101 protein-coding genes, 1 other RNA gene and 1 riboswitch (1 of these 103 cut by a window edge) are annotated in these 112,892 nt (G+C 63.4%); of the genes, 55 read left to right on the top strand and 47 right to left on the bottom strand.

What is annotated here, in order from left to right:
• The 4 genes in view from D0Y60_RS02950 to D0Y60_RS02935 are tightly spaced (each overlapping or abutting the next) and all read left to right on the top strand, a layout consistent with a single transcriptional unit that may run on beyond the window.
• Window positions 1–373 carry the 3' portion of an FAD-dependent oxidoreductase gene (locus tag D0Y60_RS02950; protein ID WP_117366630.1) on the top strand. Its footprint begins 2,078 nt before the window's first position, so 373 of the gene's 2,451 nt are visible here — the last part of the coding sequence; its start codon lies beyond the left edge, outside the window; its stop codon occupies window positions 371–373.
• Window positions 370–2,817: an FAD-dependent oxidoreductase gene (locus D0Y60_RS02945; RefSeq protein WP_117366629.1), complete on the top strand. Its 2,448-nt coding sequence runs from the start codon at window positions 370–372 to the stop codon at window positions 2,815–2,817. The genes D0Y60_RS02950 and D0Y60_RS02945 overlap by 4 nt, the downstream gene beginning before the upstream one ends.
• The gene (locus D0Y60_RS02940) at window positions 2,814–3,659 is read left to right on the top strand and encodes an isocitrate lyase/phosphoenolpyruvate mutase family protein (protein ID WP_117366628.1); all 846 of its coding nucleotides are present in this window, start codon (window positions 2,814–2,816) and stop codon (window positions 3,657–3,659) included. Before D0Y60_RS02945 ends, D0Y60_RS02940 begins: the two co-directional genes overlap by 4 nt.
• Window positions 3,652–5,193, top strand: a complete 1,542-nt coding sequence (locus D0Y60_RS02935) for a trimethylamine methyltransferase family protein (protein WP_117366627.1) — start codon at window positions 3,652–3,654, stop codon at window positions 5,191–5,193. The genes D0Y60_RS02940 and D0Y60_RS02935 overlap by 8 nt, the downstream gene beginning before the upstream one ends.
• Before the next feature lie 60 nt (window positions 5,194–5,253).
• Here the strand turns inward: D0Y60_RS02935 and D0Y60_RS02930 are convergent, their stop codons facing one another.
• Window positions 5,254–5,700, bottom strand: coding sequence for an Lrp/AsnC family transcriptional regulator (locus D0Y60_RS02930; protein ID WP_117366626.1), 447 nt, complete (start codon window positions 5,698–5,700; stop codon window positions 5,254–5,256).
• 109 nt (window positions 5,701–5,809) lie between these two features.
• Here D0Y60_RS02930 and D0Y60_RS02925 point away from each other — a divergent pair, with 109 nt between their 5' ends.
• Window positions 5,810–6,370 (top strand): cysteine hydrolase family protein, encoded by a 561-nt coding sequence (locus D0Y60_RS02925; protein WP_117366625.1) that lies wholly within the window; start codon window positions 5,810–5,812, stop codon window positions 6,368–6,370.
• On the opposite strand, the gene D0Y60_RS02920 is transcribed toward D0Y60_RS02925, so the two are convergent.
• The 10 genes from D0Y60_RS02920 to D0Y60_RS02875 form a co-directional block, all read right to left on the bottom strand.
• Window positions 6,367–6,882, bottom strand: a complete 516-nt coding sequence (locus tag D0Y60_RS02920; protein WP_117366624.1) for a hypothetical protein — start codon at window positions 6,880–6,882, stop codon at window positions 6,367–6,369. The genes D0Y60_RS02925 and D0Y60_RS02920 overlap by 4 nt on opposite strands.
• Before the next feature lie 59 nt (window positions 6,883–6,941).
• Window positions 6,942–8,045 carry an ABC transporter substrate-binding protein gene (locus D0Y60_RS02915; RefSeq protein ID WP_117367062.1) on the bottom strand — a complete coding sequence of 368 codons (1,104 nt, stop codon included), beginning with the start codon at window positions 8,043–8,045 and terminating at the stop codon, window positions 6,942–6,944.
• 2 nt (window positions 8,046–8,047) lie between these two features.
• Entirely contained in the window at window positions 8,048–8,710 is a 663-nt protein-coding gene (fhuF, locus tag D0Y60_RS02910; RefSeq protein WP_117367064.1) for a siderophore-iron reductase FhuF, read from the bottom strand.
• Window positions 8,711–8,810: 100 nt separating this feature from the next.
• Window positions 8,811–10,979, bottom strand: coding sequence for a TonB-dependent siderophore receptor (locus D0Y60_RS02905; RefSeq protein WP_117366623.1), 2,169 nt, complete (start codon window positions 10,977–10,979; stop codon window positions 8,811–8,813).
• 141 nt (window positions 10,980–11,120) lie between these two features.
• Window positions 11,121–11,294, bottom strand: coding sequence for a DUF1328 domain-containing protein (locus D0Y60_RS02900; protein ID WP_117367060.1), 174 nt, complete (start codon window positions 11,292–11,294; stop codon window positions 11,121–11,123).
• 107 nt (window positions 11,295–11,401) lie between these two features.
• Entirely contained in the window at window positions 11,402–12,829 is a 1,428-nt protein-coding gene (locus D0Y60_RS02895) for a gamma-aminobutyraldehyde dehydrogenase (protein ID WP_117366622.1), read from the bottom strand.
• A 22-nt stretch (window positions 12,830–12,851) separates the two neighbouring features.
• Window positions 12,852–13,667: an ABC transporter permease gene (locus tag D0Y60_RS02890; protein WP_117366621.1), complete on the bottom strand. Its 816-nt coding sequence runs from the start codon at window positions 13,665–13,667 to the stop codon at window positions 12,852–12,854.
• On the bottom strand, window positions 13,657–14,607 hold the full coding sequence (locus D0Y60_RS02885; RefSeq protein WP_117366620.1) for an ABC transporter permease: 951 nt from the start codon (window positions 14,605–14,607) through the stop codon (window positions 13,657–13,659). Before D0Y60_RS02885 ends, D0Y60_RS02890 begins: the two co-directional genes overlap by 11 nt.
• Complete coding sequence (locus tag D0Y60_RS02880; RefSeq protein WP_117366619.1) at window positions 14,604–15,599, bottom strand: ABC transporter ATP-binding protein; 996 nt, start codon at window positions 15,597–15,599, stop codon at window positions 14,604–14,606. The genes D0Y60_RS02885 and D0Y60_RS02880 overlap by 4 nt, the downstream gene beginning before the upstream one ends.
• 187 nt (window positions 15,600–15,786) lie before the next feature.
• The gene (locus tag D0Y60_RS02875; RefSeq protein ID WP_117366618.1) at window positions 15,787–16,947 is read right to left on the bottom strand and encodes an ABC transporter substrate-binding protein; all 1,161 of its coding nucleotides are present in this window, start codon (window positions 16,945–16,947) and stop codon (window positions 15,787–15,789) included.
• A gap of 198 nt (window positions 16,948–17,145) precedes the next feature.
• On the opposite strand from D0Y60_RS02875, the gene D0Y60_RS02870 reads away from it, so the two are divergent.
• A complete protein-coding gene (locus D0Y60_RS02870; RefSeq protein WP_117366617.1) occupies window positions 17,146–18,207 on the top strand; it encodes an acyltransferase in 1,062 nt (353 codons plus the stop codon).
• Window positions 18,208–18,216: 9 nt separating this feature from the next.
• Here the strand turns inward: D0Y60_RS02870 and D0Y60_RS02865 are convergent, their stop codons facing one another.
• Window positions 18,217–19,125: a LysR family transcriptional regulator gene (locus tag D0Y60_RS02865; RefSeq protein WP_117366616.1), complete on the bottom strand. Its 909-nt coding sequence runs from the start codon at window positions 19,123–19,125 to the stop codon at window positions 18,217–18,219.
• Between the two features lie 123 nt (window positions 19,126–19,248).
• Between D0Y60_RS02865 and D0Y60_RS02860 the strand changes: the two genes are divergently transcribed.
• The 3 genes from D0Y60_RS02860 to D0Y60_RS02850 are packed head-to-tail and all read left to right on the top strand — an operon-like array spanning window position 19,249 to window position 20,923.
• A complete protein-coding gene (locus tag D0Y60_RS02860; RefSeq protein ID WP_199564094.1) occupies window positions 19,249–20,160 on the top strand; it encodes an alpha/beta hydrolase in 912 nt (303 codons plus the stop codon).
• Window positions 20,157–20,573: an ACT domain-containing protein gene (locus D0Y60_RS02855; RefSeq protein WP_117366615.1), complete on the top strand. Its 417-nt coding sequence runs from the start codon at window positions 20,157–20,159 to the stop codon at window positions 20,571–20,573. The genes D0Y60_RS02860 and D0Y60_RS02855 overlap by 4 nt, the downstream gene beginning before the upstream one ends.
• A gap of 29 nt (window positions 20,574–20,602) precedes the next feature.
• The gene (locus D0Y60_RS02850) at window positions 20,603–20,923 is read left to right on the top strand and encodes a PAAR domain-containing protein (protein ID WP_158565378.1); all 321 of its coding nucleotides are present in this window, start codon (window positions 20,603–20,605) and stop codon (window positions 20,921–20,923) included.
• A gap of 67 nt (window positions 20,924–20,990) precedes the next feature.
• On the opposite strand, the gene D0Y60_RS02845 is transcribed toward D0Y60_RS02850, so the two are convergent.
• The 9 genes from D0Y60_RS02845 to D0Y60_RS02805 all read right to left on the bottom strand — a co-directional run bounded on the left by D0Y60_RS02845 (window position 20,991) and on the right by D0Y60_RS02805 (window position 32,953).
• The gene (locus tag D0Y60_RS02845) at window positions 20,991–22,622 is read right to left on the bottom strand and encodes an ABC transporter ATP-binding protein (RefSeq protein WP_117366613.1); all 1,632 of its coding nucleotides are present in this window, start codon (window positions 22,620–22,622) and stop codon (window positions 20,991–20,993) included.
• On the bottom strand, window positions 22,615–23,442 hold the full coding sequence (locus D0Y60_RS02840; RefSeq protein ID WP_117366612.1) for an ABC transporter permease: 828 nt from the start codon (window positions 23,440–23,442) through the stop codon (window positions 22,615–22,617). Before D0Y60_RS02840 ends, D0Y60_RS02845 begins: the two co-directional genes overlap by 8 nt.
• The gene (locus tag D0Y60_RS02835; RefSeq protein ID WP_199564093.1) at window positions 23,439–24,563 is read right to left on the bottom strand and encodes an ABC transporter permease; all 1,125 of its coding nucleotides are present in this window, start codon (window positions 24,561–24,563) and stop codon (window positions 23,439–23,441) included. The genes D0Y60_RS02840 and D0Y60_RS02835 overlap by 4 nt, the downstream gene beginning before the upstream one ends.
• On the bottom strand, window positions 24,548–26,137 hold the full coding sequence (locus D0Y60_RS02830) for an ABC transporter substrate-binding protein (protein WP_117366610.1): 1,590 nt from the start codon (window positions 26,135–26,137) through the stop codon (window positions 24,548–24,550). The genes D0Y60_RS02835 and D0Y60_RS02830 overlap by 16 nt, the downstream gene beginning before the upstream one ends.
• A gap of 275 nt (window positions 26,138–26,412) precedes the next feature.
• Window positions 26,413–27,195, bottom strand: a complete 783-nt coding sequence (locus D0Y60_RS02825) for a carnitinyl-CoA dehydratase (RefSeq protein WP_117366609.1) — start codon at window positions 27,193–27,195, stop codon at window positions 26,413–26,415.
• Window positions 27,192–29,252, bottom strand: a complete 2,061-nt coding sequence (locus D0Y60_RS02820; protein ID WP_117366608.1) for an acetate--CoA ligase family protein — start codon at window positions 29,250–29,252, stop codon at window positions 27,192–27,194. The genes D0Y60_RS02825 and D0Y60_RS02820 overlap by 4 nt, the downstream gene beginning before the upstream one ends.
• A 7-nt stretch (window positions 29,253–29,259) precedes the next feature.
• Window positions 29,260–30,420: an acyl-CoA dehydrogenase family protein gene (locus D0Y60_RS02815; RefSeq protein ID WP_117366607.1), complete on the bottom strand. Its 1,161-nt coding sequence runs from the start codon at window positions 30,418–30,420 to the stop codon at window positions 29,260–29,262.
• 131 nt (window positions 30,421–30,551) lie between these two features.
• Entirely contained in the window at window positions 30,552–32,045 is a 1,494-nt protein-coding gene (locus D0Y60_RS02810) for a carnitine 3-dehydrogenase (RefSeq protein ID WP_117366606.1), read from the bottom strand.
• Complete coding sequence (locus tag D0Y60_RS02805) at window positions 32,042–32,953, bottom strand: 3-keto-5-aminohexanoate cleavage protein (RefSeq protein WP_117366605.1); 912 nt, start codon at window positions 32,951–32,953, stop codon at window positions 32,042–32,044. The genes D0Y60_RS02810 and D0Y60_RS02805 overlap by 4 nt, the downstream gene beginning before the upstream one ends.
• 114 nt (window positions 32,954–33,067) lie before the next feature.
• Between D0Y60_RS02805 and D0Y60_RS02800 the strand changes: the two genes are divergently transcribed.
• Window positions 33,068–34,042, top strand: coding sequence for a GlxA family transcriptional regulator (locus tag D0Y60_RS02800; protein ID WP_117367056.1), 975 nt, complete (start codon window positions 33,068–33,070; stop codon window positions 34,040–34,042).
• Here the strand turns inward: D0Y60_RS02800 and D0Y60_RS02795 are convergent.
• Window positions 34,039–35,193: a LysR family transcriptional regulator gene (locus D0Y60_RS02795; RefSeq protein WP_158565376.1), complete on the bottom strand. Its 1,155-nt coding sequence runs from the start codon at window positions 35,191–35,193 to the stop codon at window positions 34,039–34,041. The genes D0Y60_RS02800 and D0Y60_RS02795 overlap by 4 nt on opposite strands.
• A 167-nt stretch (window positions 35,194–35,360) precedes the next feature.
• Here D0Y60_RS02795 and D0Y60_RS02790 point away from each other — a divergent pair, with 167 nt between their 5' ends.
• The 7 genes from D0Y60_RS02790 (at window position 35,361) to D0Y60_RS02760 (ending at window position 44,107) form a co-directional block, all read left to right on the top strand.
• On the top strand, window positions 35,361–36,899 hold the full coding sequence (locus tag D0Y60_RS02790; RefSeq protein ID WP_117366603.1) for an aromatic amino acid lyase: 1,539 nt from the start codon (window positions 35,361–35,363) through the stop codon (window positions 36,897–36,899).
• A 10-nt stretch (window positions 36,900–36,909) separates the two neighbouring features.
• Window positions 36,910–38,286: an amidohydrolase family protein gene (locus tag D0Y60_RS02785; protein ID WP_117366602.1), complete on the top strand. Its 1,377-nt coding sequence runs from the start codon at window positions 36,910–36,912 to the stop codon at window positions 38,284–38,286.
• 2 nt (window positions 38,287–38,288) lie between these two features.
• A complete protein-coding gene (locus D0Y60_RS02780; protein ID WP_117366601.1) occupies window positions 38,289–39,557 on the top strand; it encodes a Zn-dependent hydrolase in 1,269 nt (422 codons plus the stop codon).
• Complete coding sequence (locus D0Y60_RS02775; protein ID WP_117366600.1) at window positions 39,557–40,669, top strand: DUF917 domain-containing protein; 1,113 nt, start codon at window positions 39,557–39,559, stop codon at window positions 40,667–40,669. Before D0Y60_RS02780 ends, D0Y60_RS02775 begins: the two co-directional genes overlap by 1 nt.
• The gene (locus D0Y60_RS02770) at window positions 40,666–41,208 is read left to right on the top strand and encodes an Imm42 family immunity protein (RefSeq protein WP_158565374.1); all 543 of its coding nucleotides are present in this window, start codon (window positions 40,666–40,668) and stop codon (window positions 41,206–41,208) included. Before D0Y60_RS02775 ends, D0Y60_RS02770 begins: the two co-directional genes overlap by 4 nt.
• A gap of 5 nt (window positions 41,209–41,213) precedes the next feature.
• Window positions 41,214–42,881, top strand: coding sequence for a urocanate hydratase (locus tag D0Y60_RS02765; RefSeq protein ID WP_117366599.1), 1,668 nt, complete (start codon window positions 41,214–41,216; stop codon window positions 42,879–42,881).
• Between the two features lie 185 nt (window positions 42,882–43,066).
• Entirely contained in the window at window positions 43,067–44,107 is a 1,041-nt protein-coding gene (locus tag D0Y60_RS02760) for a GH25 family lysozyme (protein ID WP_117366598.1), read from the top strand.
• A 24-nt stretch (window positions 44,108–44,131) separates the two neighbouring features.
• On the opposite strand, the gene D0Y60_RS02755 is transcribed toward D0Y60_RS02760, so the two are convergent.
• Window positions 44,132–44,731 carry a YdeI/OmpD-associated family protein gene (locus tag D0Y60_RS02755; RefSeq protein WP_117366597.1) on the bottom strand — a complete coding sequence of 200 codons (600 nt, stop codon included), beginning with the start codon at window positions 44,729–44,731 and terminating at the stop codon, window positions 44,132–44,134.
• 163 nt (window positions 44,732–44,894) lie between these two features.
• On the opposite strand from D0Y60_RS02755, the gene D0Y60_RS02750 reads away from it, so the two are divergent.
• Window positions 44,895–45,617 (top strand): L,D-transpeptidase, encoded by a 723-nt coding sequence (locus D0Y60_RS02750; RefSeq protein WP_117366596.1) that lies wholly within the window; start codon window positions 44,895–44,897, stop codon window positions 45,615–45,617.
• On the opposite strand, the gene D0Y60_RS02745 is transcribed toward D0Y60_RS02750, so the two are convergent.
• From D0Y60_RS02745 to D0Y60_RS02725, 5 genes are all read right to left on the bottom strand, one after another.
• Complete coding sequence (locus D0Y60_RS02745; RefSeq protein WP_117366595.1) at window positions 45,614–46,375, bottom strand: SDR family oxidoreductase; 762 nt, start codon at window positions 46,373–46,375, stop codon at window positions 45,614–45,616. The two genes, D0Y60_RS02750 and D0Y60_RS02745, sit on opposite strands and share 4 nt — an antisense overlap.
• A 5-nt stretch (window positions 46,376–46,380) precedes the next feature.
• Window positions 46,381–47,205: an ABC transporter permease gene (locus D0Y60_RS02740; protein WP_117366594.1), complete on the bottom strand. Its 825-nt coding sequence runs from the start codon at window positions 47,203–47,205 to the stop codon at window positions 46,381–46,383.
• A complete protein-coding gene (locus tag D0Y60_RS02735; RefSeq protein WP_117366593.1) occupies window positions 47,205–48,071 on the bottom strand; it encodes an ABC transporter permease in 867 nt (288 codons plus the stop codon). The genes D0Y60_RS02740 and D0Y60_RS02735 overlap by 1 nt, the downstream gene beginning before the upstream one ends.
• A 91-nt stretch (window positions 48,072–48,162) precedes the next feature.
• On the bottom strand, window positions 48,163–49,323 hold the full coding sequence (locus D0Y60_RS02730; RefSeq protein ID WP_117366592.1) for a spermidine/putrescine ABC transporter substrate-binding protein: 1,161 nt from the start codon (window positions 49,321–49,323) through the stop codon (window positions 48,163–48,165).
• 38 nt (window positions 49,324–49,361) lie between these two features.
• Window positions 49,362–50,435 carry an ABC transporter ATP-binding protein gene (locus D0Y60_RS02725; RefSeq protein WP_117366591.1) on the bottom strand — a complete coding sequence of 358 codons (1,074 nt, stop codon included), beginning with the start codon at window positions 50,433–50,435 and terminating at the stop codon, window positions 49,362–49,364.
• A gap of 196 nt (window positions 50,436–50,631) precedes the next feature.
• On the opposite strand from D0Y60_RS02725, the gene D0Y60_RS02720 reads away from it, so the two are divergent.
• Window positions 50,632–51,429 (top strand): helix-turn-helix transcriptional regulator, encoded by a 798-nt coding sequence (locus D0Y60_RS02720; RefSeq protein WP_117366590.1) that lies wholly within the window; start codon window positions 50,632–50,634, stop codon window positions 51,427–51,429.
• Window positions 51,430–51,531: 102 nt separating this feature from the next.
• On the opposite strand, the gene D0Y60_RS02715 is transcribed toward D0Y60_RS02720, so the two are convergent.
• The 6 genes from D0Y60_RS02715 to D0Y60_RS02690 all read right to left on the bottom strand — a co-directional run bounded on the left by D0Y60_RS02715 (window position 51,532) and on the right by D0Y60_RS02690 (window position 57,332).
• The gene (locus tag D0Y60_RS02715; protein ID WP_117366589.1) at window positions 51,532–52,008 is read right to left on the bottom strand and encodes a 6,7-dimethyl-8-ribityllumazine synthase; all 477 of its coding nucleotides are present in this window, start codon (window positions 52,006–52,008) and stop codon (window positions 51,532–51,534) included.
• An 86-nt stretch (window positions 52,009–52,094) separates the two neighbouring features.
• A riboswitch (FMN riboswitch) is annotated at window positions 52,095–52,241 on the bottom strand.
• Between the two features lie 159 nt (window positions 52,242–52,400).
• Window positions 52,401–53,462, bottom strand: a complete 1,062-nt coding sequence (locus D0Y60_RS02710; protein WP_117366588.1) for an ABC transporter ATP-binding protein — start codon at window positions 53,460–53,462, stop codon at window positions 52,401–52,403.
• 9 nt (window positions 53,463–53,471) lie between these two features.
• The gene (locus D0Y60_RS02705) at window positions 53,472–54,254 is read right to left on the bottom strand and encodes an ABC transporter permease (RefSeq protein ID WP_117366587.1); all 783 of its coding nucleotides are present in this window, start codon (window positions 54,252–54,254) and stop codon (window positions 53,472–53,474) included.
• On the bottom strand, window positions 54,251–55,141 hold the full coding sequence (locus tag D0Y60_RS02700; RefSeq protein ID WP_117366586.1) for an ABC transporter permease subunit: 891 nt from the start codon (window positions 55,139–55,141) through the stop codon (window positions 54,251–54,253). Before D0Y60_RS02700 ends, D0Y60_RS02705 begins: the two co-directional genes overlap by 4 nt.
• Window positions 55,142–55,225: 84 nt before the next feature.
• Window positions 55,226–56,332 (bottom strand): ABC transporter substrate-binding protein, encoded by a 1,107-nt coding sequence (locus D0Y60_RS02695; protein ID WP_117366585.1) that lies wholly within the window; start codon window positions 56,330–56,332, stop codon window positions 55,226–55,228.
• Window positions 56,333–56,432: 100 nt separating this feature from the next.
• Complete coding sequence (locus D0Y60_RS02690) at window positions 56,433–57,332, bottom strand: MurR/RpiR family transcriptional regulator (RefSeq protein ID WP_117366584.1); 900 nt, start codon at window positions 57,330–57,332, stop codon at window positions 56,433–56,435.
• A 170-nt stretch (window positions 57,333–57,502) separates the two neighbouring features.
• On the opposite strand from D0Y60_RS02690, the gene D0Y60_RS02685 reads away from it, so the two are divergent.
• The 8 genes from D0Y60_RS02685 (at window position 57,503) to D0Y60_RS02650 (ending at window position 67,681) form a co-directional block, all read left to right on the top strand.
• On the top strand, window positions 57,503–58,261 hold the full coding sequence (locus D0Y60_RS02685) for an N-formylglutamate amidohydrolase (protein WP_117366583.1): 759 nt from the start codon (window positions 57,503–57,505) through the stop codon (window positions 58,259–58,261).
• Between the two features lie 119 nt (window positions 58,262–58,380).
• Window positions 58,381–59,964: an amino acid permease gene (locus D0Y60_RS02680; RefSeq protein WP_117366582.1), complete on the top strand. Its 1,584-nt coding sequence runs from the start codon at window positions 58,381–58,383 to the stop codon at window positions 59,962–59,964.
• 102 nt (window positions 59,965–60,066) lie between these two features.
• Window positions 60,067–61,431, top strand: coding sequence for a glutamine synthetase family protein (locus D0Y60_RS02675; protein WP_117367052.1), 1,365 nt, complete (start codon window positions 60,067–60,069; stop codon window positions 61,429–61,431).
• Between the two features lie 119 nt (window positions 61,432–61,550).
• Window positions 61,551–62,930: an aldehyde dehydrogenase family protein gene (locus D0Y60_RS02670; protein ID WP_117366581.1), complete on the top strand. Its 1,380-nt coding sequence runs from the start codon at window positions 61,551–61,553 to the stop codon at window positions 62,928–62,930.
• A complete protein-coding gene (locus D0Y60_RS02665; protein WP_117366580.1) occupies window positions 62,930–64,075 on the top strand; it encodes an iron-containing alcohol dehydrogenase in 1,146 nt (381 codons plus the stop codon). Before D0Y60_RS02670 ends, D0Y60_RS02665 begins: the two co-directional genes overlap by 1 nt.
• Window positions 64,076–64,242: 167 nt before the next feature.
• Complete coding sequence (locus D0Y60_RS02660; RefSeq protein ID WP_117366579.1) at window positions 64,243–64,989, top strand: ParA family protein; 747 nt, start codon at window positions 64,243–64,245, stop codon at window positions 64,987–64,989.
• Between the two features lie 222 nt (window positions 64,990–65,211).
• Window positions 65,212–65,928 carry a ParA family protein gene (locus D0Y60_RS02655; RefSeq protein ID WP_117366578.1) on the top strand — a complete coding sequence of 239 codons (717 nt, stop codon included), beginning with the start codon at window positions 65,212–65,214 and terminating at the stop codon, window positions 65,926–65,928.
• Window positions 65,929–66,157: 229 nt separating this feature from the next.
• Window positions 66,158–67,681, top strand: coding sequence for a globin-coupled sensor protein (locus D0Y60_RS02650; RefSeq protein ID WP_117366577.1), 1,524 nt, complete (start codon window positions 66,158–66,160; stop codon window positions 67,679–67,681).
• A gap of 135 nt (window positions 67,682–67,816) precedes the next feature.
• On the opposite strand, the gene D0Y60_RS02645 is transcribed toward D0Y60_RS02650, so the two are convergent.
• On the bottom strand, window positions 67,817–69,190 hold the full coding sequence (locus D0Y60_RS02645) for a L,D-transpeptidase (protein WP_117366576.1): 1,374 nt from the start codon (window positions 69,188–69,190) through the stop codon (window positions 67,817–67,819).
• A gap of 268 nt (window positions 69,191–69,458) precedes the next feature.
• Here D0Y60_RS02645 and D0Y60_RS02640 point away from each other — a divergent pair, with 268 nt between their 5' ends.
• Together D0Y60_RS02640 and D0Y60_RS02635 are read left to right on the top strand one after the other, a co-directional pair.
• Entirely contained in the window at window positions 69,459–70,313 is an 855-nt protein-coding gene (locus tag D0Y60_RS02640; RefSeq protein WP_117366575.1) for a DUF4432 family protein, read from the top strand.
• Between the two features lie 70 nt (window positions 70,314–70,383).
• The gene (locus D0Y60_RS02635; protein WP_117366574.1) at window positions 70,384–70,722 is read left to right on the top strand and encodes a TIGR01244 family sulfur transferase; all 339 of its coding nucleotides are present in this window, start codon (window positions 70,384–70,386) and stop codon (window positions 70,720–70,722) included.
• A gap of 35 nt (window positions 70,723–70,757) precedes the next feature.
• Here D0Y60_RS02635 and D0Y60_RS02630 read toward each other — a convergent pair whose 3' ends face one another.
• From D0Y60_RS02630 to D0Y60_RS02615, 4 genes are all read right to left on the bottom strand, one after another.
• Window positions 70,758–72,407, bottom strand: coding sequence for a thiamine pyrophosphate-binding protein (locus D0Y60_RS02630; RefSeq protein WP_117366573.1), 1,650 nt, complete (start codon window positions 72,405–72,407; stop codon window positions 70,758–70,760).
• Complete coding sequence (locus D0Y60_RS02625; RefSeq protein WP_117366572.1) at window positions 72,404–73,600, bottom strand: CaiB/BaiF CoA-transferase family protein; 1,197 nt, start codon at window positions 73,598–73,600, stop codon at window positions 72,404–72,406. The genes D0Y60_RS02630 and D0Y60_RS02625 overlap by 4 nt, the downstream gene beginning before the upstream one ends.
• Window positions 73,601–73,767: 167 nt before the next feature.
• Window positions 73,768–74,712 (bottom strand): DMT family transporter, encoded by a 945-nt coding sequence (locus D0Y60_RS02620; RefSeq protein WP_117366571.1) that lies wholly within the window; start codon window positions 74,710–74,712, stop codon window positions 73,768–73,770.
• A complete protein-coding gene (locus D0Y60_RS02615; RefSeq protein ID WP_117366570.1) occupies window positions 74,709–75,668 on the bottom strand; it encodes an alpha/beta hydrolase in 960 nt (319 codons plus the stop codon). The genes D0Y60_RS02620 and D0Y60_RS02615 overlap by 4 nt, the downstream gene beginning before the upstream one ends.
• Window positions 75,669–75,841: 173 nt before the next feature.
• Here D0Y60_RS02615 and D0Y60_RS02610 point away from each other — a divergent pair, with 173 nt between their 5' ends.
• From D0Y60_RS02610 to metF, 5 genes are all read left to right on the top strand, one after another.
• The gene (locus D0Y60_RS02610; RefSeq protein WP_117366569.1) at window positions 75,842–76,597 is read left to right on the top strand and encodes a ribonuclease; all 756 of its coding nucleotides are present in this window, start codon (window positions 75,842–75,844) and stop codon (window positions 76,595–76,597) included.
• Window positions 76,598–76,807: 210 nt separating this feature from the next.
• The gene (locus D0Y60_RS02605) at window positions 76,808–77,374 is read left to right on the top strand and encodes a hypothetical protein (RefSeq protein ID WP_117366568.1); all 567 of its coding nucleotides are present in this window, start codon (window positions 76,808–76,810) and stop codon (window positions 77,372–77,374) included.
• Window positions 77,375–77,535: 161 nt separating this feature from the next.
• Window positions 77,536–79,185 carry an energy-dependent translational throttle protein EttA gene (ettA, locus tag D0Y60_RS02600; protein ID WP_117366567.1) on the top strand — a complete coding sequence of 550 codons (1,650 nt, stop codon included), beginning with the start codon at window positions 77,536–77,538 and terminating at the stop codon, window positions 79,183–79,185.
• Window positions 79,186–79,370: 185 nt separating this feature from the next.
• Window positions 79,371–80,372, top strand: coding sequence for a metalloregulator ArsR/SmtB family transcription factor (locus tag D0Y60_RS02595; RefSeq protein ID WP_117366566.1), 1,002 nt, complete (start codon window positions 79,371–79,373; stop codon window positions 80,370–80,372).
• 1 nt (window position 80,373) lies between these two features.
• Entirely contained in the window at window positions 80,374–81,279 is a 906-nt protein-coding gene (gene metF, locus D0Y60_RS02590) for a methylenetetrahydrofolate reductase [NAD(P)H] (protein ID WP_117366565.1), read from the top strand.
• Between the two features lie 492 nt (window positions 81,280–81,771).
• Here the strand turns inward: metF and D0Y60_RS02585 are convergent, their stop codons facing one another.
• From D0Y60_RS02585 to D0Y60_RS02570, 4 genes are all read right to left on the bottom strand, one after another.
• The gene (locus D0Y60_RS02585) at window positions 81,772–82,704 is read right to left on the bottom strand and encodes a DMT family transporter (protein WP_245409068.1); all 933 of its coding nucleotides are present in this window, start codon (window positions 82,702–82,704) and stop codon (window positions 81,772–81,774) included.
• A gap of 111 nt (window positions 82,705–82,815) precedes the next feature.
• Window positions 82,816–84,024: a lytic murein transglycosylase gene (locus tag D0Y60_RS02580; protein ID WP_117366564.1), complete on the bottom strand. Its 1,209-nt coding sequence runs from the start codon at window positions 84,022–84,024 to the stop codon at window positions 82,816–82,818.
• A gap of 185 nt (window positions 84,025–84,209) precedes the next feature.
• Entirely contained in the window at window positions 84,210–84,989 is a 780-nt protein-coding gene (locus tag D0Y60_RS02575; protein WP_117366563.1) for a GH25 family lysozyme, read from the bottom strand.
• A gap of 193 nt (window positions 84,990–85,182) precedes the next feature.
• Complete coding sequence (locus D0Y60_RS02570) at window positions 85,183–85,851, bottom strand: outer membrane protein (protein ID WP_117366562.1); 669 nt, start codon at window positions 85,849–85,851, stop codon at window positions 85,183–85,185.
• A gap of 229 nt (window positions 85,852–86,080) precedes the next feature.
• On the opposite strand from D0Y60_RS02570, the gene D0Y60_RS02565 reads away from it, so the two are divergent.
• Window positions 86,081–87,643, top strand: coding sequence for an EAL domain-containing protein (locus D0Y60_RS02565; protein WP_117366561.1), 1,563 nt, complete (start codon window positions 86,081–86,083; stop codon window positions 87,641–87,643).
• A 65-nt stretch (window positions 87,644–87,708) separates the two neighbouring features.
• The gene (locus tag D0Y60_RS02560; protein WP_117366560.1) at window positions 87,709–89,112 is read left to right on the top strand and encodes a serine hydrolase; all 1,404 of its coding nucleotides are present in this window, start codon (window positions 87,709–87,711) and stop codon (window positions 89,110–89,112) included.
• On the opposite strand, the gene D0Y60_RS02555 is transcribed toward D0Y60_RS02560, so the two are convergent.
• Window positions 89,097–89,498 (bottom strand): ketosteroid isomerase-related protein, encoded by a 402-nt coding sequence (locus D0Y60_RS02555; RefSeq protein WP_117366559.1) that lies wholly within the window; start codon window positions 89,496–89,498, stop codon window positions 89,097–89,099. The two genes, D0Y60_RS02560 and D0Y60_RS02555, sit on opposite strands and share 16 nt — an antisense overlap.
• A gap of 95 nt (window positions 89,499–89,593) precedes the next feature.
• Here D0Y60_RS02555 and D0Y60_RS02550 point away from each other — a divergent pair, with 95 nt between their 5' ends.
• Complete coding sequence (locus tag D0Y60_RS02550) at window positions 89,594–90,181, top strand: GNAT family N-acetyltransferase (protein ID WP_117366558.1); 588 nt, start codon at window positions 89,594–89,596, stop codon at window positions 90,179–90,181.
• A gap of 22 nt (window positions 90,182–90,203) precedes the next feature.
• Here the strand turns inward: D0Y60_RS02550 and D0Y60_RS02545 are convergent, their stop codons facing one another.
• From D0Y60_RS02545 to D0Y60_RS02535, 3 genes are all read right to left on the bottom strand, one after another.
• Window positions 90,204–91,136, bottom strand: a complete 933-nt coding sequence (locus D0Y60_RS02545) for a lytic transglycosylase domain-containing protein (protein WP_117366557.1) — start codon at window positions 91,134–91,136, stop codon at window positions 90,204–90,206.
• Between the two features lie 131 nt (window positions 91,137–91,267).
• Window positions 91,268–91,897, bottom strand: a complete 630-nt coding sequence (locus D0Y60_RS02540) for a LysE family translocator (RefSeq protein ID WP_117366556.1) — start codon at window positions 91,895–91,897, stop codon at window positions 91,268–91,270.
• A gap of 68 nt (window positions 91,898–91,965) precedes the next feature.
• Window positions 91,966–93,180, bottom strand: coding sequence for a pyrophosphate--fructose-6-phosphate 1-phosphotransferase (locus tag D0Y60_RS02535; RefSeq protein WP_117366555.1), 1,215 nt, complete (start codon window positions 93,178–93,180; stop codon window positions 91,966–91,968).
• A 329-nt stretch (window positions 93,181–93,509) separates the two neighbouring features.
• On the opposite strand from D0Y60_RS02535, the gene D0Y60_RS02530 reads away from it, so the two are divergent.
• The 18 genes from D0Y60_RS02530 to aqpZ all read left to right on the top strand — a co-directional run bounded on the left by D0Y60_RS02530 (window position 93,510) and on the right by aqpZ (window position 112,838).
• Window positions 93,510–94,250, top strand: coding sequence for a DnaJ family molecular chaperone (locus tag D0Y60_RS02530; RefSeq protein ID WP_117366554.1), 741 nt, complete (start codon window positions 93,510–93,512; stop codon window positions 94,248–94,250).
• Window positions 94,247–95,011, top strand: coding sequence for an N-acetylmuramoyl-L-alanine amidase (locus tag D0Y60_RS02525; RefSeq protein ID WP_117366553.1), 765 nt, complete (start codon window positions 94,247–94,249; stop codon window positions 95,009–95,011). The genes D0Y60_RS02530 and D0Y60_RS02525 overlap by 4 nt, the downstream gene beginning before the upstream one ends.
• A 312-nt stretch (window positions 95,012–95,323) precedes the next feature.
• A complete protein-coding gene (locus D0Y60_RS02520; protein ID WP_245409067.1) occupies window positions 95,324–95,935 on the top strand; it encodes a lytic transglycosylase domain-containing protein in 612 nt (203 codons plus the stop codon).
• A gap of 68 nt (window positions 95,936–96,003) precedes the next feature.
• A complete protein-coding gene (locus D0Y60_RS02515) occupies window positions 96,004–97,185 on the top strand; it encodes an FAD-dependent oxidoreductase (RefSeq protein WP_117366552.1) in 1,182 nt (393 codons plus the stop codon).
• A gap of 40 nt (window positions 97,186–97,225) precedes the next feature.
• An RNA gene (rnpB, locus tag D0Y60_RS02510) (RNase P RNA component class A) lies at window positions 97,226–97,621 on the top strand.
• Between the two features lie 420 nt (window positions 97,622–98,041).
• Window positions 98,042–98,482: a division/cell wall cluster transcriptional repressor MraZ gene (mraZ, locus tag D0Y60_RS02505; protein WP_117366551.1), complete on the top strand. Its 441-nt coding sequence runs from the start codon at window positions 98,042–98,044 to the stop codon at window positions 98,480–98,482.
• Window positions 98,483–98,496: 14 nt separating this feature from the next.
• The gene (rsmH, locus tag D0Y60_RS02500; protein ID WP_117366550.1) at window positions 98,497–99,522 is read left to right on the top strand and encodes a 16S rRNA (cytosine(1402)-N(4))-methyltransferase RsmH; all 1,026 of its coding nucleotides are present in this window, start codon (window positions 98,497–98,499) and stop codon (window positions 99,520–99,522) included.
• Window positions 99,523–99,525: 3 nt separating this feature from the next.
• A complete protein-coding gene (locus D0Y60_RS02495) occupies window positions 99,526–99,933 on the top strand; it encodes a hypothetical protein (RefSeq protein ID WP_245409066.1) in 408 nt (135 codons plus the stop codon).
• Window positions 99,933–101,675, top strand: coding sequence for a penicillin-binding protein 2 (locus tag D0Y60_RS02490; RefSeq protein WP_117366549.1), 1,743 nt, complete (start codon window positions 99,933–99,935; stop codon window positions 101,673–101,675). The genes D0Y60_RS02495 and D0Y60_RS02490 overlap by 1 nt, the downstream gene beginning before the upstream one ends.
• A 64-nt stretch (window positions 101,676–101,739) precedes the next feature.
• Window positions 101,740–103,191 carry a UDP-N-acetylmuramoyl-L-alanyl-D-glutamate--2,6-diaminopimelate ligase gene (locus D0Y60_RS02485; RefSeq protein ID WP_117366548.1) on the top strand — a complete coding sequence of 484 codons (1,452 nt, stop codon included), beginning with the start codon at window positions 101,740–101,742 and terminating at the stop codon, window positions 103,189–103,191.
• Window positions 103,188–104,621 carry a UDP-N-acetylmuramoylalanyl-D-glutamyl-2,6-diaminopimelate--D-alanyl-D-alanine ligase gene (locus tag D0Y60_RS02480; RefSeq protein WP_117366547.1) on the top strand — a complete coding sequence of 478 codons (1,434 nt, stop codon included), beginning with the start codon at window positions 103,188–103,190 and terminating at the stop codon, window positions 104,619–104,621. Before D0Y60_RS02485 ends, D0Y60_RS02480 begins: the two co-directional genes overlap by 4 nt.
• A gap of 118 nt (window positions 104,622–104,739) precedes the next feature.
• On the top strand, window positions 104,740–105,840 hold the full coding sequence (gene mraY / locus D0Y60_RS02475) for a phospho-N-acetylmuramoyl-pentapeptide-transferase (RefSeq protein ID WP_117366546.1): 1,101 nt from the start codon (window positions 104,740–104,742) through the stop codon (window positions 105,838–105,840).
• Window positions 105,841–105,848: 8 nt separating this feature from the next.
• Window positions 105,849–107,246, top strand: coding sequence for a UDP-N-acetylmuramoyl-L-alanine--D-glutamate ligase (gene murD, locus D0Y60_RS02470; protein ID WP_117366545.1), 1,398 nt, complete (start codon window positions 105,849–105,851; stop codon window positions 107,244–107,246).
• Window positions 107,247–107,315: 69 nt separating this feature from the next.
• On the top strand, window positions 107,316–108,470 hold the full coding sequence (gene ftsW, locus D0Y60_RS02465) for a putative lipid II flippase FtsW (RefSeq protein WP_117366544.1): 1,155 nt from the start codon (window positions 107,316–107,318) through the stop codon (window positions 108,468–108,470).
• Window positions 108,471–108,479: 9 nt separating this feature from the next.
• Window positions 108,480–109,601: an undecaprenyldiphospho-muramoylpentapeptide beta-N-acetylglucosaminyltransferase gene (gene murG / locus D0Y60_RS02460; RefSeq protein ID WP_117366543.1), complete on the top strand. Its 1,122-nt coding sequence runs from the start codon at window positions 108,480–108,482 to the stop codon at window positions 109,599–109,601.
• Window positions 109,598–111,013, top strand: a complete 1,416-nt coding sequence (gene murC / locus D0Y60_RS02455; RefSeq protein WP_117366542.1) for a UDP-N-acetylmuramate--L-alanine ligase — start codon at window positions 109,598–109,600, stop codon at window positions 111,011–111,013. Before murG ends, murC begins: the two co-directional genes overlap by 4 nt.
• Window positions 111,010–111,984, top strand: a complete 975-nt coding sequence (gene murB, locus D0Y60_RS02450; RefSeq protein WP_117366541.1) for a UDP-N-acetylmuramate dehydrogenase — start codon at window positions 111,010–111,012, stop codon at window positions 111,982–111,984. The genes murC and murB overlap by 4 nt, the downstream gene beginning before the upstream one ends.
• A 143-nt stretch (window positions 111,985–112,127) precedes the next feature.
• Window positions 112,128–112,838 (top strand): aquaporin Z, encoded by a 711-nt coding sequence (gene aqpZ, locus D0Y60_RS02445; protein ID WP_117366540.1) that lies wholly within the window; start codon window positions 112,128–112,130, stop codon window positions 112,836–112,838.
• Window positions 112,839–112,892: the final 54 nt, after the last annotated feature.

The raw sequence follows: 112,892 nt of genomic DNA, 5'->3' as shown, positions 1-112,892 counted from the left end.
CTACACGATCCTGCAAGGGGGCCTTGACCGTTTCGTCGATTGGGCGAAGCCCGATTTCAAGGGCAAGGCGGCGCTGGAGCGCGAGAAGCAGCAGGGCGTCACCAAGCGTTTCGTCACGCTGACGGTGGATGCCGGCGAGTGCGATGCGCCCTACATGTCGACGCTCTGGCACGGCGGCAAGGTGGTCGGCGAGACGACCTCCGGCAACTGGGGCTACCGCGTCGGAAAGTCCATCGCGCTCGGCATGCTGAAAGCCGACCTCGCTGTGCCGGGCACGGAAATCGAGGTGGAAATCTACGGCGACCGTTTCAAGGCGACCGTCCAGCCCGATGGCCCTCTCTTCGACCCGAACAATGAAAGACTGCGCGCATGAGCAAGCCCATTCCCTCCAAGGCGAGAGCCGTCATCATCGGCGGTGGCGTGTCCGGTTGTTCGGTCGCTTATCACCTGGCCAAGCTTGGCTGGACGGATGTGGTGCTTCTGGAGCGCAAGCAGCTGACGTCGGGCACGACGTGGCATGCCGCGGGCCTCATCGGCCAGCTGCGCGCCTCGCAGAACATGACGCGGCTCGCCAAATATTCGGCCGATCTCTACACCAAGCTCGAAGCCGAGACCGGCATCGGCACCGGCATGCGCCAGTGTGGCTCCATGACGGTGGCGCTGACCGAGGAGCGCAAGGAAGAGATCTACCGCCAGGCCTCGCTTGCCCGCGCCTTCGATGTGGATGTGCGCGAGATCAGCGTCGATGAGGTGAAGGCGATGTATCCGCACCTCAACACGGCGGATGTGAAGGCGGCAGTGCATCTGCCGCTCGACGGCCAGTGCGATCCGGCCAACATCGCGATGGCCTTGGCGAAGGGCGCGCGGCAGAACGGCGCGACTGTCATCGAAGGCGTGAAGGTCACCTCCGTCGTCACCAAGGACGGCCGCGTCACGGGCGTCACCTGCGAGCAGAACGGTGAGACCTTCACCATCGAGACGGAGAATGTCGTCAATGCCGCCGGCATGTGGGGCCGAACGCTGGCCGATATGTCCGGCGTGACGCTGCCGCTGCATGCCTGCGAACATTTTTACATCGTCACCGAGCCGATCCCGAACCTCACGCGCCTGCCGGTGCTGCGCGTGCCCGACGAGTGCACCTATTACAAGGAAGATGCCGGCAAGATGCTGATCGGCGCTTTCGAGCTGAAAGCCAAGCCCTGGGGCATGGACGGCATTTCGGAAGACTTCTGCTTCGACCAGCTGCCGGAGGATTTCGATCACTTCCAGCCGATCCTCGAAAACGCCATCAATCGCATGCCGATGCTGGAGACGGCCGGCATCCACACCTTCTTCAACGGCCCGGAAAGCTTCACGCCCGACGACCGCTACTATCTCGGCGAAGCGCCGCAGCTCAAAGGGTACTGGGTTGCCGCCGGCTACAATTCCATCGGCATCGTCTCCTCCGGTGGCGCCGGCATGGCGCTGGCGCAGTGGATGAACGACGGCGAGCCGCCCTTCGATCTCTGGGAGGTCGATATCCGCCGCGCCCAGCCCTTCCAGCGCAACCGCACCTATCTGAAAGACCGCGTCTCCGAAACGCTCGGCCTGCTCTATGCCGACCATTTCCCCTATCGCCAGATGGCGACGGCCCGTGGCGTGCGCCGCTCGCCGCTGCATGAGCACCTCAAGGCGCGTGGCGCCGTCTTCGGCGAAGTCGCCGGCTGGGAGCGCGCCAACTGGTTCGCCAAGGAAGGGCAGGAGCGGGAATACCGCTATTCCTGGAAGCGGCAGAACTGGTTCGACAACCAGAGGCAAGAGCACCTGGCCGTCCGCAACGGCGTCGGCCTGTTCGACATGACCTCCTTCGGCAAGATCCGTGTCGAAGGCCGCGATGCGCTGGCCTTCCTGCAAAAGCTCTGCGCCAACCAGATGGACGTGGCCCCCGGCAAGATCGTCTATACGCAGATGCTCAACGCCCGTGGCGGCATCGAGAGCGACCTGACGGTGACGCGTCTCTCGGAAACGGCCTTCTTCCTCGTCGTTCCCGGTGCGACGCTGCAGCGCGACCTTGCCTGGCTGCGCAAGCACTTGCAGGACGAGTTCGTCGTCATCACCGATGTGACGGCGGCTGAGAGCGTACTTTGCGTCATGGGGCCGAAGGCGCGTGATCTCATGCAGAAGGTCAGCCCGAACGATTTCTCCAATGCCGCACACCCCTTCGCCACCGCGCGGGAGATCGAGATCGGCATGGGCCTCGCCCGCGCGCACCGCGTCACTTATGTCGGCGAGCTCGGCTGGGAGCTCTATGTCTCCACCGAACAGACCGCCCATGTCTTCGAGGCGCTGGAGGAGGCGGGCGCGGATGTCGGCCTCAAGCTCTGCGGCCTGCACACGCTCGACTCGTGCCGTATCGAAAAGGCCTTCCGCCATTTCGGCCACGACATCACCGACGAGGACCATGTGCTGGAGGCCGGTCTCGGCTTTGCCGTGCGCACCAGGAAGGGCGATTTCATCGGTCGCGATGCGGTGCTGCGCAAGGAAGAGGAGGGCCTGAAGCGCCGCATGGTGCAGTTCAGGCTTACCGATGCCGAGCCGCTGCTCTTCCACAACGAGGCGCTGGTGCGCGACGGCAAGATCGTCTCGACCATCACCTCGGGCAACTACGGCCACTTCCTCGGTGGCGCCATCGGCATGGGCTATGTGCCTTGCGCGGGTGAGAGCGAAGCGGATGTGCTGGCTTCGAGCTATGAGGTCGAGATCGCCGGCACGCGGGTGAAGGCGGAAGCCTCGCTCGTGCCGATGTATGATCCGAAATCGGAGAGGGTGCGGGCATGACCGATCTCGCCGCGCGCCACCAGCGGTTTCACGACCTGCATGAGTCGGGCTGCTTCGTCATCCCGAACCCCTGGGATATCGGTTCCGCCCGCATGATGGCGGCCTCGGGCGCCGTGGCGCTCGCCACCACCTCGGCCGGTTTCGCCTTCACACTCGGCCGGCCGGATATGGGCCGCGTGACGCGAGAGGAATCCTTGAGGCACGCGGAAGACATCGTGCGCGCCACGCCGCTTCCCGTCTCCGGCGATTTCGAGAACGGCTTTGCCGATGCGCCCGATGATGTTGCCGAGACGATCCGGCTTGCTGCCGAGGTCGGCTTGTCCGGCTGCTCGATCGAAGACACGCAGATGGTCGACGGCAACCCGGCCTATGCGTTCGATCTTGCCGTCGAGCGCATCCGTGCTGCTGCCGATGCCGCCCGCTCGCTGGGTCGCCCCTTCATTCTCTGTGCCCGCGCCGATGGCGTGATGAACGGCGTCTATGATCTCGACGAGGCGATCCGCCGTATCCAGGCCTTCGAGAAGGCGGGTGCCGATCTCGTTTATGTGCCGGTGCCGCCGGGCGAGGCGGAGTTGCGCCGCATCGTGCAGTCGGTGTCGGCGCCCGTCAATGCGCTGGCCGCGGGGCCGCTGCGCCAGCTGACCGTGCCTGAACTCGCCGCCATCGGCGTGCGCCGCATTTCGCTCGGCTCGATGATCGCCCGCGTCACCCACGCCGCCATCGCCGAACAGATGGACGCCATCATCAAGGATGGCAGTTTCGCCAAATTGTCCGCCGCCGCGTCGGGGGATCTCATCAACAGAATGCTTGCCGCGGGAGCGGGGGAGACGGATCATGAGTGAAGCAGCAACCTTGTCCTCCCGCCGTGCCGGCGGCCGCGCCGCCCGTGTCGCCATGCGTGCCGCGCCGCTTGCGGAAAACGTCCGCCCTATCCGTCCGGGCCTGCCCGGCGGCCAGTACCGGCCGCTGACGGAGGCGAATGTGCGCCGCATCCATGAGGCGGCCCTCGATGCGCTGGAAAATATCGGCCTCGCCAATGCGCCGAAATCCGGCATTGAGATCATGACCCGCGCCGGCGCCATTCTCGGCGAGGACGGGCGCCTGCGTTTCCCGCGTGCGCTGGTGGAGGACATGCTGGCCATCGCGGCGCGGGATATCACGCTGCATGGCCGCGATCCGAAATACGATCTCGAACTGTCGGGCACTCGCGTCTATTACGGCACGGCGGGTGCTGCCGTGCATATCGTCGATGTCGAGAAGCGGGAATACCGCGAGTCGACGGCCAAGGACCTCTTCAACGCCGCGCAGCTCGTCCACCATCTCGACAACATCCATTTCTTCCAGCGCGCGATGGTCTGCCGTGACGTGGCCGACAATTTCCTGATGGACATCAACACGCTTTACGGCTGCTGCGCCGGCACCTCCAAACATGTCGGAACCAGCTTCTCCGATCCCTCGCATGTCGCCGGCTGCTTCGATCTCATCCACATGATGGCGGGCGGCGAGGACAAGTGGCGGGCGCGGCCCTTCGTCTCGAATTCCAACTGCTTCGTCGTACCGCCGATGAAATTCGCCGAAGAGAGCTGCATCACCATGGAGGCCTGCATCCGGGCCGGCATGCCAATCCTGCTGCTCTCGGCCGGGCAGGCGGGTGCTACGGCGCCGGCACCGCTCGCCACGGCCATCGTGCAGGCCGTCGCGGAATGCCTGGCGGGCGTCGTCTATGTCAATGCCATGGCCCCCGGCCATCCGGCGATCTTCGGCACCTGGCCCTTCGTCTCGGACCTGCGCACCGGCGCCATGTCTGGCGGGTCGGGCGAGCAGGCGCTGCTGACGGCCGGCTGCGCGCAGATGCACCAGTTCTACGGCCTGCCGGGCGGTGCCGCTGCCGGCATTGCGGACTCGAAGCTGCCGGATATGCAGGCCGGCTGGGAACAGGCGATCTCCAACGTCATGGCCGGCCTTTCGGGGCTCAACATGGTCTATGAATCCGTCGGCATGCATGCCTCGCTGCTCGGCTTCTGCCTGGAAAGCCTCGTGCTGGGCGATGATCTTCTCGGCCAGGTGCAGCGCTGCGTCCGCGGCATCGACGTCACCGAGGATTCCGTTTCGCTGGAGACGATGCGCTCCGTCTGCCTCGACGGACCCGGCCACTATCTCGGCGATCCGCAGACGCTGTCGCTGATGCAGACGGAATATGTCTATCCCGCCGTCGCCGACCGCACGAGCCCGAAGGAATGGGCCGAGATCGGCCGTCCGGACCTCGTGCAGAAGGCCATCGAGCGCAAGAACCGCATCCTCTCCGAGGCCGGCGGACCGCTCTTCGACTTCGCGACGGACCAGGCGGTACGCGAGAAGTTCAAGATCTATTTCTGAAAGAATGGGTGAGCGCTCTCGTGTATTGATTCACGGGCACGCTCCATCCCTTTGTTTTGATTAGCCGACCCGACGGTCGAAATGGGTGCGCAGCGAGACATGCGTTTGCACGCTCGCGATGCCCGGCGTCGTCGCGATCTGGCGGCGCACCGTGTCGAGTTCGGCGTTGGACGTGCATTCGACGAGCAGCATCAGATCCGTCGGCCCGGCAAGCGACCAGCAGGTCACGACATTGGGAATGCCGGTGAGATGCGGCACGACATGATCGCAGTTGCGGCCCTGCTGGAAGCCGACGGCGATCAGCGCCTCCACGCCGGCACGGTCTCTGTCGATACCGAGCTTCACCGTATAACCGGCGATAACGCCCTTCGCCTCCAGACGCCGGATGCGCTCATGCACGGCGCTGCGCGAGAGACCGGTGTGGTGCGCAAGTTCCACGAGGCTCTGGCGGGCATCGGCGCGAAGTGCTGCGATGAGCAATCTGTCCTTCTCGTCAAGCTCGTTCATCCGGAAAATTCTCCCTTGGCCGGACGATTGTCCGGCACTCCGTCTCCTTGCTGCGCGAAACCGGACGGAAAAGCAACTATTCGTCGGATATCGCTTCAAGGAGAAACCGATGCAGACCCTTCCGCACAATGCCGTCCTGATCCCGATCGACATGCAGCAGGCTTTCGATGCCGTGCCCTGGGCGTCGCGCTGGAACGACCGGCTGGACGAGAATGGCCTCGCCTTGCTCGCTGCCTGGCGCGGCGCCGGCCGGCCGGTCATCCATGTCTGCCACGACAGCACTGAACCGAACTCTACGCTGCGCCGTGAAAACCCCGGTAACGCGCTACGCCCGGGCTTCGAGCCGCAGGCAGACGAGCCGCTTGTGCGCAAGAGCGTCAATGCCGCCTTCATCGGCACGGATCTCGATCTGCGCCTGCGCCGCCTCGGCGTCGATACGGTCGTGCTGTTCGGTATTTCGACGGATATGTGCGTGTCGACCAGCGTGCGCGTCGGCGCCAATATGGGCTATCGTGTTCTGCTCGTGGAGGATGCCTGCGACTGCTTCGACCTGCCGGATGGTGCCGGCGGCACGATTGCGGCGCGTGATGTCCACCGTACCCATGTCGCGACCCTGCGGCACGAATTCGCCACGGTGCTCAAGACCGCTGACGTCCTGGCGGCACTTTAGCGGGTGAGGGCGCGCACGTTCCTGATGCCGTAGTCGAATTTCGGCGCGGTGATAGGCGTGAGATCGCTGCCGGGGAAGACGGCGAAGGTCGAGAAATCGGCGCTTTCCCCCGGCAGCACGCGCAGCACGATGAGCGCATCGTCGCGGCCGACCTCGCGGCAGGTGCCGGCGGGGCAATCAGAGAGCACCACGTCCAGCCAGAAGGATTGCAACGGAACCGTGCCGCTGTTCGTCACCTGGCCGGTGACGCGGTAGCTGGTCTTCGGTTGGCCGACAGTCGCCTGCATTTCCGAGAGGGTGATGACATCGGCCGATAGTACCGGGGTTTCGGCGGTGGGGGTCGCAACCGTCCCGGATGGGCCACGGTCCTCCACGAACCAGATCAGCAGGGCGGCGGCCAAGCCGATGGCCACGACGATGGTGAGGACGGGCTCGACCCAGCTCTGAAACCGCCGGAAGCGCAGTGCGAGATAAAGAATGGCCGCTGCCGCAACCGCAAATGCCCAGATCATTCAAGTCCTCCTGGGCATGATATAGCCTGCGCGGCGGGTCGCCGAAAGGGCGAACCGGTTCAATTCGGCTTGAGCGCGATCCAATAGGCGCCGTCGAAGGGAACGGCGGCGAAACGTTCGTTGATTTCCTTCAGCGTTGCATCGGGATCGACATCGGCGAAAATGTCCGGGCGCAGCCAGTGGGCGAAGGCTTCGGCGGCGAGAATGTTAAGCGGCACGGCGTTGAAGAAGTTCCAGAGGCCGTAGACGCGCTCCTCCTTCACGGCCTTCAGGCCTGACAGCATGGGGCCCTTCACGGCGCGGCCGAGCGTCTCGCGCGCTTCGGCGGGATCCACACCGGGGCCGACGGAGAAGGTGCTGTAGGTGCCGCCCGGCGAGGCCGTCGCGATATAGACGTCCGGCTCCGCCGCGACGATGAATTCCAGATTGACGATACCGCCCTGCGCCGGCAGGCTTTCGGCGATGTTGCGGCTGCCCGTGATGGCGATGAAGGCGCCGAGGCCGCCGGTGCCATAGGCGTAGCAGCACTTTTCCGGGTTCGGGAAGGCATCCATCAGCACGCTCGGGCCGGGCTCGGGATGGTCTGCCACGCGGTCGCGGATGCGTTTGACGCGGGCGTCGTAGAAGTCGGCGAAGGCGTTGGCCTGCTCCGCGCGGTTCAGCACCTTGCCGAGCAGGCGCATATTGCCGGCGGTGTTGTTCAGCGCATCGCTGTTGAAATCCACCACGACGACGGGAACGCCGGTCTGTTCGAGATAGCCGATTGCCTGCTTGCCGAGTTCGGTTTCGGCCTGCCAGTTGGCGAGGATGGCGAGATCGGCCTTCAGCGACAGGGTCGCCTCGAAGGACATGGTGATGCCGTCGCCGATGATCGGCACCTGTTCGATGGCGGGGAACTTGTCCTTGAAACGGGCATAGATTTCTGGGTTGTCGCCCTTCATGTCGCTGGCCCAGCCGGCAAGCAGGCTCACCGGATCGGGGTGGATCAGCGACAGTGCCACCAGATTGAAGCCGCTGCCGAGCAGGATCGCTTTCGGCTGCGCCGGAATGGTGACGTCGCGACCGAGTGCATCCTTGACGGTGAGCGGGTACTGCACCTCAGCCCGAAGCGGCAGGGCGGCAACCAGCAGGAAGACGGCGGCGAGGAGGGCGAAGAGGCGCATGGTCATTGTTTTCTCAGTTCAGGCAGGGCGCAGAGTTCACCGCAGCCGGGAATGCCCGGCAGCATGTAGCGCAGGCAGCAGACCTTTCGGCGACACTGCGTGGTGCCGGCGTGGAGTTCGTGGCGCAGGCAGCCATGGAAGGGATTGCGGCTGCCATCGGAAAGCAGCGGGCAGTCGAAGAGCGGGCGTGATGGCCAGGGATCGTCGCCCTCGGGCGGCGCACGGTCCGTCACGTTGAAGGCATAGTCGATATAGACGGCCGCATTGTTCCAGGCGAGTTTTGGCGCGATGCCCGATTTTTCCTTGAGCAGCGCCACGGCGCGGGCGAGATGCGCATCGACCAGCGGGGTGATGAAGCCGACGAGATCGTCGCCCTCGCTCCAGTCTCCCTCATGCGGCAGGCCGAAGGCACGCGGCAGGCCGTCGTCGCCGATGGCGATGGTCATCTGGTCGAAGCTGATCGGCAGCGTGCGCTCAGCCCGGCGTGCGATGATATAGGGGATGGTCAGGGTGGAGAAGTAGTAGAGCGACCAAAAGGAGGCGGCCGCCCGCCGATCCGCATTGCCATAGCCTGCGGCGAAACGGTCGAGCGTTTCGGAGAAGCCGCTTCCCGTCAGGAACTCGGCAAGCGGCAAGGCGCCCTCGAGGTTCGACGAGAGCATCATCTTCTCGCCGCACCAGGCATGTTCGCCGGTAAAGACTGCCTTCAGGCCATCGGGCCTGAAGGCAGTCTCGCGATCCCCTGTGGAGAGCGTCGTCAAGGGTTTACCACGAATATTTCAGGCTGCCGATGACCGTGCGGCCCCGGTCGCGGTAGCAATAGCCGGCCGAGCAGACGGAGTCCTGCCGGTTGAACAGGTTCGTCGCATTGACCTGGAGCTTCAGGCCTTCGTAATCCTTGTCAATGGCCGCGAAATCGAAGTCGATCGCGGCATCGACGAGGGCGCGGGACTTGTTCTTGTTGATATTGGCATCGTCGCCATAGCTTGCGCCGAGGAAGCGGACGCCCGCACCCAGGCCAAGACCGTTGAACGGCCCATCTTCCGGCAGGTCGTAATGTGCCCAGAGCGAGGCCATGTGGCGCGGTACGGAGGACACTTCGTTGCCGACCGTGCCGGTCGGGCCGTCGAGGATCTCGGTCTGCGTGTAGGTATAGGACGCAATTAGCGAGAGGCCGTTGTCGAGCGACGTGTTCGCCTCGAATTCGAAGCCGCGCGAGCGGATTTCGCCACGCTGCACCTGGATGTTCGCCGGGCCGTCCGGAAGCTCGACGACTTCATAGTAGAGGCTGTTCGATTGGTCGATGTTGAAAAGCGCGGCCGTGAGCAGCGTGTTGCTGTCGGGCAGCAGGTACTTGACCCCCACTTCTTCCTGCTCGCTTTCCGTGGCCTTGAACGGATTGCCGGTTGCCTGGTTGACGCCGGCATTGGGCGAGAAGGCGGTCGAGTAGGTGGCGTAGGGTGTGATGCCCCATGGCGTTTCGTAGGTCACGCCCGCACGCCAGGTAAAGGCGCGGTCCTTCTGGTTGATGGTATCCACGGCGCCGGAGGCGAGATCCGTGTTGTCGGTATCCGTCGAAACCCAGTCGTAGCGGCCGCCCAGCGTGAAGGTGAGGGCGTCGTAGCGGATCTGGTCCTGCAGATAGACGCCGGTGATAAGCTGGTCCTGTACGCTCTTCGTCTGGAAGGCGATCGGATCGGTCGGTCGGCCGTCCGTCGGGTTCTTTGTGTCGAGCGGCGGCGTGGAGCCGTAGCCGTTGAGCGACTTCCAATAGATTTTTGTGAAGTCGACGCCGGTGATCACGGTATGCTCAAGCGCACCGGTGTCGAACGTCGCTTCGAGCTGGTTGTCGACCGTATAGGTGTTCAGCCATTCCTCGAAGCTACCGGCGCTGCTGTCGAGCAGTGTGGGGTCGACGGCATTCGGCTGGTAGGCGAAGGCCCAGTCTGCATCGACATTCAGCCACGAGGCGCGCGCGTTCTGGCGGAAGACGAAGGTGTCGTTCAGGCGATGCTCGAACTCGTAGCCGATGCGGCCCTGGTTCTGGATGGAATCGTTGAAGTCAGGGTTGCCGGCGAAGAAGTCGCTGACCTCGGTGCCGTCGAAATAGTAGGCCGCTGTGCCGCCGGTCTTGGTGCGGGAATATTCGCCCAGGATGGTCAGCTTGGTGTCTTCGTCCGGCTTCCAGGTAAAGGCCGGCGCGATATAGGCGCGGTCGTCGGGAACGCCGACTTGCTCGGTGTCGGAGCTGCGCAACAAGCCTGTCAGGCGATAGTAGAATGGGTCTTCCTCATTGATCGGTCCGGAAACGTCGAACTGGCCCTGGTAGCGGTTGTGGGTGCCGTACTGGGCCTCCACCTCGCGAAGAGCCTCTTCCGTCGGCCGCTTGCTGATGAGGTTGTAAAGGCCGCCGGCGCCGGCCGGGCCGTAAAGCGCCGAGGACGGGCCGCGCAGGATCGACACACCTTCCAGACCATAGGGCTCGGTCTTGAACAGCGAGGATCCGGCGCCGGGCTGGCGCAGGTTGTCGCGGAAGATGCCGATATAGGTCATGTCGAAGCCGCGCAGCGTGAAGCTGTCGAAGCGCGGATCGAAGCCATAGCCGCCGACCCGCACACCGGGCGTGTAGGCGACTGCGTCGAGCAGGTTCTGCGGCTTGCGGTCTTCCAGCTGGTCCTTGGTGACCGAGGAGATCGACTGGGGCGTCTGGACGAACGGCGTGTCCGTCTTGGCACCCGTCGCGCTGCTCTTGCCGACATAGCCATCCGCGGTGATGACACCGCCGCTGCCGCCGTTAACCACGACCTCTTCTAGAACCGTCGCGCCGTTGTCGGCGGGGGCCGCCTGATCCTGCGCTGCGGCCATGGTGGCGAGCGTCAGGAGGGAGGTGCCGGCGAGCGCCAGCCGGAGCAGCGTGCGGGTACGGTTTTGCATGCGGATCACTTTCTGATTGGACGATCTATAAGATGACCGTTTTTATCAGGATTCCGCGCGCCGCAAGATATTATATGACTATAATAGTCATGATTTCGCCACTGTTGCGTGGGTGCAACAGTGGTTAGGGATGGGTTGCACTCAGAGGACGAGGCTGCCTGCGGTCAATGCAAGCACCAGGAAGATCAGGAAGATGATGAGTGCGATCGCGAAAAGCACCTTGGCGACGGTGGCCGTGGCGGCGGAAACGCCGGAGAAGCCGAGGAAGCCGGTGATCAGCGAAATAACGAGAAAAATCAGTGCCCATTTAAGCATGGTCATGCCTCCGAATTGATCGCAGACAAGACGCTCGAACGGCAAAAAAGTTCCGGAGCGTGGAGGACGCCCCGGAAGGTGGCCGCGCTCTTGGGCGGCGGGGAGGATCAGCCGTGATTGATCATAACGTGACGTACGGCGGTGTAGTCCTCGAGCGCATAGATCGACATGTCCTTGCCGTAGCCCGACTGTTTGACACCGCCATGCGGCATTTCGGTGGTGAGCATGAAATGCGTGTTGATCCAGGTACAGCCATATTGCAGGCGTGACGCCGCCCTCATCGCCTTGCCGATATCCTTCGTCCAGACAGAGGAGGCGAGGCCGTAGTCGCTGTCATTGGCCCAGGCGATCGCCTGCTCGGCTTCGGAGAAGCGCGTGACGGAGACGACGGGGCCGAACACTTCGCGGCGAACGATCTCGTCGTCCTGCGTCGCACCGGCCACGACGGTCGGCTGGAAGAAATAGCCCTCGTCGCTGCCGGCGCGGCCACCGGCGGTGATCTCGATATGTTTCACCTCCGCCGCGCGTTCGACGAAGCTTGCGACGCGGTCGCGCTGACGCTTGGAGATCAGCGGGCCGATCTCGTTCAGCGTGTCGTCCGGATCGTTGTACTTGATGGTGGAGACGGCGGCCGAGAGGTCGGCAACGAGCTTTTCGTATATACCGTCCTGCGCATAGATACGGCAGGCGGCGGTGCAGTCCTGGCCGGCATTGTAATAGCCGAAGGCGCGGATGCCGGCGACGACGGCTTCGAGATCGGCATCGTCGAAGACGACGACGGGGGCCTTGCCGCCGAGTTCCAGATGGGTGCGCTTGACGGTTTTCGCCGCGGCGGCCAGCACCTTTTTGCCGGTTGCGACGTCGCCGGTGATCGACACCATGTTGATCTTCGGATGGTTGATCAGCGCATTGCCGACCGTCTCGCCGCGACCGAGCACGATGTTGACCACGCCCTCGGGAAGAATGTCGGCGAGCAGCTTTGCCATCTTCAGCGCCGTCAGCGGCGTCTGCTCGGAGGGTTTGAAAACGACCGTGTTGCCGCCGGCAATGGCCGGCGCCAGCTTCCAGGCCATCATCATCAGCGGATAGTTCCAGGGCGCGATGGAGCCGACGATGCCGATCGGATCGCGGCGTACCATGGAGGTGAAGCCGGGCAGGTATTCAGCGGCGACAGGGGCGTTGAGCGAGCGGATGGCGCCGGCGAAGAAGCGCCAGCAGTCGACGATAGCGGGCAGTTCGTCATTGCGGGCGGAATTGATCGGCTTGCCGCAGTTGAGCGATTCCAGTGCGGCGAAGGCGTCGGCGTCCTTTTCGATGGCATCGGCGATGCGCAGCAGGTAGCCGGAACGTTCGGCGGGTGTCGTCGTCGCCCAGGAGATGAAGGCCTTTTCGGCGGCGTCGACGGCGGCGTCGATCTGCGCGTAGGAGGCTTCCGGCAGATCGACAATCTTGCCGCCGGTCTTCGGGTTCAGGATATGCTCTTCCGCCTCGGTGCCGGCTTCGAAGCGCGCGCCGATCAGCATCTGGGTGTCCATGGACGTTCTCCCTATCGTTGGTTCATTTGCCGCCGCCGGCGACCTGGTCGCCATCGCGGGTGAGGTAGTAGGCGCCGAGGATCGGCAGGAAGGTGACGAGTACGACGATCATGGCGACGACATTCGTCACCGGCCGCTGGCGCGGGCGCACGAGCTCTTCGAGCATCCAGATCGGCAGGGTCGATTGTTGGCCGGCGGTAAAGGTCGTGACGATCACCTCGTCGAAGGACAGCGCGAAGGCGAGCATGCCGCCAGCGAGCAGCGCCGTGCCGATATTCGGCAGGATGATGTAGCGGAAGGTCTGGAAACTGTCGGCGCCGAGGTCCATCGAGGCTTCGATCAGCGAGCCCGAGATGCGGCGGAAGCGGGCGACCGCATTGTTGTAGATGACGACGACGCAGAAGGTCGCGTGGCCGAGCACGATGGTCCAGAATGAGAAGGGCATCTCCACGAAGGAGAAGGCGGAGCGCAGCGCGATGCCGGTGATGATGCCCGGAAGGGCGATCGGCAGGATGACGAGCAGCGAGATCGTCTCGCGGCCGAAGAACTTCGTGCGGCTGACGGCGGCGGCGCAGAGCGTGCCGAGCACCAGGGCGACGGCCGTCGAGATCGAGGCGACGCGGACCGAAAGGCCCATGGCTTCCCAGACATCAGGCCGGTTCCAGGCGACGGAGAACCATTGCAGCGTGTAGCCCGGCGGCGGGAACTGGTAGCTCTTCTCCTCCGTGGTGAAGGCATAGAGGAAGATGAGCAGGATCGGCAGGTGCAGGAAGGCGAGGCCGAGACCGGCGGCGACCTTCAGGCCGAGGGGCGCGGAGGCGTTTCTATCAGAGCGCATCGAAGGCTCCCTGTCGTTTGGCCATCCAGAGATAGAGGCCCATGATGACGATCGGCACGACGGAAAAGGCGGCGGCGAGTGGGATGTTGCCGGCCGTGCCCTGCTGAGCATAGACCGCCTGGCCGATGAACAGCCGGGACGAGCCGATGATCTGCGGAATGATGTAGTCGCCCAAGGTCAGCGAGAAGGTGAAGATCGAGCCGGCGATGATGCCGGGCAGCGCCAGCGGGAAGAGCACGAAGCGGAAGGTTTGCGCCGGGGTGCCGCCGAGATCGGCCGACGCTTCGATCAGGTTGCCCGGCACGCGCTCCAGCGAGGCCTGGATCGGCAGGATCATGAACGGCATCCAGACATAGATGAAGACGATGAAGGTGCCGGTATAGCTGATCGACAGCGAGGAGCCGCCGACGACCGGAAGCGAAAGCCATGCGTCGAGAAGCCACAGCAGGTGCAGCTTGGCGAAGAGCCAGGTCAGGATGCCTTCCTTGGCGAGGATGAGCTTCCAGGCGTAGATTTTCACCAGATAGCTCGACCACAGCGGCAGCATGACGCCGAGATAGAAGACGACCTTCCATTTGCCCTTGGCGTAACGCGCCGCGTAATAGGCGATGGGGAAGGCGATGACGGCGGAGGCGAGCGTCACCAGCACGGCCATCACGACGGTGCGCAGGATGATGTCGAAATTCGACGGGATCAGCAGCTGCCTGTAGGTGGCGAGCGTGAACTCATAATTGATCAAGCCGGAAAAGTCGTCGATCGAGAAGAAGCTCTGCAATAGCAGGGCGAAAAGCGAGCCGAGATAGATGATGCCGAGCCAGAGCAGCGGCGGCGTCAGCATCAGGAGCAGCAGGATCTTTGGGTTGCGCCAGAAGAAGTCGGAGAGCCGCCCGGAAGGACCTTGCCGGCCCGCGAGGATCGAAGTGTCGGTAACGGTGCTCATTGGGCGCCGTCCATCGTATGCAGGTCCTGAGGCAGGAAGGAGAGAGTGACCATTTCGCCCTGTGCGGGAACGGCGACGGCGGCCGGCAGCATGGCCGCGACACGCGCGCCATTCGCCTCGACCGTCACGCGGTTGGCGGCACCGAGGAAGCTTGCAGCGGTCACGCGGCCGGAAAACGACTTGCGGCCGGGGCCCTCGCCAAGGCCAATGTCTTCCGGCCGGAGGCTCGCATAGTGTTTGCCGAAACCGAGATGTTCCACGAAATCCGGCGGAAGCACGTTGGACGAGCCGACGAAATCGGCGACGAAGCGCGTCTGCGGCCGCTTGTAGACCTCTTCCGGCGTGCCGAGCTGCTGAATCCTGCCGTCGCTGAACACAGCGATGCGGTCGGCCATCGACAGGGCCTCGCCCTGATCGTGCGTGACGAAGACGAAGGTGATGCCGAGCGATTTCTGCAGCGACTTCAGCTCTTCCTGCATCTGCTCGCGCAGTTTGAGATCGAGCGCGCCGAGCGGTTCGTCGAGGAGGAGCACGCGGGGGCGGTTGACGAGGGCGCGGGCGAGCGCCACGCGCTGGCGCTGGCCGCCGGAGAGCTGGCCGGGGCGGCGCGTGCCGTAGCCGGGCAGCTTGACCATGGCGAGCGCGTCCTCCGCTGCCTTCAGCCGTTCCGCCTTGTCGACACCCTTGACCATCAGGCCATAGGCGACATTCTCAAGGATCGAGAGATGCGGGAAGAGGGCATAGTCCTGGAACACCGTGTTGACGTTGCGCCGGTAGGGCGGCACGCCCTCCGCCGTCTCGCCGAAGATCTCGATATGGCCCGAGGTCGGCTGCTCGAAGCCGGCCATCAGGCGCAGGCAGGTCGTCTTGCCGGAGCCGGAAGGACCAAGCATCGCGAAGAATTCACCTTCGGCAATGGCGAGATCCACGCTATCGACGGCGCGCACGGCGCCGAAATGGCGGGACACTTGCTGGAACAGGACGGCGGTCATGGGGGCTCCCGATGAGTTTGCGATTTGCCCCCCATCCGCCTGCCGGCACCTCCTCCCAACAGGTGGGGAGAAAGAGGCATGAGGCACCGTTTTCCGTCTCCGCAAAAACATCGGGAAACGAAATTCGACGTGGGGCACGTTCCCTCTCCCCGGTTACGGGGAGAGGGTTAGGTGAGGGGGTATTCGATCAACGGCCGCCGATCACGCCGATATAGTCGGAGACCCAGCGGTGGTAGGGCACGCATTCGCCCTGACTTTCGCATTTGGAAACCGGCGTGCGCCAGAAGTGGATCTTGTCGAAATTGTCGAAACCGTTGGTCGAGCAACCGCCGTCGGTCAGGAGCGCATTGCCCTTGCAGGCGGCCGGAACCGAGGGAACTGCGCCGAACCAGGCGGCCGCATCACCCTGCACCTTGGCGGACAGCGAATGTTCCATCCACATATAGGCGCAGTTCGGATGCTGGCTTTCGGCATGCAGCATGGTCGTATCCGACCAGCCCGTGACACCCTCTTCCGGGAAGGTCGAGGCGATCGGCTGCTTTTCGGCCTGCATCAGGTTGACCTGGAACGGCCAGGAGCCCGAGGCGACGACACCTTCGTTCTTGAAGTCGTCGATCTGGATCATCGCATCGTGCCAGTAGCGGCCGACCAGCGTGCGCTGGACGCGCAGGAGGTCGAGCGCGGCCTTGTACTGGTCTTCATTGAGCTCGTAGGGGTCCTTGATGCCGAGTTCCGGCTTGTGAGCCATCAGGTACTGGGCGGCATCGGCAATGTGGATCGGGCCGTCATAGGCCTGCACGCGGCCCTTGTTGGACTTGCCGTCCGGCAGCGTCATCTCTTCAAAGACGACCTTCCAGCTCTTCGGCGCTTCGCCCTTGAAGGCTTCGGTGTTGTACATCAGCACGTTCGGGCCCCAGAGATAGGGCGTGCCGTAGTGAACGCCGTTCACCGTGTGCCACGGCGCGCTCTGCAGGCGCTCGTCGATGGTCTTCCAGCTCGGGATGAGGTCCGTGTTGATCGGCTGAACGCGCTTGCCGGCAACGAGGCGCAGCGACGCGTCGCCCGAGGCGGTGACGAGGTCGAAGCCGCCTTCGTTCATCAGGGCGACCATTTCATCCGAGGTCGCGGCGGTCTTCACGGTGACCTTGCAGCTCGTCTTCTTCTCGAAATCGGTGACCCAGTCGTAATTCTTGTCCGTCTCGCCGCGCTCGATATAGCCGGCCCAGGCAACGATGGACACTTCGCCTTCGCCAGGCCCAAGTTCCTTCAAGGGCTCTTGCGCGATGGCGGCTGTGGTGAAGGCGAGCGAAAGGGTAAGCGCGGTGCAGGAATGCAGAAGTCGCTTCATGACAGTCTCCCGTTTTGGCCGCTTTGAGCGGTATTGTTCCCGTGTGAAAAGGTGCCGTGATTTTGCCGCTTTCGCAAATTCATTAATCAGAATGCCGCTATCGGAAATTCCGAATGCTCGATGAAACGAGTGGCTTTAATCGTCTGTAAAGCAGCCATGGGGGAAGCTCTCGCTTTACACGAAAGGGAGCGGGTGACGATGGGCCGGCCGGAACATATTGCCAGTCTCGATGGCTTGCGCGGCCTTGCGGCGGCGCTGGTGGTCATGGCGCATATCGGTCTGGTCTTTCCAAGCCTCGCCGCAATTCATCTCCCCGTCATGGGCAGCGAGGCCGTTGGCCTGTTCTTCGCCTTGAGCGGCTTTCTGATGGCCTATCTCTATGGCGGGCAGCCGGTGACGCGCAGCACCGTGCTGGATTTTCTCGTCAGCCGCTTTGCCCGTATCTATCCGGTCTATCTCGTCGCCGTCGTCGTCGTGATGATCCTATCGATCGCGCCGGGCCTCGATTACATCCAGCCGATCCAGGGCATGAAGGATTTTGTGCGGCATGTCGTACTGCTCGGCTCGAGCGGCGTCTTCTGGTCGGTGCCCCCGGAAATCCAGTTCTATCTCTTCTTCCCCGTGCTGTGGCTCTGCCTTGGGCAGCCGCGGCAGTTTCCGGTCCTGATCGCGGTGCTGATGGCGCTCGTCGCCATCGATGGGCTGCTTGGCCTGCCGGGGCCGGGCATCCTGCTTCCCTCCAAGTTGCCCTATTTTGTCTTCGGGGCGGTGGCCGGCCGCCTGCATGGGCTCTGGGGGCCGGCATCCCGGTCGCCGTTTATCGGTCTTCTGGCGCTCCTGCTTCCGGTCCTGTTCATGAGCTATCGCTATCTCCTGCCCACGGTCGATCCCGGTTTCTGGGGTGTGCACAGCGCTTTCGCTTCGGCGATCATCGTCGCGCTCGTCGCCTGGCAAGCGCCGCTCTCCGCGAGAATTTTTGCCTCGGCACCGCTTCGTTTTCTCGGCGCGATCAGCTTCTCGCTCTATCTCTTCCATGTGCCGGCGATGTTTCTCGCGCGGCGCACGCTGAGCGGCCTCCTTCCGGAATCACTCGTCATTCCGTTGACATTCGTCATCGCGGGCCTTGCCGCGTGGTTCGTGCATGTGACGGTTGAAATGCCTGCACGGCAATGGCTGGTCGGATATTGGCGCAAGAGCGGGCTGCGCAGCGGCCTCGTCGATACGCCGACCGGTAAAATCGAGGTTCCGGCATCCAACTGATAGGGATACTCAGCGTCCGCGCCCGCCGCGCAGCGCTTCCGCAAGTCCCACGAAATCGCGCGCCGCCTGTGGCAGGCTGGACCCCTTGCGCCAGACCATGCCGATCTGCACCACCGGTAGCGCTCCAGAGACATCACGGCTTTCGATGCGGTCGCCTTCCAGCGACCAGGGGCGGTAGACCAGATCGGGCAGCAGCGCGATGCCCGCACCCGTTGCCACGAGGCTGCGCACCGCTTCCACCGAGCGCGTGCGGAACGCGACATGCGGGCGGGCGCCTAGCGCCGAGAGTAGCTTTCCGGTGTTCTCCTCGATTTCATCCACCGTGAGCATGATCAGAGGCTCCTTGGCGATATCGTTGACGGAGATGATATCGGCAGAAACGAGCGGATGGCCGATCGGTAGCCAGAGCCGGTAGGGCGAGGTCTCGATGATCTCGGCCTGCAGCGCCATGCGGTCGCGTAGGTTTGAGATGACCATGACGGCAACGTCGAGTTCGCCCCCTACCAGCAGGTGTTCCAGATAGGAGCCGTTGTCTTCGATCGCGCTGACATCAATGCCGGGAAAGGCGCGGCGATAGCGCGACAGCAGGTCCGACAGCACGTAGCCGGCGACGAGCGAGGTGACACCGAGATTAAGCTGGCCTTTTTCGGGTGTACGGTTGTCGGAGAAGGAGGAGCGGGCATCCGAGACATTGGCGAGAATTTTCGTGGCATGGCGCAGGAATTGATGGCCGTTATGCGTCGTCGTCAGCCCGCGCGGATGGCGCTCGAAAAGCTCGACGCCGAGATCCGATTCGAGTTCTTTGATCGCCTCCGTGATTGAAGATTGCGAGATCGACAGGTTCTGCGCGGCGCGCGTCACGGAGCCCTGTTCCGCGACGGCGACGAAATATTGCAATTGCCGGAAGGTGAATGCCATGGCGGCAGTTAATATGGTGGCGGCAGGTCAGGCAAGCGCCGAAAATTCCTTGGGAAAGCCGTTTGCAGGACAGGCGGCGGGGAAGGGCGCTGCTATGCTGCCGGAACAAGACGAGGAGCCGCCATGACCGAACGTCCCATGCCGACCGAAGAAGGCATTCTGGCCTTCCACAAGCGTTGCGAGGATTTTTACCCTGCCGACGCGGTAGACGCCGATATCGCGCAGCAGCGCGCCTGGTACGATGCCCTGTGCGCCGCCTTCGATGCGCCGCCGCCGGAGGGCATGGTCAAGGAGGATGGGTTGGTGGCGGAGCGCATCCCGATACGGCGTTATCGGCCGACCGGTATCAGGACATCGACGCGGCTCTACTACATTCATGGCGGTGGTTTCGTCGTTGGGTCGCTCGATAGCCACGATGCGATCTGCGCCGAACTGTCCGAAGCGGCGGGGGCCGAACTCGTCTCGGTCGATTATCGCCTGTCGCCGGAGCATGTCTGGCCGGCGGCCTTCGATGATTGCTGGGCCGTGCTGGTCGCGCTTTTGCGGGAAGGCCGGCCCGTGGTCGTCATTGGCGACAGTGCCGGCGGCAACCTGGCGGCCGGGATCGTGCTGAAGGCGCGTGACGAGGGACTGAAGGGCATCGTCGGGCAGGCTTTGATCTATCCCGGTTTGGGGGGCGATCTCGTTTCCGGCTCCTATGTGGAGATGGCCGATGCTCCCGGTCTTTCCACCGCCGATGTCGCCTATTATCGCGATGTCTATAAGGCACCGGACGACGCGACCCATGCCTTCCCGCTGCGGGCGACAGAACTCGCCGGCCTCCCGCCGGCCTTCATCACCGGCGCCTATTTCGACCCGCTACGCGACGATGCTCGGGCCTATGCGGCGCGTCTGATCCTGGCCGGCGTGCCGGTGGAATATCGCGAGGAAAAACAGATGATTCATGCCTGGCTGCGCGCGCGCTTCATGAGCGAGGGCGCGAAGAAAGGTTTTGCGGCGCTATGCGATGCCGTCCGCCGGATGGCCAATCCATGAGCGGCATCACCGATCTCGACGCGTTGCTGCAGACGATGGAGCCGGATCTCGTGGACGGCAGCTTCGTCTATGCCTGCGTTCCGGCGGAGGAGCTGGCGGGCTACCTATTCCGCAAGCCGATCGGCATGTTCCAGGAGGCGGAGGGGGTGACACTGATTGTGCCTGCTGAGGCTGCCGAAGGGCTATCCGCCAGCCCACCTATGCGCCTGATCACGCTCACCGTGCATTCCTCGCTGGAGGCGGTCGGGTTGACGGGAGCCTTCGCCGCGGCGTTGACGCGCGAGGGCATCAGCGCCAACGTGGTTGCCGCCTACCATCACGACCATATATTCGTGCCGGAGCGAGATGCGGAACGGGCGCTGGAGGCCCTTCGCGCCTTATCTCGTTCGGCGCGTGAAAAGGGAGAGGGATGATGAGATTTTTCCGGTTAGCGGAAACCGCCTTGGCTCTTGGCCTTGCAGCGGCGTTGCCGTCCATATCCGTGGCTGAGGACGCCGCGCCGCCAATCCCGGCTTGTGCGCTGACCGGTGCGCAGAGCGTCTTCATCGGCGGTGCGCCGGCGCTCAGGCTGTCCGATGTGGTGAATTGCCCACCGGAGCTTTACGAGATCGTGCCGAGCATCATGATCGAGGGCCAGCCCATGGTGAAATTCCGCAGCGGTGTTGGCGAGAAGGGCAATTGCACGGCGCGCGGCGAAGAAACCGTGATGGCCGAGGGCGAGACAACCAGCCGCGTCGGGGATGTGAACTGCAAGCAGAATTGAGGATGACAGAGGAAGGCGTTGGGGCTTCTCAAAAACAAACGGGCGGCTCCAAAGCCGCCCGCTTTGATCAGTTCCCAGCGCTGGCCATACGCCGCGTCGTGAGCACCCGCTCCAGCCAGCCGATCTCCATTTCCGGAACCGACTTGAGCAGCAGGTCCGTGTAATCGTCGAAGGGCGGTGAGAGCACCTTGGATTTCGGGCCGAAGCGCACGAGCTTGCCCCGATGCATCACGGCTACCGAATCGGCGATGGCGCGCACGATGGCGATGTCGTGCGTGATGAACATGTAGGAGACCTGCGTTTCCTCTTGCAGTTTCAGGAGGAGCTTCAGGATGCCTTCGGCAACCAGTGGATCGAGAGCGGAGGTCGGCTCGTCGCAGAGGATGAGTTCGGGCTTGGCCGCCAAGGCACGGGCGATGGCGACGCGCTGCTTCTGGCCGCCCGAAAGTTCTGCCGGATAGCGATCCGCGAAGCGGCCGCCCATCTCGATCTGCTCCAGCAGTTCCTTCACCCGCTCCGTCTTCTCTCGGCCGCGCAGGCCGTAATAGAAGGTGAGCGGGCGGCCGACGATGTCGCGCACCGTCTGGCGGGGGTTCATCGCCGTGTCGGCCATCTGGTAGATCATCTGGACGCGGCGCAGCTCGTCGTTCGAGCGGCCCTTCAGCGCCTTCGGCAAGGCCTTGCCGTCGAAGCTGATTGTACCCTCCTGCGGCGGAAGCAGGCCGGTGATGACGCGGGCAAGAGTCGATTTGCCCGAGCCGGATTCGCCCACCACCGCCAGCGTCTGGCCCTTCGGCAGATGCAGCGAGACGTTCTGCAACACCTTGAAGCCATTGGAATAGCCGGCCGTGATGTTATCGACCTTCAGGAGCGTGTCCGTCTGGTCGGGCGCTTCCTCCCGCTTGGTGCCGCGCACATTGACCAGCGCGCGGGTATAGTCCTGTGTCGGGGCCTCGATGATCTGCTTCACCGAGCCGTATTCCACCATCTTGCCGTGGCGGAGCACGAGGATGTCGTCCGTGATCTGCGCCACGACCGCGAGATCGTGGGTGATGTAGAGTGCAGCCGTATGGGTCTCCTCGATGGCGTGCTTGATCGCGGCAAGCACGTCGATCTGCGTCGTCACGTCGAGAGCGGTGGTCGGCTCGTCGAAGACGATCAGTTCTGGGTTGGGGCACAGCGCCATGGCCGTCATGGCACGCTGCAACTGGCCGCCGGAGACCTGGTGCGGATAACGCTGGCCGAAGGTTTCCGGGCTTGGGAGGCCCAGCACCTTGAACAGATAAAGCGCGCGCTTTTCCGCCTCCGCACGGCTCATGATGCCGTGTTTCAGGGAGGCTTCGATCACCTGTTCACCGAGCCGGTGGGCGGGGTTGAAGGCCGCGGCCGCCGATTGGGCGACGTAACAGACCTTTGCGCCGCGCACCTTTCGGATGCCTGATGGCCCGAGCTTCAGCAGGTCTTCGCCGTTGAGCTTGACCTCGCCGCCGGTGATCCGCACCCCGCCGCGCCCATAGGCGAGCGCGGTGAGGCCGATGGTGGATTTGCCGGCGCCGGATTCGCCGATCAGACCGAGCACCTTGCCCTTCTGCACGTCGAAGTTCACGCCCTCGACAAGCGTCACGGTTTTCGGCGGCTCGCCCGGCGGATAGCTGGTCGCCTCGATCTTGAGATTGCGGACGGAAAGAAGATCAGGCATCGCCGCGCCCTCCCTTGAGGCTCGAGGTGCGTTTCATCAGCCAGTCGACGACGAGGTTGACGCAGATGGCGAGCCCCGCGATCGCACCGCCCGGAATGAGGGCGGCGGAGATGCCGAAGATGATGCCGTCCTTGTTGTCCTTCACCATGCCGCCCCAGTCCGCTGCCGGCGGCTGGATGCCGAGGCCGAGGAAGGAGAGGGTGGAGAGGAACAGGATCGAGAAGGCGAAACGCAGACCGAACTCGGCAAGCAACGGCGAGAGCGTGTTGGGCAGGATTTCGCGAAAAATGATCCAGCCCGTGCCCTCGCCGCGTAGCCGTGCGGCTTCCACGAACTCCATGACCGCCACATCGAGCGCCACGGCGCGGCCGATGCGATAGACGCGGGTCGAGTCGAGCACGGCCATGACGAGGATGAGGATCCAGAGCTGCTGGGGCAGAACCGCCAGAACGACGAGCGCGAAGATCAGCGTCGGGATCGCCATCATCAGGTCGTTGAAGCGCGAGAAGATCTGGTCGATGAACCCGCCCGTCACCGCTGCCGTGAACGACAAGAGCATGCCGAGCGAGAAGGAGAGCACGGTTGCCGCCAGCGCCACGAAGATAGTGGTGCGGGCGCCAAAGATCAGGCGCGAGAAGAGGTCGCGTCCGAGATTGTCCGTGCCGAGCAGGTAATCGCCGCCCATCGGCTGCCAGACGGCACCGACGATCTCGCTTTCGCCATGCGGGGCGATGAAGGGGGCGAAGAGGGCGCAGAAAAGGGCAAGCGCAATGCCCAGAATGCCGACCCAGGCGCTGACAGGAATGGAGGAAAGTCTCATCGCGGGTGCCTCAATCTGGGGTTCGCGATGATCGCAAGGATATCGGCGAACATGTTGAGGAAGATGTAGAAGGCGGCGAAGATCAGGCCGCAGGCCTGCACGACCGGCATATCGCGTACCGTCACGGCATCGACCATGTACTGGCCCATGCCGGGATAGACGAACACCACCTCTACGACGACGACGCCGACCACGAGATAGGCGAGGTTGAGCGCAATGACGTTGATGACGGGCGCAAGTGCATTCGGCGCCGCGTGCTTGGCGATTATGCGCAGGCCCGAAAGGCCCTTGAGTTCCGCCGTCTCGACATAGGCCGAGGACATGACGTTGAGGATCGCCGCCCGCGTCATGCGCATCATGTGGGCGAGCACGACGAGGACGAGGGTTGCCGTGGGCAGAGCGATGGCCGACAGGCGCTGGCCGATCGTCATCGAGTCATAAACCGTCGCGGGGAAGGTCGCGACACCCAGCTGCACGGCGAAGAACAAGATCAGCAGGTAGCCGACGAAGAACTCCGGCAACGAGATCGCCGCAAGCGAGATGACGTTTATGATCTTGTCGGGCAGGCGGTTTCGAAACTGCACCGCCAGCATGCCGAGGCCGACAGCGAGAGGCACGGAAATAATCGCTGCGAAGAAGGCGAGGAACAGCGAATTGCCGAGGCGCTTGCCAATCTGCTCGCTGACCGAGTTTTTCGAGGCCCAGGATTTGCCAAAATCGCCCTGCAGCGCGCCGCCGAGCCACTTGAAGTAGCGCGTCGTGGCGGGCTGGTCGAGGCCGAGGTCCTTGCGGATGTTTTCCACCGCCTGCGGCGTTGCGGACTGGCCGAGATAGGTCGTCGCGAAGTCGCCGGGCAAGGCTTCCACACCGCCGAAGATCATCAGCGACACGGCGAAGAGCAAGGCCACGCTGAGCGCGAGGCGTTGCAGGATGAGCGCAACCAGGGGGCTGCTCTTGCTGAGTTTTGCCCAGAACGAAGGCGTGCCTTCGCTGACGGGCGCTTCAGTGGACGCAACCGACCCGGCAACGCCGGCAGACTGCGGGCTAGCGCCCGCAGCAGCCGTTGCTGTCAGCTCCGGACCGTGCGCCGGTCCGCTGCCGGTCATCAGGCGTCGAGCCACACGCGGGTTGCGACGAAGCCGTTCGACATGTCGTTGCCGATGTCGTGGACATAGCCCTTCACCTGCTTGGAGCAGGCGTTCACGAAATCGTTAAACATCGGCAGGATGAGGCCACCTTCATCGCGCACCATCGTGGCCATGGTGCGGTACATCTCCTTGCGCTTGCCTTCGTCAAGTTCCGAGCGGGCTTCGAGCAGGATCTTGTCGAAGTCCGGGCGCAGGAAGCGCGTGTCGTTCCAGTCCGCCGTCGAGAGATAGGCGGTGGAATACATCTGATCCTGGGTCGGGCGACCGCCCCAATACGAGGTCGAGAAGGGCTGCACGTTCCAGACGTTCGACCAGTAGCCGTCGCCCGGTTCACGCTTCACTTCGATCTCGATGCCGGCCTTCTTGGCGCTCTCCTGATAGAGCACGGCCGCATCGACGGCACCCGGGAAGGCGACGTCGGATGTGCGCAGCAGCACCGAGCCGCTGTGGCCGGACTTCTTGTAGTGGAAGGCCGCCTTGTCGGGGTCATAGGCACGTTGCTCGATGCCCTCGGGGAAGAGGGCATAGGTCTCGTTGATCGGGAAGTCGTTGCCGACCTTGCCGTAGCCGCCGAGCACCTTTTCCAGCATCGTTTCGCGGTCCATCGCGTATTTCAGCGCGAGACGCAGGTCGTTGTTGTCGAACGGCGCCGTGTTGCAATGCATGATGAAGACGTAGTGGCCACGGCCAGAGGTGGAGAGGATTTCCACGGTCGGCGCACGCTTCAGCAGGTCGACGGTCTTGGGATCGACGCGGTTGATATAGTGCACCTGGCCGGAGGACAGCGCCGCGATACGGGCGGTTGCGTCGTTCATGGCGATCATCTCGACCGTGTCGACATAACCGCGGTCCTGGCGCCAGTCGTCCTTGTTGCGTTCGAAGGTGGCGCGCACGCCGGCTTCGAAGCTGGTGACCTTGAACGGGCCGGTGCCGATCATGGCGTTCGGATCGTCGAGGCCGCCGTTCGGCTGGATGACGAGGTGATAGTCGGTCAGAAGCAGCGGCAGGTCGGCATTGCCTTCCGACAGGACGAGGACGAGCTTGTCGCCATCGGCCTTGATTTCCTTGATCGACTTCATGACGCCGAGCGCGCCCGACTCCGACTTCTCGTCGGTGTGGCGCTGCAGGGTCTTGATCACGTCATCGACGGTCAGTTCCTTGCCGTCGTGGAACTTCACGCCCTTGCGGATGTTGAAGGTCCAGTTCGAGGCATCGGCGGACGGTTCCCATGATTCGGCGAGCGCCGGCACGGCCTTGCCGGTCAGCGGCTCGGATTCGACCAGCATGTCGCCCCAGTTGCGGTTCACGACGAACATGAACTGCGAGAGCGCCTTTGCCGGGTCCTTCGAGTCCGTGGCGGCGGCACCTTCGAGACCGAGCTTGAGATTGCCGCCACGCTTTGGCTCCTGCGCCTTGGCGGCGGTGTCGAACATCGTGCCGGCAACGGCGAGCGTAACGCCGAAAGCGGCCGCGCGGCCCATGAATTCGCGGCGGCTCATCTTGCCGAGCGAAACCTGGTCGGTGAGATATTTGGTGTAGTCAGTCATTCCCCTGTTCCCTTTGCTGCGCCCATTTTGGGCATTTGTCGTTATGGTTGGCAGAATTTCTGTTTTTTGCCTTTAAGGCAACCTTACGACCGGCTTTTTATGCAGATGCCGGCGTCGTCACGTCTCCCGGAAGCCTCCTATTCCTGCCGCAATGCGGCTCGTGATCTATAAAGTTATCTATCGATAGGGCGTATGTAACGCCCTAAAATATCTATTTTCGCCACAAGCCAGGCTTATGGAAAGTTTCGGATCGCGCCCGATGCAGGGGCGCGCTCCTATCGTCCTTTCCAGACGGGATCACGCTTTTCGGCGAAGGCGCGCGCGCCTTCGAGCTGATCCTCGCTGGAATAGAGAATATCGACCGTGCGGAACTGCCGCTTGGTGATCCTGTTCATTGTCGCCTGGAAGGTCTCGCCTTCTGCGGCGCGCACCACCTCCTTGATGGCGGCATAGACGAGCGGTGGGCCGCTTTCGAGCGTGCGCGCCAGTTCCCAGGCGCGGTCGAGCAGCTTGTCGGCGGGCAGGATCTCGTTGACGAAGCCCCAGCGATGCGCCTCCTGTACGTCCAGCCACCGGCCGGTCAGCAGCATATCCATGGCGATGTGGTAGGGGATGCGCTTCGGCAGCTTGATCGAGGCGGCGTCCGCCACCGTGCCGGAGCGGATTTCCGGCAGAGCGAAGGTCGCGTGCTCGGCGGCGAGGATCAGATCGGTGGACAGCGCGATCTCGAAGCCGCCGCCGCAGCAGATGCCGTTGATCGCCGCGATGATCGGCTTGTTGAGGTCGCGCAGTTCCTGCATGCCGCCGAAACCGCCGATACCGTAGTCGCCGTCCACGGCGTCACCTGCGGCGGCCGCCTTCAGGTCCCATCCCGGACAGAAGAATTTTTCCCCGGCGCCGGTGATGATGGCGACGCGCAGGCTGTCGTCGTCGCGGAAATCCGCGAAGACCTTGCCCATGATGCGGCTAGTCGCGAGATCGATGGCGTTCGCCTTGGGGCGATCGATCGTGACTTCGAGAATGCCGCCTTCGCGGCGCTGTCTTATCGGTCCGGTCATGGGTTTTTCCTCAGACGGATCAGCGCATCGGCCGCGACGACACCGTCGCCGGCTGGCAGCACCATTATGGGATTAACGTCCAGTTCTTCTATTATTGAAGCGTTTGAAACGACATAGGATGCCGCTGATGCGACGGCGGCGACGAGCGCGTCGATATCGCCCTTCGGACCGCCGCGATAGCCGTTCAAGAGCTTAGCGATCTTGAGGCCGGAAAGGGCCTCGCGGATCGTCTTCTCATCGGTCGGCAGCGTCAAGATCGCTGAATCCTCAAGCAGTTCGACGAGGATGCCGCCGGCGCCGATCGTTAGCACCGGCCCGGCGACCGGATCACGCATCGCGCCGACGATGAGTTCGGCGACGGGTTTCCCCACCATCTTTTCCACGAGAAAACCGGAGGCCACGCCGGCCATGGCGTTCGCAGCCTCCAGAACGGCCGCGCGGCTTGCCAGATTGAGCTTAACCGCGCCGGCTTCGGTCTTGTGCGCGACGCCGAGACCCTTGAGCACGACGGGGAAACCGAGCGTTTCGGCGGCAATGGCCGCCGCCTCCGCTGTCTCGGCGGTCAGACCCTTCGGGACAGGCAGGCCGTACGCGGCGAGTGCCTGCTTGGCCTCGTGTTCGCTTAGCGTAACGGCTTCGCCTTCTCCTGGGGCGACCTTGAGCAAAGGGGCGGATTGCTGCTTTGCCCATGCCTCGCCGATGCCGGCGGCGACATCGGCGGCGGCCAGCGCCTCCTCGATCCCATAGAAGGGCACGACGCCGTTCTGCATCAGCATTTCGGCGGTCGCTTCCGGCATGTTCTCGCCCATCGAGGCGACGATGCCGGCATTGGCCCCCGTCGCCTTCGACGCATCGATGACGGCGTGGCAGGTGGTGGTCCAGTCTTCGGCATCGCAGCGATCGAGGCGGGGGAAATCGAGCACGACGAGGTTCAGGGCGTAGCCGCCCTTCATCATCGTGGTGAAAGCGTCTGTCTGCTTCTCCCGGTTGCCCCAGACGAAGGTGTGGTAGTCGAGGGGGTTGGAGATCGTCACCATCTGGCCGAGCGTCTCGCGCAGCGGCTGGCGCTGGAAATCCTTGAGGTCGCGATAGTTGACCTTGCGCTTCAAACCGGCATCCGCCATCAGCGAGGCCTCACCGCCCGAGCAGGACATGGAGGAGATGTCGTGGTTCGGCAGCGGACCGGCGACATGCAGCAGCTTCAGCGTTTCCAGAAGCTCCGGCAGCGTCTCGACACGGCCTATGCCGAGGCGGGCGAGCAGGGCGGAGGAGACCGCGTCATTGCCGGCGAGCGAGGCGGTGTGCGAGACGGTGGCCAGCTGCGCCTGCTCGGACTTGCCGACCTTCAGCGTAACGACTGGTTTCTTCAATTCGCGCGAACGAAGGGCGAGCCGCTCCAGGGATTCGAGACTGTCGAAGCCTTCGATATGCAGGCCGACGGCGGTGACGCGCGGGTCTTCAAGAACGGCACAGGCGAGATCGGCAAGGCCGGTCTGCGCCTGGTTGCCGGCCGTCAGGATATAGGCGAGCGGCAGGCCGCGCTGCTGCATGGAGATGTTGCAGGCGATGTTGGAGGACTGCGTGAGGACGGCCACGCCCCTGTCGATGCGCAGCATGCCATGCTGGTCGGGCCAGAGCAGGGCGCCGTCGAGCATGTTGATGAAGCCGTAGCAGTTCGGCCCGAGGATCGGCATGTCGCCGGCCGCGTCCACCAGCGCCTTCTGCAGGTCGTCGCCATCGGCAAGTTCGCTGACAGCCTCGCGGAAGCCGGAGGCGTAGCAGACCGCGCCGCCGGCACCGCGCGCCGAGAGGTCCCTGATGATGCTGATGGTCAGTTCGCGGTTGACGCCGACGAAGGAGGCATCCGGCGCGCCGGGCAGATCGGCGACCGAGCGGTAACATTTGCGCCCGAGGATTTCGTCCTCGCGCGGGTGCACCGGCCAGATCTCGCCGGAAAAGCCCATCTTGTCGCATTGGAAGATGACCCGTCGCGCTTCCTTGCCGCCGAAGACGGCAATGGATTTGGGCCGGATCAGACGGTCGAGGGAACGTACCATTCTCTGATTAAGCTCCCAACGGCCGGAGCAGATCACGGCTGATGATGTGCCGCTGGATTTCCGACGTGCCGTCCCAGATGCGCTCCACGCGAGCATCGCGCCAGAAACGGGCGAGCGGCAGATCGTCCATCAGGCCCATGCCGCCAAAGATCTGGATCGCCTCGTCGGTGACACGGGCGAGCATTTCCGTGGCATAGACCTTGGCCGAGGCGATCTCGCGGTTCGACGGCAGGCCCTGATCGAGCCGCCAGGCGGCGTTCAGCGTCAGCAGGTCGGCGGCGTCGATTTCGGTGATCATGTCGGCGAGCTTGAAGGAAACGCCCTGGTTCGCGCCGATCGGCTTGCCGAACTGCTTGCGCTCTGCGGCATAGTTCAGCGCGTAGTCGAAGGCACGGCGGGCGCGGCCGACGGAGGTGGCGGCAACCGTGATGCGGGTCGCATAAAGCCAGTCATTGGCGATGTCGAAACCCTTGTGCACCTCGCCGAGGATCTGGGAGGAGGGCAGGCGGCATTCGTCGAAGTTGAGAATGCAGTTCTTGTAGCCGCGGTGCGAGACGGAATTGTAGCCGTCGCGGATTTCGAAGCCCGGCGTGCCGCGGTCGACGAGGAAGCAGGTGATGAGCTTCTTCTTGCCGCGCGGCGTGTCCTCTTCGCCGGTTGCGATGAAGACGATGACGAAATCGGCGATGTTGGCATGGCTGATGAAGTGCTTGGTGCCGTTGACGACCCAGTCGTCGCCGTCCTTGCGGGCAAAACACTTCATGCCGCGCACGTCCGAGCCGGCATCCGGTTCGGTCATGGCGAGTGCGTCGAACTTGTCGCCGCGCACGGCCGGCAGAAGATACTGTTCGCGCTGCGCGTCGTTGCAGGCCATCAGGATGCCCGAGGGTCTGCCGAAGAAGACGGTGAGCGCCATGGAGCCGCGGCCAAGCTCGCGCTCGACCAGCGTGAAGGAGGTGTGGTCGAGGCCCGCACCACCGACCTCTTCCGGCATGTTGCAGCCGAAGAACCCGATTTCCTTGCACTTTCGGGCAATTTCCTGGCCGAGTTCCGGCGGCACATGGCCGGTGCGCTCGACTTCGTTTTCGTGCGGATAGATTTCCGTTTCGACGAAGGAGCGGACCGTATCCACGATCATCTGCTGCTCGTCGGTCAATGCGAAATTCATGGCATTCCCCCTCGAATTCTTTTGCTGGCCGCATAGTGGCCGGTGCCCTTGGCGGGCGTCTCCCCCGGAGGCCGGGAGAGGCTGAAGTGTCACGCCGGGCGCCGTTCCTCTCGGCGCCGCGGCGATCCTTTTTAAGCGCGCTTCTGCCCGACGCTGCGGCCGGCGCCGTCGGGCGTCGCCAGCTTGGCATGGGCGTCGGCGATCGGCTTGATCTTCGCCAGCACCTCTTCGGGTGCCTCGACGCTCCTGCCGGCCTTCGAGTCGACATGGACCATCATCTGTTCGGCTGTTGCGATCACGCCGCCGCTCGCCGCATCGTGGATGCGGGTGAAGTAGTGCAGCCGCTTGCTGTCGGACGAGAGAAGCTGCAGCGTCGTGTAGAGCGCCTGGCCAAGCTTGGCTTCGCCGAGATGGCGGATGTGGGTTTCCACCGTGTAGTAGCTGTGGCCGGCCTCGACATAGGCGAAATCGACGCCGATCAGCCGCAGCAGCGCATCAGACGTATCGCCGAACAGCTGGAGATAGCGGTGCTCCGTCATGTGACCGTTGTAATCGACCCAGGCCGCATTGACCTTGGTATCGATCAGGCGCAGCGGTTCGCTTACGGAAACCTCGACCTTCGCCTTGCCGGCCTTGGCCCAGAGATGTTCCTCGAACTCGGCGAGCAGCTTGCCCGACCCCCAGCCCTTGCCGTCGTCGCCCGCCTTCAGCGCGTGCATGATGCCGACGAGGTTCTGGTCGCGGATGCGCTCCAGCTCGCGGATGCCGCGTGCGCCGGACTGGGCGTCCGACTGGTCGGCGATCTTGTTGACCAGTTCGTCATTGAGATCGACGACATCGGTGAGCTTCGTCCACGGCCAGGAGAGGCAGGGACCGAACTGGGCGAGGAAGTGGCGCATGCCGGCTTCGCCACCGGCGATGCGGTAGGTTTCGAACATGCCCATCTGCGCCCAGCGCATGCCGAACGAATAGCGGATCACGTCGTCGAGCGTCTCGGTGTCGCAGATGTCGTCCTTGATGAGCCAGAGGCCTTCGCGCCAGACAGCTTCCAGAAGACGGTCGCCGACGAAGGCCTCGATCTCCTTGTTGATGATCACGCCCTTCATGCCGATAGGCGCGAGCTTGGCCTTGGCGTCTTCGAGAACGGCGCGCGAGGTCTTCTGACCACCCACGAGTTCGGCCAGCGGCAGCAGGTACACGGGATTGTAGGGATGCGCTACGAACAGGCGTTCGGGATGCTTCATGTCGCGCTGCAGGTCGGTCGGCATCAGGCCTGACGTGGACGAGCCGATCAGGGCGTCGGGCTTTGCCGCCGCATCGATCTGGGTCAGCACGCCACGCTTCAGCTCCAGGCGTTCGGGCACGCTTTCCTGAATCCAGTCAGCGTCTTGCACCGCTTCCTCGATGCTCTTGCAGAAGGTGACTTTGCCCTTCGGCGGCAATGGCGCCATGGTGAGCATGCCGTAGGCGCGCTCGGCATTGGCCATGACTTCGCCGATGATGCGCTCGGCCTCCGGATGCGGATCGAAAATCTTGACGTCGATGCCGGCGAGCGCGAAACGCGCGACCCAGGCGCCGCCGATGACGCCGCCGCCGACGCAGGCTGCCTTGTTGATCTGGCTCATTTCGGTGCCCGCTTCTGGAGTTTCAGCTTCTCGCGCACTTCGGCCGGGCCGATGATCCGGGCGCCCATGCTTTCAACGACGTTCACGGCCTTTTCGACGAGCTGCGCATTGGTGGCGAGCTGGCCCTTGCCGACATAGAGATTGTCTTCCAGGCCGACGCGGACATTGCCGCCGGCGAGTACGGACGCCGCCGGATAGGCCATGGCGTTGCGGCCGATGGAGAAGGCCGAGAAGGTCCAGTTGGCCGGTACGTTGTTGACCATCGCCATGAAGGTGTTCAGGTCATCGGGCGCGCCCCACGGAATGCCCATGCAGAGCTGGATGAGGACCGGATCCTCGATGACGCCTTCCTCGACGAGCTGCTTGGCGAACCAGAGATGGCCGGTGTCGAAGGCTTCGATTTCCGGGCGCACGCCGAGATCGGTCATCATCTTGCCCATGGCGCGTAGCATCGACGGCGTGTTCGTCATCACGTAGTCGCCAAGCGAGAAGTTCATCGTGCCGCAATCGAGCGTGCAGATTTCCGGCAGGCATTCGGCGACGTGGCTAACACGTTCGGTGGCGCCCACCATGTCGGTGCCGACGGGGTTGAGCGGCAGCGGCTGTTCGGTATTGCCGAAGATCATGTCGCCGCCCATGCCGGCGGTAAGGTTCAACACCACGTCGACTTCCGCATCGCGGATGCGCTCGGTCACTTCGCGGTAGAGATCGTTGCGGCGGCTCGGTGCGCCGGTTTCGGGATCGCGGACGTGGCAATGCACGACGGCGGCACCGGCCTTTGCGGCGTCGATTGCCGATTCGGCAATCTGCTTGGGCGAACGCGGAACGTGGGGCGATTTGCCGGCGGTGTCGCCGGAGCCGGTGACGGCGCAGGTGATGAAGACATCACGGTTCATGGCTAAGGGCATGTGGTCTCTCCCAGAATTCTTGTTGGGTCCATTACGAGCCAAGAGAAGGCGCAATGCTTTCACTTTTCGGATCCATCCTTGACAATTCGAGAGATGAAAAAGCAGGATGCCGCCATGCTCGATCCATCCGCCGATACACTCGACATCGATATTCTCGTGCTGCCCGAGACGAACCTCATCCTCGTCGCCTCGGTCATCGAACCCTTGCGCGCGGCCAACCGCATCTCCGGCCAGGACCTCTATCGCTGGCGCATCTTCTCGCCGGATGGCGCGCCGGTGGAGACGCGCAGCCGCATTCCCGTGCCCGTCGACGGCGTGTTCCGGCCGGATAAGGAAGCCCATCCGCTCTTCGTGCTGTCGAGCTATCAATGGCAGATGAGTGCGACGCCTCTGTTGCGGCGCCAGCTTTCGCAGACGGCGCGCTATCGCTCGATGATGGCGGGTATCGAATCGGGCAGCTGGCTGCTTGCCGAAGCGAGTCTGCTCAACGGCCATTCCGTGACGATCCACTGGGAGGACATGGAGGAGTTCGCCTCGCGTTACCCGCAGATCGCCGTCATGCGCGAGCGCTACGTCATCGACGGCAAGCGCATCACCACCGGCGGCTCTCTGCCTACGCTCGACCTTATGCTGGAGATCATCCGCCGCCGGCAGGGCTATTCGCTGGCGCTGGAGGTCTCGCGGCTGTTCATCTACGAACACGAGCGCACGGGTGGCCTTTTGCAGGTGCCGGCGCTCGGCAACATGCGCGTCGCCGACCAGCGCGTCAGCCAGTCGGTGCGGCTGATGGAGGAGACGGTGGATGCGCCGCTCACCCTGACGCGGCTCGCCAAGCGCGTCGGCATCAGCGCCCGCCATCTCCAGGATCTCTTCCAGGAATCGATGGGCGTCGCGCCCCACCAGCACTATCTGGCACTGCGCCTCAACGCTGCCCGGCGCAAGGTCATCGAAACCAAGGCCGAATTCGCCGACATCGCCGCGCTCACCGGCTTCAACTCCTCCTCCGCCTTCTCGCGCAGCTACCGCGCGCACTATCACGAAAGCCCGACGGAGACCCGCCGGCGCCTGAGGACGGGCGCGAAGGGTTAGGATCTCTCAATCAGCTTTACCATCGTCTCCGCCGCCTGCCGGGAGAGGGCGTCTCGCGGCCAGACGAGGCTGAGGGATTGCTGGTAGGCGGTGTCGAGCGGGAGCAGTGTCGGTGGTGGGTTGATGTTGGCGACGGAATGTTCGGGCAGCACGGAGAGGTGGCCGTGGTCCAGCACGAGATTGATGATGACGGGGATCGAATCGACTTCGACCAGCGTCAGGCGGGAGCGCTCGGCCGGGGAGAGGGTCGCTTCCAGAAAGCGATCGGTCATCTGGCGCAGGCCGCTCTTCGGGCTTGGCACGGCGATGGGGTAGCGGCGTAGCAGGTTTGCGACGTCCTGTCTCTCGTTCCGGTCCAGCGTGCGCGGGGCGGCGAGGGCGAGTTGGGAACGGCCGATCAGCTGTCCGTCAAATTCGGCAGGATAGTGGTCCGTGTCGAGAAGGATCAGGTCGAAACGTCGGTTTTTCAGCCCGGAGACGAGTTCGTCGGCGGTGGTGGAGGACAGGAAGAGCGGCTGGCGTGGGCGTGCGCTTCGCCACTCCACGGCAAGCCGCGCCAGCATGGCGGCGATTTCGCTTTCGTGGCCGAAGGGGATGATCGTGCCGAGCCGCCAGGTGGCGGCGCTGCGGCGGAAGCGTTCGGCGGAGGCGGCGAAGAGCTGCTCCCACGCGGCACCGATGCGTTCGGCGAGTACCAGCGCCTCCAGGCCTTCCGGCGTGCAGCTTATGCCGGAGGTCGAACGGTCGAGCAGTTTGCAGCCGATGGCCGCTTCCAGATGGCTTAGCTGGCGGGTGAGTTGCGGCTGGCCGAGGCCGAGCGCTTTGGCGGCGGCGTTAATGCTGCCGGCGCGGGCCGTGGCTGCAAAACGGGATAGGGCGGTGAGCGGGATGGTGCCGTCGCCATCGCCGAGCGCGGTAAGTGCCGCGGCGGCGCGGGCAATGTCGGCGAAGCGCGGCAGGCGGGCTTCCGCCTCCAGCGTCGGCACGAGTGCCTGACCATCCCGGCGCACGAGCGGTACGGACAACACGGTCTCGACCCGTCGTAGCGCGGCGCTTGCGCTGGAGGCCGGGCGGCGGCACAGGGCGGCTGCCCTGCGGATGCCGCGTTCTTCGAGAATGCTGTGCACAAGGCAAAGTGTGGATAGGTCCACGGTGGGTCCTTCGGCTTCTTGCTGGCTGTTCGATTTATAGCATGAACCGTACGGATTTTGGGATATACGATCCGTTCCCGTTCCGCATAACATCCACACGCAATTCCCGACGGAAAACCGCACGTCGCTGTCCTGGAATTGCTTTTGAAAAACAGGCTTCTCGAAACATGCTCGCTTCCGCCGATACGCTCTATCTCACCGGCCAACCGCTCGATTTCGCCACGCTGGAGGCGATCGGCACGGGTGCGCGGCGTCCGGTGGCCTGCGAGATCGGCATGGGCCGCGTCGGCACGTCGCGTCTCGTGATCACCGACCGTCTTGCCACGGGCCTGCCGATCTACGGCGCCAATACCGGCGTCGGGTCGATGAAGGACAAGCTCTGGACGGCGGACGATCTCGTCGAGTTCAACAACAATCTCGTCAAGGCACACCATTTCGGCACCGGCGAGCCCTTCACGCTGCCGATCGTACGCAAGGCGATGGCGATCCGCGTCAACACGGCGCTCGGCGGTTATTCCGGATGCAGCCCGGAGCTGATCGATGCCTTCCTGGCGCTGCTGGAGAAGGATGTCGTGCCTGTCGTGCGACGGCATGGCTCGATGGGCTGCGCCGATATCGGCCTGATGGGGCAGATCGCCGCCGTCATGACCGGCGAGGGCGAGGCCTGGTATGGCGGCGAGCGCCTGCCGGCGCCGGAAGCACTGAAGCGCGCCGGCCTGAAACCCTATCGTATGCAGCCGCGCGATGCGCTCGCGGCGCTCAGCGTCAACGCCATCTCGCATGCCGCTGCAGCCAATGTCGTGCGCGAGGCGGCGAAAGCTATCCGCAATCTGATGGTGACCGGCGTGCTCTCGTCGCTGGCGCTCGGCGCTTCGGCCGATCCGTGGCGGGTGGCGGCGCGGCTTTCGGCGCATGGCGAGGCGCTGGCCGGGACCTGGTTCGAGGCGCAGGCGACCTCGGGGCATTGGCCGAAACCGTCGGCCATCCACGATCCGTTGAGCCTGCGCATGACCGCGCAGGTTTTTGGCGCGTGCCTGGATACGCTGATGACTGCGGCCGAGCGGCTTGTCGAGGCGACGGCGCAGTCGGATGACAATCCGGTCGTGATGGACAGCCATGTCATGGCCTCGGGTGGTTCGCTGCCGCTTTCGACCACGCTCTATGTCGAGGCGGCGCAGACCGGATTTGCCCATCTTGCCCGCAACGTGCTGAACCGCTGCGTGCTGCTGTCCAACGGCGTGCGCCGCAACCTGCCGGTCAATCTCGTGGCGCCCGGCGAGGCGGCGACAGGGTTTGGTCCGCTCTTGAAACTCGCCGTTGAACTCTACATGCGCATCCAGTCGCTGGCGGTGCCGATCTCGGCGCAATCCATCGTCGTGGCCGGCGGGCTGGAGGAGGAGGCGACCTTCCTGCCGCTCATCGTCGAACGCATGGAAAGTCAGGTGCGGGACCTGCGCCAGCTCGCGGCGCTGGAGGCCATGCTCTCCGCCCAGGCGATCGATCTTTCCGGTGACAATGCCGAGGGTGTCGCCGCCGTTGCCTATCAGCGCACGCGGGCGATCAGCCCCTTCTACCGCAAGGACCGGCCGCTATCCGCCGAAATCGAGGCACTCGACCGTGACCTTGCCAGCCCCGAGGCGCTCGCCGCCTTCATCGATGCCGCGCCGATGGCGGATGTCGACAGCTTCTTTGCCCTGAAACCGTGAGGACCAGCCGATGGCCGATTTCGATCTCGTTCTGAAAGGCACCGTGGTTCTGCCGGACCGTATCGTCGAAGGCGGCCATGTCGCGGTGCGGGAGGGCAAGGTGGTGCATGTCGGCCAGGGCGCGATGCCGGCGGCGAAAGAGCGGCACGATCTCTCCGGTGCGCTGATCCTGCCCGGCGCCATCGATGCGCAGGTCCATTCACTCTCGCAGAAGAACCAGGAGGATTTCATCTGGTCGACACGCTCGGCGGCGGCCGGCGGCGTCACGACCATTGTCGACATGCCCTATGACGAGGGCAATCTCGTCTGCTCGGCCGAGGCCGTGAAGATCAAGGTCGATCATGCGAGCCCGCAGGCGCGCGTCGATTTCGCGCTCTACGGCACCGTCGATCCCGAGGAAGGGCCGGCGCGCATTGCCGAAATGGTCGAGGCGGGTGTCGCCGCCTTCAAGTTCTCGACCTTCGGCACGGACCCGAAGCGCTTTCCGCGGATTCCGGCGGCATTGCTGGAGGATTGCTTCCGCGCCATCGCGCCGACGGGCCTGACGGCCGGCGTGCACAATGAGGACGACGAGGCGGTGCGCGCAGCGATCGCCAAGGTGAAGGCAGCGGGTATCACCGATTATCGTGCGCACGGCCTGTCGCGCCCGCCGCTGACCGAATTGCTCGCCTCAAACCAGATCTATGAAACCGGTGCCGAAACGGGCTGCCCGGCCCATGTCGTGCATTGCTCGCTCGGCCGCGGCTACGAGATCGCCGCCGCCTATCGCGCGCAAGGACACCGCGCGACCATCGAATGCTGCATCCACTATCTCGTTCTCGACGAGGAGAACGACGTTGCCCGGCTTGGCGGCAAGGCGAAGATCAATCCGCCGATCCGCCCGCGCGCCGAGGTGGAAAAGCTCTGGCGCCATGTCGCGGCGGGCAATGTCACGCTTGTTTCGACGGACCATGTCAGCTGGTCGGAGGACCGCAAGACCAATCCGGACATGCTGGCCAATGCCTCCGGCGTGCCGGGGCTGGAGGTCATGGTGCCGCTCTTCGTCAAGGGCGCGCTGGAGCGCGGCATTCCGCTGACGCGTGCTGCCGAGCTGATGGCACTCAACCCCGCCCGGCATTTCCGGCTCGACCATGTGAAGGGCGCGCTGGAGGCCGGCAAGGATGCCGACATCACTGTGCTGACGCCCGAGCCCTATACCTATGACGCCGCCGCCAGCGGTCACAACGTCGTCGGCTGGTCGCCTTACAATGGCATCCGCCTGCCGTGGCGCGTCTCAGCGACCTATCTGCGTGGCAAACTCGCCTTCGACGGCACGAACGTGCATTCCGAACCCGGCACCGGCGCCTTCGTGCGTCCGCTGCCGACACTTGTTTCCACGGGGGCCTGATCATGGCCCGCGCAAGCAATTTGCCGGTCGATCCCGCGCGTATCGCGGATGTGATCGACGGGCTGGCCAGGCTCACCGAGCCCGGCCGGCCCTACACGCGGCGTGCCTTTACCGCTCTGTTCCCGGCGGGGCGGGATTTTCTCGACGAACGGTTTCGGGCTGCGGGGCTCGAGACACGCGTGGATGCCGCGGGCAATCTGATTGCCCGGCGGCCGGGCAAAAAGCCCGGTCTCGGCACGATCATGCTCGGCTCGCATTCGGATACGGTGCCGGATGGCGGGCGCTATGACGGCATTGCCGGTGTCGCGGCGGCGCTGGAAGTGGCGCAGGCCCTGGCCGACAAGGGCATCGAACTGGATCACGATCTGGAGGTCGTCGATTTCCTCGCCGAGGAGGTCTCGATCTTCGGCGTTTCCTGCATCGGCAGCCGCGGCATGGCCGGCGTGCTGCCTGCGGACTGGCTGTCGCGCGAGCGGGATGGGCTGACACTGGAGCAAGGCATCCGCGATGTCGGCGGCGATCCCGCGCGCATCGCGGCCGAAGCGCGCAAGGATATTTCCGCATTTCTCGAACTGCATATTGAGCAGGGGCCGGTGCTGGAAACGGAAAAGCTGGATATCGGCGTGGTGACGGCGATTGCCGGGATCACACGCATCGAGATCATCGTCGAGGGCCGGGCGGACCATGCCGGCACGACGCCGATGGGATCGCGCGCCGATGCGCTGGCCGCCGCCGCCCGGCTGGTCTCGGGCATCGAGGCGCTGGCGAAATCGCTCTCGGAAGGGCCGGGCCATTTCACGGCGACGGTCGGCGAGTTCTCCATCGAGCCGAATGCCGCCAATGTCGTGCCCTCGCGCGCGCGCCTGCTGATCGATGCGCGGGCGGAAGAGCGCAACGCAATGGATCTCTTCGCCGCTTCGGTCGATCTACTCGCCGATGGGATCGCGCGCGAGACCGGCACAACCATCGCCGCGCCGCGCCGCATCTCCGACAACATGCCGACACCCGGAGATCCGCTGCTGCTCGACGTGCTGGACGCCGCCTGCGAAACGGCCGGCGCCAGTCACCGGCGCATGGCGTCGGGCGCGGGCCACGACACCGCCTTCATGGCAAAGGTGACGCGGTCGGCGATGATCTTCGTGCCGTGCCTTGGCGGGCGCAGCCATGCGCCGGAGGAATTTGCCGAGACCGACGATATCGCGCTCGGGGCGGCGGTGCTTTTTAATGCAGTGATTCAGCTGGATGAGACATTGAGTCAGGAGAGCGTCTAATGGGCCGGATTTTAAAGGAAAAAGACGTCGAGGCGGCGGTCAAGGGCGGCTCGGTCTATGCCGCCGGTGGTGGCGGCTGGGCGGACCATGGGCGCATGCTCGGCTATGCGGCGGTGTCGATCGGCAAGCCGGAACTGGTCTCCATCGATGAACTCTCCGACGACGATTGGGTGGCGACGGCGGCGGCCATCGGCGCGCCGGCCTCGACCACGCCCTGGGAAATGCGCGGCGTCGATTATGTGAAGGCAGTGGAGCTTCTGCAGGAGGCGCTCGGCGAGAAGGTCGCGGCGCTGATGGTCGGCCAGAACGGCAAGTCCTCGACACTGAACGGCTGGCTGCCCTCCGCCATTCTCGGCACCAAGGTGCTGGATGCCGTGGGCGACATGCGCGCGCATCCGACCGGCGACATGGGCTCGATCGGCATGGCGGGCTCGCCCGAACAGATGATCCAGACGGCCGTCGGCGGCAATCGCGACGAGAACCGTTACATCGAGCTCGTCGTGCGTGGTGCGACGGCAAAGGTCTCGCCGATCCTGCGCACCGCCTCCGACATGTCCGGCGGCTTCATCGCCTCCTGCCGCAACCCACTGCGTGCCTCTTACGTCCGCAAGAACGCTGCCCTCGGCGGCATCTCGCTGGCGCTGACGCTCGGCGAGGCGATCATCGCGGCGGAAGGCAAGGGCGGCTCGGCGATCATCGACGCCATCGTCAAGACGACCGGCGGCGCGATCCTCTCGGAAGGCGTGATCACCGACAAGTCGGTGGTCTATACCAAGGAGGCCTTCGACATCGGCACGGTGACGGTCGGCAAGGGCGATACGGCCTCGGTGCTGCATGTGATGAACGAATATATGGCGGTGGAATCGGCGGACGGAAAACGTCGCGCCACCTTCCCCGATGTCATCACCACGCTGTCGCCCGAGGGCGAGCCGCTGAGCGTCGGCCAGCTCGAAGTCGGCATGACGGCCTTCGTACTGCATGTGCCGAAGTCGATCATCCCGCTCGCCTCCAGCGTGCTCGATCCGACGGTTTATCCATCGGTCGAAAAGGCCATGGGGATCGATCTCGTCAGCTACGCGTTGAATGGCGTTGGCAGCGGGAGGAGTGCTTGATTGTCGGTGACACCGAAAATTTCGCTCTGGAAAGCGGCCTATCGTGCCCGGTCGAAAACACGTCACAGCAAGCGCTCGGTTTCTTCTTGATCCACCTGTCTGGCAGGCGTTTTGGAGTGCGCAATTCAGAGGCAACGCTTCTGGGGTGCTCTGTGGAAGCGGTTGAACAAAGATTAGCGATGCGTGGTAGCCATGTGAGTGAGCGACTTGCATCTCTCTCAGCCGAAGAACTGGCGGAGCTATATTTTTTGAGTTTCTACGGTGACACAGATCACTGGACGCGATCGCAGAACGATTTTCTCGAGAGCAATGTGATCTGGTGCCCAGATGGGGACGCTGCATTTGATGATGGCAGTCATGTCTTGCAGTTCGACCAAGGAGCGCATGTGCGTCTCGTTGCATTCCGAAACGATGTGGGAAAAGCCAGTGATCTGACGGAGCGAACCATTCTGGCAGACGACTACTATTCCATCCTTAAAACGTGGGTGTCCGAATTCCGAATGGATAGGGACATTGCACTCGAAAATGCAAGGCGGTGAATACGATGCCCAAAGCCAATCCGCGTCATCCGAACTATCCGATCCCCAGTGGCGATGTGCTGCGTGCCAAGGGCTGGCGGCAGGAGGGGCTGTTGCGGCTGCTCGAAAACGTGCTGTCGGTCGGCGAGGACCCGGACAATCTTATCGTCTACGCGGCGCTCGGAAAGGCGGCGCGCAACTGGGCGGCGCACCGAGCCATCGTCAAGGCGCTGACGGAGATGGACGAGGATCAGACGCTGGTCATCCAGTCCGGCAAGCCGGTCGGACTCCTCAAGACCCATGTGAAGGCACCGCTCGTCATCATGGCGAATTGCAACATCGTCGGGCAGTGGGCGAAGGCTGAGGTGTTTTATGAGCTTCAGCGCAAGGGGCTGATCTGCTGGGGCGGGCTGACGGCGGGGGCCTGGCAATATATCGGCAGCCAGGGCGTCATTCAGGGCACCTATGAAATCTTCATGCGCATTGCCGAAAAGCGCTTCGGCGGCAGCCTTGCCGGCCGTTTCATTTTGACCGCAGGCCTCGGCGGCATGGGCGGCGCGCAGCCGCTCGCCGGGCGCATGGCGGGCGCGGCCATTCTCTGCGTCGATATCGATCCGGCCCGTGCTGCGGCGCGCAAGGCCGTCGGCTATCTCGAACATGTCGCGTCGGATCTCGATACGGCGCTCGCGATGATCGACGAAGCGGTCAAGGAAAAGCGCGCGACCTCGATCGGTCTCGTCGGCAATGCGGCGGAGATTTATCCAGAGATCGCGCGGCGCGGCATCGTGCCCGATATCGTCACGGACCAGACCTCGGCGCATGATCTCGTCTATGGTTACGTGCCGAAGGGAATGAGCCTCGATCAGGTGAAGGGCCTGCGCGACGACGGGCAGGGGCAGCTGATGGCGGCAAGCCGTGCCTCTATCGTAGAGCATGTCTCGGCCATGCTGGATTTCCAGAAAATGGGCTCGGAAGTTTTCGACAATGGCAACCTCATCCGCACCCAGGCGCGGGAGGGCGGCGTGGCCGCTGCCTTCGACATTCCGATTTTCACCGAAGCCTATCTGCGCCCGCTTTTCGCGCGCGCCATCGGGCCGTTCCGCTGGATGGCGTTGTCGGGCGAGGAAAGCGATATCGCCCGCATCGACGATCTCGTGCTGGAAATGTTCCCGGACAATTTCATCGTCACCAACTGGATCCGCCTTGCCCGCGAGAACGTGCCCTTCGAGGGCCTGCCGGCGCGCATTGCCTGGCTTGGCCACGGCGAGCGCACGGCGCTGGCGCTGGCGGTCAACAGGCTGGTCGCGGCGGGCGAGCTGAATGGGCCAATCGCCTTCTCGCGTGACCATCTCGATGCCGGCGCCATGGCGCATCCGAACATCATGACCGAGCGTATGAAGGACGGTTCGGACGCCATCGCCGACTGGCCGCTGCTCGATGCCATGCTGCTCTCGTCATCGATGGCCGATCTCGTCGTCATTCACTCCGGCGGCGGCGGTTATGCCGGGTACATGACGAGTTGCGGCGTGACGCTGGTGGCCGACGGCACGGCCGGCGGAGCCGAGCGGCTGCAGCATGCGCTGACCAACGATACATCGCTCGGCGTGATCCGCTACGCGGATGCCGGCTACGAGGAATCGCTAGACGAGATCGAGAAGAAGGATATCGGTTACATCAGGATCGGAAATGCCTGACGGGCTACCGGACACGCTTTCGTGACCGGAAACCAGCAGGAATCATGAGAGTTGATGGCGCTAAGTGCCTGAAATGTCACGGCTGGCGTAAACCTTGCATTTAACATTTCGCGGTAATCTTCCGTTAGTAATTCCGTCTGCGTGCTGTGGACGGGGGCTTCGATTTGTATTGCGTGCGAGTGCCTATGCGTCTTTCGGTCCTGACAGCGATCCTGCTCGGCTGCGCCTCCATGGCGGGCTGTGCCTCGAGCTCCAATCCAGAGACTGCCCTGTCGATAAAACCGTCCTCGGAAGTCACCAGCTCCGTGAAGGCGGGGCCTGTTCCGGAAGTCGCGGTCGGTGAGGGCAAGGTGAAGGCAGAGGGGGGTGCGGACATGCTCGCCTGGGCCGGTGCCATGCCGGAAAACCACGTCTTCGAAAGCATGGAAAAGCAGGCGGCCGTTCCCGAGACACGGCCGGAAAATGCGGTCTTCGCCGTAGCGCCGTTGAGCGGGCGGTCCGCCAAGCGCTCCCGCATCTACAGCCAGCAGTTCCGCGATGCCAAGCCGATCAATTTCGGCAAGCGCGCGCCGAAGAACTATCAGGTGCACGGCGTCGACGTATCGCGCTGGCAGGGCGATATCGACTGGATGAAGCTGCGCACGCAGGGCGCCAACTTCGCCTTCATCAAGGCGACCGATGGCGGAGACCATCTCGACCCGATGTTCCAAAAGAACTGGCGCCTGGCGAAGGAAGCCGGCATCCGCCGCGGTGCCTACCACTTCTTCTACTGGTGCCGTGTGGCAAGCTCCCAGGCTGAGTGGTTCATCCGTAACGTGCCGCGTGATCCCGATGCGCTGCCGCCGGTCATCGACGCGGAATACAACGGCGAATCTGCGTGCAAGAAGCGCTTGACGCGTGCGCAATACGTCGAAAAGATCAAGGTCTTCGCCGAGATGCTGGAGCGCCACTATGGCAAGCGCCCGATCATCTACACGGCGCCGGACTTCTATGAGGACAACCTCTCGGGCGAGTTGACGCAATATCCGTTCTGGCTGCGCTCGGTCGCCGCCCACCCCTCGAAGCGCTACCCGAACCGCCGCTGGACCTTCTGGCAATATTCCGGTTCGGGCTTGTCGCACGGCGTTTCCGGCAAGATCGACCTGAATGTCTTTGCCGGCAGCGAGAATGATTGGCACAACTGGCTCGCCGGCCAGTCGGGCACACGCACGGCCAGCGCCGACTGATCCAACCCGCCGTAACGGGACGGTCTATTTCTGCCTTTGCGGATAGATCGTCTCGCCGCGTTTCAGCATCTCCACGAAAGCCTCGATCCGTCGCTTGCGCGCGGCCTCTGTCTTGACGTTGTGTATGCGGAATGCCAGCGCGAAGCGGTTCTGCGCGGTCAGTTTGGCCAGCATGTCCTTGGCCGCAGGCTCGGCATCGATGGCGGCTTGGAGATCATCAGGAATCCTCAGGTCCTTGCCGCTGCCATAGGCCTTGTCCCAGCGCCCGTCGGCCTTTGCTGCTTCCACCTGTTTCAGGCCATGTTCCGTCATTCGCCCGCTCTCGATCAGCCGGCCGACGGTCTCGACATTCTTCTTGCTCCAAACGCTTTTCCTGCCGCGCGGGCAATAGCGCTGGAAGAAGCTCTTGTCGTCATGGCTCTTGCGGATGGCGTCGATCCAGCCCCAGCAGAGCACGGCCTCGATCGCCTCCTCGGCGGTGATCGATGGCAGGCCGGATGCCTTCTTGTGAATCTTGATCCAGACTTCCGGCGCGCCGGCATGGTTCTCGCCGAGCCAGCGATAGAAGCTGTCGATATCCACGAATTCGCGCACATGCGCCGGATTGATTTCCACAGGGGCCATCGTGTTTCCCTCATTCTGCCGGGCCGGGCGTGGCTGCTTTGCATCGCCTCGGTGAAACGAAGCGCCGATGCCGAAGATGTGAAGCCGTTCTTCTTGCCAGTCACCCAAGATTTTGGATAGCCATCGGCCTTAACCCGTCTATCCCATTGGAGTCCTATCGAGAATGTCTACGGTGTGCACTTTGTCGCGCAGAGCTTTCTTCCTTGGCGCTGCCGCGACGCTTGCGGGCTGCGCGACCACGCAGCCGTCGACCAAGATTGTTCCGGTTCCGCAGAAGATCCGCTACCCCATAACACCGGCGACGGACGAGGAATTGGCTCTGCGCTATGCTGCGCTGGAGGATGGCGGCCATCAGATTCCGGCCATTCCCTATACACAGATCGATCCGAAATACTATCGCCAGCGCGTGCAGGACCCGACGGGCGAAGCTCCCGGTACGGTGGTCGTCGATACGCCCAATCGCTTCCTCTATGTCGTCGAGCCGGGCGGCACGGCGATGCGCTATGGTGTGGGTATCGGCCGCGACGGGTTTGCCTGGGAAGGCGAGGGCGTCATCCAGTGGCGTCAGCCCTGGCCCCGCTGGAAGGTGCCGGCCGACATGATCGCCCGCACGCCGAGCCTTGCGAAATATTCCGTCGAAAACGGCGGCATGGAGCCGGGCATCAAGAACCCGCTCGGCGCGCGTGCGCTCTATATCTTCCAGAACGGCAAGGACACGCTCTACCGGCTGCACGGTTCGCCGGAGTGGAAGTCGATCGGCAAGGCGACATCGTCGGGCTGCGTGCGGCTGATCAACCAGGATGTGCTCGATCTCTACAAGCGCGTGCCCTATCACGCGCGCATCGTCGTGCATCAGGGTTCGCTCGGCACGCCGGTCGGCGTTTAAGTTACCGTCTCGCCCCCATCGACAACAAGAATCTGGCCGGTCATGTAGCTTGACCGGTCGGAGACGAGGAAGAGGATCGGCTCGGCGATCTCCTCCACATCGGCCCAGCGCCCCATCGGCACCTTTTCCTTGATGTAGCTTTCGATCGCCTCGCGCCCGCCCATCTGGGCGATGAAGGGCGCGTTGAAGGGCGTATCGACCCAGCCAGGGCAGAGCGCATTGACGCGGATGCCGTGGCCCGCATAGTCGCCCGCCATCTGCTTGGTCATGGCGATGACGGCATGTTTGGTCGTCGTATAGGCGATCATCTCGCGGTCGTAGAGCACGCCGGAGGAGGAGGCGGTGTTGAGGATCACCCCCTTCTTCTGCGCTTTCATGACGGGCATGACATAGCGCGCCGCCATCAGATGCGCGCGCACATTGAGGTTCCAGGAAAAATCCAACCCGTCGATGGGCACGGTTTCGAGATCGCCCGCCACCTGGGCACCGGCATGGTTGTGCAGGATATCGATGCGGCCGTGGCGCGACAGCACCGAGGCGACCGCCATCTTCAGTTCCACATCGTCGGTGACGTCGACGATGACGGTCTCCGCCTTGCCGCCCTCGGCGCGGATGAAATCGACCGTCTCCTGCGCGCGGGTCTCGTCGAGATCGGCAACGCAGACGGTGGCGCCCTCGCGCGCCATGATGCGCGCGCCGGCCCGGCCGATGCCGGAGCCCGCTCCGGTGACGATGGCGACACGGTTCTTCAGGATCATCGGTCTCACTCCCCGGCAGGCGATTTCTGGGTTTTGTCCCGCATCAGAAGGCGGGAAATCAGGATGAGCAGCAGCGAGGCGACCAGCACCATGGTGGCGATGGCGTTGACCTCCGGCGTTACGCCGCGGCGGATCGAGGCGAAGACGTAGATCGGCAGCGTGGTCTTCGAGCCCGCGACGAAAAAGGCCACGATGAAATCGTCGAAGGAAAAGGTGAAGGCGAGCAGGAAGCCCGACAGCACCGACGGCAGGATCTGCGGCAGCACGATATCGCGAAAGGTGGTGAAGGGCGTGGCATAGAGATCGGCCGAAGCTTCGACGATGTCGCGCCCGAGGGTCGCGATGCGCGCCTTCACGATCATGGTGACGAGTGCCATGGTGAAGAGGCCATGTGCGGCGATGATCGAGCCGTAGCCGAGGCCGAGCTGCGGCGGCGTCTCACCCGGCCAGAGAGCGGCGATGGCCGGATTGATCGCGCCGAAGACGGCGACCAGGGCCACCAGCGTCGCAATGCCGATGACGACGCCCGGCACGACGATGGCGGCGGCGAGCAGGCCGTCGAAGATCGCGCGTGTGCGGGCACCGAGGCGTTCCAGCCCGAGCGCGGCCATGGTGCCGAAGACCGCGGCGAGCGTGGCGCTGACGAACGCGATGATCAGGCTGTTCTGCAATGCCGTAACAAGGAACGGATTGGCGAGCGCCTTGCCGTACCATTGCGCGGAAAAGCCGGTGAACTCGCTCGCATTGCGCCCCGCATTGAAGGAGAACAGCACGACCAGCGCGATCGGTGCATAGAGAAAGAGATAGACGGAGGTGATCAGCGCGCGCATCAGATGAGATCCACTTGTCTCGTGCCCGATATGCGCCAGGCAATGCGCATGGCGACCATCAGCACCACCACGACAATGGCGACGAGGGTAACGGCAATCGCCGAGCCGAAGGGCCAGTTGCGCGATTGCAGGAAGAGATCGACCAGCGCATTGCCGATGAAGAAGACCTTGCCGCCGCCGAGCAGCTGCGGGATGAGATATTCGCCGAGCAGCAGGATCGTCACCAGCGCGACGCCGGTCATGACGCCCGGCAGCGACAGCGGCAGGGTGACGGAAAAGAAGGTCGAGACCGGCTTCGCGCCGAGATCGGCCGAGGCTTCGAGCAGGCGGCGGTCGAGTTTTTCGAGGCTGACATAGATCGGCATGATCATCAGCGGGAGGTAGCCGTAGACGATGCCGAGCAGGACGGCGCCCGGCGTGTTGAGGAGCCGCACATCCGCAATGCCGATCATGTCCAGAAGGTTGGGGATGCCGCGCGAGCCGAGGATATACATCCAGGCATAGGTGCGCACGAGCAGGCTCGTCCAGAACGGCACGACGACCAGCGAGACGAGCAGCAGCCGATGGCGCGGGTTTGCCTTAACGGCGAGATAGTAGGCCGTGGGATAGGCGACCACAAGGCAGAAGAAGGCGCCGACGGGGGCGAGCAGCAGCGTGTTCCAGTAGGCGGCGGAACGGGCCGGCAGGTTCAAATATTGCGCGAAGGTGAACGCCGCCTGATAGCCGCCCGCCGGACCGCGTTCGCCGACGGAGAAGACCACCATGGCGATGAAGGGCAGCACGAGAAAGACGAACAGCCAGAGCGACGCCGGCGCCAGCAGCGCGGTCGTCACAAGCCGTCTCTTTGCCGTCATCGTCAAAGCCATGGGAAATCCGTGTTGTGTTTGGAGAATTCCGGCCCCCGTCCGGTCCGCCTAACCGCTCCCTGCGAAGCGGTGGGCGGGGGCCGTTTGCGACTTAAGCCGACTTGAAGCGCGCCATCAGTTCCGCGCGTGCCGGATCGGTCAGGGTCACGGCGGCGCCGAATTCCAGCGGGGTCAATGCTGCTTCATCGGGATAGACGATCTTGTTGCCGGTGATCTCGGCCGGCAGCAGCGCGAGAACGCGGCTGTCGGTCGTCGGCGCGCCGTTGGCGATGTGCTCCTTCACGGCGTTCGCCGGATCCATCAGGAAGTTGAGCAGCGCATAGCCGGCCGGCTTGTTGGCCGCGCTCTTCGGGATCGCGTAGAAATCCGACCAAATCTCGCCACCATCGGTGCCGAGAGCGAACTGGATTTCTGGGATGTCGCGGTTGAGCTGCGCACCGTCGTTGGTCCAGCACATGGTCATCCAGGCATCGGTGGCGCGCATCGAGGGCTGGTAGTCGCTGTTGATGGCATAGAGATGCGGCTTGACCTTGATCAGCAGTTCCTCGGCCTTGGCGAGCTCCTCCGGCTTGATGGAATTGAACGAGAAGCCGAGCGAGACCAGCGCGTTGCCGATGGTGGTGAGCTGGTAGTCATGTACCATGGCGCGGCCGGTGGCCTCGCCCTGCGCGACCTCGAAGAACTCCTTCCAGCTCGTGATCTTCGACTTCACCTTGTCGGAATTGAAGGCGATGCCCGTCGTGCCCCAGTTCTTCGGCAGGGCAAACACCTTGCCGTCGACCGTGCCCTCATTGGTGAAGCGGGTGTTCTGGGTCTTGGGATCGAAATTCGGCACTTTGGCGAGATCAAGCGGCTCGATCAGGTCGAGGCCGGCATAGGTGGAGATCGTGTAGTTCGTCGGCACGAACAGGTCCCAGCCGGTGCCGCCGGCCTGGAGTTTGGCCAGCATTTCCTCGTTTGAGCCGAAGACGTTGACTTCGACGGCAACGCCGGTTGCAGCCGTGAAGGCTTCGAAGGTTGCCGGATCGTGGTAGTTCGGCCAGGTCGCCAGCGACATGGTGGAGCCCAGGTCTTCGGCATAGGCCGGCGAGGCGAGGAAGCCGGGCTGACGGGCGAGCACGGCCGCGGCAAGGCCGAGGCCGGTAATGCCGAGGAAGTGGCGGCGGCTGACGGAGCCACGTTTCAGCCGCATGAACTCGTCCGTCAAATCACGGGCGCTGATCGGGGCATTCTCTCTGAACCATTTCGACATCACACTGTTCCCTTGTTGTTGTGACGGGCCTGTTTCCCTCAGGCCGGAAAGACATGCGCTGTACCGGGATCGAAGCTTATTGCGACCCGCTCGCCCGGCGCGACGAGGTCGTTTTGTGTCTGGCGTTCGGCGGTGACGAGCATGTCACCCAAGCCATCGATGGCGATGGAATATTCGGCGGCGGAGCCGAGGAAGATGCGGTGTGTGACGGTGCCTTCCAGCGTCGCCGCATTGCCCGTTCCGCGCGACAGGCGGATCGCTTCGGGGCGCAGCGCCACGGTGACGGCACCGGGGGCGAGATCATTGCGGGACACGGGAAGCGCGGCGCCGTTGCCGAGCCGGACGGTGCCGCCTGCTTCCAGCATGCCGTCGAAGCGGTTGGTCTTGCCGACGAAATCGGCGACGAAGAGATCGGCCGGGCGGTCGTAGACCTCCTGCGGGGTGGCAAGCTGGCGAATGCGACCGGCGCTCATCACGCAGACGAGGTCGCTCATCGACAGCGCCTCTTCCTGGTCGTGTGTGACCAGCACGAAGGTGATGCCGAGATCGCGCTGCAGGGTCTGCAACTCGATCTGCATGGCGGTGCGCAGCTTCTTGTCGAGCGCGGCAAGCGGCTCGTCGAGCAAGAGCACAGAGGGTTTGTTGACCAATGCGCGGGCAAGCGCCACGCGCTGCTGCTGCCCGCCGGACATTTCATGGATGCGCCGCTTGGCGAAGCCTGACAGGCGCACCATTTCGAGGGCCTCGCCGACCCGGCGGGATATTTCCGCCGCCGGCAGCTTCGGCCGCAGCTGCTTCAGGCCATAGGCGACGTTCTTCTCCACGTCGAAATGCGGGAAGAGCGCATATTGCTGGAAGACCATGTTGACCGGGCGACGATAGGCCGGCACGCCGTTGGCAACGCTGCCCGCGATCAGCACCTCGCCCTCGCTCGGCTGTTCGAAGCCGCCGATCATGCGCAGGCATGTCGTCTTGCCGCAGCCGGAGGGGCCGAGCAGGGCCACGAAGGCGCCTTTCGGCACCGTGAGATTGATGTCGGAGACCGCGGTCACCGCGCCATAGCGCTTGGTCACCGAACGGAACTCGATGTCGTTCGTTGGGGCGGATATCACGTCTGTTCCCTGCGGTTGTTGGTCTCTGGGCGCTCTGTGTCGCCTTGGCCACCGTCTTGCCAAAGCTAGTCATCCGCTGGCGGGTTGGTATATACCCCGAGAGAGGTATTTTATCCGTAAATTGGCTATGGGAGGAGTATACCCGAGCAGCGGCGGTAAACGCCTCCTGCGGCCAAAATCGGGGAGCGAAAACGCCATGCGGGTCGATTTCACGGCATTTTTCCGGTCGCTTGCGGATTGGACCAGCAATGCGGAGCATTCCGACCGGCAAGCGGGCGAAACGCTGCTGGCCATGATGCACGCGCTCGTGCGCTTCGACGATATCGTTATTTTCGCCTATCGCGACAAGGCGCGGCCGATCGACCTGTTCAGCACCTTCGAGGCCGAGGATCACAATATCTTCGTGACGCTTTATCAGGCCGGCCCCTATCTGCTCGATCCATTCTTCCATACCACGCGCGCCGGACGCTCCGGCGTTTTCCGCATGCGCGAGCTCGCACCCGACCGCTTTTTCTCGAGCGAATATTATCGAACCTACTACTCGCAGACCCGTCTTGCGGAAGAACTCGGCTTCTTCGTGCCGGTGGGAGATGGCGTAACGGTGGTGGTATCCCTGATGCGTCGCGAGAAGACCGGTGTCTTTCCGGCGCAGGAATTCGTGCTGCTCAACGATGCCGAACCCTTCGTCGCAGCCTTCGTGCGGCAGGCCTGGAGCGATCTCGCCCGGCGTTTCGCCGAGACGGGGCAGGGGCGTGGCCGGCGCAGCGAGCCGGTCAGCGAGGCCGACAAGGTATGGCGCAAGCTCAACCTCACCGACCGCGAGGCGTCGATCATCGAACTGGTTTTGCAAGGCCATTCCTCGGAATCGATCGGCCTCAAGCTTGATATCTCCACCGGCACGGTGAAGGTCCACCGGCGCAACGTCTATCGCAAGCTCGGCATCTCCTCGCAGATCCAGCTGCTGTCGATCTATCTCAAGAACATCCAGGGGTAGGTACCAAAAGAAAAGCCCGGCATCGCTGCCGGGCTCCCCGCGTCTTTTCAAAGGCTTGCCGTCGAATCCTTGCGAACTGATTCCGGCCGTTCACATGTCGATTCAGGCGACGGTAGCGAGCGCTACTTTGGCGCGGGCATCGATGATCTGGCGCGCGGCGTGGGCGGCTTCCTTGCCCTTGATGACGAAATGGTCGCGGAAGAAGGCGATATGGGCTTCCGATTCCTGGAAATTGTGCGGGGTGAGCACGGCCGAGAGCACCGGCACGTTGGTGTCGAGCCCGACGCGGACGATGGCATCGACGACGGTGCCGGCGACGAAGTCATGGCGGTAGATGCCGCCGTCGACGACGAGGGCGACGCCGAGGATGGCGGAATACTGGCCGGTGCGGGCGAGGAGCTTCGCATGCAGCGGGATTTCAAGCGCGCCGGGCACGTCGATCACATCAACGTCTTCCGCGCGGCCGCCGAGGGCTGCCCATTCGGCGACGAAAGAATCGACCGCCTGATCGACGATGCCGGCATGCCAGCGGGCACGGAGGACAGCGATCCGGGAGGAGGGGGTGGCATTCGCATTCATGTATAAGGCCTTTCAAGGGTTGAGCCATTTTTCAACGGTCCCCTTGGGCGAACACGCAGGCATTCCGCCTGACTGGCGGTCGTCCTGCTTGCTCTCTTCCATCCGGACTGTAACCGTCGGCCCCGGCATCGCACCGGATCTGCTGACCCTTCCATTCGCGAAAGGCGCTTGCGGGCTCCCGGATCGCTCCGGATACCGCCGGTGGGGATTTTCGCCCCGCCCTGAGAACGATGGAAGATTAACGAGCAATCGCCCGCGGATCAAATCCGCGGGCGACGCAAAAACGGCAATTCACGACAGATTTTTCCAAGTCTCGGGAAAGACTTGGAAAATGTTCATTTTTGCCGCGCAATTCCGGACGCAAAACCGTTGCACACTTTTGCTGGAATTGCTCAGTCGCGGATGATCAACAGGTCGGTTGCGGTGAAGCGCAGGGTCGCGGTCTCGCCGACGGCCGGCGGCACGAGGCCGGGGCTGTTGAACATGTCGAAGGAGATGACGGATGGGCCGACCTTCATGCGGGTGCGGATGACCGAGCCGAGGAAGTTGGAGGAGATGACCTCGCCGGTCAGCGCGGTATCGCCCTTGGCGTCGGGGGCAATCGAGCCGGCCTCAGGGCGCAGGGCCAGCGAGATCGTGTCGCCGGCCTTCACGGCGCCGAGCGGCTCGCGCAGCGTCACGCCCTGGTCGCCGATCGAGACGCGGTTCGAGGCGGGATCGACGACCTTGGCTTCGATGAGGTTCAGCGTGCCGACGAAGTTGGCGACGAAGCGGGTGGCCGGGCGGTTATAGATTTCGGCCGGTGCGCCGATCTGATCGGCCTTTCCGGCATTCATGACCACAATACGGTCGGAGATCGACAGGGCCTCTTCCTGGTCATGCGTCACGAAGACCGTGGTGATGCCGAGCTGCTGCTGGATCATGCGGATTTCTTCGCGCAGCGAAACGCGGATCTTGGCATCGAGCGCCGAGAGCGGTTCGTCGAGCAGCAGGACCTGCGGCTTGGGGGCGAGCGCGCGTGCAAGCGCCACGCGCTGCTGCTGGCCGCCGGACATCTGGTAGGGGTAGCGGTCGGCGAGGTGATCGAGCTTGATGAGGCCGAGCATTTCCTTGACGCGCTGGTCGATCTCGGCCTTCGGGCGGCCGGCGACCTTGAGGCCGAAGGCGACGTTTTCGGCGACGTTCATGTTGGGGAACAGCGCATAGGCCTGGAACACCATGCCGATGTTGCGCTGGTTGGGGCGAAGGTTCGCCTGGCTCTTGCCGTTGATGGTGATCGTGCCGCCGGAGGGCGTCTCGAAGCCGGCGATCATGCGCAGGACCGTGGTCTTGCCGCAGCCCGACGGCCCGAGGAAGGAGACGAATTCGCCCTTCTCGATGGCCATGTTGAAGTCTTTCACGACCTGCACGGGGCCGAAGGACTTCTGGATGCTGGTGAGGTTGAGGAAGCTCATGGAAGGTCCTTAGGCGGGGCTTTGCGCGCCCTTCTGGAAGCGGGAAACAAGCTGGATCAGGCCGAGGCAACCCCAGGTCAGCGCGAACGACATGACCGCGAGTGCTGCCGGCTCATAGGCGCGGTTGGCACCGAGCAGCTGCATGTAAGGGCCGAAGGCCGGACGATTGAGGAGGGCCGCCATGGTGAACTCGCCGATGACGATGGCGAAGGTCAGGAAGGCGCCGGAGAGAACCGCGACCAGCACGTTCGGCAGGATGATCTTGGCAAGGATTGTCGTCCACCCGGCGCCGAGGCTTTGGGCGGCTTCCGTCAACGTCGCGATGTCGATCGAGCGCAGGCCGGTATCGACGGAGCGGTACATATAGGGCAGCGCCAGCGTCGCATAGCCGAACATCAGTAGGATGTTCGTGCCGGTCGTCGTGCCGGTGAGCGGCAGCCAGCTCGAGGTGTTGTAGAGCCTGATATAGCCGAAGACGATGACGATGGCCGGGATGACCAGCGGCAGCAGCGTGACGAACTCGATATAGGGGCGCAGGCCCGGCAGTTTCAGCCGTACCCAATAGGCGGTGGGCACGACGAGCAGCACGCCGAAGACGATGGTCGCGAGCGCCATCAGGATCGAATAGGTGAACGTCTCCTGGAAGCGCGGATCGCCGAGCACGACGGCATAGGCATCCAGCGAATAGACGCCGCGGCGCATCTTCAGCGAGAAGTTGGTCATGCCGACGAGCGGCAGGATGAAGTAGAGCAGCCCGAAAATGAGGGCGCCCCAGGCCCAGAACTTCTTCATTTAAGCCACCTTTCGCTGCGGGCGCGCAGCCAGATGTAGATCGTGTTGGCAATGCCCGTGACGACGATCATGCCGAAGGCGAGCGCGTAGCCGAGATGCGGGTTGCCGAGCACGTCGCCGCGAATCTGTGCGAAGAGCAGGATCGGCACGATGTTGAGCGAAGAGCCGGTGAGCGCGATTGCCGTGGCGACGGCGCCGAAGGCATTGGCGAAGAGAAGCGCCAGCGTGCCGAGGAAGGACGGCAGCAGGATCGGGAAGGCGACCATGCGCCAGTACTGCGCATTGGTGGCGCCGAGGATCTGGGCTGCCTCGCGCCATTCGCGCTTCAGGCCGTCGAGGGCCGGCGTGATGATGAGGATCATCAGGGGGATCTGGAAGAACAGGTAGGTGACCGTCAGGCCCCAGAAGGACAGGATGTTGAAGCCGAGCGCACGCAGGTCGATGCCGACCTGCGTCTTCAGGAATACCGTGAGCAGGCCGACCGGGCCGAGCGTTGCGAGAAACGCGAAGGCGAGCGGCACGCCGGCGAAGTTGGAGGCGACGCCGGAAAAGGTCAGAAGCGGGCCGCGGATCCATTTCGGCAGGCCGCCGAGGACGGCGGCGGCAGCGACCGCAAAGCCGATCAGGCAGCCGAGCAGGGCGGATGCGATGGAGATCTTGATCGAGATCCAGTAGGCCGAGAGGATCGACGTCGTGAAGAGGCCCCGGATGTTTTCCAGGGTAAAGCTGCCCTCGGGTGTCTGGAACGCCCCGATGACGATGCGCATCGTCGGCATGATCAGGAACAGCAGGACGAAGATCGCGAACGGCGCCGCGCCAAGCCAATGCAACGGGAGGCGGAAAGGCTCCCGTGCCGGCGGTCTGGCGGCTGAACTGTCTGATGACATTAAGAAAACCTCTGGTGGGTTGCCGTCATTGGCATACCGCAATCGTCGCCCCGGCCAACGAGCCGGGGCGACGAAGGATGTCGTTTACTGAACGTTCGCGCCGACGACCTTGTCCCATTCCGCGGTGACGGCAGCCTTGTTGGCATCGACTTCCTCGAGCGTCGGGAAGTAGGCCTTTTCATAGGATGCTGCCGGCGGCAGGGCGTCGATCAGGTCCTGCGGAACCTTGCCGGCCTTGACCATGGCGTTGAAGCGGGCCGGGTGGCAATAGCCCTTCAGCCAGCCGAGCTGACCTTCGTCGGAATAGAGGTGTTCCATCCACAGCTTGGCAGCGTTCGGGTGCGGCGCGTAGGCCGAAATCGCCTGAACGTAGACGCCGGCGAGAACGCCGGAGGCGGGAACGACGACTTCCGTCGGCGGGTTGCCGTTAAGCGTCTTGGCCCAGCCGAGCGCGTTGTAGTCCCAGGCAACGACGATCGGGGTCGAGCCCTGGGCGAGCGTGCCCGACTTGCCGATGACCGGAACGAAATTGCCGGCCTTGTTCAGCTCGGCGAAGTAGCCGAGGCCAGCTTCACCGGCTTCCTTGCCAGCCTTCGCACCCTTGCCGAGGCCGGCGGCGAGAACAGCGAGGATGGCCTGGTTGGAGGCGCGCGGGTCACCGGCGAGCGCGACCTGACCGGAATATTCAGGCTTCAGGAGGTCAGCCCAGTCCTTCGGCGTGTTGGCCACGAGGTCCTTGTTCACGAGGAAGGACATCACACCGTAATAGTCGCCGTACCAATGGCCGTCGGCGTCCTTGATGGTGTCCGGAATTTCGTCCCAGGTGGAGACCTTGTAGGGCTGGGTCAGGCCTTCGGCCTTGGCCTGTGGGCCGAAGGCGAGACCGACGTCAATCACGTCGGGCGACTGCGGGCCCTTGTTGTCCTTATTGGCCTTGATGGCTTCGATTTCGTCGGCCGAGCCGGCATCCGGGTTCAGTTCGTTGACCTGGATTTCCGGATACTTCGCCTTGAAGGAGGCGATGACGTCACCGTAGCCGCACCAGTCGTGCGGCAGAGCGATCGTCGTCAGCATGCCTTCCTTCTTGGCAGCTTCGATCAGCTCGGCGCTCGGCTCGGCGAAAGCGAGCGACGGCAGCGCGATCGCAAGCGCGGTGGAGAGCGAAAGCAGACGTTTCGTAGATGACATCACGGGTGTTCTCCTTTGGTGTGTCAGTCAACTTCGGCGAAGCTGATACTGCGGGCATATGAACGTTATGTGACAGTTTTGTTTCGGTTTTTTCGTATGACTGTCAGGACTTGCCGGGGACCTCCGGCCGGGGTTTGCGAAAAAGCCGGCTGGCCTCGAAGAGGCCCTCCAACGTTTTCATTCGGTCGCTGGTTTCCTCCCAGCCCGAGCTCTGCACGGCTTCGATCAGCGCCTCAACGATGAACAGCGTCACGACGGACGAGTCCCAGGCCGAGGGCGCCTCGATATGCACGCGAAAGACTTTTGCAGCGGCCTTGGCGACGGGGGAGGCCCACTGATCGGTGAAAAGCACGATTTCCACACCGCGCTCGCGCGCCGCGCGGCCGAGCGTTTCCATCTCCTGCTCGTAGCGCCTGATATCGAAGATCACCAGCACGTCGCCGGCCTTCATGTTCAGCACGTAATGCGGCCAGGAACTGGGATTGGAGGCGATCTGCGTGACGTTCGGCCGGATGACCTGGAGATGGGTGAACAGGTAGTCGGCCAGCGCCTTCGTGATGCGTCCGCCAATGATGTAGATGCTGCGCTGGCGATCGGCGAGAAGGGCGGCGGCGCCGTCGAATTCCGCGGTTTCCACCTGCGAGAGCGTCTGGCGCAGGTTGGTCATGATCGCGTCGGCGAAGCGGTTGAGGATGTGCGTGCCGGGCGCATTGGCAGCCCAGCGATCGTGTTTGGTGATCGGGCTCGACAGCGTGGCTTCCAGCTCGTGGTGCAGGCGGGCCTGGAAATCCGGGAAGCCGCGGAAGCCGAGCTTTTGCACCATGCGCGCAACCGTCGGCGTCGACACGCCAGCGTTTTCCGCCACCGTCGTGATGGAGCCGAGGCCGGAGACGGGATAGTTGTCGAGCAGCGATGCGGCGAGCTGCTTTTCGGCGCGTGTTAACGCGTCAAAATGCGCACCGATCACATCCGACACCGTCATGGATGCTTGGTTGAGCGTCAAATTATTCCCCTGCGCCCCGGTCTTTGCCGGGGTTTTTCAAGATAAAACGCGCTGTCACAATTCGAGTCAAATGTTTTTTTGAAGAGATTTTTTCACAACCCCGTTGACAGCGGCAAATCCGTGAAGAATTCTTTTCATTAACGAAAAAAGCCGGTCGAGGGGATCAGGCTATGGGAATTCTGACTGGAGAGGAGGGCGACCCCGTCGCCCTCGAAAACGTGTCTGCCCGCGGCCGGATCATTCTCGTCTGCGAGCACGCGTCGCGTCTTCTGCCCAAATCGCTTGGCACGCTCGGCCTCTCGCAGGAGGCGCTGGCGAGCCACATCGCCTGGGATCCTGGTGCGCTCGCCGTTGCCCGCCGCATGGCGAAAAGCCTCGACGCGACGCTGGTTTTCCAGCGCTTTTCCCGCCTCGTCTATGATTGCAACCGCCCGCCGGAATCGCCGGCCGCCATGCCGGAAAAGAGCGAGGTCTTCGACGTGCCCGGTAATGCCGGGCTCGACCAGGCGGCGCGTGATGCCCGCACCGAAGCGCTTTACCTGCCGTTCCGCGACACGCTCGCCGATCTCGTAAAGAGCCGCATCGCCGAGGGCAGGGCGCCGGTCATCGTGACCATGCACAGCTTCACGCCCGTCTATTTCGGCAAGCCGCGAGAGGTCGAGATCGGTATCCTGCACGATGCCGACACGCGCATTGCCGACGGCATGCTGGCGGCCGCCAAGTCGGCGGGTCTTTATACCGTTCGCCGCAACGAGCCTTATGGGCCGGAAGACGGTGTGACGCACACGCTTCGGGAGCATGGCCTGGCAAACGGTCTGCCCAATGTGATGATCGAGGTCAGAAACGACCTCATCCGAGACGAAGTCGGCCAGGGGGTCGTGGCCGACTATCTGGCGGGATTGCTCACCGAGAGCCTTCCTGCCGCATAATCAAGAAAAAGACCCGGGGAGCGGCATGGCCGCGGCGCATATCCCACGCATTTCGTGGGCCTCAGACACAGGCGGCCCCCGGCAATTCCGCCCGGGACCAGTCGATACAGGGGAAAAACATGTCAGATTATTCCGATAACGATAAACATGAGGATATGCAGGTCCTGCATTCCATGGGATACGCGCAGGAACTCGAACGGCGCATGAGCCAGTTCTCGAACTTTGCCGTTTCCTTCTCGATCATTTGCATTCTCTCCGGCGGCATCAACTCGCTGGCGCAGGCCACATCGGGCGCGGGGGGCGCCGCGATCGGCATCGGCTGGCCGGTCGGTTGCTTCGTTTCCCTCGTCTTCGCCGTCGCCATGGCGCAGATCAGCTCGGCATACCCGACGGCCGGCGGCCTCTATCACTGGGGTTCGATCCTCGGCAACCGTTTCACCGGCTGGCTGACCGCCTGGTTCAACCTGCTCGGCCTCGTCACCGTGCTCGGCGCCATCAATGTCGGCACCTACTACTTCTTCATGGGCTCCTTCGGCACTCCGTATTTCGGCATGGAAGACACGACCGTCACCCGGATCATCTTCCTGGCGGTCATCACCGGCGCGCAGGCCCTCGTCAACCACATGGGCATCGGCCTCACCGCCAAGCTCACCGACTTCTCCGGTTACCTGATCTTCGCGACGTCGATCCTCTTGGCCATTGTCTGCCTCGCGGCTGCCGACAGCTACGATATCGGCCGCCTCTTCACCTTCTCCAACTTCTCAGGCGCGGCCGGCGGCAATGTCTGGCCGGAAAACTCGGGCACCTGGGTGTTCCTGCTCGGCCTGCTCCTGCCGATCTACACGATCACCGGCTATGACGCCTCGGCCCATACCTCGGAAGAAACCGTCAAGGCAGCCCATTCGGTGCCGCGCGGCATGGTCTCCTCCGTCCTCTGGTCGGCGCTGTTCGGCTATATCATGCTGTGCTCCTTCGTGCTGATGATCCCGGCTTCCGCCACGCTTGCCGACGGCACGACGACGGACGGCATGACGGCTGCCGCCGCGCAGGGCTGGAATGTCTTCTTCTGGGCGATGGACACCCAGGTGAACCCGGCGATCAAGGATGTGCTCTACTTCCTCATCCTGGTCTCGCAGTGGCTTTGCGGTCTTGCCACCGTCACTTCGGTGTCGCGCATGATCTTCGCCTTCTCGCGTGACGGCGGCCTGCCGTTCTCGCGCGGCCTGTCGAAAGTCAGCCCGAGCTACCGCACGCCGGTCGCCGCCATCTGGACCGGCTCAATCCTCTCGGTTCTGTTCGTCTGGGGCTCATCGCTCGTCTCGATCGGCGAAACGCCCGTCTACACCGTCGTCGTGTCCTGCACGGTCATCTTCCTGTTCTTCTCCTTCGCGATCCCGATCGCGCTCGGCCTCTTCGCGTGGGGCACCTCGAAGTGGGACAAGATGGGTCCGTGGAACCTCGGCGAGGGCGTCTTCAAGTTGTTCGCCGTCCTGTCGGTCATTGCTATGGCGCTGATCTTCATCCTCGGCATCCAGCCGCCGAACGATTGGGCGCTCTACATCACCGTCGGCTTCCTCGTCCTGACCGCGATCATCTGGTTCGGTCTTGAAAGCCGCCGCTTCAAGGGCCCGCCGATCGGTGACGAAGTCATCCGCCGCAAGGCCGAGATCGCCGCTGCCGAAAAGGCTGTCGGCCAGGTCTGATCCTGTTGAATAGCGCGGGGGCCGCGCCTGCGGCCCCCGTTTCCATTTCCGACCGATGCGCGGCACAAGCCGGGCACATTGCTGGGACCAACGACCATGAGCATGACCTATACATTCGATGACCTGAAGAAGGATGTTGCCGAGGGCCGCATCGACACCGTTCTCGCCTGCCTCGTCGATATGCAGGGCCGCCTCATGGGCAAGCGCTTCCAGGCGGAGTATTTCGTCGAAAGCGCCTATGAAGAAACGCATAGCTGCAACTATCTGCTGGCCACCGACATGGAGATGGAGACCGTCTCCGGCTATAAGTCGACGAGTTGGGCCGCCGGCTACGGCGACTACACGATGAAGCCGGACCTCGCCACGCTGCGCAAGCTGCCCTGGCTGGAAGGCACGGCCCTCGTGCTCTGCGACGTGCTCGACCACCACACCCACGCGGAAGTGCCGCATTCGCCGCGCGCCATCCTCAAGAAGCAGGTCAAGCGTCTGGAGGCCATGGGCCTCAAGGCGTTCATGGCCAGCGAGCTGGAATTCTTCCTCTTCGACCAATCCTTCGACGATGCCCGCGAGAGCGGCTATCGGGACCTGCGCCTCGCCTCGGGCTACAACGAGGACTATCACATCTTCCAGACCACCAAGGAAGAGGACGTAATGCGCGCGCTGCGCAACGGCCTGCAGGGCGCCTGCATTCCCGTCGAAAACTCCAAGGGCGAGGCTTCGGCCGGCCAGGAGGAAATCAACGTGCGCTATGCCGAAGCCCTTACGATGGCCGACCGGCATTCGATCATCAAGAACGCGACCAAGGAAATCGCCTGGCAGCGCGGCAAGTCGGTGACGTTCCTCGCCAAGTGGAACTATTCCGCCGCCGGCTCCTCCTCGCATATCCACCAGTCGCTGTGGACGCTCGACGGCAAGGTAGCGAAGTTCTTCGACAAGGATGCCAAATACGGCATGTCCGACCTGATGCGGAACTATGTCGCCGGCCTGCTCGCCCATGCCAGCGAGATCACCTACTTCCTCGCGCCTTACATTAATTCCTACAAGCGGTTCGTCGCTGGCACTTTCGCGCCGACCAAGGCCGTCTGGAGCAAGGACAACCGCACGGCCGGCTACCGCCTGTGCGGCGAGGGCACCAAGGGCATCCGCATCGAATGCCGCGTCGGCGGCTCGGATCTCAACCCCTATCTTGCCATGGCGGCGCTGATCGCGGCCGGCATTGCGGGTATCGAAGAGAAGCTGGAGCTTGAGGCGCCCTTCGTCGGCGACGCTTATGGCGGCAAGGACATCCGCGAGATCCCGAAGACGCTGCGCGGCGCTTCCGCCGCGTTGCAGAACTCCAAGATGCTGCGTGAAGCCTTCGGCGACGACGTGGTCGATCACTATGTTCGCGCTGCCGAATGGGAGCAGGAAGAGTACGATCGTCGCATCACCGATTGGGAGGTGGCGCGCGGCTTCGAGAGAGCGTAAGGCTCAAGCCAGTCAAAGCCGAACCGGCCCCGGCTCATAACCCTCCAGGGATATTTGCCGCGCGGCTGGATCGGCTATTGTCCGGCGCAAAAATTCATATCGGAAACAGGAAGTCGATCATGACTGTGATCAAATGCATATCCCCCGTGGATGGCTCGGTTTATGCCGAGCGTGAGGCGATGCCTCTGGCCGCCGCTCAGGACGCCGTGGCCCGCGCCAGAAAGGCGCAGAAGGCCTGGGCGAAGCGTCCGCTGGAAGACCGTATCCAGCTCGTGCTGAAGGGTGTTGCCCGGGTCAACGAGATGGCCGATGAGATCGTGCCTGAGATCGCCTGGCAGATGGGCCGCCCGGTCCGCTACGGCGGCGAGTTCAAGGGCTTCAACGAGCGTTCCAACTACGTCGCCGAGATCGCCGGTTCGTCGCTGGCGCCGATCGTCATCGAGGATAGTGCCAAGTTCGAGCGCCGCATCGAGCGTGAAGCGCATGGCGTCGTCTTCGTCATCGCGCCGTGGAACTATCCCTACATGACGGCGATCAACACGATTGCGCCTGGGCTGATGGCCGGCAATGTCGTCATCATCAAGCATGCCGCCCAGACGCTGCTGGTCGGCGAGCGTCTCGTGCGCGCCTTCAACGAGGCCGGCGTGCCGGAAGACGTCTTCCAGAACGTCTTCCTCGACCATGATACGACCTCGGCGCTGATCGCGGCCAACTCGTTCGATTTCATCAACTTCACCGGCTCCGTCGAAGGCGGCCGCGCCATCGAGCGCGCCGCTGCCGGCACCTTCACGCCCGTCGGCCTCGAACTGGGCGGCAAGGACCCGGGCTACGTCATGGAAGACGCGGACCTCGACGCCGCCGTCGATACGCTGATGGATGGCGCGACCTACAATTCGGGTCAGTGCTGCTGCGGTATCGAGCGCATCTACGTCAACGAGAACCTTTACGACGAATTCGTCGAGAAGTCGGTCGCCTGGGTCTCCAACTACAAGCTCGGCAACCCGCTCGATCCGGAAACCACGCTCGGCCCGATGGCGCACAAGCGTTTCGCCGCGACGGTTCGCGCGCAGATCGCCGACGCCGTGTCGCGTGGCGCCAAGGCGCTGGTCGATCCCAAGCTGTTCCCGGCCGATGACGGTGGTGCCTATGTCGCTCCGCAGATCCTCGTCGATGTCGATCACTCCATGGAATTCATGAAGGAAGAGACCTTCGGTCCGGCTGTCGGCATCATGAAGGTGAAGAATGACGCCGAAGCGCTCGCGCTGATGAACGATTGCAAATACGGCCTCACCGTCTCGCTGTGGACGAAGGATTCGGATCGCGCGGCCACTATCGCCCGCGACCTCGAAACCGGCACCGTGTTCCAGAACCGCGCCGACTACCTTGACCCGGCACTCTGCTGGACCGGCGTGAAGGAAACGGGCCGCGGCGGCTCGCTCTCCGTCATCGGCTTCCACAACCTCACCCGTCCGAAATCCTACCACTTCAGGAAAGCATAATGTCCATCACCGCCAACTGGAGCTACCCGACAGCCATCAAGTTCGGGGCAGGGCGCATCGCCGAACTTGCCGATCACTGCAAGGCCGTCGGCATGAAGAAGCCGCTGCTGGTCACCGACCGCGGCCTCTCCACCATGCCGATCACCAAGAACGCGCTCGACATTCTCGAAGCCGCCGGCCTCGGCCGGGCGATGTTCGCCGAAGTCGATCCGAATCCGACCGACAAGAATCTCGCGGACGGCGTGAAGGCCTTTAAGGACGGCGGCCATGACGGCGTCGTCGCCTTCGGCGGCGGCTCGGGCCTCGACCTCGGCAAGGCCATCGCCTTCATGTCCGGCCAGACGCGCCCCGTCTGGGACTTCGAGGACATCGGCGACTGGTGGACCCGCGCCAACCCGGCCGGCATCGCGCCGATCGTCGCCGTGCCGACCACCGCCGGCACCGGCTCGGAAGTCGGCCGCGCTTCGGTCGTCACCAATTCCGAGACGCACACCAAGAAGGTCATCTTCCACCCGAAGATCCTTCCCTCGGTGACGATCTGCGATCCGGAACTGACGGTCGGCATGCCGAAGGTCATCACGTCGGGCACCGGCATGGACGCCTTCGCCCATTGCCTCGAAGCCTATTGCTCGCCGTTCTACCACCCGATGAGCCAGGGCATCGCGCTCGAAGGCATGCGCCTCGTCAAGGAATACCTGCCGCGCGCCTATAAGGACGGCACGGATATCGAAGCCCGCGCCCATATGATGTCGGCGGCCGCCATGGGCGCCGTCGCCTTCCAGAAGGGCCTGGGCGCGATCCACTCGCTGTCGCACCCGGTTGGCGCGATCTACAACACGCATCACGGCATGACCAATGCCGTCGTGATGCCGCCGGTGCTGACCTTCAACCGCCCGGCCATCGAGGCGAAGATCAACAGCGCTGCCGCCTATCTCGGCATTGCCGGCGGCTTCGATGGTTTCTTCGAATACGTGCTGCGCCTGCGCGAAGAACTCGGCGTGCCGGACAAGCTCTCGGCGCTCGGCGTTGGCACGGATCGCATCGACGAAATGTCGGAAATGGCCATCGTCGACCCGACGGCCGGCGGCAACCCGGTGGAACTGACGCTCGACGCGGCCAAGCGCCTCTTCGTCGAGTGCATCTGAGTTCGGTGAGTTGATTTTCGGGGCGGCGGTCAATCGACCGCCGCCCCGATTTTTTATGACAATGGTTACCAATTGCGTCGCATGATGTCTGTCATCAGAATGTCATGCGACTGTCATGATTTGCCCGCTCCCGGTGCAACCAGACGGTCCGAGGCGGCGGTAGTGCAATGGCTGTCATATCGGTAGCGAACGTCAAGGGTGGCTCGGGCAAGACCACGGCAGCGGTCTTGCTGGCGACGGAATTCGTCGCGCGCGGCGAACGCACCGCCCTTCTCGATTGCGACGACCTGAAGCTTGCCGCCGACTGGGCGCGCACGGCGCGGCTCGGCGAGGGGCTGACATTGGTCGATGCGCTTGCCGTTTCCAATCTCGCCGGGTACCTCAAGGCGCTGCGCGCCACGCACGCGCATATCGTCATTGATCTCTCGGGCGCGCGCGACGCGCTCGTCGCCTTCGCCGCCGGGCTTTCCGATCTCGTTCTGGTGCCGGTGCAGGGCTGTGCAATGGACAGCCGCGGGGCCGCGCATGTGCTGGAACTCATCGATCTCGTCAGCGCCAATTCGCACAAGCCGATCAATCGTGCGGTCGTGCTGTCGCGCGTCAATCCGCTGGTGACCACCCGTGCGCTGCGCAGCGTGAAGGCCCTGCTGTACGGAGCGAAAATCCCCGTCATCGGCACGCCGGTCATCGAGCGCGCCGCGTTTCGCGACATGTTCGAGACGGGCGGGACGCTCTATTCGATTGCCGCTGGCCGGACCAGCAATCTCGACAAGGCGATCCTCAACATGCAGGCTCTTGCGGACGAGGTGCTGCGCTTTGCTGCGGCGGAAGCGGGCCGGAAGCCTCAGGCGCGGGCCGAGGCCGGCGCTCCCTTGCGGACAGTCCAGCTTGCAATAGCCGCTCCTGCGCCCTGAATTCTTACCGTTAACAATTGACAGAAGCGCGGAAAATGCCGGTTGTCCAGGCTTTTTCTTCGCTGATGTCCATTTTACCGAGCGGTCTCATTAATCTTCGCGATCCGCAAATTTCCATTTCGTTAACCATCTTTTGAAAGATTTGATTAAGCGGGTGCCATCTCCACCGGGGCGCCTGACGAGAGCGATGAGCAGGCTCGAAAGCATTTTACGAGGACAGACATGCCAGTCATCACATTTGCCAATGCCAAGGGCGGTGCGGGCAAGACCACCGCAGCGCTCATCCTGGCCACCGAGCTTGCAGGCCAAGGGCACCGCGTCACCATTCTCGATGCGGATCCGCAGCGCTGGATCAGCCACTGGCACGAGATTTCCGGCCGCCAGCGCAACATCGTCGTGATCTCCGAAGTCTCCATGGCCTCCCTCCAGTGCCATATCCGCGAGAACCGCGATACGACGGATTATTTCATCATCGACCTCGCCGGCGCTCGCGATGCGCTGGTCGCGACCGCCATCGGCCTGTCCGATCATGTGATGATCCCGGTGCAGGGCTGCGCGATGGATGCGCGGGGCGGCGCACAGATCCTCGAACTCCTGAAGCAGCTCGACGAGAAAGCCGGCATCCGCATCAACCATTCCGTCGTGTTGACCCGTATGAACGCCATGGTGACGACCCGCGCGATGACGGCGATCAAGTCGCTTTTGTCCGCCCGTGGTGTGACGGTCCTTGATACGCCGATCGCCGAGCGCACCGCCTTCCGCGATATTTTCGACTGTGGCGGCACGTTCTATTCGATGGATCCGGCCAAGGTGAGCAACCTCGACAAAGCGCGCGAAAACGCCCGTCTCTTTGCCGAGGAGGTGCTGCGCCTCATGCCGTCGCGCAAGCGCGTCGCCACCGAGCGGGGCTTCTTCCGGACGATCCAGCGCGCGGCATAAGCGGCTGGACTTGATGACTGTCAGAAACGGCTGCGACCAATGGCGCAGCCGTTTTCTTGAATAAAAGCAAAGCTGGTAATGAACATTTTACCATGCCCCACCTAGGGATATGGCATCGGAAAGCTTGTTCCCATGGACCCATGACGGGTCGCGGGCGTGACGATGCCTTTGGTATTGCCGGCCTGCTGAACGATCGTCGCTTTCTCCTCTTGCCGCCAGGACTTTCAGCATGAAGCCAGCCTCCGGGACCGCCAGCCAGAACCACGACATCGCCCGCCGCCTGGATTATCTCGGCCTCGATGAGGCCGCGCTGAAGCGCCTGCGCAGCCTCAAACCCTTTATAGAAAAGGAACTGGGGCCGGCGCTCGACAAGTTCTACGGTGTCGTGCGCAAGAGCCCGGAGGTCAATCACCTCTTCTCCAACGATGCGCATATCGACCGCGCCAAGAATGCGCAGCTCGGCCATTGGGCGAATATCGCCGCTGGCGATTTCACGCGTGATTATGCCGCCAAGGTCCAGACGATCGGCCATGTGCATGCCCGCATCGGGCTGGAGCCGCGCTGGTATATCGGCGGCTACGCGCTGATCGTCGAACATCTCCTTACGGAAGCCGTCAAATCGCTCTGGCCGAAGGGCGGCCTTTTCTCGCGGCGGGAGATCGAACCGGAAGAATTCGCGGCGCGCTTCTCTAGCTTGCTCAAGGCGATGTTCCTCGACATGGACCTGTCGATCTCCGTCTATATGGACACATCCGATGTCACCAAGCAGCAGGCAGTGCAGGCGCAGGTGCTGGCCGAAGAGCGCAGGCTCGTCAGCGACAGTTTCGGCGCCGCACTGAAGCGCATTTCGGATGGCGACTTGACAGCGCGCATCACCGGTGCGCTGCCGGAGGCCTATGAGACCCTGCGCGACGACTTCAACCACGCCATCTCCACGCTGTCACAGACGATCGGCAATATCGGCGTCGGCGCCGGCTCGATCCATCTGAGTGCGCAGGAGATTGCCGCGGCCTCTGACGACCTCGCCAAGCGCACCGAGCGGCAGGCGGCCAATCTCGAGGAAACGGCGGCGGCCGTTGAGGAAGTCACCACCACCGTGCGCCAGACGGCGCAGAGCGCCAACGAGGCGAATGCGCTGGTGCAGGCTGCACGCGGCAACGCCGAGCGCAGCGGCGAGGTGGTGGCGCAGGCGATCACCGCCATGGGCGAAATCCAGGCCTCATCCTCGACCATCGCCAATATCATCGAGGTGATCGACGAGATCGCTTTCCAGACCAACCTTCTGGCGCTGAATGCCGGCATCGAGGCAGCACGTGCGGGAGAGGCGGGTCGCGGCTTTGCCGTCGTCGCCTCGGAAGTGCGCGCACTCGCCCAGCGTTGCGCCGATGCGGCCAAGGATATCCAGAACCTCATCGCCAAGTCGCATGGCCAGGTCGAGGATGGCGTGCGCTCGGTCAACGAGGTTGCGGATTCTCTCAGGCTCATCGTGACGCAGGTTGTGGAAGTCAGCAGCGTCTTCGATACCATCCGCTCCAGCACAGCGGAGCAGGCGACGGGCCTGCAGGCCGTCAACCAGGCCGTCAACGCCATGGACCAGATCACCCAGCAGAACGCTGCCATGGTAGAAGAGGCCAATGCGGCGAGCCAGGCCCTGACGCAGGAGGCCGCCTCCATCGCCGCCCAGCTCAGCGCCTTCCGCACCGGCGGCACTGCCCAGCCGGCGAAGGGTTCCGGATACAGTCGCGCGGCATAAGCCGTCTTTATAAAACCAAGCAAAAGGCCGGGCGGTTCTGGCCGGCCTTTTGTTTTGAGGTTCGCCAATCGGGAGCCGGGAAACGAAAAAAGCCGGCCCAATGGACCGGCTTCGTCTTTGGTTGATGGCAACGTCTCAGTCGACGAATTCGACCGTCACGCCCGCGCTCGTCATCTTGGCAAGTTCGGTGGCGTCCCAGTTGGTCAGGCGGATACAGCCATGGCTCTGGGTCTTGCCGATCTTCGACGGTTCCGGTGTGCCATGAATGCCGTAGGTCGGCTTGGAGAGCGCGATCCACACGGTACCGACCGGGCCGTTCGGGCCGGGTTGCAGGGTCAGTACCTTGTTGTTGGCGCCCTGCTGGAAGTTGATCTTCGGGTTATAGGTGTAGCCAGGGTTCAGCGCGATGCGCTCGACCGTGACCAGACCGGACGGTGAAGGCGTATCGGCCGAGCCGATGCTGGCCGGATAGGCGGCGATCAGCGTGCCGGTTTCATCATAGGCGAGAACCTGCTTGCGGCCCTTGTCGGCGAGGATTTTCGCGACCTTGCCGGTCTTGGGCGTGCCGGTGTCGATGACCTTGACGATCGTACCGGGGATCGTGAAATCGACGCCCGGATTGATCTCCTTGAGATAGGCCTCGTCCATATGGAATTTCTCGGCCAGCATTTCGGTGGTCGAGGTGTAGGAGAGGTGCGGCAGCGCGGCCTTCTGGGCGTAATCTTCCGGGATCGACGCAACATAGGGGCCGGCGGCGTCCGCCGCGGTAATCTCATAGGTCGTGAAGGCCATGCCGCCGGACAGGCGCAGCCGCTCCAGGATGTCGTCGGCATTGTTCGGATCGAGCGTCTCGCCCGTCGCGTTCTGCCAGGCCTCGATCGCCTTGGTGACGTTCGAGCCCTTCTTGCCGTCGATCACGCCCGGCGAGAAGCCTTCGCGATCGAGAAACACCTGAAGGGCCGTGATCTCGGCGGATGACATCTTGCCGAGCGCTGTCGCCGGTTGGAACTTCGGGCCGGGCACGAATTCGGCGTTCGGGTCCGTGGTCTCTGGCAGGGCGGCGCTGTCGTCGGTGCCGTTGGAAAAGTCGGGCATCTGCTGCGAATTGAAGTCGGCATCGGGCAGCGTCTGGCGCTCGATGTCACCCGGTAGCGCCTCGCGCATTTCCGGCACGGAGCTGGTGGTCAGGTCGTCGCCGAAATCGGACGAGGGGGCGGGCGGGAAATAATCCGGATTGGTTTCCGGATAGCCGCTGACCTCGCGATAGCGGTCGCGGCGAGGATTGTTGTTGCGCGCGAAATAGCGGTCGGCCGGCATGGCGGTGGCGACGACGCTACCCCAATTATCGACGAGAACCGTGTTGCCGCGGCTGTCGCGTGCCCAGCGCACGCTGCCGTCGTTGGGGATATAATCGAGAATATCGCCTTCCGGCGAGACGAGGACCGTATCGCGGGTGGACTGCTGTGCATGCGCAGGCGCCAAAGCGATTCCCGTGAAGGATGCCGCCATAAGGAGCGAAATGCTTGTTCTCAATATAGAATTCACGACTTTTGACCTGCCAGCTTGCACATATCGCGCGGACGGAACACTTCAATTCAGACCTTAATATGGAAAAACTGAATCGATGGTGAACGTAACGTCAACGCTGCCTGCAAAAACTTGTGATCGGGCTTTTTGTGCCGGCTAAAAATTGTGTGCCGACAGCGGGCTAACGGTGGCGCGGGCAAAACGTTCCCATTAGCATGCCCCGCTCTATCGCCTTTTGCCGGAGTTTTGGATGACCTTCGCCCTGACCGCGGAAACGCCAGACCAGTCCTTTCGTCTCGAATTGACGCCACAGTCGGCGCTGGATGTCGGCAGCGCGCTCTTTCACGGCGTCGATCTCGCGCCGGGATCGGCCGTTCCCTCCGACGGCGATCCGCGCATCGACAAGGCGCTGCCGGGTTTCCTGTTCACCTGCGGACCGGATCATATCCGCCATCCGGTGCCGATCGAAGGCGCGACCGACGGCCGACGCTACCCGTTGCACGGCTCGCTCTCCTCCCATCCGGCGAAGGATATCCTGATCGAGGAGGACGAGGGCGAGGTGATCTGCGAAGGGCGTGTCGCCGTGTCGCTCGCCCATGGCGGTACGGCCGAACTGGTGCGCCGCTGGCGTGCCGACCGGCGCACCGGCCATATCACGCTCGACGATACCGTCTTCAACAGCGGCGAGAAGGCCTGGCCGCCGTTTGCCATGTACCACATCAATTTCGGCACCGGCCTTTTCGACGAGACCACGCGACTGACCGGCGCGATGCTGCCCGGTGGCAGCCTGCCGTGGCGCTTCGATGACGGCGACATGAAGATCTTCTGCGTGCCGGCGGCCGAGACGGCCGAGCATGGCTGGGCGGAAATCGCGATCGGGCCGATCGCGGCTCTCGACGGCCGCAGCATGGTCATCCGCTTCCGAACCGATACCTTGCCCTATCTTCAGGTCTGGCGGAACCAGTCGCCGGGCTGCGCCGTGCTCGGCATCGAGCCGGTTTCGCACCGCCTTGCGTCCCGCGAAGAGCTCATCGCCTCGGGTGAGGCAGAGGCATTTTCACAGGGAGAGAGCGTCGATTACGCCCTTTCCCTAGAAATCCGCTAGATTTTGCATGATTGACGCCTCTAAGGTGCGGGCTTAAACGGGAACGCACCAATTGCGAAAGGACCTGTCCATGGATATCCGTGAGATCAACGACGAATATTCCGTCTCCGGCCAGATCACCGTCGAGGACGTCGATGCGGTCGCCGCCATGGGCTTCAAGTCCATCGTCTGCCATCGTCCCGACCACGAAGAGGCCGGCCAGCCTGAATTTGCCGCCATTGCCGCCCGCGCGCAGGAGCTCGGCATCCAGACCGCCCATGTTCCCGTCGGCCCGATGGGCGTGACGGCGGAAGCCGTCAACGGCATGATGGATGCACTCGACGACCTGCCGCGCCCGATGCTCGGTTATTGCCGCTCCGGCATGCGCTCGACCAAGACCTACGAACAGGCCCAGCACCTTCGCGGTTGATCGGGAAAGGGGCGGTTTTCACCGCCCCTCGGAAATCACTTCCCGCTGCGGATATCTGAAAGCGTGCGCGTCGGCGTGATCGCTTCGGGGTCGAGTTTTACCTCGATGATCGCCGGCTTGCCGCTGGCGCGGGCGCGCAGGAAAGCAGCGGCAAAATCCTCCGTCTTTTCCACCGTCTCGCCGTGGCCGCCATAGGCGATGGCAAGGGCCGCGAAATCCGGGTTCGTCAGGTCCGTCGCGCTGACGCGGCCAGGATATTCCCGTTCCTGATGCATGCGGATCGTGCCGTAGATGCCGTTGTTCACGACGACGGTGATGATCGGCAGATTGTAGCGCACGGCGGTCGCGAATTCCTGACCATGCATCATGAAGCAGCCATCGCCGGCAAAGCAGATGACCTCACGCTCCGGGAAGAGCTGTTTGGCGGCAACGGCGGCCGGCAGGCCGTAGCCCATCGAACCGGATGTCGGCGCCGCCTGCGTGGCGAAACGGCGGAAGCGATGGAAACGGTGCACCCACGTCGCATAGTTGCCGGCGCCGTTGGCGAAGATCGTGTCGTCGGCGACATTGTCCTCGAGCCAGGCCATGATCGGGCCCATCTGCACGGCACCGGGACCGGCCATCGGGGGCGTGGACCATTTCAGGAAGGACTCGTGCATGGCGACGGTGCGGGCGGCCCAGCGCGGCGTGCTCTTCGGCGAGACGCCGTCAAGCGCTGCAACGAAATCCTCCGGCGCTGCGCAGATGGCGAGGTCCGGGCGATAGACGCGGCCGAGTTCGGACGGATCGGGATAGACATGCACCAGCTTCTGCGCGGGGTAGGGGCTTTGCAGCAAGCTATAGGTGGAGGACGGCATTTCGGAATAGCGGCCGCCGAGCAGCACGACGAGATCCGCCTCGCGGATTTCCTTGCCCAGCGCGGGGTTGATGCCGATGCCGCTATCGCCGGCATAGTTAGGGTGCTGGTGATCGAACAGCATCTGTCGGCGGAACGAACAGGAGACCGGCAGCGACCAGCGCTCGGCAAACTCCGTGAAGGCCGTGACGCTCTGCTCAGACCAGCGCGTACCGCCCAGAATGACGAGCGGCCGTTCGGCGGCTTCGAGCAGGCGTGTCAGTTCGGCGATCTGCTTGCGGCCGGGATGAGCCTCCACCGGCATATAGGCCTTCGGCTCGACCGTCTCGACCTCGTCCGTCAGCATGTCCTCCGGCAAAGCCAGCACGACGGGGCCGGGGCGGCCCGAGGTGGCGACGGCGAAGGCGCGGGTGACGAATTCCGGAATGCGGCGGGCATCGTCGATCTCCGCCACCCATTTGGCGACCTCGGTGAAGGCGCGGCGGTATTCCACCTCCTGGAACGCCTCGCGCTCGCGCGCATCGCGCTGCACCTGGCCGATGAACAGGATCATCGGAATGGAATCCTGCCGTGCGATATGCAGGCCGGCCGAGGCATTGGTGGCGCCCGGACCGCGCGTGACCATGCAGATGCCGGGCTCGCCCGTCAGGCGCCCCCAGCAATCGGCCATCATCGCAGCGCCGCCTTCCTGGCGGCAGACGAGCACGTCCACATCCGTGTCATGCAGCGCATCGAGCACCGCGAGATAGCTTTCGCCCGGCACGCAGGCGACGCGCTTGACGCCATTGGCAACGAGGGCGTCGACGATCAACTGGCCACCGGTCTTCATGCGCTTTTCTTTCCTGCTTCAAGCGTTGCGAGTTCCGCCATCACGGCATCGGTATGTTCGCCGAGCCGCGGGCTGGGGCGATCGTAGACGAGCGGCGTACCGGAGAAAACGATCGGTGTGCGTACACCGGGAATAAGATTGCCGTCGGCATCCGGCAGATCGACGCGCATGCCGCGCGCCTTGACCTGCTGATCGTCAAAAGTCTCGGCAATCGAATTGATCGGCCCGGCCGGCACGCCCTCTCGTTCGCAGGCATCGAGCAGTTCGGCCTTGCTGAGCGTGACTGTGGCTTCCGTGACGAGGCGGCGCACCTCGATCCGGTTTGCGACGCGGGCGCGGTTGGTGGCGAAACGCTCGTCTTCTGGCACACCTGTGAGTTTCAGGATACCGCACAGCTTGCGGAACTGCCCATCATTGCCCACCGCGAGGATGATATGGCCATCGGAGGCTGGCACCACCTCATAGGGCGAGATGTTCGGATGCGCATTGCCGAGCCGCGTTGGCGCCTTGCCGGAAGCGAGGAAGTTCATGTTCTGGTTTGCCATGACGGCGGACTGCACATCGAGCAGCGCCATGTCGACATGCTGGCCCTGGCCGGTCTTCATGACATGGATGAGCGCGGCCTGGATGGCGGTGACGGCATAGATGCCGGTGAAGATATCGGCAATCGCCACACCGGCCTTCATCGGTTCGCCGTCCGGCGCGCCCGTGACCGACATGAAGCCGGACATGCCCTGCACGATGTAATCGTAGCCGGCGCGGGCGGCATAGGGGCCATCCTGGCCGAAGCCGGTGACCGAGCAGTAGATGAGCTTCGGGTGCTTCTTTGCGAGGCTCTGGTAGTCCAGCCCGTATTTGGTGAGGCCGCCGACCTTGAAATTCTCGATGACGATATCGGCGGTCGCGATGAGGCGGTGAACGGTCTCGCGGCCTTCCTCGGTCTTCAGGTCGACGGTGATCGAGCGTTTGCCGCGGTTGGTGGAGTGGTAATAGGCGGCCGAAAGGTTCTCCCCGTCCTTGCCCATCACGAAGGGCGGACCCCAGGCACGCGTATCGTCACCGCCGTCGGGGTTTTCGATTTTAATGACGTCGGCGCCGAGATCGGCCAGCATCTGCCCGGCCCAAGGGCCTGCCAGAACGCGCGCCAGCTCGATGACCCTGATGCCCGACAGCGGCAGGTTCGACTTCTCCATCGTGTACTCCTCCTCGTGACCGGCGCAGACGGCCGACCGCCGGGCTTTCCTCCCGTTTTCCCTTGGATAACAAAAAGCCGGCAGGCACGAAAGCCGAAGGCCGGGAAGAGATCATGACGCCTGAGACTGACTTGATGCCTGCCAAAGCGGGCGCCAGCTGGCCTTTGTCAGATGGGGGCCGAGACGGGTGCCGCCGCCCCTGTCTTGTTGAGTTGCCGCTCACGCCAGATGACGTAGAGGCCCGATGCAATGATGATGGCGATGCCGAGCCATTTCAGCGCATCCGGCAGGTCGCCGAACACAAACCAGCCGAGGATCGTTGCCGAGACGATCTCGAGATATTGCAGCGGTGCGAGCGTCGAGGCGGGGGCCGAGCGGTAGGCATAGACGCCGAGCACGCCGGCAATGGTGGCCGCAACGGCGGCACCCGCGATATAGAGCGTGTGCTTCATGTCCGGCATGACCGGCGACAGGAAGGCGATGCCGGCGCGGCTGCCGAAGAAAAGCAGCAGGCCGGCAAAGAGCGCACCCCAGAGGCCGGCATAGAACTGCATGGACCACGGGTCCTCCTTTTGTGCGACAAGGCGCGTCAGAAGGAAGAACAGTGCCAGCGAAAAGGCCGCGACGACCGGCAGAAGTGCGATCCAGCCCACTTCCTGCAAGCTGGGCTGGATGACCAGCAGCGACCCGAAGAAGCCGACGCCGCAGGCCGAATAACGCCGCCAGCCGATGGTTTCCTTGAGGAAAATCGCGCCGAGAATGGTCAGGATGATCGGCTCGACGAAGAAGATGGCAATGGCATCGGCCACCTCCATTACCGCAAGCGGCGTGACGAAGCTGATCATGGTGACCGCCATCAGCAGGCCGCGGGCGGCATGCAGGCCCATCTTGCGCCAGGTCACGTCGAACAGCGTGCCGCGATAAAGACAGATCGGTCCCAGCACCGTCATCTGGAACAGCAGGCGCACGAAGGTGATCTCGGTTGCCGGAACGGCTGTCACCGCAAGCTTGGCGAAGATATCGATGATCGGCGAGATGAGCACCGAGAGCACCATGAGGAGGAGCCCGAAGCCGATCTCCTGGCGCGGCGGCGTGATGGCAGATGCGGTCATGTGTGTTCCGGAACCCGTCGCTTTTCGGCGGTGACCCGCCGGCACCAGCCGGCAAAGGCTTCGATGGCGGGATCGCGCAGGGCAGGGCTTTCGTTCAGCGTTTCGTGGCGCATTCCGCGATAGACCGTTGTCGTGACGTCCTCAAGCCGTGATTTTTTCAGTCGCCCGGCAAAAGCCAGCGTCGCCTTGCCGCCATCGGTGGCGGGATCTTCGTCCCCGCCGACGAGGTTGATCGGCAGGTTTTTCGGCAGCCGGGCAAGGCCCTCGTCCGAGGCATCGGCAAAGGTGACGGCGAAGATGTCGATCCACATGGAAACATTGATATCGAAGCCGCAGAGCGGGTCGGCGATATAGGCATCCACCTCGGCGGCCTCATGCGACAGCCAGTCGAAAGCGGTGCGGTGGCCGGCGATCTTGTTGCCCCAGGCGGCGAAGGTGAGGCGTGGCAGGATGCCGCTTGGCACGTCGGAGCCCTTCAGCATACGCTCGGCGGCGAGAACCACCTGGGCGATGCGCCCGGCAAAACCGGGTTCGAGATTGGAATTCCAGACGGCCAGCGCGTCGATATCGGCCGGGTGGGCCTCGGCGAAGGCAAGCGCCATGAGCCCGCCCATCGAATGGCCGAACAGCACGACCGGCAGGCCGGGATGGCGGGAAACCGCATGGTCGCGCACCGTGCGCATATCCGCGACCACCCGCGAAATACCGTCTCGCGGTGCAAACTGGCCGAGCGGCGCATCCGGCGCCGTGGTGAAACCGTGGCCGCGATGATCATGCGCATAGACATGCAGCCCTTCGCCCGCCATGCGCGCCGCGAAGGCGGCGTAGCGCGCACTGTGTTCGGCCAGGCCATGGCTCAAAAGCAGGATGCCGCGCGGTTCACCACGCGCCGCCTCGTGGCGTAGCGCGAGCGTGGCGCCGGTTGCGCTCTTGAGCGTCTCAACCTCTGAAAACACGGCCCATCCTCCACTTCCCTAGAGGTCAACGCGATTTGCCATGCAAAGACAATGGGATGCGGCGTGTATTTTTGATTTACCTCCCGTATTTCGCGATTTATCCGATTTATGGTTGCGTTTACCTAATTTTTGGTTGTATATGATCTTGTTTTGTTCTCATTCGGGAGCCTGTCATGATGACGAATGCTGCCTTGCCGTTCAAAGCCGCCTTCTGCTTTCTTATGCTATGTCTTGCCTATCTTGGTCTCTCGCCACCCGCTGTCGCGCAGTCCGCGCCGACAAAGGTCATGGCGCGGGAAGTCCTTTCCGTCAGCTGGCAGCCCGGCTATTGCGCGGCGCGGCCCAAAAGCCGTGGCTGCGCCGATTTCGCGATGACGTCGCCGGCGGCAAAGCAGTTTTCGCTGCTGAGCCGCTTCCAGGCGCGAAAGAGCTATTGCGGTATCGATGCCGCGCTCCAGCAGAAGGCGCGTAAGGGCAAATGGACGGACCTGCCGGAGATCGTGCTGGCATCCGCCACGAAGGACCGCCTGCTCGTTGCCATGCCCGCCGCAAAGCTCGGCCTCGACCGCCAGCAATGGCTGCGAAGCGGCAGCTGCGTCGCGGCATCAGCGGAGGTCTACTACAGCCGCTCGCTGGACCTGCTCGACCAGCTGAATGCCTCTCCGGTGCGCACGCTTTTCACCGAAAGGGCCGGGGCGACAATCACGCTTGCGGAGGTTCGCGCCGCCTTCGACAAGGCTTTCGGCCCTGACAGCGGCGAGCGCGTGCGTCTCAGTTGCCGCAAGGGTGCCGATGGCAAGCCCATCGTCATCGGCCTGACCATTGGCCTTGCGGCAGGCGAAGGCGCGCTGGAGATGCTGATCGATGGGGCGTCACCGACCAAGTCGCGCTGCACCGAGGGCACGACGGGTGTGGCGCAGGCGGGCTAGGGCCAATCGACATTCAGCCGCTGTCGGCTTAGAAATGCGCTCTCTCGTGCTTGCGGTGCGCACGCCCATTCTGCATGGGCGTCCGGGGTGCGAAAACCATCTCTCCAGCGAAGGCCGAACGGAATGCCGCTTGGTTCTGATCAATGAAATCTGAAGCCCTGTCCGACGGAGACGTCTTCCTCCTGGCAGGCCGCATATCAGGGGCGTTCCATGGCTTTCGTCGTTCGTACCGTGTTGCTCATGTTTGCCTTCGCTGCCCCCATCGGAGGCTTTGCGCAGGGTATCCAGACCTTTCGGGCTGCCGATGGGGCATACAGTTTCCAGTATCCGGGTGGCTTTGCACTCAGTCATATGTTTGCTGACGGCACCGGTGATGTCACCGGTGTCACGGCGTCCAGCATGGACAATGGTGATGTGCTCATCACCTTCCTTGGGCCGCGTGATCCCGGTGATTACGTCGGTGTCAGCGAGAGCAACCGCCAGGCCATCGTCGACGAATTCACGAAGGTCATTGCCGTGCTGCCGTCCATCAGGCTCAGATCTTCGGCCATGACCACCATGCTCGGCCAGCCCGCCGTAGACATGGTGTTCACCAACAAACGCTTCAAAAACGTCGCGATCAACCGCTATGTTTTCACTGTGCGTGACGGCAAGGCTTACAATTTCGAATGCATTTATCGGGACGACAAGGCGGAGCAGTTCGCACCCGCCTGCGATCTCGCCGTTTCGACGGTGAGCCTGTCTGCGGCGAACGCTGGTTCAAATGGCAGCGAATGACACGGCTGTTGTCGTCGCGTGGTCTCTTGCGGTTCGCGCCCGGGTCGCCGGCTGGACGATTTGATTGCCATTCGCCTGTGCGCCGCGGCTATCGCTGATTGCCGCGGGCGGAGAATTACCCTACATAGCGGGCAAATTCGTCCGATCCGGAGCACGTTCGCATGGCACGCCAGTTCATCTATCATATGTCGGGGCTCAACAAGGCCTACGGCGCCAAGAAAATCCTCGAGAACGTCAACCTGTCGTTCTATCCCGATGCCAAGATCGGTATCCTCGGCCCGAACGGTGCGGGTAAGTCGACGGTGCTGCGCATCATCGCCGGTCAGGACAAGGAATATACCGGTGAGGCCTGGCTCGCCGAAGGCGCGACCGTCGGCTATCTGGAGCAGGAGCCGAAGCTCGATCCGGCCAAGACTGCCTTCGAGAACGTCATGGAAGGTGTGGCCGACAAGCAGGCCGTGCTCGACCGCTACAACGAACTGATGATGAACTATTCCGACGAGACGGCGGACGAAGGCGCCAAGCTCCAGGACATCATCGACAGCCAGAACCTCTGGGATCTGGAGCAGCAGGTCGAGATGGCGATGGAAGCCCTTCGCTGCCCGCCGAAGGACGCCGACGTCACGCTGCTCTCGGGTGGTGAGCGCCGCCGTATCGCGCTCTGCCGCCTGCTGCTTTCGCAACCGGATCTGCTGCTGCTCGACGAACCGACCAACCACCTCGACGCGGAGACCATCGCCTGGCTGGAAAAGCACCTGCGCGACTATCCGGGCGCCGTGATGATGATCACCCACGACCGCTACTTCCTCGACAACGTGACGGGCTGGATTCTCGAGCTCGACCGTGGCCGCGGCATTCCCTACGAAGGCAACTACTCCGCCTATCTGCGGGCCAAGGCCAAGCGCATGCAGCAGGAAAGCCGCGAGGAAGCCGGCCGCCAGAAGGCGCTGTCGCGTGAACAGGAATGGATCGCCTCCAGCCCGAAGGCTCGCCAGGCCAAGTCCAAAGCCCGTATCAAGGCCTATGAGCAGCTGGTCGATGCAGCCGAGAACATCCGGCCCGGCGATGCGCAGATCATCATTCCGGTATCCGAGCGTCTCGGCAATGTGGTCATCGAGCTGGAAGGCATCAAGAAGGGCTTTGAGGGTCGCACGCTGATCAACGACCTGTCGATCAAGCTGCCGCCGGGCGGCATCGTCGGCATCATCGGCCCGAATGGTGCGGGCAAGTCGACGCTGTTCAAGATGATCACCGGCCAGGAAAAGCCGGACGCGGGTTCGATCCGCATCGGCGACACCGTGCATCTCGGTTATGTCGACCAGAGCCGCGATGCGCTCGATGGCAACAAGACCGTATGGGAGGAAATCTCCGGTGGGGCGGAAGTCGTCAAGCTCGGCAAGTTCGAAATGAACTCGCGCGCCTATTGCGGCGCCTTCAACTTCAAGGGCGGCGACCAGCAGCAGAAGGTCGGCAATCTCTCGGGCGGCCAGCGCAACCGCGTGCACCTCGCCAAGATGCTGAAGGCCGGCGGCAACGTTCTGCTGCTCGACGAACCGACCAACGACCTCGACACGGAAACGCTGGGTGCACTCGAAAGCGCGCTGGAAAACTTCGCCGGCTGCGCGATCATCATCAGCCACGATCGCATGTTCCTCGACCGTCTGGCGACGCATATCCTGGCCTTCGAAGGCGACGGCCATGTCGAATGGTTCGAAGGCAACTTCGAAGACTATGAAGAGGACAAGGTCCGCCGTCTCGGTCCCGATGCCCTCAACCCCGGCAGCCAGGCCTACAAGCGCCTGACGCGCTGATCGTTTGAGGCCGCAGGCATGCGGCCATAGGCAAATCGGGCCGATCATTCGGCTTTTCTGAAAAACCCCGGCTTGCCGGGGTTTTTCTTTGGGCCTGTTGATGGAAAGATCGGCGACACGGATTTTGCCTTGCGCGACGCGGCTTAATCACATAAACATATCTTTATGTCTTGATTGGAAAAATCATGCGCGACAAACTCGGACTGGATGACATCGTGGAGATCCTGAAGGCGGCGGGCGAACCGACGCGCCTTCGCCTGCTTGCGCTTCTGTCGCATGGCGACCTGACGGTGACGGACCTCACGGACATTCTCGGGCAGTCCCAGCCGCGCATCTCGCGGCATCTGAAGCTGCTTGCCGAAGCGGCTCTCGTTGATCGTTATCAGGAGGGCGCCTGGGCCTTCTTCCGCCTGAGCCAGGGCGGCCCGGCCGTCGCGCTGGTGCGCCAGCTGCTGGACGCGTCCGAACCGGCCGACGCGGTTTTCGCCCGCGACGACGAGCGGTTGCGCGCCCTGAAAAAAATCCGCTCCGACAAGGCACAGGCCTATTTCAGCCGCAACGCGGCCGAGTGGGATGCCGTGCGCCGCCTGCATGTCAGCGAGGCCGAGGTAGAGGCGAAGCTCGCCGCGATGATCGGCACTGAGCCGGTCGATGGTTTCCTCGATCTCGGCACCGGTACGGGGCGCATTCTGCAGCTTTTCGAAGGCCTCTACCGCCGCGGCGTTGGCGTCGATGCCAGCCGCGACATGCTGGCCGTCGCCCGCGCCAATCTCGACCGCGCCGGCATCACCAAGGCGTCCATCCGCCATGGCGACATCTTCAACCTGCCGCTGGAGCGTGACGAGTTTGACGTCGTGACGATCCATCAGGTGCTGCACTTTCTTGATGAGCCGGAAGCGGCGGTCGGCGAGGCGGCGCGCATGTTGGCGCCCGGCGGCCGCCTTGCCATCATCGATCTTGCCCCGCACGCGCTGGAGCATCTGCGCGACGAGCATGCCCATATCCGCCTCGGCTTCTCGCACCAGACGATGTCCGAATGGCTGGAGAAGGCTGGTCTTGCCGTGGAGGAGGTCGTCGATCTCCAGCCGACGCATGCGGCCGCAGACGCGCTCACCGTGACCATCTGGCTTGCCCGCGACACCCGCGAACGGGCGGACGACCCCATTGCCATACGCAGGAGGAGTTGACATGACCCAGGCGACCGCCATCCCAGCCCGCAAGGACATTCGCCTGTCGTTCGAGTTCTTCCCGCCGAAATCCGCGGAAGCCGAGGAACAGCTGTGGGAGACGGCCGCCGCCCTTTCGGCCTATGATCCGGGTTTCATGTCGGTCACCTATGGCGCCGGCGGTTCCACCAAGGTGCCGACGCTGGCAACCGTCCGCCAACTCATCAAGATGGGCCTGCCGGCCGCCTCGCACCTCACCTGCGTCGGTGCGACGAAGGAAGAGGTGAATGCGGTCGTGGCCGATTTCCAGGCCGTCGGCGTCAAGCATTTCGTAGCGTTGCGTGGCGACCCGCCGGGTGGCGTCGGCACGCCCTACCAGCCGCATCCCGGCGGTTATGCCAACGCGGCCGAGCTGACGGCAGGCCTGCGCGGCCTTGCCGATTTCGAGATATCCGTCTCGGCCTATCCGGAAAGGCACCCGCAGAGCCCTGACGTCGCCGCCGATGTCGATATGCTGAAGCGCAAGGTGGATGCGGGCGCAACGCGCGCGCTGACCCAGTTCTTCTTCGAGAACGACGATTTCGAGCGGTATCTGGAACGTGTCCGCAAGGCCGGCATCACCATTCCCGTCGTACCGGGCATCCTGCCGGTGCACAATCTCGGCCAGGTCCAGAAGTTTGCCGGGCTCTGTGGCGCAAGCGTGCCGACGTGGCTCGCCGATCGCCTTGGCCCCTATGACGACCGGCCGCAGGAGCGCGCCGCGGTCGCCGTCGAGCTTGCGATCCGCCAAGTGCAGGACCTCATCGCCCGTGGTATCTCGGAATTTCATTTCTACACGATGAACCGCGCCGCCATGGTCTCGGCCGTCTGCGATGGTGTCGGCTTCGCCCGCAACGACCAGCAGCCGGTAACGGGCGCCGCCGCCTGAGCCTTATCGAGGCTGAAAATGAAAATGCATGGCGCCGTCTCCGGGGCCATGCATTTTTTTGATAGGTTCGGCAGGGTTTGTTGCTTTTGTCCCTGACCTCTCTGACTGCGCTTTGGTCGCCTTAGATAAAAATCATCGTGGCGACGAAGAGGAACGCTGCACTGATCATCAGAACATTCAAGGAATGTGTGAGTCCCATGGCTGACCTCCTTGCGTTGACGGTTCGATATTACGACCGAAAAAAGCGTGTTGGAAAGGCGTTTTGTTGCTGCGTTGCAACATCCGGGCTTCGCCGGCGGTTTATTCACAGAGCTAACCCGCTGAATTTTCTCCTCTATTGTGTGCGCCACAAAAAATTCACAATCCTTACCGGATGACGAATGTCGACAGAGTTCATTTACCATAATGGTGCAGGCCGACGTCGGGATCCGGGCAGTTTAACCAAACTGTCGGGATGATCGTTTGTTCCCGCAGCGGGTGAGGAGTGAGTCGCTAGCGCCCGCGCAGGCGCGCGATGGCGCGGCCGTCCAGCACCACCAGGCCGAAGAGAACCAGTGCCATGCCGAGAAGGCCGAGCGGCGTCAGCGTTTCGCCGAGGAAGAGCATGCCAGCGATGATGGCACTCGGCGGCACGAGAAGCGTGACGAGCGAGGTATTGGTGGCGCCCGCGGCCGCCATGATGCGGAAGAACAGGATGTAGCCGTAGGCTGTGGAGACGAGCGCCAGGGCAAGCACCGCCAGGATTGCCGAGAGCGGCGGCAGGGGAAGTTGCCAGGGCGCATCGAGCGCGAAGGAGATGGGCAGCATGAGCAGCGTGGATGCCGTCAGCTGGCCGGCGGCGATGATTGGCGGGGCGGTGCCTCGGAAGCGTTTGCCATAGGTCGCGGCGAAGCCGTACGAGACGGCGGCGAGCACGGGCAGCAGAACTGCCCAGAGCGGCGGACCACTGTCTCCGGTGAAGGGGGCGAGCGCGCGCGGACCGATCAGCACGGCGGTGCCGACCAGGCCGATCAGGCAGCCGGCGATCTTTTCCGAGGAGAGCTTTTCATCCGCCGTGAACCGATTGGCGATGAGCACGGTGAAGATCGGCGTCGTCGCGTTGAGGATCGAAGCGAGGCCGGCGCCGATCTGCGTCTGGCCAAGGAAGATCAGCATATGCGGCACGGCATTGTTGATGAGGCCGAGCAGCAGGAATTCGCGCCAGCGGTCCCGCAGCGTTTCATAAATGCCGAAACGGCCGGCCACGTAAATGTGAAGGGCGAGAGCCGCGATGCCGACGCGCAACAGCACGAGCGTCGCCGGCGGGATATGGCCGACGGCGACGCGGGCGAAGAAGAAGGAACCGCCCCAGATCATGCCGAGCAGCGCCAGCAGACCCCAGGTCTGCGCATTCATGCGGGCCGGTGCCGTTACCGTCTTATCCATCATTCCCCTCCAAGGCATGCGCCAACGAAAAGAGCGGCCGGTTGGACCGTGCCGCCGCTCTCAGCTTGTGCTTTCATAGCGCCGGGGCGGAGAACCGCCACCCGATTTCCGTCAGAGGGCCGACAGCAGCGCCTGGGTCGCCCAGCCGTCGGCGGGAAGGCCGAGCTTCTGCTGTTCCTTCTGGATGGCCGTGCGCGTGCCAGAGCCGAGAATGCCGTCGATCTTGCCGACATCGTGGCCTAGCGCGTTCAGCTTGGTCTGAAGCTGTTTCATGGCCTCTTCCGACAGACCTTCCTCCGGGTTGCCGCGCTCATAGGGCGGGGCGCCGGCAAGGCGGGTCGCGAAATAGGCGGCCGAAGTCGTGTAGATGAACGACTGGTTCCACTCGAGATAGATGTTGAAGTTCGGATAGGTCATGAAGGCCGGGCCTTTTCGGCCCTGTGGCAGTACCACCGAGGCTTCGAGATTGCCGAAGGATGTGTCACCATCGCGCGGCTTGACGCCGAGCGCAAACCAATCAGCCGCCTTCATGCCCGGCTGAAGGCCGGTTTTTTCAAAGGGCAGGTTGTCGGGGATGGAGATTTCCTGGATCCAAGGCTGGCCCTTGGTGAAACCGAGGCTTTGGATGAACTTGGCCGCCGTCAGGATGGCATCCGGCGAACTCTGCTTGACATTGACATGGCCGTCGCCGTCGCCATCCACGCCATAGGCGATAATGTCGCGCGGCAGCATCTGCACCTGGCCGATTTCGCCCGCCCAGGCGCCCGTCGTGCCGTTCGGGTCGAGGTCGCCATGGCCGACCATCTCGATGGCGGCCAGCAGTTGCGGGCGGAAGATTTCAGGGCGACGGCAGTCATGGGCGAGCGTCACCAGCGCGTTGCGGGTGATGAAATCACCCTGCACGGCACCGAAATCGGTTTCCATGGCCCAGAAGGCGGCGATGACGGGGCCGGGCACACCGAATTCCTGCTCGGCGCGGTCGAAGACATCCGAGAGGTCCTTAAGTTTCTTGCGGCCGATATCGAGGCGGGCCTGGCTGACCGTGCGCTTGGAGAATTCAAGGAAGGTCTGGCGGAAAACGCCCTGAGCGCGGTCGCGCGACAGCACCTTCTGGTCGATAGCGGCACCGGCCAGCGCACGGTCGGCCACCTCAGCGGAAACGCCGAGCGTCTGCGCCTCGGCCTTCACGCCCTGAAGAAATGCATTGAGATCGCCGCCACAGGCCGGTGCCGTCGCGCCTGCCGTCTGGGCATGTGCTGTGCCGGCGAAAAGAAGGGCCGTGAGGCCAGCCGTAAGTGTCGTCTTGAGGTTCAGCCGCATCTCGATGCTCCCTAGGGTCCGTCGCCCTGCTGTCTTGGATCCTGCCCGCATCCCGCGAAGCTGCGGAGGTGACGGGCTCTGATGTTCGGCTGTCTCAAATGAATGTGACGGAAGCAAGAAGAAAAAGGCAACCGCAGCGCGCAGTTACCTATTTCACGGCATTATGCCCCGCCCGGTGCCCCGGCTCAGCGGGAGACCGAGGCTACCCACTTGTTCCAGTTCTTCGCCGAGCCGGCAAAGACGTTGATGTCGGTGTTCGTCGTCACGCCCGGCACGACGCCGGTCGAAGTATATTGCCAGAAGGCCCATTTGCGCGCGGCGTAGATGTTCTCCGGGTGGTTCGCCACCGAGCGCAGCCAGAAATGATAGCCTTCGAAATGGCCGACGAGGTTGTCGCGGTGGAAGTCGACCGTCGTGTAGATGATCGGCCGCTTGCCATAGTGCTTTTCGAGGCGGTCAATGAAGCGCTGCAGCGCGGTGCGCACCTCGTCCGCCGGCGGGCGGGTCTTGCAGGTCGGAGAGGCCGGGTTCCATTCCGCATCCAGCACGGGGGGAAGCTGCACAGCCTCCTTCGGCACATTGGCGATGAACCAGTCGGCCTGGGCATCCGCCGTCGAGCAGAAATAATAGAAGTGATAAGGCGCATGCGCCACGCCGGCGGCATGCGCGCCGCGCCAGTATTCGCCGAAGCGGTCGTCCAGCCGGTCCGTGCCCTCGGTCGCCTTCAGGAAGGCGAAGGAGACGCCGCCCTTCTTCACGGTCGGCCAGTCGATATCGCCGTTCCATTTGGAAACGTCGATGCCGTGCACCTGATGGCGATAGGGCGTGCGGGCGCCGAAATCCTGCGGGTCCTTGTCCTCGAAACGGGGCGCGACCGAGGCCGTCGATGCGAAATCGTAATCGGTGGTGGAACAGGACGTGGCGAGGAGGGCGAGGGGCAGCAAAGCCAGAATGTGCCGACGCATGGAGGTCCCGTTGTTCGCGCGATTGCCAATCCTGCCTCGAACGAAGCGGGCCGTAAAGAGGAGCGCGCGAGACAGGTCCTCGACCTATCGCGGATTTCCGTAAAATTATGGTTAGCGGGCGGTTAAGCCACGCGACGCGATGATGCGCGGAGCCCGAAACGGGCGGCATGAACGCCGCCCGTGGTCTGGCGCATCAGAACTTCATGCTGACGCCGAGCATGATGGAGTGCGAATCGAGGTCGCCGTCACGGCCGGCAGCCTGGAAGATGTCCGAGCTGCGATAGTCCGTGTAGCGATATTCGAGACGGCCCGCCACGTTGTCCGTAAAGGCCTGCTCGACACCGGCGCCGACGGTCCAGCCGTGCGACGTGTCTTTTTCCTTCACGCCCGTCGTGACGTTTTCAAGCGCCGCGTTGGTAAAGGCCCAGCCGCCGGTGCCGTAGATCAGGGTGCGGTCGAAGGCATAGCCAAGACGCGCGCGCACCGAACCGCCCCAGTTCGTTTCCGCCTCATAGGTCGTGCCGCCCGAGGAGAAGCGATCGTTGTTGAAGTCGTGTTTCACGTCGGCTTCGATGCCGTAGACCCAGCCGTCGTTGAAGAAGTTGTACCCGGCGAAGGCGCCGAGTGCGAAACCGCCGATGCGCTGGTCGATGGCCGGCGCGGGGCCGTCGGAATTGACGCCGGTCCAGGCATAGCCGGTGTTCACACCGACATAGAAGCCGCCCCAGTCATAAACGCCGGGCACCGTCTCGACGATGGGCGTCTCAACGGGTGGCTCGGCGACCGTCATGTCGGCCGCCAATGCCGGCACGGTACCGGCAAGGATGAGGATGCCGGCGGTACCTGAAATGATCGATTTCATGTGATGGTCCTTTTCACTCGATACCCGCGCAAAGCCCCGCACGCGAGTGACAACAGGTCTCAAACGCAAAAAGGCGCCGCGTGTTCCATAGAAAAAGCACCCGTGGAATCTGGCCGGCGGATGCAACTTTCGTTTAACACTCTGTCATTCTTTGTCGGCTAGAAACATCGCGGGGCCGATAACGGCTTCGACGCACCCTGTTGTCATGATAACAACGGTTTAGGGTTACATGATGTTGAGAACCTTGTTGCCGAGGATCGAGCAGCGCTATGCGCTTGTTGGGTCTGTCTTCGGAGCTTTCCTGCCAACCCTCTGCTTCGCCGCCGACCAGCTTTTGCGTGACGATACGCAGGCGAGCCTCTTCGGTTTTTCCGCTCCCACCGCGACGGCGTTGGCCCTCATGCCGGTCTTCTTCGGCGTCGGCTTCTATCAGATCGGCCGCTCCAAGGCGCAGCTCATCGATGAACTTGCCCAGCGGCGCCAGACGGAGGAAAGGCTGTCGCACGATGCCTATCACGACCGGCTGACGGGGCTCGCCAACCGATTCTGCCTGGAGCGGGACATCCAGGCGGCGGTGGAGGACGGGGACGAGGATACACGGCCAGCGCTGTTGCTCATCGATCTCGACCGGTTCAAATTCGTCAATGACAGCCTGGGTCACGACGCCGGCGATGCCTTGCTGGCGGCGATCGCCGTGCGGTTGCGGCGGGCGCTGGCCAATACGGCGCATGTCTATCGCCTCGGCGGCGACGAATTCGTGGTGACGATTGCCGGCAATCCCTCCGAGGGCAAGATTGAAAATGTCTGTCGCACGATCTGCGCGCTCTTCGAGGAGCCGTTCGATCTGAAGCGCAACCGTGTCGCCAGCGGTTGCAGCATCGGGGTGACCTTCATGGAGGCTGACGACACCTCCATGTCCGAACTCCTGAAGCGTGCGGATGTCGCGCTCTACGAGGCCAAGGAGGCCCACGGTAGCGGCTTCCGTTTCTTCGATGCCGATCTGGCTGCTGGTGTGCTTGCGCGAGCGGAAATCGAATACGACCTCGCCAAGGCGCTCGAGGCGCAGGAGTTTTTCCTTGAATACCAGCCTATCGTCGGCGTCGAGAGCCGTGCCGTGCGCTCTTTCGAGGCCTTGCTGCGATGGCGTCATCCCGAAAAGGGATTGCTCATGCCATCTGTCTTCATTCCCGTCGCCGAAAAGACCGGGCTTATCCTTCCAATCGGAAACTGGGTGGTTCGGGAGGCTTGTCGTGAGGCGGCGAACTGGCCGGCACCCGCGGGCGTTGCCGTCAATGTCGTTGGCGATCAGTTCAAGGATCGCGCCTTTGTCGACACTGTGAAGCAGTGCCTCGCCGAAAGTGGTCTGGCTCCGGGGCGCCTGACGATCGAGGTGACCGAGTCGGTGTTTTCCGTCGATGAGACCGTCATCCGGGAAAGCCTGTGCGAATTGCGCGACCATGGTGTGCGTGTCGCGCTCGACGATTTCGGCGTCGGCTTCTCCTCGATCAACAATCTCCGGGCTTTTCCCATCGACCAACTAAAGATCGACCGTTCCTTTGCGCAGGCGATGATGGAGAGCAAGCGCGACGCGGAGCTTGTCGACATCATCTTGAAGCTCGGCCAGACCTTTCAGGTGGCGACGACGGTGGAGGGGATCGAGTCGGAGGGCCAGCTCGATTTCATTCGCCAGCGCGGCGCGTCCGAGGCCCAGGGTTTTCTGATTTCTGCGCCTGTCGGGGCCGGGGATGTTCGGCGTCTTCTGCAAAAAACGGAGAGCCGACTTTCCGCCTGAGGTGCAAAAAGCCTTTTCATGACAGCCAAATCCTGATTGTCTCAGGGTTCGACGGAGGGGCCTCGATGAGACGATTCTACAGGCTGGCCGCCTGGATGCTTTCGCTTCTGGCGCTTGCCATCGTGGTGGCGGCGAGTTGGCTTATCGTATCGCCGCCCGCGCTGCTCAGCGTGGGCTCCGGCTATGCCGCCAAGATCGTCTGCTCCAGCGTCTTCATTTCCGGCCGCGACCCGGACAGGGTGCTTGCCGAGGATGTGCAGTCGCCTGGTCATCCGCTGCTGAAGCTGATGCGGCAGGATGTCGATTTTACCGAAAAGACTGTGTCGACCCACATCCTGGGGATTTTTGCGCCCGGTTATGCCGCCTGGCATGAGGGCTTCGGCTGCTCCAGCGTGCCGGACGGCGACTTCCGGGCCGCGCAGCAGGCGGTTTCCGACATCCGTCTGCCGCCGATCCCGGCGGGGGATCCCGCGACCGCCTGGCCGGACGGCGAGGGCGTGACAACGGATGCGACGATCGCCGCCTTGCTGGCGGATGCCACCTTGACCGGCTCCGGCATGCGCGCGACCGTTGTCGTGCATGATGGCCGCATCGTCGCGGAAGCTTATGGCGATGGGTTCAATGCCGCCACACCGCTGCTCGGCTGGTCGATGACAAAGTCGGTCAATGCCGCGCTGATGGGCCGGCTGATGCTGGCCGGAGCGCTGTCGCCGCAACTCAACAACCTCTTCCCGGAATGGCGAGGCGACGCGCGTGCCACCATTACGCTCGGCCAACTGCTCGCCATGGAAAGCGGACTTGCCTTCAACGAGAACTACGGCGATGTCGCCGATGTCACGCGCATGCTCTATCTCGAGCCCGACATGACACGCTTCGTATTGTCGCTGCCGCTGGAGGCCAATCCGGGCGAACGGTTCAACTATTCGAGCGGCACGGCGCTCCTGTTGTCACGTCTCTGGATGGCTACCCTTCCGGGGCGCAGCCAAGCGCTGTCCTTCCCCTCGAAGGCCCTGTTCGGTCCGCTCGGCATGGCGAGTGCCGTGCTGGAGCCGGATGAAACCGGCATTTTCGTCGGCTCGTCCTACATGTATGCGACAGCGCGCGACTGGGCGCGGTTTTCGCTGCTGCTGCTGAACGACGGCGTATGGAAGGGCAGTCGCATGCTGCCGGAAGGGTTCGTTGCGGCCATGGGCACGCCGAACAAGACGTCTGGCGGCACCTACAGCCAGATGCAGACTTGGCTCAGGGGGCCGGGCGCCAAGAGCGATGCCGAGCAGGGTCTGCCGGCCGATACGTTCTGGCTGCGAGGGCATGACGGCCAGTCTGTCACCATCATTCCCTCCCGGAAGCTCGCGGTTATCAGGCTGGGGCTGACGCCCTCGAAGCTCGGTTACGAGCCCCAGCCCCTGATCAAGCGCATCCTCGATATCGTGGATGCGAAGGCCGGAACGGCTCAGGCGCCGACCTGAGCGATCCAGTCGTTGAGATTGTAGGTGTTCGAGATGCGGGCGACCTTGCCGTCGCGGATTTCGAAGAAAGCGCCGGCCGGCAGCACATAGGTCTGGCCGTTGGCTTCCGGCAGGCCCTCGTCGGTGGCGAGATACTGGCCGTTGACGACGAACTCGGCCGCACCGCGCTGGCCGTCATCGCTCGACATGATGACGATATCGGTCAGCGTTTCGCGATAGCTGCGGTTCATGTGCGCCATGAAGGTACGGAAGGCATCCTTGCCCACCTGGCGACCACCCTGGTTGATGTCGTGAATGACATCGTCATGCAAGAGATCGAAGAAGGCCTCCATATCCTGCCTGTTGAAAGCATCGTAGTAGGCGCGGATCGTCTCTTTTGCTGGCATATCATCCCTCATATCGTTGTCACCGGGGTAAACCCCGGTGCTTATAACCATGTGCCTTATAACATTGTTCAAACCGTTGGGAACGTTCACGGATCATGCAGATCAAGATTGTCCAGGGAAAGGCCGTGACGCCTTACATCGCCGATCTCGCGGGCCTGCGCACCACAGTCTTCCGCGCCTTTCCCTATCTCTACGAGGGCAGCGAGGACTACGAGGCCTCCTATCTCGCGACCTATGCGCAATCGCCCGAAAGCTTGTTCGTGCTGGCATTGGATGGCGAGAAAATCGTCGGTGCCTCGACGGGTGTGCCTATGACGGATGCGTCCGATGTGTTCAAGGCGCCGTTCGTGGCCGCGGGCATCGATCCGCAAAAGGTCTTCTATTTCGGCGAATCCGTGCTGCTGTCGACCTATCGGGGCAGGGGGCTCGGCGTGCGCTTCTTCGAGGAGCGCGAGGCCTATGCGCACCAGCTCGGCCGGTTTGAATGGTGTGCATTCTGCGCCGTCGAGCGCCCACGCTATCACCCGCTGCGTCCGGCCGATTATGTGCCGCTCGATGATTTCTGGGGCAAGCGCGGCTACACGCACCGCGCGGATCTGCGCATGATGCTGGCCTGGCAGGATATCGGGGAGGCTGACGAAACAGAAAAGCCGATGTCGTTCTGGCTGAAGCCGGTGCGCTGAAGGCGTTTAGGCGAGGATCGGCTTAACGCAAGCCGGTCTCGTCGAGAAGGCCCTTGCGCTTGGCGTGGTAATAGTAGCCGGCGGCATAGAGGCGCACGGCGCCGTCGTTCTTGTCGTCGGCCACCATCCAGGCGCCACGCAGATACTTTCCGGCATATTTGATGTTGGTCTCGGCATCGAACAGACCTTCGGCGGGGCCTTCGTAGCCCATGCTCTTGGCGGTCGAATACTTGATCTGCATCAGGCCATAATGGCCGCGGTTGAACGCGCGCGGATTGTAGGTGCTTTCGCGCTTCACCACGCGATGCAGGAGCGATTCCGGAATGCCGTAGAGGCTTGCATACTTCGTGATCAGCGCGTCGATCGGCGTGCCGGACTTCTTGAAGGGCTGCTCGGCCTGCGGAACGACCAGACGCGTTTCCGTCGTCAGAACCGCGTTGCTGATCATGGAAGGCTTGGCCATCGGCACGATCTTGTGGGTGGCGACGAGCTGTTCGAGGCCTTCGGGCTCGCCGCTGTCGAAGCCCGGTTCCATGACCGAGACCCCGATCACGGTGTCATAGGTCTGCGTTGCCGCCATATCGGCGCTCGCCACCTCGACCGTGTTGCCGGCAAGCGCGGCGGTCGCGGCGGCCGCGCCCGTCATGCTCCTGGATTCGGCAAGAGCCGAGACCGGAACGGCGCCGGCGGTATCGCCTGCGACGGCGATCGGCGTCGGCAGGGCTTCGGCGGTGTTTTCCGTGCCCGGCTTTGCGGCCGGCAGGGCGGCATACGCGACTTCGGTCGTCGTGCCATCGGCGGCGGCAATGTCCGTGGTCGTCGTGGACGCGGGCTTTACCGTTCGCGCCGTCGTCGCATCGTCGGCAACGCTGGCGCAGCCGGCGAGCGTCACGAGAAGGCCTGCACAGGCAAGCGTGGCAAGGCGTGCCGGACGGGAAACGGGGGTATCAGCCATGGTCGTCGCTCTCGGTTTGCTGGGGTGCGAGGCACTGACGCGCCTCCGCTTTTGCAAATCAATCGGCCGTGGCCGTGTCTCGCTCATAGCCGATCAGGCCGAAACCGGCAACCCGCAGAGTTACCGATGCGTCATGCCGTCGCCCGCTTGAGGCCCGCGGTGAGCAATCCGGCGCCGATCAGGAGCGTGCCGCCGGTGCGGTTGACGACCTTCTGGACCGAGGGTCTGCGGATGGTTTTGCGCGCGGCGGAGGCGAGAAGCGCGTAGGAAAAGGCGTTCAGCGTGGCGAGCACGAGGAAGGTGATTTCGAAGATCACCATCTGCGGCAGGACCGGCCGCGAGAGGTCGAGGAACTGCGGCAGGAAGGCGACGAAGAACACGATGCTTTTGGGGTTCAGCGCCGTCACCACATAGGCATGGGCGAAGATGCGGAAGGGTTTTTCATCCGCCGGCGTTTCACCTTCAGTCCCGGCCGAGACCGGGGCGCGCCAAAGCTTGATGCCGAGCCAGATGAGATAGGCCGCACCCACCCATTTCAACACAGTGAAGATCGCGGCCGACGTGGCGAGCAGCGCGCCAAGGCCGAGCATGGAGGCGGTCATGGCGGTGAAATCGCCGAGAGCCACGCCGGCGACGGTCGCGCCGGCCGTCTTGCGGCCATGGCCGAGCGCATAGGAGATGACGAGCAGGATCGTCGGACCGGGAATGGCCAGCATGACGGCGGATGCGGCGGCGAAGGCAAGCCAATGTTCGAAGGACATGAAAAACTCCCCGGATCGAGATCGATCCGGGGAGCAAGCCATTCCTAATTTTCGGCGTCAAGCAGGTTTTAGGCTGCCGGCTTCCACTTCTGGCCGATCGTGTCCATCACCTCGCCGAACCACTTTGCCGAGGTGTCAAAATGCTTCCCGCCCTTGATACGCGGGAATTCGATGGTGCGCAGCTTGCCGCCCTGGCCTTCGTCATGGCCGGTGACGCCGGAAACCTTGTTGAGTGCGCTCTCGACGGCAAGATCGGTCATGCTCTGGATGAGGCGCAGGTCATCGCGGTTGGCGGGCGCGGAGCGGGCGTAGTAGCCCGATTTCTGCACCATGGAGCGTTCCGCGCCGAGCAGCGCGCCGAACTGCTTGGTGAACCAGTTGCCGACATTGATCGTGTCGATCTTCACGTGCCCGAAGGCATCGCGCTTGACGGTCTCTCCGGCCGCTTCGCGCTCGGCGACGATGGCGTCCAGGCAGGCGCCTTCCGAGACGAAGAGCGTGACGAAGCCGGCGCGGTCCATGATGGCCTTGAGGCGCTCGGCTTCGGCTTCCAGGTTGAAGTCGAGTTCCGGCAGGTAGAGGCCATCGATGTTCTTCAGCTGCTTGTTCATCATGAAGCCGTCGACATAGTCGTTGCCATCGGTCTTCTGGATATAGGCGCGCGCGGTGGCGGCGGTGAGCCAGCCGCAATGACGGCCCATCACTTCATGCACGACCAGCGTCTTTGGGGCAGCACTCTGCTCGTTGCTGACATGGTCGAAGAAACCGGCGCCGACTTCGGCGGCCGTCCAGGCGCCGAGCGACTGGCGGATGGGCACAACGTCGTTGTCGACCGTCTTCGGCAGGCCGACGACGGTGAGATTGTAGCCATTGGCGCCGAGATAGGCCGCGAGGTCGGCGGCCGTCGTGTTGGTGTCGTCGCCGCCGATCGTGTGCAGGATGGTGACGCCGTCCTTAGCGAGCCGTTCAGCCGCGACGCGCAGCGGGTTTTCGCCTTCCTTGACGAGGCCGCGCTTCACGCAGTCGGCAGCATTCGTCAGCTTCACGCGGCTGTTGCCGATCGGCGAGCCGCCGTAACGGTGGAGGAGGGGCGCCTTTTCGCGCATGTCCTTGGTGATCTCGATGCGATCGGCGAGCAGGAGGCCCTGGTAGCCGGAGCGATAGGCGACGAGTTCGATATCGGGCGCGATGTCGCTGTAACGTTCGATGAGGCCCCCGACAGCGGAAGACAGACAGGGCGCGAGCCCGCCGGCGGTCAGCATTGCGACTTTCTGCTTAGGCATAGTTCCTCCTCGGGAATTCCTCAAAACGCGCGCTCTCTCTAGCGGAAATCATACGGCATTTAAATGACGGTACGACAAGGTTTTCACCGCTTTCTTGCCACCTGCGAACGCGGATCGGCCTTATGCACGTTGGCAGGCGACGGGAAAAGCGACAGATTTGGCGAATGTGCTTCTATGCGCCCGATACGGTTGCGGAAGGGGAGGAGGTCGTGCAAAGGTCGGCAAAGCGGCCGTCCCATCTATTGAGGGGCATCAAAATTTCGTCATACGGACGAAATCCGGTCTCCTTTGCCTTGCTTTCCCTGCAATAGTCTGATCAAGATCACGATATGTTCCAGAATTCGCCAAGTTGCTTCATCAGTGCCGTGTGGGATCGCCTCGTCGGCATGGTCGCCGATACCGCCAGCAACGTGCTGTCTGGCGTGGTCGAGGCTGTCAGGACCCTTTTCGAAGGGGATCCGGAAACGCGCCGGCAGGTCGCCTTTTCCGTCGCGATGATTGCGCTTTCCGCCAAGATGGCGAAGGCCGACGGCATCGTCACGACGGCGGAAGTGGATGCCTTCAAGGACATCTTCAAATATCCCGACAACCAGGCGGCCAACGTCGCTCGACTGTATAACCTCGCGCGCCAGGACGTTGCCGGTTACGAGGCCTATGCGGAAAAGATGAAGGCGCTCTGCGTCTCCTGCGAGAAGAACTGCCCGATCCTCGAGGATATTGTCGACGGCCTCTTCCACATCGCCAAGGCCGATGGTCTCATCCACGAAAACGAAATGGCGTTTCTCTCCCGCGTCGCCGAAATCTTCGGCATGGTGGAGGAGCGTTTCGAGCAGATCACCGCGCGCCATGTCCATGTCAGCGGTCGTGACCCCTACAAGGTGCTGGGCGTCAAGCCGAGCGACGACTTTGCGGATATCCGCAAACGCTATCGCGTGCTTGCCTCCGAACACCATCCTGATAGGTTGGTGGCACGTGGCGTGCCGGCCGAGTTCCATCAGATTGCGAACGACCGCATGGCCGCGCTCAACGCTGCCTATGAGGCGATCGAGAAGGAACGCTGCGCCGCATGAGCGCATTCACATGTGACTATTCCGGCGCGACATCCGCGCCGTCGCCGAATTTCGGCGAGCGTGCCGGTGGGCGCCTGCCTGATATCATCCTCCTGCACTATACCGGCATGCCGACGGCGGACGCCGCGCTGAAATGGCTCCGCACGCCGGAAAGCCAGGTCTCCTCTCATTACTTCGTGCATGAGGACGGGCGCGTCGAGCAGCTGGTGCGCGAGGCCGATCGCGCGTGGCATGCCGGCAAGAGCATCTGGAAGGGCGAGGTCGATATCAATTCGGCCTCCATCGGCGTCGAAATCGCCAATCCCGGCCATCCCGGTGGATTGCCGGATTTCCCTGAAATCCAGATCCAGGCGGTCGTGGAACTGTGTCTCGATTGTGGCCGAAGGTGGAATATCGCCCCCGAGCGTGTGCTGGCGCACAGCGATGTGGCCCCCATTCGCAAGGTTGATCCGGGTGAAAAATTCCCTTGGGACATCCTGCACAAGGCGGGTGTGGGCCACTGGGTGGAGCCGTCTCCCATAGCGGGTGGGCGCTTCTTCCAGCGTGGGGACGCCGGCCAGCCCGTCGAGGCTTTGCAGACCATGCTGTCGCTATATGGCTATGGCACTGAAATCGATGGCGTTTTCTCGGAAAAAACCGAAGGTGACGTCGCCGCTTTCCAGCGTCATTTCCGGCCGGAAAAGGTCGATGGGATCGCCGATTTTTCGACCATCGACACGCTGCACCGGCTGCTTTCCGCATTGCCTCGGATCACGACGTAACAGCCTATTCGTCTATTCGAATATTACGGCCTGTAACAGAAGTTTACCGTTTCGCCACATCCTTACCCGATTGGGCATGTCTTTTCCGGCTGCGTTCGTTGCAACGCAACATGCGGTCAGGGCCTGATCGCAATCAACAGGGATCACGACGTGAGCGCAGGGTGCGCGGCTTGAGGGCCGGCCCCCAAAGGCTCTGCCTTTGCGCCTTTTGGAGACTGAAACTAGATGAGAAGACTTGTTGCTGCCCTCAGCGCGGCCTGCTTTTGTGTGTCCGTTTTTTCCACCGGCATGGCGCATGCAGCTTCCGACAGAATGCAAACGCTGAGCCCGCGCCTTGCGGTCCAGCCCGTGGCGAAGACGCCGACGAAACTCAAGACGGCGCAGACGAGCAAGGCCAAGGCATCCGGCAAGCACAAGTCCCGCAAGACCGTGAGCACGCGCAACAAGCGCAAGACGGTCGTCAACAATGACGGCGTCGTCGTCGGCAAGCTGAAGACCTTTAGCAGCACCGCCGGCTTCCCGAAGGCGGAAAACCCGCTGACCGAGGCCGTCCAGTCGGCAAGCTATTCCAGCCTCATCCAGACCTATGCGAAGACCTATGGCGTGCCGGTCGATCTCGCCCATGCCGTCGTGCGCGTCGAGAGCAATTTCAACCCGAAGGCGCGCGGCAGCGCCGGTGAAATCGGCCTCATGCAGATCAAGCCTGCAACGGCGCGCATGATGGGCTATCGCGGCACCGCCAAGGGCCTCTACGATCCCGAGACCAACATCAAGTTCGGCATGAAATACCTCGCCATGGCGCATGATCTCGGCGGCGGCACGACCTGCGGCACCATCCTCAAATACAATGCCGGCCATGGCGCAAAGCGCATGAACCCGGTCTCCAAGCGCTATTGCGGCAAGGTGCAGAGCATCATCGACTGAGGGGTGCTTCTCGGGCTGGAATCGGAGCCACGCCATGTTATGCCTGCCGTAACTGCGTGAGGTGAGGCATGGTTCGGCATTTCGATTTCGTCGTTGTTGGCAGGGGCATGATGGGGGCGGCTGCGGCGCGCCACCTGGCCAGGACGGGCGCATCCGTGGCGCTCGTGGGCCGGGGAGAGCCGGTGGACTGGAAGAGCCATGACGGCGTCTTCTCCAGCCATTACGACAGTGGCCGCATCACCCGCACCATTGATGGCGATCCCGACTGGGCGTTTCTGGCAAAACGCTCCATCGCCCGCTACCGCGATCTCGAAACCGAAAGCGGCGTCGCCTTCTATGGCGAGACGGGGTGCTTGATCACCGGCCGCGCCGGTGGCGATTACATCACCGCCGTGGAGAATGTCGCCAGACACCATAAGCTCGATGCGCCGCTGCTCGACCGCAGCGCGCTGCGGTCGCAGTTTCCCTGGTTCGACCTGCCGGACACATCGGCCGGACTGTTCGAAGCGAAGGGTGCGGGTTATATCGATCCGCGCAAACTCGTAGCGGCGCAGATTACCTGCTTCGAAAAGGCGGGTGGAGTATCCATTCTCGATGACGCCATCTCTGTGACCGAGGCCGGGAACCGCGCATCGGTGGCCCTGAAGTCCGGCGATGCCGTGACAGGCGACCGCGTGCTGGTGGCGACGGGCGGGTTCTCGCGGGCGCCGGGTCTGCTGCCCCGGGTGCCTGCCCTCGTCGTCAAGGCGCGCACCGTCGTGCTGGCGCAGCTTTCGCCGGAGCAGGCCGAATCCTACCGCGGCATGCCCTCCTGGATCGATGAGAGCGCCGATCCCTCCGAGCACTTCTATTTCCTGCCGCCGATCGTCTATCCGGACGGTCATGCCTATCTCAAGATCGGCGGCGACCCAACTGATATTGAGATCGCGGACGAGCCGGCGATTGCCGACTGGTTCCGCGGGGAGGGCACGCCCGGCGCGATCACCCACCTGCGGCGGCTGCTCGCCCGCTCGATCCCCGACCTCAAGCCCGTGCGTCTCATTTCCGCGCCTTGCGTCACCACGTTCACCACGCATGGCTATCCCTATGCCGGCTTCGTGGAGGGCGACCGCATCGCGCTTCTGACGGGCGGCAACGGGGCGGCGGCGAAGAGTTCGGACGAGATCGGCCGCATCGGTGCCGATCTGGTGATTCGCGGCCATATGGACGAACCGGATTATACGACCGATTTCGCGGTTCATTTCCGCTGAGGGCTGGTGTTTCCTTGCGCCATGGGCTAGTCAGCGCCTGCCAGTTGGCCGGGCAGCCGCGCTCTGCAAGTGCCGAAAGGCCGCAGGGGGAGGAAAGTCCGGGCTCCACGGAAACACGGTGCCGGATAACGTCCGGCGGGGGCGACCCCAGGGAAAGTGCCACAGAAAGCAAACCGCCTTCCTCGGAAGGTAAGGGTGAAAGGGTGGGGTAAGAGCCCACCGCGTTCCTGGCGACAGGGACGGCAAGGTAAACCCCACCGGGAGCAAAACCGAATAGGGATGACGCGAAGCGCGTGAGCGCTTCAGCCCGTTTCCGGGCCGGTCATCCGGGTGGGTTGCAAGAGGCCGGGCGCAAGTCCGGTCCCAGATGAATGGCTGCCACGTTCCGGTGCAAACCGGAGCCATACAGAACCCGGCTTACAGGCCAACTGGCAAAAATTTCCCCCTCGGCATGATTTTTTCATGACCCTCTAATGCGCTGAAATTCCTGGGTTTCGCGCATGCCTTGCCATACGGCGAAACGCACGCGGGCGGTGTCTGTGCGCCTGCAAATACAAGGCGTTGGGTGGTCCTTCCTAACCTTTTGTTAAACTTAACAGCTTATAAACGTTTGACGGTCTGAACACAGGAGATGAGGTCTCTTCCCATTGACGCCCATATGGTCCCATGGTATCCCAAAATCACACTGCACGAGGACGCATGAGCGTCCGATCATCGCAAAGCTTTGAGGCTAACCGGCTGGGGACGGTGCGACGCGTAAGCGTGGCATCAGCGCTGGTTTCTGCGCGCAGTGTGGTGTTGGAGTTGCCGGGGTGGATGCACAGCGTCCCGGCTTGGGGAACGGCTGTATCGCGTCATGAACCGGTTCCTGTCGAATGCGACGAACAGGATCGATGCCAAGGGGAGGGTTTCCGTTCCCTCGGCGTTTCGCTCCGTGCTCGCGCAGCGCGACATCCGGGAGCTGTATTGCTTCCAGGACTTCATGTTTCCGGCGATCAGCGTCGGTGGGCTGGATCTGCTCGATCGTTTCGAGCGCCAGATCGCCAGCGAGGATGTATTTTCGCCGAAAGCCAATCGGATGTCGCTCCTGATCCACGGGGGCGGGGTCTTCATGAAGCTCGATTCCGAAGGGCGTCTGGCAGTCACGGATTTCATCCGGGACTTCACGGGCATTACCACGGACGTGACCTTTGTCGGTCGGGCCGATCATTTTCAGCTCTGGGCACCGCAGACATTCGAAGCCACACAGACGGCGGCCCGGGAAGAGTTCAGAACGCGAGGTCTGGGCTCGGGGTAAGACGGAGAATCGGAATGGCGGCGGATCTTGGCGGAGGTTTATCTGATGCCGATGGCGGACCGGTCCGTCACATTCCGGTTCTTCTCTCCGAGGTCATCGAGGCACTCGCGCCAAGACCCGGGCAGGTCATCCTCGACGGTACCTTTGGAGCGGGCGGCTACACGTCGGCGATCCTCGCTGCCGGTGCCGATGTCATCGGTCTCGACCGCGATCCCAATGCCATTGCCGGCGGGCAGGACCTCGTCCAGGCGTCCGGCGGTCGGCTGACCCTGATCCATTCGTGCTTTTCCGAGCTTGCCGAACACGCGCCAGCAGGCGGGCTCGACGGCGTCGTGCTCGACATCGGCGTCTCCTCCATGCAGATCGACGAGGCCGAGCGCGGCTTCTCCTTCCAGAAGAACGGCCCGCTCGATATGCGCATGTCCGCGTCGGGCGTTTCGGCCGCCGACGTGGTGAACCGCGCCAAGGTCTCGGACCTCATCCGCATCTTCGGCTTCCTCGGCGAAGAGAAACAGGCGGGGCGCATCGCCCGCGCCATCGAGAAGGCGCGCGAGAAGGAGCCGTTCACGACGACGCGCCAGCTTGCCAACCTCATCGAGCTGACCACGCCGCGCAAGGCCAAGGACAAGATCCATCCGGCGACGCGCGTCTTCCAGGCGCTGCGCGTCTTCGTCAATGACGAGCTCGGCGAGCTTGCCGAGGCGCTGTTTGCCGCCGAGCGGGCGCTGAAGCCGGGCGGGCGCCTCGTGATCGTCTCCTTCCATTCGCTGGAAGACCGCATCGTCAAAAAGTTCTTCCAGGATCGTTCGGGCAAGGCTGCGGGCTCGCGCCATCTGCCCGAAGTTCACGACAAAGCCGCAACCTTCGCACCAGTCGGGCGCCCTATGGTGGCAGCCAGCGACGAGGAGAGCGCGGTCAATCCGCGTGCGAGATCCGCGAAGCTGAGGGCAGGCGAGCGCACCAGCGCTCCTGCCGGGACGGATGATCCGTCGATTTTCAATCTGCCCAACCTTGCCAGCATCGAGAAGATGGGAAGCTGAGTGATGTTCCGTACCCTTGATGTCGTGCTGATCGCCGTCATGACCGCAGCCGCCACCGTCACCTATTCGCTCAAGCATCAGGCTGAGAACAAGCAGGAAGAAGTGCGCAAGCTCGACGCCGAGATCAAGCTTGAGGAGGACACGATCGACCTTCTCAAGGCCGACTGGGCGCTGCTGACCCAGCCAAGCCGTCTCAACCGCCTCGTCAAGACTTTTGAAGGCGACTTGAAGCTCGTGCCGACCGAATCGACCCAGCTGGTGCAGCCGAACGAGCTGCCGATGCCGATGGCCGAGCTGCCGGCGCTGGAGCCGGCCAAGGATGCCAAGGCGGACGCGAAGGTCGCCGACGGCAAGAAAAACACCAAGAAGAAGAACACGGACGCAATCCAAACCGGATCGGTGGCAAACTGATGTCCTTTCTCTCCCGCATCATGGTCGTCAAGAGCAAGGCGCATTTCAGCGCCGGCGGCAACAACAATACCGGCGCTGGAGGCCCGGCCTTCGAGGGCACGCGCAAGCGTTCCGGCTCGCAGGCCCGCAGCCGCGTTGCCGTCATGATCTGCTGCTTCGGCATGGCCTATGCCGTTATCGGCGGCCGCCTCGTGCAATACGGCATGGCCTCGTCCGAGACGGTGTCCTCCATTGGCCCGGCAGACCATTTGATGGCTTCGCGTCCCGATATCATCGACCGCAACGGCGAAATCCTGGCGACCGACATCCGCACCGTCTCGCTCTATGCCGAGCCGCACAAGATCGTCGATGCGGACGAAGCCGTCGAAATGCTGGCGACCGTGCTGCCGGATCTCGACCGCCGCGGCATCTACCGCAAGCTCACCTCGAAATCCCGCTTCCAGTGGCTGAAGCGCCAGCTGACGCCCAAGCAGCAGAGCAAGATCCTCGCGCTCGGCATTCCCGGCGTCGGCTTCCGGCCGGAAAAGCGCCGCTTCTATCCGGGCGGAGCGACGGCGTCGCACATCCTCGGTCACGTCAACATCGACAACCGCGGCATTGCCGGCATGGAGCGCTACATCGACAGCCAGGGTCTCGCCGACTTGGCCGCCATCGGCATGACGAGCGACGCCAAGCTGGAGCCGGTGCGCCTTTCCATCGACATCCGCGTGCAGGCCATCGTGCGCGAAGTGGTCAAGGAGGGCATGGAGAAGTACAAGGCGATCGCCGCCGGTGCCGTCGTGCTCGACGTGCGCACGGGCGAGGTGCTCGCCATGGCCTCCTATCCTGACTATGATCCGAACAACCCAGCGGAAGGCGCCAAGGAAGGCTGGATGAACCGCATGTCGAACGGCACGTTCGAGATGGGCTCGACCTTCAAGAGCTTCACCACCGCCATGGCGCTCGATTCGGGCAAGGTGAAGATCACCGACAGTTTCGACGCGCGCGCGCCGATCCGCATCGGCGGCTTCACCATCAAGGATTTCCACGGCAAGCACCGAATCCTCACCGTGCCGGAAATCTTCCAGTATTCGTCGAACATCGGCACGGCCAAGGAGGCCGACGTCGTCGGTATCGCCGGTCACAAGGAGTTCTTGACCCGGCTCGGCCTGCTGACGAGGATGGATACCGAGCTGCCGGAGGTCAAAACGCCGACCCAGCCGCGCGAATGGAAGAAGATCAACTCGATCACCATCTCCTTCGGCCACGGCGTTTCCACGACGCCGCTGCAGACCGCCGTTGCCGGTGCGGCGCTCATCAATGGCGGCAAGCTCTTCAACCCCACCTTCCTGCCGCGCACGCAGGAAGAGGCCGACGAGATCGCCAAGGTGGTCATTCACCCGCAGACCGTCGAGAACATGCGCTATCTCTTCAAGCTCAACGCCAATGACGGTTCCGGCCGCCGTTCGCTCGTTCCCGGCTTCAATGTCGGCGGCAAGACCGGCACGGCCAACAAGGTCGTCGGCGGGCGCTATTCCAACACGCAGAACTTCAACGCCTTCCTGTCCGGCTTCCCGATCGACGACCCGAAATATGTGGTTCTGACCTTCATCGATGCGCCGCAGACCGGCGAGGGCGGCGGCCGCACCGCCGGCAGCAACGCCGCCCCCATGGTGGGCGAGATCATCCGCCGCTCTGCCGCCCTTCTCGGTGTAAAGCCGAAATTTGGTGAGGACGGGTCTGCCACGCTTGTGTCTTATTGACCGGAGAAGAGGGGATGCCGATTCGAGACGGAGACGGCACCCATAGACAGCAATAGAGCGGATAATGAAGATCAGTGACCTCGCCGGACCCGAAGCCAACGACCTGGGCGCCGCAGCCGCCGCGACGATAAGTGGTATCACGAGCGACAGCCGGAAGGCGAAGCCGGGCGATCTCTTTGTCGCTCTGACGGGCACCAAGGCAGACGGCAGCGCCTTCATTGCCGATGCCGTCTCGCGCGGCGCCGCGGCCGTCGTGGTCGCGGAGGGCGTTTCGGTCGAAGCCGCCGTTCCTGTCATCGCCGTTGCCGAGCCGCGCCGCTTCCTGGCGCTTGCCGCCGCGAAATTCTATGGCCGCCAGCCGGAAACCATGGTCGCCGTGACCGGCACCGCGGGCAAGACCTCCGTCGCCTCCTTCACGCGCCAGATCTGGGCCTATGCAGGCCACCCGGCCGCTATGATCGGCACGACCGGCGTCGTGGCACCGGGCCGCAACGATTATGGTTCGCTGACGACGCCCGATCCGGTATCGCTGCATGCGCTGCTTGCCGAACTCGCCGATGCCGGCGTCACCCATGCCGCGATGGAAGCCTCCAGCCACGGCCTCGACCAGGCGCGGCTCGACGGTGTGAAACTTGCCGCCGCCGCCTTCACCAATCTTGGCCGTGACCACATGGATTATCATCCCACGGTCGAGCACTACATGGCCTCCAAGATGCGGCTGTTCGATACGCTGCTCGCCAAGGGGCTGCCTGCCGTGATCTATGCTGACGACGAATGGTCGGGCCAAGCCATCGACGCGGCGCATAAGGCGGGTCTCGACGTGCGCATGGTCGGCCGCAAGGGCGATTATCTCGCCCTGAAGCGCGTCGAGCATTTCCGCCACAAGCAGACCGCCGAAATCCATGTCGGCGACGATATTTTTGAAGTGCATATTCCGCTGGCCGGCGATTTCCAGGTGGCGAATGCGCTTGTCGCGGCGGGCCTTGCCATGTCGACGGGCGTACCGGCCGCCACGGCCATGGCGGCGCTCGAAAAGCTGATCGGCGCGCCCGGCCGCCTCGAACTGGTCGGTCACGCGAAGAACGGTGCGCTCACCTATGTCGATTATGCGCACAAGCCGGATGCGCTTGAAAATGTGCTGACCTCCGTGCGCCCCTTCACCACCGGTCGCGTCATCGTGGTCTTCGGCTGCGGCGGCGATCGCGACAAGGGCAAGCGCCCGATCATGGGCGAGATCGCCACGCGTCTGGCGGATGTGGTCATCGTCACCGACGACAATCCGCGTTCGGAAGTGCCCGCCGTCATCCGCTCCGAGATCATGGCTGCGGCCACCGGTGCGACCGAGATCGGTGATCGGGCCGAAGCGATCCGCGCCGCGGTCAAGATGCTGCAGTCGGGCGATACGCTGATCGTTGCCGGCAAGGGGCATGAAGAGGGACAGACCGTGGGCGCGGTGACGCTGCCGTTCTCCGACCATGCCGAATTGCGCAAGGCGCTGGAGGAACTCGACCGGTGAAATGGCTCTGGACCAGCGCTGATCTCATTGCCGCCATGCACGGCCGCCCCATCGGCAACCTGCCGCAGGGCATCACCGGCATTTCCATCGACAGCCGCGCGATCGGCGCCGGCGAGGCGTTTTTCGCCATCAAGGGCGACCGCGTCGACGGGCATGACTTTGCGAGCTTCGCCGTTGCCAATGGTGCGTCGCTGCTCGTCGTCAGCGAAGGCAAGCTGCCGGCGCTCGGCCGTCTCGTGACGCCCATGATCGTGGTGCAGGACGTTTTGCAGGCGCTGGTCGATCTCGGCTGCGCGGCGCGCGACCGCACGGCCGCCCGCATCATCGCCGTCACCGGCTCGGTCGGCAAGACGACAAGCAAGGAGATGCTGCGCCAGGCTCTGTCGCCTTCCGGCAGTGTCCATGCCTCCGTCGCCTCGTTCAACAACCATTGGGGCGTGCCGCTGACGCTGGCGCGCATGCCCGAGACCACCGATTACGGTATTTTCGAAATCGGCATGAACCATGCCAACGAAATCCGCCCGCTGGTCGCCATGGTGCGCCCGCATATCGCGATGATCACGACGATCGCGCCGGCCCATCTCGGCAATTTCCGCGACCTCGAGGAGATCGCCGCCGCCAAGGCCGAGATCTTCGAAGGTGTCGTGCCGGGTGGTCATGCCATTCTCAACCGCGACAACGAACAGTTCGGTTTCCTCGAAGAGGCGGCTAAGACGGCCGGCGTCGCGCATATCCATTCCTTCGGGGCCGATCCCAAGGCGGAATTCCGTCTGCTCGATTTCCTGCCGAGCGGTGAGGGCAGCCTGCTGCGCGCCGCCGTCGGCGGCCAGACGCTGGAGGTGCCGATGGGCGCGCCCGGTCGGCATATCGCCGAAAACGCCGTTGCCGTACTCGGCGCCGTGCATCTGGCGGGGGCGGATATCGAGCGGGCGATGGGTGGCCTTGCCACCATGCAGGCCGAAAAAGGCCGCGGCCGGCGCTACCGGCTCGCCAAGGACGGCGGCTGGTTCACGCTGATCGACGAGAGCTACAATGCCAACCCGGCCTCTATGCGGGCGGCGATCGCGCTTTTGCGCGATGCCCAGCCGCAGGCCGGCGGACGCCGCATCGCCGTGCTCGGCGACATGTTGGAAATGGGTGAACATTCGCCCGCCGTGCATGCCGGGCTTGCCGAGCCGCTTGTCGAGGCCGGCATCGCCGATGTCTGGCTCGGTGGCCCCGATATGGCGTCGCTGCGCGATGCGTTGCCCGAAGGCGTGAACCGCGAATATCGCGATACGGCCGACGAGCTTGCCAAATACGCGCTGGATGCCGTGCGTGCCGGCGACGTATTGGTCGTAAAATCGTCCAAGGGTACGGGTTTCAGCCGCATCGTTACGGCTCTGCTTGACAAATATCCGACGTTCTCCGAAGGGGAACGCGAGAGTTGAGGAGGGGTTCGGCTGGACAGACGTCTGCCGGACCTTCTTCTTTATGTGATTTGCTTCTCTGTCCGCCGGCCTGTCACGCCGCGGACGCTTCGGAGAACCTTTTGGGGAAAGGGTGACAATGCTGCTTTGGCTCGTCGAACTGGCGGACACCATCCAGGTGTTCAACCTGTTTCGCTACATTACTTTCCGGACCGGCGCTGCGCTGTTCACCTCCGCTACGATCGTCTTCCTGTTCGGACCGATGATCATCTCGTCGTTGCGCATCCGCCAGGGCAAGGGCCAGCCGATCCGCGCCGACGGTCCCCAGACGCATTTCAAGAAGGCCGGCACGCCGACCATGGGCGGCCTGATGATCCTGGCCGGCATCGTCGGCAGCGCGCTGCTCTGGGCCGACCTGTCCAATGTCTACGTGGTCGCCACGCTGCTCGTCACCCTCGGCTTCGGCGCCATCGGCTTCTATGACGACTACCTGAAAGTCACCAAGCAGACCGACAAGGGCTTTTCCGGCAAGGCGCGGCTTGGCCTGGAATTCCTGATCGCCGGGGCGGCGACCTTCTTCATGATGCGCGCGTCGCTTGCCACCGGCCCGGCTGGCTCCACCTTCGGCTCGTCCATCGCCTTCCCCTTCGCCAAGGACCTGCTGGTCAATCTCGGCATCTTCTTTGTGCTCTTCGGCGGCTTCGTCATCGTCGCGGCCGGTAACGCGGTCAACCTGACGGATGGGCTTGACGGCCTCGCCACGGTTCCGGTCATGATCTCGGCGGCCTCGTTCGGCGTCATCGCGTATCTCGCCGGCAACGCGGTTTTCGCCAACTACCTGCAGATCCATTTCGTGCCCGGCACTGGGGAACTTGCCGTCGTGCTCGGCGCCGTCATCGGGGCCGGTCTCGGCTTCCTGTGGTTCAACGCGCCGCCGGCCGCCATCTTCATGGGCGACACCGGCTCGCTGGCGCTCGGCGGGCTCATCGGCACGGTTGCCGTCGCCACCAAGCACGAGATCGTCATGGCCATCATCGGCGGTCTGTTCGTCATGGAGACGCTGTCGGTCATCATCCAGGTCGGCTCGTTCAAGCTCACCGGCAAGCGCGTCTTCCTGATGGCGCCGATCCACCACCACTTCGAAAAGAAGGGCTGGACGGAAAGCCAGGTCGTCATCCGTTTCTGGATCATCGCCGTCATCCTGGCGCTGGTCGGCCTTTCCACGCTCAAGCTGCGGTAAGGCCTGCGATGATCCCCGTCACCACATTGAAGGGAAAGTCGGTCGCGCTCTTCGGGCTCGGCGGCTCGGGTCTGGCGACCGCGCTGGCGCTCGCCGCCGGTGGGGCCGATGTAACCGCCTGGGACGACAGCGCCGCAAGCGTCGAGAATGCTTCCGCTGCCGGTGTGAAGACCGGTGATCTGCGCGCGCTCGACTGGAAGGCCATCGACGCGCTGGTGCTCTCGCCTGGCGTGCCGCTGACCCACCCGAAGCCGCACTGGAGCGCCGAGCTTGCAAACGCTGCCGGCGTCGAGATCATCGGCGACGTCGAGCTTTTCGCCCGCGAGCGCCGTGCGCATGCGCCCGATTGCCCGTTCATCGCCATCACCGGCACGAACGGCAAGTCGACCACCACTGCGCTCATTGCCCATATCCTCAAGGCAAGCGGCCGCGACACGCAGCTCGGCGGCAATATCGGAACGGCCGTGCTGACACTCGATCCGCCTAAGGCGGGCCGCTTCTACGTCGTCGAGTGCTCGTCCTACCAGATCGACCTCGCGCCGACGCTGAACCCGTCCGCCGGCATCCTGCTGAACCTGACGCCTGATCATCTCGACCGTCACGGCTCGATGCAGCACTATGCCGACGTCAAGGAGCGGCTGGTCGCGGGCAGCAAGACGGCGGTCGTCGGCGTTGACGACACCTATTGCGAGATCATCGCCGACCGCATCGAACGCGCCGGCACCAGGGTCGTGCGCATCTCCAAGCGCAATGTGTTGGCCGACGGTATCTATGCCGAAGGTTCCCGGCTGATCCTCGCGCAGGGCGGCGCGACGCGCGAGATTGCCGATCTCTCGCTGATCCAAACGCTGCGCGGCAATCACAACGCCCAGAATGCGGCGGCGGCATTTGCGGCCTGCCTCGCCGTCGGTATCGACGAAAACGAAATCCGGGCGGGCCTTGCGTCCTTCCCCGGCCTGAAGCATCGCATGCAGCCGGTCGGCCGCAGGGGTGACACGCTCTTCGTCAACGATTCCAAGGCGACCAATGCCGATGCGGCAGCGCCCGCGCTGTCGAGCTTCGAGCGGATCTACTGGATTGCCGGCGGCGTGCCGAAGGAGGGGGGCATTTCCTCGCTCGGCAGCTTCTTCCCGAAGATCGCCAAGGCCTACCTGATCGGCGAAGCGGCGCCGGCCTTTGCCGAGATGCTCGGCGGCGCCGTCGCCCATGAAATGTCGGGCACGCTGGAAAAGGCCGTGGCGGACGCAGCGGCGGACGCGGAGAAAGATGGCAACGGTCCCGTTGCCGTTCTGCTCTCCCCGGCTTGCGCAAGCTTCGACCAGTACAAGAATTTTGAAGTGCGGGGCGATGCCTTCGTGAAACACGTGGCCGGTGTGCCGGGCGTGTCCATGCTGGTCGCCGTTTGACATCGTGAAATTCCGGCAGGCGCGTGCGGCGGCTCGATCCGGAATTGATCTGAAACAGGGGAAAGAGACATGGTTAGTCGTGCCGAACGTGGTGCATTGGCGGACTGGTTCTGGACGATAGACCGCTACTTCCTCGCGGCCTTCATCCTTTTGATGGGGCTGGGTTTCATGCTGTCCTTCGCGGCAAGCCCGGCGGTTGCCGAGCGCATCGGCCTCGACAGCTTCCACTTCGTGCGGCGCCACGCGATGTTCCTCGTACCGGCCATCGCCATCATGTTCGGCATCTCCTTCCTGTCGCCGCGCCAGGTGCGGCGGGCGGCGATGATCCTGCTGATCGTGTCGCTTGCGGCCATGGTGCTGGCTCTGTTCTTCGGCGTCGAGGTGAAGGGTTCGCGGCGCTGGATTTCCATCGGCAGCCTCTCCATCCAGCCGTCGGAATTCATGAAGCCGGCCTTCGTCATCATTTGCGCCTGGCTGTTTTCCGAACATGCCCGCCAGCCGGAAATCCCCGGCAATCTCTTCGCCATCATCCTGTTCGGCATCGTCGCGGCGCTGCTCGTCGCCCAGCCCGACCTTGGCCAGACCATTCTGACAGCTGCCGTCTGGGGCGGCATGTTCTTCATGGCCGGCATGCCCTGGCTGTGGATCATCATCCTCGGCGGCGCGGCCGTTGGTGGCCTTCTCACCGCCTATACGTTCCTGCCGCACGTGGCGGGACGTATCGACAAGTTCATGACCGGTGAAGGCGACACGTTCCAGATGGACACCGCGCGCGAGGCCATCATTCGCGGCAACTGGTTCGGCCAGGGGCCGGGCGAAGGCACCGTCAAGCGGATCATCCCGGACAGCCACACCGACTTCATCTTCTCCGTCGCGGCGGAAGAGTTCGGCATCATCTTCTGCATGGTCATCGTCGCGATCTTCGCCTTCGTGGTGATGCGCGGCCTCAACCATGCCTTCAAGGAGCGCAACGACTTCACGCGCTTCGCCGTCGCCGGCCTCGTGCTGCAGCTCGGCATCCAGTCGATGATCAACATCGGCGTCAATCTCGAACTGCTGCCGGCCAAGGGCATGACGCTGCCGCTCATTTCTTATGGTGGCTCATCCATGATCGCGATCTGCGTGACGGCCGGCTTCATCCTGGCGCTGACCCGACACCGTCCCGAAAAGCGCGCCTCCGAGCGCAGCCTCTTCCGCGGCGGCATCATGGCGCCCGCTGAATAAGGGTTTCGAATGACCAAAGGTATCGTTCTTCTCGCCGCCGGTGGTACCGGCGGCCATCTCTTTCCCGCAGAGGCGCTCGCCCATGAGCTGAAGGCCGGCGGCTGGTCGGTGCATCTCGTCACCGACAGCCGCGCCGAGCGCTTCGCCGGCAAATTTCCCGCCGACGAAATCCATGTCGTGCCCTCCGCGACGATCGGCTCGAAGAACCCGATCAGTGTCGCCAAATCGCTGTTCACGCTGTGGAAGGGCATTCGCGTCGCGCGCAAACTGATGGCACGGCTGAAGCCGAAGGTCGTCGTCGGCTTCGGCGGCTATCCTACCGTGCCGCCGCTTCTGGCCGCGACCGGCATGGGCATTCCCTCGATGATCCACGAGCAGAACGCCGTGATGGGCCGCGCCAACAAGGCGCTTGCCGCCCGCGTCAAGGCGATTGCCGGCGGCTTCCTCCCGGAGACGGGTGGACAGTATTCCGAAAAGACGGTGACGACGGGCAACCCGGTGCGTCCGGCCGTGCTCGAGGCTGCAAACATCGCTTATGAAGCCTCGACCGATGGCGAATTCCGCCTCGTCGTGTTCGGCGGCAGCCAGGGCGCGCAGTTCTTTTCCAAGGCCATTCCTTCGGCGATTGCGGCACTGGAGTCGGCCGATCGTGCGCGGCTGAAGATCACCCAGCAGGCGCGGCCGGAAGATCGTGACGAGGTGGTGCGCACCTATGCCGATCTGGCCATTCCCGCCGAGGTCTCGCCGTTCTTCAGTGATATGGCCGAGCGCATCGGCCGTGCGCACCTGATCATCAGCCGCTCCGGCGCCTCAACCGTTTCGGAAGTCTCTGTCATCGGCCGCCCGTCCGTTCTGGTGCCCTATCCCTACGCGCTCGATCATGACCAGGCGGCGAATGCCGCAGCACTTGCCTCGGGCGGCGGGGCGAAGGTGATCGCGCAATCCGAGCTTTCGACGGAGCGCCTTGCAAGCATCGTTTCCAAGGCGATGCACGATCCTTCGGGCATGGCCGCCATGGCGGCGAATGCCAGAAAGGCGGGCAAACCGGATGCCGCGCGCTTGCTCGCCTTGATGGTTGAGGCTATTGCGGGCGGCAAGACCATAGCGCAATTCAAGGGAGAACGGCCATGAAGATGCCGAAGAGCATAGGGCTCGTTCATTTCATTGGCATTGGCGGTATCGGCATGAGCGGTATTGCCGAAGTGCTGCACAATCTCGGCCACAAGGTGCAGGGCTCCGACCAGGCAGACAGCGCCAATGTGCAGCGTCTGCGCGACAAGGGTATCGAGGTTTTCGTCGGTCACAAGGCCGAGAACCTGGGTGAGGCCGAAGTCGTCGTCGTTTCCACCGCCATCAAGAAGGGCAATCCGGAACTCGTCGCGGCGCGCGAAAAGCTGCTGCCCGTCGTGCGCCGCGCGGAAATGCTCGCTGAGCTGATGCGCTTTCGCAATGCCATCGCCGTCGGCGGTACGCATGGCAAGACGACGACCACCTCGATGGTCGCGACGCTGCTGGAAGCCGGTGGCCTCGACCCGACGGTCATCAATGGCGGCATCATCAACGCCTATGGCACCAATGCCCGCATGGGTGAGGGCGAGTGGATGGTGGTGGAGGCCGACGAATCGGACGGCACCTTCCTGAAGCTGCCGGCCGAAATCGCCATCGTCACCAATATCGACCCCGAACATCTCGACCACTACGGCAATTTCGACGCCGTGCGCGCGGCCTTCCGCCAGTTCGTCGAGAACGTGCCGTTCTACGGCTTCGGTGTCATGTGCCTCGATCATCCCGAAGTTCAGGCCATGGTCAGCCGCATCGAGGACCGTAAGGTCATCACCTACGGCGAGAACCCGCAGGCCGACGTGCGCTTTTCCAACATTCGCATGGACGGCGCGGTCTCGGTTTTCGACGTCGAAATCCGCCGCCGCCGTACCGGCCAGGTAATTTCGCTGAAGGACTTGCGCCTGCCGATGCCCGGCCGACACAATGTGTCCAACGCCACGGCGGCTATTGCGGTCGCGCAGCGTCTCGGCATTTCGCCGGATCTGATCGCCAAGGGGCTTGCAAGCTTCGGCGGCGTCAAACGCCGCTTCACCTTCACCGGCAGCTGGAACGGTGTGAACGTCTATGACGACTACGGCCACCATCCGGTCGAGATCAAGGCCGTGCTGCGCGCCGCGCGCGAGGCCTGCTCCGGCCGCATCATCGCCGTCCACCAGCCGCACCGCTACAGCCGCGTCGCGAGCCTCTTCGAGGAGTTCGCTGGCTGCTTCAACGATGCCGACACGATTATGATTCCGCCGATCTATGCGGCGGGCGAGGACCCGATCGATGGCGTGACCGCCGAAGAACTGGTTTCCCGCATCAGGGCGGCCGGTCATCGCGATGCGCGGTTTCTGGCCTCCCCGGAGGGACTGGCCGGGATCGTCGCCGGCATTGCAAAGCCCGGCGATTTCGTGGTTCTCTTGGGGGCTGGCAGCATCACGCATTGGGCGCAGGCGCTGCCGAAGGAATTGGCAGGCATTTCGGGTGAGGTGGCATGAGAACGGTCGATGGAGCAAAACTTCTGGCGTCGCTGGGCGAGGGCATCAAAGAGGTGCGCGGCCGTCTGACGCCGGATGCGCCAATGGACCGCGTGACCTGGTTCCGTGCCGGCGGCCTTGCCGAACTGATGTTCCATCCGCATGACGTCGAAGACCTCGCAACCTTCCTGAAGCTGGTGCCGGAAGACGTGCCGCTGACTGTGACCGGCGTGGGTTCGAACCTCCTGGTTCGCGACGGTGGCATTCCGGGCATCGTCATCCGCCTGTCGGCCAAGGGTTTCGGCGATGTCGAGCTCGTCGGCGACAACACGATCAAGGCGGGCGGCATTTGCCCGGACAAGAACATCGCCGCCATGGCGCTCGACCACAACATTGCGGGCTTCGAGTTCTATTACGGCATTCCCGGTTCGATCGGCGGCGCGTTGCGGATGAATGCCGGTGCCAACGGCGGCGAAACCAAGGACCTCGTCGTCGAGGTTCACGCCATCGACCGCAAGGGCAACCAGCATGTGCTCTCCAATGCGGATATGGGCTACAGCTACCGCAAGTCGACGGCCCCGAGCGATCTGATCTTCACGCACGCCGTCTTTCGCGGACAGGCGGGCGACAAGGAGGAGATTCGCGCCAAGATGGACGCCGTGCGCCAGCACCGCGAGACCGTCCAGCCGATCCGCGAAAAGACCGGCGGCTCGACCTTCAAGAATCCCGAGGGCCATTCGGCCTGGAAGCTCATCGACGAGGCCGGTTGCCGTGGCATGCTGATCGGCGGCGCGCAGATGTCGCCGATGCACTGCAATTTCATGATCAATACGGGACAGGCGACCGGCTACGAGCTGGAATATCTCGGCGAAACCGTGCGCAGCCGTGTGCTGGAGCAGTCCGGCATCCTGCTGCAATGGGAAATCAAGCGTCTCGGCAATTTCATGCCGGGCTATGAGGTCAAGGAGTTTTTGGGCCGCGCAACGGCCTGATCCGTCTACCCTTGCTGGGGAGTTCCCGGGCGCCTCAGGCGCAGCGCACTCCCTCTCCCCCACAGGCAAGTCCATCCAAAACTTGTGACATCGCGCGCCCGATGCGGCGCGCGGCCCTGCTTTGCGGGGCGTTGGGGGCATTCTTGTTGAAAAAACTGACCGCCGAATTCATCGGCACCTTCTGGCTCATCTTCATCGGTAGCGGCAGCGGTATTCTGGCCGCGGCCTTTCCGCAGATTGGGATCGGCATTGTCGGCATTTCCTTCTCCGCCGGTATCGCGCTGATGGCGATGCTCTATGCGATCGGTGGCATTTCCGGGGGCCATATGAACCCGGCCGTCTCCGTCGGCCTTGCCGTCGCCGGCAAATTCCCCGCAGCGCAGGTGCTGCCCTATGCCGTCGCACAGGTGGCGGGCGCGACGGCGGCCGCGGCAACGCTCTATCTCGTCGCCTCCGGCAAGGCCGGTTTTTTGCCGGGCGGCTTTGGCGCCAATGGCTACGGCGCGTTGTCGCCAGGTGGTTATTCGCTAACGGCGGCGCTGGTTTCTGAGGTGGTGCTGATGACGCTGTTTCTTTTCGTGATCCTCGGCTCCATCCATGCGCGTGTTCCCACCGGCTTCGCGCCTGTCTCCATTGGCCTCAGCCTCACGGCGATCAACCTCGTCTCGATCCCGATCACCAACACGTCGCTCAACCCGGCCCGGTCGACCGGTCTTGCGCTGTTTGCCGATACGGCGGCCTTATCACAGCTCTGGCTGTTCTGGCTTGCGCCCATGCTCGGCGCCGTTGTCGGTACGCTGGTCTGGAAGGCAATCGGCGAGCGGGATACAGCGGAAATTCATGTTTCGAATTAGGGTTTTCGAATATTTTGCTTCGTTCAGACTTCATTCAGATAAGTTTAGCGAAAT

Source organism: Shinella sp. WSJ-2 (assembly GCF_003432075.1).
Lineage (GTDB): Bacteria > Pseudomonadota > Alphaproteobacteria > Rhizobiales > Rhizobiaceae > Shinella.
This window is presented reverse-complemented; position numbering and strand designations above follow the sequence as displayed.

What these genes read in the sequence shown, in the direction of transcription:
- D0Y60_RS02945 (WP_117366629.1), top strand. Translation starts at nt 370, where the DNA reads ATGAGCAAGCCCATTCCCTCCAAGGCGAGAGCCGTCATCATCGGCGGT.
- D0Y60_RS02940 (WP_117366628.1), top strand. Translation starts at nt 2,814, where the DNA reads ATGACCGATCTCGCCGCGCGCCACCAGCGGTTTCACGACCTGCATGAG.
- D0Y60_RS02935 (WP_117366627.1), top strand. Translation starts at nt 3,652, where the DNA reads ATGAGTGAAGCAGCAACCTTGTCCTCCCGCCGTGCCGGCGGCCGCGCC.
- D0Y60_RS02930 (WP_117366626.1), bottom strand. Translation starts at nt 5,700, where the DNA reads ATGAACGAGCTTGACGAGAAGGACAGATTGCTCATCGCAGCACTTCGC.
- D0Y60_RS02925 (WP_117366625.1), top strand. Translation starts at nt 5,810, where the DNA reads ATGCAGACCCTTCCGCACAATGCCGTCCTGATCCCGATCGACATGCAG.
- D0Y60_RS02920 (WP_117366624.1), bottom strand. Translation starts at nt 6,882, where the DNA reads ATGATCTGGGCATTTGCGGTTGCGGCAGCGGCCATTCTTTATCTCGCA.
- D0Y60_RS02915 (WP_117367062.1), bottom strand. Translation starts at nt 8,045, where the DNA reads ATGCGCCTCTTCGCCCTCCTCGCCGCCGTCTTCCTGCTGGTTGCCGCC.
- fhuF (WP_117367064.1), bottom strand. Translation starts at nt 8,710, where the DNA reads ATGATGCTCTCGTCGAACCTCGAGGGCGCCTTGCCGCTTGCCGAGTTC.
- D0Y60_RS02905 (WP_117366623.1), bottom strand. Translation starts at nt 10,979, where the DNA reads ATGCAAAACCGTACCCGCACGCTGCTCCGGCTGGCGCTCGCCGGCACC.
- D0Y60_RS02900 (WP_117367060.1), bottom strand. Translation starts at nt 11,294, where the DNA reads ATGCTTAAATGGGCACTGATTTTTCTCGTTATTTCGCTGATCACCGGC.
- D0Y60_RS02895 (WP_117366622.1), bottom strand. Translation starts at nt 12,829, where the DNA reads ATGGACACCCAGATGCTGATCGGCGCGCGCTTCGAAGCCGGCACCGAG.
- D0Y60_RS02890 (WP_117366621.1), bottom strand. Translation starts at nt 13,667, where the DNA reads ATGCGCTCTGATAGAAACGCCTCCGCGCCCCTCGGCCTGAAGGTCGCC.
- D0Y60_RS02885 (WP_117366620.1), bottom strand. Translation starts at nt 14,607, where the DNA reads ATGAGCACCGTTACCGACACTTCGATCCTCGCGGGCCGGCAAGGTCCT.
- D0Y60_RS02880 (WP_117366619.1), bottom strand. Translation starts at nt 15,599, where the DNA reads ATGACCGCCGTCCTGTTCCAGCAAGTGTCCCGCCATTTCGGCGCCGTG.
- D0Y60_RS02875 (WP_117366618.1), bottom strand. Translation starts at nt 16,947, where the DNA reads ATGAAGCGACTTCTGCATTCCTGCACCGCGCTTACCCTTTCGCTCGCC.
- D0Y60_RS02870 (WP_117366617.1), top strand. Translation starts at nt 17,146, where the DNA reads ATGGGCCGGCCGGAACATATTGCCAGTCTCGATGGCTTGCGCGGCCTT.
- D0Y60_RS02865 (WP_117366616.1), bottom strand. Translation starts at nt 19,125, where the DNA reads ATGGCATTCACCTTCCGGCAATTGCAATATTTCGTCGCCGTCGCGGAA.
- D0Y60_RS02860 (WP_199564094.1), top strand. Translation starts at nt 19,249, where the DNA reads ATGACCGAACGTCCCATGCCGACCGAAGAAGGCATTCTGGCCTTCCAC.
- D0Y60_RS02855 (WP_117366615.1), top strand. Translation starts at nt 20,157, where the DNA reads ATGAGCGGCATCACCGATCTCGACGCGTTGCTGCAGACGATGGAGCCG.
- D0Y60_RS02845 (WP_117366613.1), bottom strand. Translation starts at nt 22,622, where the DNA reads ATGCCTGATCTTCTTTCCGTCCGCAATCTCAAGATCGAGGCGACCAGC.
- D0Y60_RS02840 (WP_117366612.1), bottom strand. Translation starts at nt 23,442, where the DNA reads ATGAGACTTTCCTCCATTCCTGTCAGCGCCTGGGTCGGCATTCTGGGC.
- D0Y60_RS02830 (WP_117366610.1), bottom strand. Translation starts at nt 26,137, where the DNA reads ATGACTGACTACACCAAATATCTCACCGACCAGGTTTCGCTCGGCAAG.
- D0Y60_RS02825 (WP_117366609.1), bottom strand. Translation starts at nt 27,195, where the DNA reads ATGACCGGACCGATAAGACAGCGCCGCGAAGGCGGCATTCTCGAAGTC.
- D0Y60_RS02820 (WP_117366608.1), bottom strand. Translation starts at nt 29,252, where the DNA reads ATGGTACGTTCCCTCGACCGTCTGATCCGGCCCAAATCCATTGCCGTC.
- D0Y60_RS02815 (WP_117366607.1), bottom strand. Translation starts at nt 30,420, where the DNA reads ATGAATTTCGCATTGACCGACGAGCAGCAGATGATCGTGGATACGGTC.
- D0Y60_RS02810 (WP_117366606.1), bottom strand. Translation starts at nt 32,045, where the DNA reads ATGAGCCAGATCAACAAGGCAGCCTGCGTCGGCGGCGGCGTCATCGGC.
- D0Y60_RS02805 (WP_117366605.1), bottom strand. Translation starts at nt 32,953, where the DNA reads ATGCCCTTAGCCATGAACCGTGATGTCTTCATCACCTGCGCCGTCACC.
- D0Y60_RS02800 (WP_117367056.1), top strand. Translation starts at nt 33,068, where the DNA reads ATGCTCGATCCATCCGCCGATACACTCGACATCGATATTCTCGTGCTG.
- D0Y60_RS02790 (WP_117366603.1), top strand. Translation starts at nt 35,361, where the DNA reads ATGCTCGCTTCCGCCGATACGCTCTATCTCACCGGCCAACCGCTCGAT.
- D0Y60_RS02785 (WP_117366602.1), top strand. Translation starts at nt 36,910, where the DNA reads ATGGCCGATTTCGATCTCGTTCTGAAAGGCACCGTGGTTCTGCCGGAC.
- D0Y60_RS02780 (WP_117366601.1), top strand. Translation starts at nt 38,289, where the DNA reads ATGGCCCGCGCAAGCAATTTGCCGGTCGATCCCGCGCGTATCGCGGAT.
- D0Y60_RS02775 (WP_117366600.1), top strand. Translation starts at nt 39,557, where the DNA reads ATGGGCCGGATTTTAAAGGAAAAAGACGTCGAGGCGGCGGTCAAGGGC.
- D0Y60_RS02765 (WP_117366599.1), top strand. Translation starts at nt 41,214, where the DNA reads ATGCCCAAAGCCAATCCGCGTCATCCGAACTATCCGATCCCCAGTGGC.
- D0Y60_RS02760 (WP_117366598.1), top strand. Translation starts at nt 43,067, where the DNA reads ATGCGTCTTTCGGTCCTGACAGCGATCCTGCTCGGCTGCGCCTCCATG.
- D0Y60_RS02755 (WP_117366597.1), bottom strand. Translation starts at nt 44,731, where the DNA reads ATGGCCCCTGTGGAAATCAATCCGGCGCATGTGCGCGAATTCGTGGAT.
- D0Y60_RS02750 (WP_117366596.1), top strand. Translation starts at nt 44,895, where the DNA reads ATGTCTACGGTGTGCACTTTGTCGCGCAGAGCTTTCTTCCTTGGCGCT.
- D0Y60_RS02745 (WP_117366595.1), bottom strand. Translation starts at nt 46,375, where the DNA reads ATGATCCTGAAGAACCGTGTCGCCATCGTCACCGGAGCGGGCTCCGGC.
- D0Y60_RS02740 (WP_117366594.1), bottom strand. Translation starts at nt 47,205, where the DNA reads ATGCGCGCGCTGATCACCTCCGTCTATCTCTTTCTCTATGCACCGATC.
- D0Y60_RS02735 (WP_117366593.1), bottom strand. Translation starts at nt 48,071, where the DNA reads ATGGCTTTGACGATGACGGCAAAGAGACGGCTTGTGACGACCGCGCTG.
- D0Y60_RS02730 (WP_117366592.1), bottom strand. Translation starts at nt 49,323, where the DNA reads ATGTCGAAATGGTTCAGAGAGAATGCCCCGATCAGCGCCCGTGATTTG.
- D0Y60_RS02720 (WP_117366590.1), top strand. Translation starts at nt 50,632, where the DNA reads ATGCGGGTCGATTTCACGGCATTTTTCCGGTCGCTTGCGGATTGGACC.
- D0Y60_RS02715 (WP_117366589.1), bottom strand. Translation starts at nt 52,008, where the DNA reads ATGAATGCGAATGCCACCCCCTCCTCCCGGATCGCTGTCCTCCGTGCC.
- D0Y60_RS02710 (WP_117366588.1), bottom strand. Translation starts at nt 53,462, where the DNA reads ATGAGCTTCCTCAACCTCACCAGCATCCAGAAGTCCTTCGGCCCCGTG.
- D0Y60_RS02705 (WP_117366587.1), bottom strand. Translation starts at nt 54,254, where the DNA reads ATGAAGAAGTTCTGGGCCTGGGGCGCCCTCATTTTCGGGCTGCTCTAC.
- D0Y60_RS02700 (WP_117366586.1), bottom strand. Translation starts at nt 55,141, where the DNA reads ATGTCATCAGACAGTTCAGCCGCCAGACCGCCGGCACGGGAGCCTTTC.
- D0Y60_RS02685 (WP_117366583.1), top strand. Translation starts at nt 57,503, where the DNA reads ATGGGAATTCTGACTGGAGAGGAGGGCGACCCCGTCGCCCTCGAAAAC.
- D0Y60_RS02680 (WP_117366582.1), top strand. Translation starts at nt 58,381, where the DNA reads ATGTCAGATTATTCCGATAACGATAAACATGAGGATATGCAGGTCCTG.
- D0Y60_RS02675 (WP_117367052.1), top strand. Translation starts at nt 60,067, where the DNA reads ATGACCTATACATTCGATGACCTGAAGAAGGATGTTGCCGAGGGCCGC.
- D0Y60_RS02670 (WP_117366581.1), top strand. Translation starts at nt 61,551, where the DNA reads ATGACTGTGATCAAATGCATATCCCCCGTGGATGGCTCGGTTTATGCC.
- D0Y60_RS02665 (WP_117366580.1), top strand. Translation starts at nt 62,930, where the DNA reads ATGTCCATCACCGCCAACTGGAGCTACCCGACAGCCATCAAGTTCGGG.
- D0Y60_RS02660 (WP_117366579.1), top strand. Translation starts at nt 64,243, where the DNA reads ATGGCTGTCATATCGGTAGCGAACGTCAAGGGTGGCTCGGGCAAGACC.
- D0Y60_RS02655 (WP_117366578.1), top strand. Translation starts at nt 65,212, where the DNA reads ATGCCAGTCATCACATTTGCCAATGCCAAGGGCGGTGCGGGCAAGACC.
- D0Y60_RS02650 (WP_117366577.1), top strand. Translation starts at nt 66,158, where the DNA reads ATGAAGCCAGCCTCCGGGACCGCCAGCCAGAACCACGACATCGCCCGC.
- D0Y60_RS02645 (WP_117366576.1), bottom strand. Translation starts at nt 69,190, where the DNA reads ATGGCGGCATCCTTCACGGGAATCGCTTTGGCGCCTGCGCATGCACAG.
- D0Y60_RS02640 (WP_117366575.1), top strand. Translation starts at nt 69,459, where the DNA reads ATGACCTTCGCCCTGACCGCGGAAACGCCAGACCAGTCCTTTCGTCTC.
- D0Y60_RS02635 (WP_117366574.1), top strand. Translation starts at nt 70,384, where the DNA reads ATGGATATCCGTGAGATCAACGACGAATATTCCGTCTCCGGCCAGATC.
- D0Y60_RS02630 (WP_117366573.1), bottom strand. Translation starts at nt 72,407, where the DNA reads ATGAAGACCGGTGGCCAGTTGATCGTCGACGCCCTCGTTGCCAATGGC.
- D0Y60_RS02625 (WP_117366572.1), bottom strand. Translation starts at nt 73,600, where the DNA reads ATGGAGAAGTCGAACCTGCCGCTGTCGGGCATCAGGGTCATCGAGCTG.
- D0Y60_RS02620 (WP_117366571.1), bottom strand. Translation starts at nt 74,712, where the DNA reads ATGACCGCATCTGCCATCACGCCGCCGCGCCAGGAGATCGGCTTCGGG.
- D0Y60_RS02610 (WP_117366569.1), top strand. Translation starts at nt 75,842, where the DNA reads ATGATGACGAATGCTGCCTTGCCGTTCAAAGCCGCCTTCTGCTTTCTT.
- D0Y60_RS02605 (WP_117366568.1), top strand. Translation starts at nt 76,808, where the DNA reads ATGGCTTTCGTCGTTCGTACCGTGTTGCTCATGTTTGCCTTCGCTGCC.
- ettA (WP_117366567.1), top strand. Translation starts at nt 77,536, where the DNA reads ATGGCACGCCAGTTCATCTATCATATGTCGGGGCTCAACAAGGCCTAC.
- D0Y60_RS02595 (WP_117366566.1), top strand. Translation starts at nt 79,371, where the DNA reads ATGCGCGACAAACTCGGACTGGATGACATCGTGGAGATCCTGAAGGCG.
- metF (WP_117366565.1), top strand. Translation starts at nt 80,374, where the DNA reads ATGACCCAGGCGACCGCCATCCCAGCCCGCAAGGACATTCGCCTGTCG.
- D0Y60_RS02585 (WP_245409068.1), bottom strand. Translation starts at nt 82,704, where the DNA reads ATGGATAAGACGGTAACGGCACCGGCCCGCATGAATGCGCAGACCTGG.
- D0Y60_RS02580 (WP_117366564.1), bottom strand. Translation starts at nt 84,024, where the DNA reads ATGCGGCTGAACCTCAAGACGACACTTACGGCTGGCCTCACGGCCCTT.
- D0Y60_RS02575 (WP_117366563.1), bottom strand. Translation starts at nt 84,989, where the DNA reads ATGCGTCGGCACATTCTGGCTTTGCTGCCCCTCGCCCTCCTCGCCACG.
- D0Y60_RS02570 (WP_117366562.1), bottom strand. Translation starts at nt 85,851, where the DNA reads ATGAAATCGATCATTTCAGGTACCGCCGGCATCCTCATCCTTGCCGGT.
- D0Y60_RS02565 (WP_117366561.1), top strand. Translation starts at nt 86,081, where the DNA reads ATGATGTTGAGAACCTTGTTGCCGAGGATCGAGCAGCGCTATGCGCTT.
- D0Y60_RS02560 (WP_117366560.1), top strand. Translation starts at nt 87,709, where the DNA reads ATGAGACGATTCTACAGGCTGGCCGCCTGGATGCTTTCGCTTCTGGCG.
- D0Y60_RS02555 (WP_117366559.1), bottom strand. Translation starts at nt 89,498, where the DNA reads ATGCCAGCAAAAGAGACGATCCGCGCCTACTACGATGCTTTCAACAGG.
- D0Y60_RS02550 (WP_117366558.1), top strand. Translation starts at nt 89,594, where the DNA reads ATGCAGATCAAGATTGTCCAGGGAAAGGCCGTGACGCCTTACATCGCC.
- D0Y60_RS02545 (WP_117366557.1), bottom strand. Translation starts at nt 91,136, where the DNA reads ATGGCTGATACCCCCGTTTCCCGTCCGGCACGCCTTGCCACGCTTGCC.
- D0Y60_RS02540 (WP_117366556.1), bottom strand. Translation starts at nt 91,897, where the DNA reads ATGTCCTTCGAACATTGGCTTGCCTTCGCCGCCGCATCCGCCGTCATG.
- D0Y60_RS02535 (WP_117366555.1), bottom strand. Translation starts at nt 93,180, where the DNA reads ATGCCTAAGCAGAAAGTCGCAATGCTGACCGCCGGCGGGCTCGCGCCC.
- D0Y60_RS02530 (WP_117366554.1), top strand. Translation starts at nt 93,510, where the DNA reads ATGTTCCAGAATTCGCCAAGTTGCTTCATCAGTGCCGTGTGGGATCGC.
- D0Y60_RS02525 (WP_117366553.1), top strand. Translation starts at nt 94,247, where the DNA reads ATGAGCGCATTCACATGTGACTATTCCGGCGCGACATCCGCGCCGTCG.
- D0Y60_RS02520 (WP_245409067.1), top strand. Translation starts at nt 95,324, where the DNA reads ATGCAAACGCTGAGCCCGCGCCTTGCGGTCCAGCCCGTGGCGAAGACG.
- D0Y60_RS02515 (WP_117366552.1), top strand. Translation starts at nt 96,004, where the DNA reads ATGGTTCGGCATTTCGATTTCGTCGTTGTTGGCAGGGGCATGATGGGG.
- mraZ (WP_117366551.1), top strand. Translation starts at nt 98,042, where the DNA reads ATGAACCGGTTCCTGTCGAATGCGACGAACAGGATCGATGCCAAGGGG.
- rsmH (WP_117366550.1), top strand. Translation starts at nt 98,497, where the DNA reads ATGGCGGCGGATCTTGGCGGAGGTTTATCTGATGCCGATGGCGGACCG.
- D0Y60_RS02495 (WP_245409066.1), top strand. Translation starts at nt 99,526, where the DNA reads ATGTTCCGTACCCTTGATGTCGTGCTGATCGCCGTCATGACCGCAGCC.
- D0Y60_RS02490 (WP_117366549.1), top strand. Translation starts at nt 99,933, where the DNA reads ATGTCCTTTCTCTCCCGCATCATGGTCGTCAAGAGCAAGGCGCATTTC.
- D0Y60_RS02485 (WP_117366548.1), top strand. Translation starts at nt 101,740, where the DNA reads ATGAAGATCAGTGACCTCGCCGGACCCGAAGCCAACGACCTGGGCGCC.
- mraY (WP_117366546.1), top strand. Translation starts at nt 104,740, where the DNA reads ATGCTGCTTTGGCTCGTCGAACTGGCGGACACCATCCAGGTGTTCAAC.
- murD (WP_117366545.1), top strand. Translation starts at nt 105,849, where the DNA reads ATGATCCCCGTCACCACATTGAAGGGAAAGTCGGTCGCGCTCTTCGGG.
- ftsW (WP_117366544.1), top strand. Translation starts at nt 107,316, where the DNA reads ATGGTTAGTCGTGCCGAACGTGGTGCATTGGCGGACTGGTTCTGGACG.
- murG (WP_117366543.1), top strand. Translation starts at nt 108,480, where the DNA reads ATGACCAAAGGTATCGTTCTTCTCGCCGCCGGTGGTACCGGCGGCCAT.
- murC (WP_117366542.1), top strand. Translation starts at nt 109,598, where the DNA reads ATGAAGATGCCGAAGAGCATAGGGCTCGTTCATTTCATTGGCATTGGC.
- murB (WP_117366541.1), top strand. Translation starts at nt 111,010, where the DNA reads ATGAGAACGGTCGATGGAGCAAAACTTCTGGCGTCGCTGGGCGAGGGC.